Genomic DNA, 111,141 nt, shown 5'->3' on the forward strand with positions numbered 1-111,141 from the left:
TCCACCACCGCGTACCCGGGCCGGGCCTCATCCAGGCCGTACCCGTACTCGGCCAGGCACTCCTGCAGCAGCTGGTAGCACGCCACCAGACGCCCGGCGGCGGCACGGTTCTCCGCCGCCCACCCCTGGTGAGCCGCCGCCCGCAACGCCACCAACACCGAGGTGGAACCACCGGCTGCCTCGCCAGTCTGACCTGCCATGCCCCCACCCCCTTGTCGGTGCGCCGCGCTCGCGCGGCCCCCGGCCGCACATCGTGTCGAATACGTGTTCTATTCTACGCACGTGTGTTCGCCACCACAAGGGCTATCTCGGGGCGCTCGGTGGCGAGTTCCTCACCGCGTCCGCGCCGCCGCCGCCGCGCCCGCGGTACCGCCCCGGTTCCCACGGGTCAGCGGCTACAACGGCCACAAAAAGTAAGGGGCGCTCGAAAACACGAACGCGCGCATCCACGGGGATGCGCGCGATCGGCTGGGCGAGAAGTGTCGAGCGAACAGGGCTGAGCAACAGGGTCGAGCAGGAAAAGACTGCGAAAGGAGCCCGGGCCGGGCCCAGGCCGGGCCCCGGGCCGGGGCGAGCCCTACAGCGCGCGGCCGATGACCTCCTTCATGATCTCGTTCGTGCCGCCGTAGATCCGCATGACGCGGGCGCCGGCGAACTTCTGCGCGATGGGGTACTCCATCATGTAGCCGTAGCCGCCGAAGAGCTGGAGGCAGCGGTCCACCACGTCGTCGAGCATGTCGGTGGCCTGCATCTTGGCCATCGAGGCGGTCACGGCGTCCAGCTCGCCGGCGATCTCCCGCTCGATGCAGTAGTCGACGAACGTGCGGGTGGCCATGACCTGGGTCTTGCAGTGCGCCAGCTCGAAGCGGGTGTTCTGGAAGTCCAGCACCGGCTGCCCGAACGCCTGGCGCTCCTTGGTGTAGGCGATGGTCTCCACGACGGCGGCCTCGGCCATGGCCAGCGCGTCCACGGCGATCGCCAGGCGCTCGCGCGGCAGCTGGTTCATGAGCTGGTAGAAGCCCTGCCCCTCCTCGCCGCCGAGGAGATTGGCGGCGGGCACGCGCATGTCGTTGAAGAACAGCTCGGCGGTGTCGGCGCCGTGGCGGCCCATCTTCTCCAGCACGCGGCCCCGCTCGAACCCGGGGGTCGAGGCCTCGACGGCGAACAGGGCCATGCCCTTGTGGCCGGCGTCGGGGTCGGTCTTTGCGGCGACCACCACGAAGTCGGCGGAGCCGCCGTTGGAGATGAAGGTCTTGGAGCCGTTGATGACGTAGTGGTCGCCGTCGCGGCGGGCGGAGGTGCGCACGCCCTTGAGGTCGGAGCCGGCGCCGGGCTCGGTCATGGCGATCGCCGAGATCCACTCACCGGAGCACATCTTGGGCAGCCACGCCTTCTTCTGCTCCTCGGTGGCGTAGTTGGCGACGTAGTGCGGGGTGATGGTGGAGCCCACGCCCATGCCGAAGGCGGTGTCGCCGGAGTAGACGAGCTCCTCGGTGACGAGGTACTCCATGCCGGGGTCGCCGCCCTGGCCGCCGTACTCCTCGGGGACGTCGAGGCAGATGAGGCCGGCCTCGCCGGTGCGCAGCCACGTCTCGCGGTCGACGTGCTTCTGCGCGGCCCACTTCTCCTGGTTGGGGGTCATCTCCTTGGCGAAGAAGGCGCGCGCGTGCTCGCGGAGCAGGCGGTGGTCGTCGGTCTCCCAGGCCGGGCGGTAATCGGGGAAGAGTGCGGACACGGGTGACCTCCGGGAGGGGACGACGACGACGAGGAACGCCCCCGAGCTTACGTCCGCCCGTTCCGGAAGAGGGCGCGCGCACGGGAGCGGGAGAGGCCATACTCGTTCCATGAGCGAATCCCCCGACCTGCCGGAGAAGACGGACGCGACCGGGACGACGCCCGGAGGTGGGGCCGCGGCGCTCCCCGAGCCGTTCCCCTCGGACTGGACCCGCTGCCTGGTCCTCGTCGCCCACCCTGATGATCCGGAGTACGGGATGTCCGCGGCCGTGGCGCGGTGGACCGCGGAGGGCCGCAGCGTCGTCTACGTGCTGGCCTCGAGCGGTGAGGCGGGCATCGAGGGGATGTCGCCGGCCATCGCCGGTCCGATCCGCGAGGAGGAGCAGCGGCGGTCCTCGGCCGTGGTGGGGGTCGACGAGGTGGAGTTCCTCGGATTCCCGGACAGTCGGATCGTCAACAACGCGGCGCTGCGTGACGCGATCGCGGACGCGATCCGCCGGCACCGGCCCGACATCGTGGTGTCCCTGTACTCGGGCCCCGAGTTCGGTCCCGGCATGCCCAACCAGAGCGACCACATGGAGTTCGGCGCGGCCGTGGGCGCGGCGTACGACGACCTCGTGGCCGCGGTCGGAGTGGACGCCGCGGAGGGGCGCCCGCAGATGTGGTTCGAGTCCGCGCCCGGGCCGACGCACTACGTGGAGGTCACGGGCTTCGTCGAGTCGGCTGTGGAGGCGCTGGCGCAGCACTCCGAGTACCTCTCGGTCCTCGACCCGGCCACCCCTGTGCGGGAGCAGGCCCGTCAGCAGGTCGAGGCGGTGTGCGCGCCGATCGAGGGGATCGCCGGCGGGAACCCGGTGGTGGGCTTCCGGCGGATGCGGCCCTGACGGGCGGGTGTCAGGCGGGCGCGCCCGGCTCGCCGGCCGGCGTGTGGGCGGCCTCGGACAGCCGCAGTCGCTCGACGATCTCGTCCGCCCACTCCGCGGTCGGTGAGGCCATGGCGCCGTCGCCCGGGCGGCCGACGTAGGTGAGCCAGAATCGCTGCGCGCCCTGACCGACGACCGCCGAGTACACCAGCGCCCCCTCCGGGCCGACCACGTCCTGCGGGACCGAAGGGATCACCCGGAACGAGACGGACCAGCCGTCGCCGACGCGGGTCGACAGCTCCTCGACCCGCTCGTCGACCGCCTGCCCCGGGACCGGGAGCAGGATCGGGCCCATGCCGTTGGCCAGGGTGATCGCCGCCAGCCGGTTGTCCGACTCGCGGGGGTCGAACAGGTCCTCGGTGAGCGCGCCCACCAGGACGACCCCGTCCGACGGGGGTTCTGCCCGCTCGGGGCTCATCGCGGTGCTGCCGAAGAGCAGCTCGCCCGACTCCGCACGCCAGCCCTCGGGGACGCGGATCACCAGCCCGGCCAGGGGGTCGACGTGATCGGCGCCGGCGGCCACCTGGACCTTCGGACTCAGCTGCCGCGCGGACGGCGCGTGCGTCCGGTCCGAGATCACCCACGTCGCCACGGCCGCGACCAGCGCCACCACCAGGACCAGCGCGATCGCCAGCGCGGCCCGGGTCCGGCCCGCGGACGGGGAGGCGGAGGGCCCGGCGGAACGGCCGGACTCGGACTTCTCTGCGGAACTCATCCGCCCAGCGTAGGTGGCCGGGTCATCCGCAGCGTGATGTTGACCCGCCCGGGCTCGGCGCCCAGCACCTCCCGGCACCACGACGGCGCCGTCGAGTCGAACACCTTGGGCACCCCGTGGAACGCCATCCGCGACGGGCCGCCGAAGACCACCAGGTCCCCGGACTCCAGGCGTACATCGGTGTACGGCCGCCCACGGTGCTCCGGGGTGCCGAAGCGGAACGTGCAGGCGTCGCCCAGGCTGAACGAGACGACGGGCGCCAGGCTCGCCTCGTCACGGTCCTGGTGCAGGCCCATCGTCGCCCCACGGCCGTAGAGGTTCACCAGCGCGGCGTCGGGGGTGTAGGGATCGCCGCCGTCGAGGACCGCGGCGCGCGGATCGACCGCCGCCGCCGAGGTCAGCGCGGAACGGGCCGCCCGCACCAGCCAGTCGGGGATCGGCGGGGTGGCGGTGTCGTCGTCGTCATACCTGTACGGCGACCAGTGACGACCCAGGCTGAACGTGCGCACCGACATCCGGCCGCCGCCGGGCAGCACGATCGAGCGCGGCGCCGCCACCGTCGCCCACTGCGCGCACGCCCGGAGCAGGTACTCCTGCTGCTCGCGGCTCATCCAGTCCGGCACGTGCACCGCGCCCGGGCCGAGGAGCGACGGCTCGCGGTGCACGCCGAACAGGGGATCGGTCATCGACGAGGAGCGGTCACGTGCTCGCGTCCCCCTCCCCCGGTTTCTGCGCGGTGATCGGCGCGGCGATGTCCTCCAACGACTTACCCTCCGCGTCGACCCCCAGGATGATCTCCGCGATGCCGCCGATCGCCATGATCGCCGCCGCGATGAGGAAGCCCAGGCCGACGAGCCCACGGTCGCCGCTCTCGATGAAGTTACCGAACAGCAGCGGGCCGATGATGCCGCCGACCCCCGTGCCGATCGCGTAGAAGAACGCGATCGCCAGGGCGCGGGTCTCCATCGGGAAGATCTCCGACACGGTCAGGTACGCGGCCGAGGCGCCCGCGGTGGCGATGAAGAACGTCAGCGACAGCAGCGCCACGAAGCCCCACAGGCCGCCCGTCTCGCTGATGAACACGAAGTACAGGGGCACCGTCACCAGCGCCGAGCCGAGGTAGGTGCCGGCGATCATCTTCTTGCGGCCGACCTTGTCGAACAGCGGGCCCAGGATCAGCGCGCCGAGGAAGTTGACGATTGCGAACAGCGCCAACAGCAGCGGCGCCGAACCCGCGTCGATGCCGTAGTAGCTCTGGTACAGGGTGCCCAGGTTGAAGGTGATGCCGTTGTAGAGGAACGCCTGGCCGATGAACAGCGCCAGGCACAGGACCGCCCGCTTGGGGTACTTCCCGAACGCCGTGGCGGCGATCTCGCGGAACGGGATGGATGCCCGCTGGTGGATGGTGATCCGCTCGTCGCGGCCGACCTTCTCCAGCGGCTCGTCCTTCTCCTCCTCCACCTGCTCCTCGATGTCGGAGACGATCCGATCTGCCTCGTCCTCCCGGCCGTGGATGAACAACCATCTCGGACTCTCCGGCACGTTCTTGCGGACGAAGATGATCACCACGCCCAGCAGCGCGCCGACGCCCAACGCGAAGCGCCAGCCCAGGTTCTCGGCGAACATCGCCGTGTTGAGGAAGAACAACGAGTAGAACGAGCCGAACGTCGCACCCAGCCAGTAGGTGCCGTTGATGAGGATGTCCACGCGGCCGCGGTAGGCGGCGGGGATCAGCTCGTCGACCGCCGAGTTGATGGCCGCGTACTCGCCGCCGATACCCGCGCCCGTGAAGAACCTGCAGACGAAGAACATCCACGGCTCCACGGCGAACGCCGTGGCGAAGGTCGCGATGCAGTAGACGACCAGCGTGAGCATGAACAGCTTCTTGCGGCCCCACTTGTCGGTGAGGCGGCCGAAGAACAACGCGCCCAGACACGCACCGAGGATGTAGATCGACGCGGCCAGACCGATCTGGCCCTCCGTGATGGGCAGGCCCGACCCCGGTTCGACCAGCCGCGCGGCCAGGGAGCCGATGAGCGTGACCTCGAGGCCGTCGAGGATCCACACCGTCCCCAGGCCGACGATGACCTTCCAGTGGATCCCCGCCCACGGCAGGCGGTCCATCCGGGCCGGGACGGCCGTTCTGATGGTCCCGAGCCGGCGCTTACCGCCGCGCCCGCCGGACCGCGACCCTGCCCCCGGCCGGGATTCTGACCTGGTGTCGGGGGACGCAGCACCCCGCGGGTTGTGCTCCATGACTAGGTTGTATCGCCCTGTGACGGGCGCCGCATCCGATCCGGGTACCGTCGCCCACGTGAGTCCTCCCCACTCGTCGCCCCGTCTCGCCGACGTCGCGGACGTGGGCCCGGCGGCCGACACCCTCGCCGCCGCGTTCGCCGACTACCCGTGGACGCGATATGTCATCCCAGCAGAGGGTTACCAGGACCGACTGCGCGGGCTCCAGGAGCTGTACCTGCACCACGCGGTTCGGCACGGCCTCGTCGCGGTGCGCGACGACCCCGCGCAGGGGGGAGCCGTCGACGGCGTGATCGCGGTCCTGCCGCCTCAGACCCCCGACCCCACGCCCGAGGCCATGGCGCGCATCGTCGCCCTGCACGGCGACCGCATCGATCGACTTACGAGCGGCGGCGATCCCGAGGTGGACTGGAGACTCGAGACGCTCGGCGTGCTCCCGACCGCCCGGGGACGCGGGCTCGGCAGTGCCCTGACGCGGTTCGCGATCGTCGAGGCCGTCCGCCGGGGCGCGCGCTCGATGGCACTGGAGACCTCCGACCCCCTCAATGTTCGGCTCTACGAGCGGCTCGGCTTCACCGTCACCGCCCGGTCGGAGGCACCAGGGGCGCCGCCGGTGTGGAGGATGCGGGCCGACCTCGCCTGAGTCGGGCCAGGCCCGGCGTCAGGCGCGCTACGGCCGCAGCACCGCCCACGCCTGCTCGGCCAGTTCGGGCGTCGCCGCCGCCACCACGGTCCCGCCCTCCAGCGGCTGTCGGCCGTCCGGGCCGGTGATGACCCCGCCGGCGGCCTCGACGATCGGGATGAGCGCCACGATGTCGTAGGAGTTCAGGTCCGCCTCCACGACCAGATCGACGCGCCCGGCGGCGAGCATGCAGTAGGCGTAGCAGTCCCCGCCGAAGCGCTGGAGGCGGACACGGCTCCCGAGGTCGTCATAGCGGCGGCGCACCTCGCCGTCGTCCCCGAACATCGACGGGTGCGTCGTGTACATGATCGCCTCGGACAGCTCCGTGCACCCCGACACGTGGAGGGCGACGGCCTCCGGCCCGTCGGTGCGGCGCCGCACCGTGGCGCGCCCGTGCAGGGCGGCGAAGGTCTCCCCGAGGATCGGCTGGTCCATCCACCCGGCCACGGCGCGCCCGTCCTCGACCACGCCCACCAACGTCCCCCACCCGGCCATACCGGTGAGGAACGCCTTGGTGCCGTCGATCGGGTCCAGGTACCAGGTGCGCGGCGCGTCGGCCGGGCCGGTGACACCGTTCTCCTCCCCCACCACCCGGTCCCCCGGCGACATGGACGAGATACCGGCGCGCAGCAGCGCCTCGATCTCCCGGTCCGCCTCCGTCACCGGGTCGTACCGACCACCGCCCGCGTCCCCGGCACCCTTGTCCGCGGCGGCCAGGGAGGCGAGGTCCCCGTAGAAATGCCGACGGGCGATGCGGCCGCTCGCGGCGAGGAGCTCGTCGAGGCGCTCGGTCTGATCGGGGTCCAGGGGACGTGCGGGCCGTGGCGTCATGACCCCATGGTGCCCGACCGCCCCGCGCCGCCACAGCGGATCGGGCTGAGGCGGATCCTCCCGACCCGGCCCTCTACACGTGCGGACGGGGCTACCGTGGGCGCACGCGACCGCGCCGGGACCCCCGCGGCGCCGACCCGACGGAGCCGAGATGCGATGACCGCCCTGATGGACTTCCTCTCCACCCGGCGCCTCCAGCTGGCCACCGACTCGTGGCAGCACGTCAGCGCCACGGTGCAGGCGGTGCTGCTGGCCACCCTGCTCTCGGTGGCGATCGGCGTGGTCGTCTACCGGAGCCGGTCGGGGTCCGCGGTCGCCACCGGCCTGGCCGCCACCGCACTGACGGTGCCGTCGTTCGCCCTGCTCGGCCTGCTCATCCCGGTGCTCGGGCTGGGCGTGCTGCCCACCATGACGGCGCTGGTCATCTACGCCGTGCTGCCGATCCTGCGCAACACCATCGTCGGCCTGGACGCGGTGCCCGCCGCGACCGTCGACGCCGCGCGCGGGGTGGGGATGAGCCGGATCGGGGTGCTCACCCGGGTCGAGCTGCCGCTCGCGTGGCCGTCGATCCTCGCCGGGATCCGCATCTCCACGCAGATGTCGATGGGCATCCTCGCGATCGCCGCCTACGCCAAGGGGCCGGGGCTGGGGAACCTCATCTTCACGGCCCTGTCCCGGGTCGGCACGCCCACCGCGTTGCCCATGGCGCTGACCGCGACCGTGCTGATCGTCGTCCTCGCGCTCGTGCTCGACGCGCTCCTCGTCCTGCTCGGGCGCCTCACCATCAGGGGGAACCAGTGACCACCTCGCCAGCCGCCGGCGCCTCGCCCACCTCGCCCGCCTCCTCCGGCGCGCCGTCCACCGTCTCCGGCGTGCCGATCGTCCTGGACGACGTCACCAAGATCTACCCCGGCCAGGAGCGGCCGGCCGTCGACCACGTCTCACTGGAGCTGCCCGCCGGCCGGACCACGGTGTTCGTGGGGCCGTCGGGCTGCGGCAAGACCACCACCATGCGGATGATCAACCGCCTCATCGAGCCGACCTCCGGCACCATCACGATCGACGGGCAGGACAACCGCGGCCTCGACGCCGACACTCTGCGCCGCTCCATCGGTTACGCCATCCAGGCGTCGGGACTGTTCCCCCACATGACGGTCGCGCAGAACGTCGCCACGGTGCCGCGGCTGCTCCGGTGGAAGAAGGCCCGGACCCGGGCACGCGTGGACGAGATGCTCGAGCTGGTCGGCCTGGACCCCGGGGAGTTCCGCGACCGCTACCCCGCGCAGTTGTCGGGCGGGCAGCAGCAGCGGGTCGGGGTGGCGCGGGCGCTGGCCGCGGACCCGCCGGTCCTGCTCATGGACGAGCCGTTCGGGGCGGTGGACCCCATCACGCGGGCGTCGCTGCAGGACGAGCTGGTGCGGCTGCAGGACGAGCTGCGCAAGACCATCGTGTTCGTCACCCACGACTTCAACGAGGCGGTGAAGCTGGGCGACAGGATCGCGGTGCTGGGCCCCGGCTCGTCGGTCCTGCAGTTCGACACCCCGGAGGCCATCCTCACCAACCCGGCGGACGACACGGTGAGCGGGTTCATCGGGGACGACGCCGCGCTCAAGACCCTCACCCTCCGGCGCGTGGGTGACGTGGAGTTGGGAGGGGCGACGACGACGAGGGCCTCCGAGGACCCGGCCGTGTTCGCGGCCCGGTGGGGCGGAACCGGCGAGGACTGGGCGGTGGTGCTCGACGAGGCCGACAGGCCCCTGCGGTGGGTGCGTGGCGACCGGGTCGCGCAGATGCCGGACCTCCACTCCGGCGGCGTGCCGGTGACCGGGTCGGTGACGGTGGACTCGTCGCTGCAGGAGGCGCTCGACGGGCTGCTGTCCACGGCGAGCGCCACCACGGTGGTCGTGGACCGCGACGGGGTGTACCGCGGCACGATCGGCATCGACGACCTGGTGGCCGAGTTGCGGCGCATCCACCACCGGCACAACGACGCCGGCGCGGATCCCGGCCCGGGCGGCGCGTCGTGAGCGCGCCCACCGCCGCGGCCCGCGGCGGGTCGGCGCGGCTGGTCATCCAGCCGCTCGTGATCGTCGCCGCCGCCGTGGGGGTGTTGTGGTGGGCGTTCTCCGGGGAACTGGACGAGACCCAGCGCGCCTCGCTCAACGCGGCGTCCCTCACCCAGCGCACCCTCGAGCACGTGCAGATCACGGTGACGGTGGTGGCGATCGTCGTGGCGGTGGGGGTCCCGCTGGGGATCCTCCTCACGCGCCGGCGGACGCGGTTCCTCGCGCCGGTCGCGGTGGGGTTCGCCAACATCGGACAGGCGGCCCCCGCGATCGGGCTGATCGTGCTGCTCTTCCTGGCCACCAACCGGACGGGCTTCTGGATCGGCGTGCTGCCGGTGGCGTTCTACTCCCTGCTGCCGGTGCTGCGGAACACGATCGTGGGGATCCGCAACGTCGACCCGGCGCTCATCGACGCGGCCCGCGGCCAGGGGATGACCGGCGCGCGCGTGCTGCGGACGGTGGAGCTGCCGCTCGCGGTGCCGTTCATCCTCGCGGGGCTGCGCACCACCCTGGTGCTGGCGGTGGGCACGGCCACGCTGAGCTTCCTCGTCGACGCGGGAGGGCTGGGGATCTTCATCGACACCGGCTACCGCCTGCAGGACTACACGACGCTCGTCGTGGGTTCCGTGCTGGCGGTGTGCCTGGCGTTGTTCGTGGACTGGCTCGGCGGGGTCGGCGAGCTCCTGTTCAATCCGAAGGGGCTGCGATGAGACGGGCTGCGATGAGAAGGCTGCTGGCCTCCCTGATGGCCGTCGTGCTGCTCGCGACCGGCTGCGGCCTGAACAACGGCGGGTCGGTCCCGCTGCCCGTGGCGCCCGGCCCGGCCGGCGCGGTCCCGGAGCTCGAGGGCGTGCGCATCACGGTGGGCGGCAAGGACTTCACCGAGGGCGTCATCGCCAGCTACCTCGTGGAGTTCCTCCTCGCGGCCGCGGGAATGGACGTCTCGGACATGTCCTCGCTGGCCGGGTCCAACAGTTTCCGCCAGGCGCTGGTGACCGGACAGGTGGACATCGGCATGGAGTACACCGGCACCGCGTGGATGAGCTACCTCGGCAACTCCGAGCCGATCCGCGACCCGCAGGCGCAGTGGGAGGCGGTGCGCGACGCCGACCTGGCCGAGCACGACCTGCGGTGGCTGGCCCCGACGACCGTGGACAACACCTACTCGTTCGCGATGAACCGGGAGACCGCGGCGCAGACCGGGGTGCGGACGTTCTCCGACTACGCCGAGCTCGTGCGCACCGACCCGCAGGCGGCCCTGACCTGCATGGAGACCGAGTTCTCGGTGCGTCGCGACGGCTGGCCAGGGCTCGCCGAGGCCTACGGGTTCGACGCCGCCACCGTCCCCACGCCGATCATGCAGCCGGGGATCATCTACCAGGCCACCTCGGTGGGGCGGGAGTGCCGCTTCGGCGAGGTGTACACCACCGACGGCCGGGTGAAGGGCCTCGACCTGGTGGTCCTGGAGGACGACCAGCGCTTCTTCCCCGTGTACAACCTCGCCACCGTGGTCCGCGGCGAGGTCCTGGACGCGTACCCGCAGATCGAGGAGGTCCTCGCGCCGCTGGTGGACCTGCTCACCAACGAGGTGATGGTGGAGATGAACATGCGGGTCGACGTGGACGGCGAGGATCCGGCGCTGGTCGCCCGCGACTTCCTCGAGCAGGAGGGGCTGGTGTCGGTGGACTGACCCGCCCGTCGCGGGGAGCCGGCGCCCCGCCGACCGGATGCGCCCGCCCGGCCGGTGCCCCACCATCAGGTGGACCATACCCAGGAGGATGCCCGTGCCCAGGAGGCCGATCGGATCACTGCCGCGGGCGGCCGCGCGTGCCCCGCGGATGGTGCCCGACCTGTCGCGGCTGCCACCGGGACGGATCGTCTCGCTCTCCGACGGCGTCACCACCCGCGTCCACGACACGGGCGAGGCGCACCTCACGCCGGTGATCCTGCTGCACGGGATGGCGGCCACCGGGATGCTGAACTGGTACCAGACGTTCGAACGGCTGCGCGGCGAGCACCGGCTCATCACGTTCGATCAGCGCTGGCACGGGCACGGTTTCCACGGCGAGTTCACCTTCGAGACGCTCGCGGACGACGTCCTGCGGGTCGCCGATCACCTCGAGCTGGCCGCGCCGGTGCTCGGCGGGTACTCGATGGGCGGCATCGTGTCCCAGCTGGCCGCGCGGCGGGGCCCGTCCCGACTCGGCGGGCTGGTACTGGCGGCCACGGGCACCGGGGCGCGGCGCAACGCCGTCGAGCGGATGTCGCTCGGCGGGCTCACCCGCTCCGCCCCGCTGCTCAACGCGGTGCCGGAGGAGGTCGGCGAGGTGGTGGACGAGGAGGTCGACGACGAGGCCCTGCGTCCCCACGCGTGGGCCCTGCGCGAGTTGTCCTCGGTGTCGTTCGCGACGCACCGCAACGTCATCGCCCAGGTGGCCGGCTTCAACTCGACGTCCTGGCTGCACGAGCTCACGCTGCCGGCGGCGGTCGTCAAGACGACCCGTGACCTGGCGTTCCCGCAGTGGGTGCAGGACGAGATGGCGGACCTGCTCCCCCACAGCGCGGTGTTCCCGATCCACGCCGGGCACGCCGCCTGCGCGACCCACCCGGGGGAGTTCGCGCGGCGGATGCGCACGGCGATCGGCTGGGTCGTGTCCAACCTGCGGTGAGCCGACACCCGACGCGGGCCGACGGCCGACGCGGCGGTCACAGCGCCGAGTAGCGCACCGCCGTCACCACGAACACGATTAGCGCGACGGCGCCCAGGACGACCCCGGCCAGGCCGCGGCGCTGGTCGGCCTCCTGGTTGGTCAGCCACCCGGTCGGCCACCGCGCGAGCAGGCCGAACGACACCGCCATGAGCGCGGCGAGGAACGCGATGATGTTGAGCAGCGGCACCCAGGACAGCACGAGCGAGCCGACCCCCAGCACGAGGGCGCGGGTGCCCAGGTCCATCCCGCCGGACGAGCCCCGGCCCGCGGACGACCGCCCGCGCGGCGAGGCGGCGTCGGAGCGGGGGCGCAGCGGCATGCCGCCAGCCTAACCGCGGGAGCGTCGCCGGACGTCGAGGCGAGCGACCCGCCGGACCCCGGCGGTCTGTCTGTACGAGCATTCGACGAGCTCGGCGACCTCGTCCCAGTCGGGTTCCCCGCCGCCACCGCCACCCGCCCCGCCGTCCAGCGGCAGCGCGAGCCAGCCGGCGGGGCCGTAGTACGCCGGGACGTGGAACCGCGCGTCCTGCTCCAGGGCGGTGCGCTCCTCCGGATCCGGCAGGAACAGCAGCGCCCGCGCCAGCAGGGGGTCGGAGTGGTCGCCCTTGACCGAGCCGCCGAACACCGCGAACACCTTGGTCGTGTACCAGTTGGGGCGTCCGTGGGAGACCTTCTCCGCGGCGTCGGGCAGCGCGAGGCACACCTGCCGCAGTCGTGCCAGCAGCGGGTCCTCGGCGTCGAACATGATCGGGTGGCCCACACCGCCGAGGATACGACCTCAGCCTCCGAACTGTCCCGCGACGAACCCCGCGAGAAGGACCGCGAATCCGCCGATCTCTCCCACGATGAGCGCCACCATCCCGAGGTGCAGCGCGACCGAGGGCCGCTCGAACTGGTTGGTCGTGTCCTTCAACGCGCCGTGGAGGATGTAGCTGCCGATCGCCACGAGGAAGAAGAACACCAGCACGCCCGCAGCGGTGAGGTTCACCCACGTCGGCCAGGCGCTCAGTTCGACGAACACGGCGATGAGCAGGGTCGCGAACGAGTAGAGCAGCGAGGCCCGGTGCGCGATGTCCACGTACGGGTGCGCGAGGTGGTTCGCGCTGGTCGCCATCTGGCGGTACTTCCACACGCCCAGGCACAGCGCCAGCAGGAAGATCAGTCCGGCCGCGAGGAGCGTGAGCCGGGTGTCGACGCCGAGTTCCATGGATCCTTCCGAAGTGCACTTGACAACAGGGCGGGATTTGTATGCTGTCGACCATAGGGCAGGGCGCTGACCTGCGAGGCCGGTCACGCCGGATCCATGACGGGAGGCCACATGTCGGGACAGGTGGTGCGCGCGGCGGCCGTGCAGCTCGAGGGCGTGCCGGGCCGCGTGGACCTCACCCTCGGTCGGGTCGAGGCGATGATCGTCGAGGCCGCCGAGCGGGGCGCGCGCCTCATCGCGGTACCGGAGTTCTGCACGTCGCCGCTGCCGATGCGCCCCGAGGTCCACGACGCGGTCCTGCCCCGCGAGAACGTGGCGGTGGAGATGTTCCGGCGGCTCGCCGCGCGCCACCACGTCACCGTCGGGGGGTCGATGGTGGTCGTCGACGACGACGAGGTCTACAACCGCTACCACCTGGTCGAACCCGACGGCCGCGTGCACACGCACGACAAGGATCTGCCGACGATGTGGGAGAACGGCTTCTACACCGGCGGACGGTTCTACGAGGACGGCACCGACGACGGGGCGTTCGACACCGCGCTCGGCGGGGTGGGCGTGGCCAGTTGCTGGGAACTGATCCGGTCGCGGACGGTGGACAGACTCCGGGGCCGCGTCGGCGTCGCGGTGACCGGAACGCACTGGTGGACGGTCCCGCGGAACTGGGGCGGGCTCACCGACCGGGTCCTCGGCCCGCTGGCGCAGTACAACCGGTACCTGTCGGAGAACGCGCCGTCCGAGTTCGCCCGTCGGCTCGGGGCGCCGGTGCTCCAGGCCTCGCACTGCGGCACCGTCCGGACGGATTTCCTGCTGCTCCCCGGCACCGACCTCTCGGTTCCGTACGTCACCGAGTTCGTGGGCGCGACGCAGATCGTCGACGCGAAGGGGACGGTTCTGGCCTCCCGCCGGGCCGATGAGGGGCCCGGCATCGTCTACGCCGACGTCACCCTCGGGGCACGTGAGCCCGTCGCGCAGCTCGAGGACCGGTTCTGGATCCCGCGGCTCCCGCTACTCCTGCGCGGCTACTGGCATCAGCAGAACGTCGCCGGCAGGAGCTACTACCGTCGCCGCGGGCGGGCGGCGGGCCTGCGAGCGGCGGGGTCGCACCGCGCGGCGGGCGGGTAGCCCACTCGACGCGCTCTAGAGGTGCACGTCGTTGTAGGCGCGCTCGTCCTCGATCGGTTCGAGGTGGGTGGTGATGTGGGAGTTCGGCAGGGCGGCGTGGATCTCCTGTTCCACCGTCTCGACCAGGTCGTGTCCACGCTCGACGCTCCACCGTCCCGGCACCAGCGCGTGGAATTCCACGAAACGCCACTTGCCCGACTCGCGGGTCCGCAGTTCGTGGAAGTCGACGAGCCCGGGCTCACGATGCCTCTCGAGCACCTCCTCGATGAGCCGGTTGTCCTCCTCCGGCAGCGTCGCGTCCATGAGCCCCATCCCGGACTCGTGGACGAGCCGGTAGCCGATGAACAGGATGTTCAGCCCCACGCCGATCGCGACGATCGGGTCGAGCACCTGCCAGCCGGTGCCCCACGCGAGGCCGAGTCCCACCACCACGCCGATCGAGGTGATGACGTCGGTGAGCAGGTGCTTGCCGTCCGCCTTGAGGGTGGGCGACCGGTGCCGGGTACCCGCCCGGACGAGTGCGAGGCCAACCACACCGTTGAGCACGGCGGCGACCACGGAGATCGCCAGGCCCACACCGAGCGCCTCGAGCGGAGCCGGGTTGATGAGCCGCTCGATGCTGACCCCGAGGATGAACGCCGCGGCCACGAAGATCATCGCGCCCTCGACACCTGCGGAGAAGTACTCGGCCTTGGAGTGTCCGTACTGGTGGTCGTCGTCGGCGGGGCGCTCGGCGACCGAGACGGCGCCGAGCGCGATCACGGCCGCCACGAGGTTCACGACGGACTCGGCGGCGTCGGACAACAGACCGACCGACCCGGTGATCCACCACGCCCCGGCCTTCAGGGCGATGGTGGCGATCGCCGTGGCCACCGAGAGCCACGCGAACTTCTTCAGAGTCGACACGACCCCACAGCGTAGTCCTGCACGAAGAGTTCACCTGCGGGCCGACGGATGTCGGTAGGGTCGGGGGCATGCATGTAGGACTCGTCTGGCTCGGAGCAGCGGTGTTACTCGCCGCCGGCGAAGCGGCCGGTGGAGAGTTGTTCATGCTCATGCTCGCCGCCGGTGCGCTCGGTGGTTCGGCGGCGGCGTTCCTGGGCGCCCCGGTCTGGGGTCAGGCGCTGGCGTTCGCCCTCGTCTCCGTGATCCTCGTCGTGGGCGTGCGCCCGATCGTCCGCCGGCGCCTGCTCAAGGCCCTGCCGGAGCACGACACCAACACCGCCGCGCTCACCGGGCGTGGCGGCACCGTGGTCGAGGCGATCGGCGCGTCCGGAGGCCTCGTCGAGATCGCCGGGGACACGTGGACCGCGCGGCCGCTCATCGAGGGCGAGACGTTCGAGGCCGGCGACAAGGTCATGGTCCACGAGATCGAGGGAGCCACGGCGATCGTCGTGCGCGGGCTCTGACCCGCTGTGCACGACCCGACCGCCTCCCGGTAACACCCCACACGCTCAACTCAATCGGAGGAAAACATGGGTGGCTTGATCTTCCTTGCCGTCATCGTCGTCCTGATCGTCTCGGTGGTGGTGAGCTCGGTCAAGCTCATCCCCCAGGCCGAAGCGGCGGTCATCGAGCGGCTCGGCCGCTACCAGCGGACGGTGAGCGGGCAGCTCACGCTCATCATCCCGTTCATCGACCGCGTCCGCGCGAAGGTCGACCTCCGCGAGCGCGTCGTGACGTTCCCGCCGCAGTCGATGATCACGGAGGACAACCTCACGCTGAGCATCGACACGGTCGTCTACTTCCAGGTCACCGACCCCAAGTCTGCGGTGTACGAGATCAACAACTACATCGTCGCCGTCGAGCAGCTGGCCACCACGACCCTGCGCAACGTGGTCGGTGGTCTCACCCTCGAGCAGACGCTCACCAGCCGCGACATGATCAACAAGCAGCTCCGCGGCGTGCTGGACTCCGAGACCGGCCGCTGGGGTCTGCGCGTCGCCCGCGTCGAGCTGCGGTCGATCGACCCGCCGCCCTCCATCCAGGAGTCGATGGAGAAGCAGATGAAGGCGGACCGCGAGAAGCGCGCCACCATCCTCACGGCGGAGGGCCAGCGCGAGGCCGCGATCACAACGGCGCAGGGCGCCAAGCAGGCCGCCATCCTCGACGCCGAGGGCAACAAGCAGGCGTCGATCCTCAACGCCGAGGCCGACCGCCAGTCGCGGATGCTGCGCGCGCAGGGTGAGCGGGCGGCCCGCTACCTCGTGGCCGAGGGCCAGGCGGCGGCGATCGCCCGCGTCAACGCCGCGATCAAGGCGTCCAGGCCGACGCCGGAGATGCTGGCGTACCAGTACGTGCAGAACCTGCCGGAGATGGCCAAGGGCGACGCCGCGACGATGTGGATGATCCCGTCGCAGTTCGGCGACTCCTTGGAGACCTTCGCCAAGGCCGTCGCCAAGAAGGACGAGGACGGGGTGTTCCGCTACGAGCCCTCGGACATCGACGCCGATGCGGACCTGCCCTCGGCGCCCGACGAGTGGTTCGACACCTCGACCGATCCGGAGATCGCCCGCTCCGTCGCCGCGGCCGAGGCCGCCGCCAAGAGCACGACGTCCGTGATGGACGAGGAGCCCCGCAGGGCCAAGCCCAAGCCCGGCGTCTTCGACATGGTCCCGGAGTCCGAGGGCGGCGCCGCCCCCGACAGCGCCCCCGGATCCGACGGCGGGACCCCCGCGATCGGTGGCCCCCAGGGCACCGCACCCGGCCAGCCCGCCTTCGGGCACGAGGCCGGGCAGCACCACCGGCAGCCCGCCGACCAGGGATATCAGCAGGCCCCCGAGCAGCGGTGGGGCCAGGACGAGCAGGGCGGCTACCCGGTCGAGGGCGGCGACCAGCCCTCGCGCTGAGCCGGCCGGACGTCCCCCCGACCGTCCCGTTCCGGCCAGCCACCGCGGCCTCTCGCCTTAACATGAGGGCGTGACTCGTAACAGTGGCCGCGGTGGCGCCCGGGCGCCGGAGGCCCACCCGGATGCGGAGGACATCCGTCTGATCGAGACGGCGTCCGCCGTGTTCGCCGAGCGCGGGATCAAGGGCACCAGCACGGACGACATCGCCCGGGCCGCCGGCGTCACACGGGTGACGCTCTACCGCCGCCTCGGCCCCCGTGACGACATCCTCCGGGCCATCTACGCCCACGAGGCCCAGCGGCTCATGATGACCGTCAACGCCCGGTACACCCCGTTCGAGTCCCTGGAGTGGGACCCGGTGCGCCACGTCGAGGACCTGCTCGTGGGCACCGTCTTCGACATCCGCCAGAACGAACTCCTGCGCCGGATGATCGAGAGCGACAAGGTCGAGGCCATGGCGATGCTCGCCGGCCAGTCGGATTCCGTGCTCGAGACGATCATCGAGATGCTGGCGCAGTTCGTCCGCAGCACGTGGAACGCCGACGTCCACACCCGCCCCATGGAGGCCGGGGAGGCCGAGCAGCTCTCGCTCGAGGTCGCCTCGGTGGTGGGCCGGTTCCTCCACTCGCTCGTCGTGATGCCGGACGGTCCGCCCGTGGTGGACTCCGAGGAGCAGATCCGGGCGCTCGCCCGCCGCGTGCTCGTCCCCATGATCCTCCAGCGCTGAGCGCCGGACCGGCCGCGCCGAAGGGGCCGCCCTACAGCGCGGTGGGGAGTTCCTCCGCGCCGAGTTCGTGCTCGAGCGCGGACCGGAGCCCGGGGTGGCGGAAGTGCTGCCCCGCGTCGGAGAGCGCCCGCGGCAGGATCCGCTGATCGGCCAGGGCGAGCTCGTCGGCGCCCTGCGATCCGAGCAGCAGCGCGGGCGCGACGCGCGGGACGGGGATCAGGGTGGGGCGCCGCAGGACGGCACCGAGGACCCGAGTGAACTCGGCGTTGGTCACGGGTTCGGGGGCGGTCGCGTTGACCGGGCCGCTCACCTGCGGGTCGACGATCGCCCGCAGGTAGATGTCGGTGAGGTCATCGAGGGAGATCCAGGACATCCACTGCCGGCCCGATCCGATCCGGCCCCCGAGTCCCGCCCGCGTCAGGGCGGCCAGGGGCGGCAGCATCCCGCCGGCCCCGGACAGCGCGATGCCGGTGCGCACGGAGACGACCCGGGCGCCGGCCTCCCGAGCGGGATCGCAGTCGCGTTCCCAGTCCACCACGATGTCGGCGACCGGTCCTGTGCCGGGCGCCGAGCCCTCGGTGAGCGGCTCGTCGCCCCGGTCGGGGCCGTAGTAGCCGATGGCCGAGGCGCACACCATGGCGGTGGCCCCACCGCGGGCGGCGACGAGCTCGGCGAGCCGCCGCGTGGGCCCGACGCGGCTGTCGCGGACGGCCGCGACGTGCCGGTCGGTGAACCGGCCCGCGATGGGGGCGCCGGCGAGGTGCACGAGCACATCCACGCCGTCGAGCAGACCCGGCGCCGGGTCGGCGGGGTCCCACACCCGCTCCCCCGCGCCGCCGGTACCGCGACCTCGGACGAGGCGGACGACCCGGTGTCCGGCCACCCCGAGCAGCGCGGTCAGCGCGGTACCGACCAGGCCGGAGGCCCCGGTCACGGCGACGGTCAGCGGCGCGCTGCGGTGCCGCTCGAGCGTGGTCAGATCGGCCGCCATCTGCCGGTACCGGTACGCGAACACCGGGGCCAGCAGCGCGGCGGGCACGCGCGCGTCGACCCGGTCGCCGAGGAGGGCGGCGCCGTCGGGGGCCGCGGTGACGGTGTGCGTGTGGACCCAGCCGGTCGCGGCGGCGTACGGCTGGGAGACGCAGCGGTCGACGAAGCGCCGACCCTCGACGTAGCCGGCGGGGTCGTGCCGGGCGTGCCACCGGGGGCCGAGGCGGCGCCCCAGCGGGCCGGGCAGGGCCGTGCGGGGCTCGAGGACCGCGAGCCCGTCCCGCAGCGAGTCGGCCTCCCGGACCGGCCGGAGCGGCATGAACGGCGGGGACAGCCGGCGGAAGGCCCCCGGCGAGGCGAGGTAGCGCCACGCCTCGTCGGGGGTCGCCGGGACCGTGCAGGTGAGGTCGATGCTCATCGGTCACTCATCCGTGTCGGGGTCGGGTGCGGATCGCGGGTCCGGGTGGGCCCGTCAGGGCAGCAGGCACAGCGGGGTGGCGTCGCCCCGCCCGCCGACCATGGGGACGGTGAGGAAGGCGCACGACCACCAGCCGCGGTCCTCGATCACCGTGCGGACGGTCGACCACTGCTCGGCGTCGAGCGCGGGCTCGCGGCTGAGGACGAAGCCCGACGAGCGGGTGGGGTCGCCGACGATCGCCAGCGAGTAGTCGTCGGCGAGGTAGGTGATCCGGTAGTTGACCGGCCCGGCCTCGTCCTGGAACGGGACCATCGGGAAGTTCACCCGCAGCGAGGCGTTGGTGTCCGTGTCGCGGACCTTCGCCTCGCCCTCGATCACGGAGTCCGAGCTGATCGCCGAGCCGCAGCTGTTGCGGACGGAGACGGTGCCGGGCGCGGTGAGCTCGTACTCGGCGCGCGTGTCATTCGTGCACTGCAGGGTGTACGGCTGCGGGATCGCGGCGACCTGGAACCACTCCCCCTTGTAGCGCTCGAGGTCCACCGACTCGACCTGGGTGAGCTCGGGTCCGCCGAGCGATCCCAGGGCCACGCCGTCGGGCAGCAGCTGGGAGGAGCCGCCGCCGAGGCGGCCCCCGTCGGTGAGGTCCTGGGCGCCGGCGGCCGGGGCGGCGCCCAGGCCGGCCGCGAGCAGCGGGGCCACGGCCAGGGCGGTCACGAGTCCGCGCAGGCGGGAGGCGGGCCGGCCGGCGGCGGGCCGTCCGGCGGCGGCGGGGCGGGCGGACGCGGTGCGGGGGCGTGCGGTGGTGCTCATGCGCGGATCTCCTCGGTGTGGCGGGGGGTGTCGGAATCGTCGGTCTCGTGGCCGCCGGCGGCCGCGTGACCGGCGTCGGCGGAGCGGCGGCGGCGCGGGTCGCCCGGCCACCAGACCCTGTCACCGACGAGGGTGAACAGTGCCGGGACGACCAGCGTGCGCACGATGAAGGTGTCGAGCAGGACGCCGAGCGCGACGATCACGCCGACCTGCGTCAGGACGATGAGCGGCAGCACGCCCAGCACCACGAACACCGAGGCGAGCACGATGCCGGCCGAGGTGATGACACCGCCGGTGAGGGCGACGGCGCGGACCATCGCCTCCCGGGTCGCGTGCGCGGCCGCCTCCTCGCGGGCCCGGATGGTCAGGAAGATCGAGTAGTCCACGCCCAGGGCCACCAGGAACAGGAAGCTGTACAGCGGCACCGCCACGTCCAGGCCGGGGAAGCCGAGGATCTGCGTGGTGACGAAGGTGCCGAGCCCGAGCGCCGCCAGCGAGGACAACACGGTCGCGGTGAGGACCAGCAGCGGCGCGATGAGCGACCGCAGCACCAGGATGAGGACCAGGAACACCACCAGCAGGATGAGCGGCGCGATGAGGGTGAGGTCGCGGATGTTGCCGTCGGAGGTGTCGACGGCCTCGGCCACGGACCCGCCCACGAGCGCCTCGGCGCCCGGGACCGTGTCGACGGCCTCGCGCAGCGCGACCACGCTGTCCTCGGACCGGTCGGTGGCGGGGGCGGCGTCGAGCACCACGGTGACGCGACTCCAGCCGGTGCCGGATTCCCCGGCGGGCCGTGCGGAGACGACGCCCTCGACCCCCTGGGCGGCCTCGGCGACCCCGGCCTCGGTGCCGGTCCGGGTGAGCACGGTGACCGGGTCGGTGACGCCGGCCGGGAAGTGCTCGGCCGCGGTCTCCAGCCCGGCGGCGGACTCGGAGGCGGTGCGGAACTGCTCGGTCTGGCTCAGGCCGACGCGGGTACCGATCAGGCCCAGCGAGAGCACCGCCAGGAGCAGGACGCAGGACACGAGGACCGTGACCGGGCGCGTGACGACGCGCGCCGCGATCCTGCCCCAGACGCCCGGCGGCACGTCCTCGTCGAAGCCCTCGGGCGTCGCGGGGCGGGTCCGGCCGGCGGCGTGGGAGGAGGAGGCCCCGGGGCGCGGGATGAACGGCCAGAACAGGCCGCGACCGCACACCGCGAGGGCGGCGGGCAGCGCGATCAGGGCGTAGACCAGCGCGATGATCAGGCCGACCGCCGCGGACAGGCCGAGCGACCGGTAGTTGGGCAGGGTCGCCAGCAGCAGGGTGAGCAGCGCCAGGACGACCGTGATGTTGCTCGCGAAGATGGCGGGGACCGCGCCACGATAGGCGTCGCGGAGCGCGGTGCGGCGGTCCTCGGTCCTGCGCAGTTCCTCCCGGTAGCGGGAGACGAGCAGCAGGGCGTAGTTGGTGCCGGCGCCGAACACGAGCACGGAGACGATGCCGGAGGTCGAGGCGTCGACGGTGACACCCGCGGCCTCACCGACCAGCGAGACGATCAGCGCCGCGACCCGGTCGGCGATACCGATGATGAGCAACGGCACCAGCCACAGCACGGGCGAGCGGTAGGTGATGATGAGCAGCACCGCCACGACGAGCGCGGTGGCGGCCAGCAGCCGGAAGTCGGCGCCCTCGAACGCGGCCGCGGTGTCGGCCGCGAACGCCGGCCCGCCGGTGAGCTGTGCGCTCAGCCCGTCGTCGAGCCCCTCGGCGACGGCCCCGCGCATCTCCTCGACCAGCTCGCGTCCCTCGCCTCCGGAGATGAGCTCCGCGTCGACGGGCACGAGCACCAGGGCGGCGGCGCCGTCCTCGGACGGGATCGGCCCCTGGGGCGGGGTCCCCACGACCTCGGACATGCGCTCACCGGCACCGACGGCGGCGGCGATGCCCTCGGGGCCGAGCTCGCCACCGTCGGAGCGCGTCACCACGAGCACCGCGGGGACGGAGCCCGAGTCGGGGAACTCCGCCTGTATCTGCGAGACGAGCGCCGCCTCGGAGTCGTCTGGCAGCGTCTGCGGCGCCTCGGACGAGCCCTCCGACGAGGCGAACGCGAACACCGCGCCGCTCACGATGAGCATGGCCACCAACATGACCCAGGCGGACAGCCTGCCGGTGACGACACCGACCCACCCTCCGGCCGACCCCGGGTCGCCCGTCGGTCCTGACTTCTCCACGGCAGAGCGCTCGGCTCTCATCGTCTCCCCTGTCTTCACGTGTCGTATTCGGAGAGGAACGCCTCGAGGATGGCTGTGACCTCATCGGGGCGTTCCAGGGTGGGCGAGTGTCCCGCGCCGGGGATCTCGCGGTAGCGCGAGTCGGCGATGAGCTCCACCAGTCGGCGGGACTTCTCCGGTGGCGTCGCCCTGTCCTCGGCGCCCACCGCGACCAGCGTGGGGGCGATGATGCGGATCGCCTCGTCCTCGCACGGGTCGCGGTCGGCGACGGACTCGATGGCCTTGACCAGGCCCGCGCGATCGGTGCGCTCGACCATGGCCAACCACTCGTCCACCCAGGGGGCGTCGAGGTTGCCGTCGGCGAGCATGATGGGCGCGACCCGGGACCGCACGGGGCCGATGCCGGCGAGGCGGTACACCGCCGACAGCGTCCGGTACTTGCGACGGTTGGCCGGCTCCTCCGGGGTGGCGGCGGTGTCCAGGAGGGTGAGCGTGTGGACGACCTCGGGGTTGCGGGCGGCGAGTCTGATGCCGACGAACCCGCCCATGGACAGCCCCACGAAGTTGACCACCGGGATCCGCAGGTGGCGCAGCAGTTCGGTGACGTCCACGGTGAGGGTGTCCATGTCGTAGCCGCCGAGGGCGCGCGGCGAGTTGCCCTGGCCCCGGAAGTCGATGGTCACGCAGCGGTAGCGGTCCCGCAGCCGCGCGATCTGGGGGTGGAACATCCACCCGGAGAACAGCAGTCCGTGGGCGAACAGCACCACGGGGGCGTCCTCACGACCGGCGGGGGCGCCGGTGTCGGTGTAGGCGATCGTGGTGTGACCGCGGCGGAACGTGGGCATCGGGGCAACCTCCTGGCGTCGTGTCCCGTCGCGGTCTCACCGGAGGGTGATGAGGCGACGCGGGTCGTCCGGTCCGGCCGCCCGCTCGAGGTGTTGGTGCTCGTTGACCGCGATGCAGGTCATCCCGCCCCGGCCCACCACGACACGGGCCGTACCGGTGTTCACCGTCACACGCTGCAGGCGGGTCCACAACCCGACGACGCCCTCCGGGTCGGCCAGCAGGGTCGCCACGGCCAGCGAGATGGTTCCGGCCGAGGACACGACGAGGGTCGTCCGGCCGGTGCCGGACCGGGCGGCGGCGTCGGCGAGGGCGGCCTCGGCGTCGGCGCGGTAGCGGGCGAACGCCTCGAGCCCCGACCAGTGGCCCAGTGCCGCGTCGAGCTCGCGTTGGAAGGCCTGCTTGGCCTCGTCGGAGGAGCCGGCGGAGTCGAGGGTCCCGCTCTCGGCGGACAACCCGGCGACGCGGGCGGCCTCGAGGACGGAGTCGGCGTCGTACTCGGCCCACCGCTCGTCGACCTCGACCGGGCAGTCCACGTCGCCGTGCGCGCGCAGGCCGGCGAGCAGTCCCTCGGCGGTCTCGCGTTGGCGGCGCATGCCGCCGTGGACGACGAGGTCGGGCCGCAGGCCTCGGGTGGCCATGTCCTCGCCGGCCAGGCGCGCCTGCAGGTGCCCGGTCTCGGACAGCCGGTCGTAGTCGCCGCTGCCGAAGGAGGCCTGACCGTGGCGGACGAGATGGATGGCGCCCATCAGCGCTCACCCCCCTGGCCGCGGACCAGCCCGCCGACGACGGGGAGTCCGCCGAGGACGTCGGCCACCTTCCCGCGGGCGTCGTGGATCCCGCCGGCGACCAGTGGCAGCGCGACGCGGGGCACGCCGAGCAGCTCGCCGATCACGTCCGTCGGGGAGATCCGGGTGGGCGAGAGCCGGCCGTCGCCGGTGCGGATGAGGCGCAGGCAGCGCTGTTCGAGGAACGCCACGCCGGGCCGGAAGGCGCGGAACGCCGGGTTGGTGGTCTGGCGGTGGTAGTAGCGGTGGTTGATCTGCTGGGCGATCACCGCGAGCCGGAACAGGCCGAACACCTCGTAGAACCGCCACTGCTCGTCGGTGATGTCCAGACCCGCGCGGCGGGCGTAGCGCTCGACGACCTGGCGGCGGGTGAGCATGCCGGGGGCGGTGGTGGGTTGGCGGCGGAACGCCTTGAACAGGGGGCCGTCGTCGTCCTGGACCCAGTAGGCGAGCGCGCCGCCGAGGTCCATGAGCGGGTCGCCGACGGTGGCCATCTCCCAGTCGAGGACGCCGATGACACGGGTGACGTCGTGGGGGTCCAGCACCAGGTTGTCGAACCGGAAGTCGTTGTGCACGAGGCAGTGCCCGACGTCCTCGGGCTGGTGGGCGTGCAGCCACTTCATGACGGGCGCGAAGTCGGGCACGTCCGGGGTGCGGGCGCGGCGGTAGCGGGCCGACCAGCCCTCCACCTGGCGGCGCACGTAGCCCTCACCGCGGTCGAGGTCGGACAGCCCGGCGGCGGCGATGTCGACCGAGTGCAGGTCGACCAGCGCGTCGACCGCCGACTCGCACAGGCGCCGGGTGGTGACCCGGTCCAACCGCAGTTCGCGGGGCAGGTTCTTGCGCAGGATCGTGCCCTCCATGCGCTCCATGACGTAGAAGTCCGAGCCGATCACCGAGTGGTCGTCGCAGAACCCGACCATGCGCGTCACCAGCGGGTAGACGGGGCGCAGGGCGGACTGGACGCGGTACTCGCGCTTCATGTCGTGCGCGCCGCGGGCCTTGGTGCCGGCCGGCGGGCGGCGCAGGACGAGGTCGGCGCCGGGGTATCGGAGGAGGTAGGTGAGGTTGGACGCGCCGCCGGTGTACTGCCGGACCTCCGGCAGGACCGGGTCGTCGTCACCCAGGTCGACGCCGGCCAGCACGTCGGGGTCGTCGGGGGTGATCGACCGCAACCACGCGGCGACGGCGGCCACGTCGAAGGCGTCCTCGTCGCGCACCGGTCCGGTGCCGGGGACGCGGCGGCGCAGGGCGGCGTCGCCGTCGGGCATCCCGGTGGGCGTCCCTTCGGGAACGCCGTCGGGGGCGCTCACCGGTCGGTCCCCGCGCTCGGCGCGTCGGTGGCGGGCGCCCCGGCGTCGGCGGTGGTGCGGGCCGCGGCGGCGTCGCGGTAGGGGGCGAGCATGGCCCGGGCGACGACGGCGAGGTGGACCTCGTCGGGGCCGTCGGCCAGCCGCAGGGAGCGCGCGGTGGCGTACGCCCCGGCCAGCGGGAGGTCGTCGCTCATCCCCCCGCCGCCGTGCAGCTGGAGCGACATGTCGATGACCTGCTGGGCCATCCTGGGCACCGCGGCCTTGATGGCGCTGACCTCGACGGCCGCCGCGCCGTGGGTGTCGAGCTTCCACGCGGCGTGTTGCACCAGTAGGCGGGCCTGGTCGATCGCGATGCGGGCCTCGGCCAGGCGTTCGCGGTTGCCGCCGAGGTTGACGATCGGCTTGCCGAACGCCACCCGGCCCGAGGCGCGGCGGCAGGCCAGGTCCAGCGCCATCTCCGCCAGCCCGATGAGCCGCATGCAGTGGTGGATGCGGCCCGGGCCCAGGCGGCCCTGCGCGATCTCCGCCGCCCGGCCGGGACCGGCGATGATGTTGCCCACCGGCAGCCGGACGCCGCTGAGTGTCACCTCGCCGTGGCCGAGGGGTTCGTCGAACACGCCCTGCGCGGTGAGCATCCGCTCCACCGTCACGCCGGGGGCGTCCATCGGCACGAGCACCATCGAGTGCCGCAGGTAGCGGTGGGCGTCCGGATCGGACACCCCCATGAAGATGCCGACCCGGCAGTCGGGGTGGCCGACGCCTGTGGACCACCACTTGCGGCCGTCCAGCACCACCTCGTCGCCCTCGATCCGCGCGGTGGCGGCCATGTTCGACGCGTCCGAGGAGGCCACCGCCGGCTCGGTCATGAGGAACGCGCTGCGGATCCGCCCGTCCAGCAGCGGGTCCAGCCAGCGGTCCTTCTGCTCCTGCGAGCCGTACTTGAGCAGGACCTCCATGTTCCCGGTGTCCGGGGCGTTGCAGTTGAACACCAGCGGCGCCAGGAACGACCGGCCCATCTCCTCGGCGACCGGCGCGTAGTCCGTGTTGCTCAAGCCCGTGCCGCCGCGGGTGCCGTAGCGCTCCGCGTAGGGGCCCTCGTGACCGGCGGGCAGGAAGAGGTTCCACAGCCCCTGCTCCCGCGCGAGCGCCTGCAGCTCCGTCACCCGCGGGTCCACCGCCCAGGGGTCCCGCCCCTCCCGCCGCCGCCGCGCGATGTCGGCGTGGATCTCCGGCTCGACGGGGGCGATGCGGGCGTCGATGAACTCGCGGACCGCGGCGGTGAGCTCGGCGGCACGCGGCGACGGGGAGAAGTCCATATGTGCATCGTGGCACACCCGACCCACCCGGGCCCGGGCACGCGAGACCCCCGGGGCCGCGCCTCTGGCAGGATCGCGGACGTGACCGAGCATTCGCGGACGACCCTCGCCGACCGGGCGGACCCGGTTCGTGCCTGGTCGGCGCGCCGGAACTACCGCGCCGCGGACTTCCGCCCCGGCGACCTCGTCGCGGCCAAGGCGGGTCGCCGCATCTCGGTCGTCCTGCCCGCGCGGAACGAGCAGCCCACCGTGGGCGCGATCGTCGCCGCCCTGCACTCGGAGCTCGTGCACCGGGTCCCGCTGATCGACGAGCTCGTCGTCGTCGACTCCCACAGCACCGACGCCACCGCCCGCGTGGCGCGGTCCGCCGGCGCCCGCGTCGTCGCGCAGGGCGAGGTCCTCCCCGCCCTCGGCGACCTGCCCGGCAAGGGCGAGGCGCTGTGGAAGTCCCTGGCCGCCACCGACGGTGACATCATCGCGTTCCTCGACTCCGACCTGCGCGACTTCGACCCCGCGTTCGCGACCGGGCTGCTCGGACCGCTGCTCACCGAGCCCGGCGTCGTGTTCACCAAGGGCGCCTACGACCGCCCCCTCGACGACGGCCGCACCGTCCTGCCCGCCGGCGGCGGCCGCGTCACCGAACTCGTCGCCCGGCCCCTGCTCGCCACCCACTGGCCCGAGCTCGGCGGCTTCGTCCAGCCGCTGGCCGGCGAGTACGCCGGGACCCGCGCGGCGCTCGAGTCGATCCCGTTCGCCGGCGCCTACGGCGTGGACATCGGCATCCTCGTGGACCTCTACGAGGCCTACGGGCTCGACGCCCTCGCGCAGGTCGACCTCGGGAGGCGCACCCACCGCAACTCGCCCGACTCGGCGCTCGCCGTGATGGCCATGCACCAGCACCTCGCCGTGATGAGCCGGCTCCGGCGGCACGGACGCGTCACCGGCGCCGACGCCCCCGGCGACAGCCTCACCCTGCACCGACGCGACCCCGGCGGCGACGGCTTCCACGCCGAGACCATCCGCGTCGCCCCCGGTGAACGCCCGCCGATGCGCGAGGTGCGCGGGCTGTAGCCGCCCGCACCGACCCCCGGCACCGCCCAGCCCGCCCCGACCGAAAGGACCACCGCCGTGGACGCCTCCGCATGGAACGCCCGCTACCTCGCGCAGCCCGACGCGTGGGGCACCACCCCGGCCGCCCGCATCGTCGCCGAGGTCACGGCCGCCGAGGACGCGGGCCTGGGCGTCGGGACCGCCGTCGACCTCGCGTGCGGCGACGGCCGGCACGCCCGCTGGCTCGCCGCCCACGGCTGGCGGGTGCAGGCTGTGGACTTCTCCGAGGTCGCGATCGAGCAGGCCCGCGCCAAGGACTCCGACGAGGGCCGCACCGGGAGCGTCGACTGGGTCGTCGGCGACGCCCGCACCTGGTCCCCCGCCGAGCCGGTCGACCTCGTCGTGGTGGGCTTCCTCCACCTCGACCTGCCCGAACTCAGCGCCGTGCTCCGCGGCGCCGGCACCTGGCTGCGGCCCGGCGGGCACCTCGTCTACCTCGGCCACGCCGCGGAGAACCTCCGCCGCGGCGTCGGCGGGCCCCAGGACCCCACCCTCCTGCCCGGGATCGGCGACCTCGCCCGCGGCGCCGAGGGCCTCGAGGTGATCTCCCTGCGTCACGACCTGCGCCCCGCCGGCAAGGCCACCGCGGTCGACGTCCTCCTGCACGCCCGGTCCTGGGTCGACTGATGAGCCGCGCCGGGTCCGGCGGGGACGGGGACACCCGCCGGGGCGCGGACACCGGCCGGGACGCGGACACCGCCCGGGAGGCCGCACAGCGGCGGATCCTCACCGTCCTCGTCCTGGGCCAGCTCCTCGCCGGGGCCGGCCTGGCCGCGGGCATCACCGTCGGCGCCCTGCTCGCCGAGGACCTGCTCGGCGGGCCCGGCCTGTCCGGGCTGCCGTCCGCACTGTTCACCGGCGGGTCGGCGATCGCCGCCGTCGCCGTCGGCAGGCTCTCCCAGTCGCGCGGACGACGACCCGGCCTGGCGACCGGCTTCACGTTCGGCGCCCTCGGCGCGGCCGGGATCGTCCTGGCCGCCGAGCTCGGATCCCTGCCGCTGTTGTTCGCCGCGTTCGTCGTCTACGGCTCCGGCACCGCCACCAACCTGCAGGCCCGCTACGCCGGCGCCGACCTCGCCACGCCCGAACGCCGCGGCCGGTCCCTGTCCTACGTCCTGCTCGGCACGACCGCCGGAGCCGTCGCCGGGCCCAACCTCGTGGGGCCCACCGGTGCGGTCGCCGAGGCCCTGGGCCTGGCCCCGCTGACGGGACCGTTCCTGCTCGCCGCGCTCGCCTACGGGGGCGCGGCCCTCGTCATCTCCCTGCTGCTGCGGCCCGACCCGCTGCTCGAGGCGCGGCGGCTGGAGGCCGCGGGAGCGGACGCGGCGGCGGCCTCGTCGTCGTCGACCTCGTTGTCGTCGGCCCGGTCGTTGTCGGCCCGGTCGTCGTCGGCCCCCTCCCCCGCCGCGCCCCGCGTGTGGAGCGCCGACGTCCTCGCCGGTGTCGCGGTGATGGCGCTGACGCAGTTCGTCATGGTGGGGCTGATGACCATGACGCCGGTGCACATGCGCGGCCACGACCACGCCCTCACGCTCGTCGGGCTCGTGATCTCCCTGCACGTGGCCGCGATGTACCTGCCCGCGCCCGTGTCCGGATGGCTGGTCGACACCCTCGGCACCCGCGCCGTCGCCGCGTCCGCCGGGATCGTCCTGCTCGCCGCCGGGATGCTCGCCGCGATCGCGCCGCCGGACTCGTCCGTGCTCGTGGCCGTGGCGCTCATCCTGCTCGGCGTGGGCTGGAGCCTCGGCCTGGTCTCCGGCACCACCGTCCTGACCACCGCCGTGCCGACCTCCGTCCGCGCCACCGTCCAGGGCCAGGCCGATGTGGCCGTGGCCCTGGCCGGCGCCGCCGGGGCGCTCGTGTCGGGCCTGGTGTTCGCATGGATCGACTTCCGCGGCCTCGGCGTGACGCTCGCCGCGCTCTCGCTCATCGTCGTGGCGGCGGTGCGGCCGCGGACGCGGGTGCGGGCGCGGGCGCGGGGCGGGTCAGCCGCTCACCGCGCCGACTGACCGCTCCGCGGGCAGCCCCTCGCCGCGCAGCGCCTCCGCGCGCTCGGCGAGATCGACCCGCCACCACACCACGAAACCCCAGATGACGAACGCCGCGTACACCAGGTACAGCACCGCCGACGGGTAGTACCCGGCCTTGAGCAGCAGCGGCACGCCCACGATGTCGACGCCGATCCACAGCAACCAGAACTCCGTCCAGCCGCGGGCCATGCCGTACGTCGCCAGGACCGAACCGGTGAAGATCCACGCGTCCGCCCACGGCCCCCACGATCCGAGCTGGGCGAAGATCCACCCGAACACGAGCGTCCCGACGAGCATCCCCGCCACGAGCCCGGCCCGCTGCCGGCCCGTCGCCCAGTGCGGGCGGACCGCCGGGGCGTCCGCGACCGCGCCGCTGGCGGCCGCCGCAGCCGCCACGGCCGCGTTGGCCCGTCGCGTCCGCGACCACTGCCACCAGCCGTACACGCCCACCGCCAGGAACATGACCTGCCGACCGGCCTGGCCGTACAGGTCCACGTCCTGCGGCGTGTGGAAGACCCCGCCGAGGAAGACGGTGAGCAGGGTGAGGTTGCCGACGATCCCGACCGGCCAGGCCCACACGACGCGGCGCATGCCACCGATGGCGGCGGCCAGCCCGAAGACGTTGCCGACGATCTCGCGCCACAGGATCGGAACTCCGCCGATCACCAACTGCGCGTCGAGGAATGAGACGAGGAGGCTCATCGTGTGCCCCTTTCACGGGCTCAACACTCCACGGCCCAGGGCTTTGCCACGACGCCCGCCCGGCTCCGGCCGCGGTGGGCCGGGTCCGCATCGGGTGACGCGAGGTTCTCTTCCATCCGGACTATGACCGTCGGCCCCGGGATCACACCGGGTCTGCTGACCCCCACGACCGCGGTGCGACCGGACCGCTGTCCGTCACGCCGCGTGTGCGGGGCGCTCGCGGGCTCGCCGCCGACCATGGGGTCGGCGACATCACCGCCGGTGGGGAGTCTCACCCCGCCCTGAGAACGTGTTCCCATCTTTACCCCCGCCGGCGGCGTCCCGCAACCCGCGGGGGATTCGGTCGGTCGACGCGGGCGAGGGTGAGCGGGTCCGGCCGGTCGACGGACGGTGCCGCGGTGGGCGTCACAGACGCAGCATGAGTGCCGCCGGATGCGCTGCGTCCCTGCCCTCCGCTGCGTCTGTGGTCCATTCCGGCAGCGCAACCCCCGGCGAAGCGTGCACAGCGGCAGCGCGGGCCGACGAGGCAGCGTAAGTCAGCGGGGTCGCGCTGCGTTCCTGCCCGCCGGGCGTGCCGGCCGGGCGCACGAGGGCACGAAAGGGTACGCGCTGCGCCGGTTAGGGGGCGGGCCGGGCGCCAGAGGTCGCGGGTCAGGCGAGGGTGAGCTGTCCGCCGGACTCGGTCACGACCACCGCGTCCAGCGGCCGCGGGGCCGGGGCGAGGGTGTTGCGGCCGTCGGTGGCGTCGTATTCGGCGCCGTGGAGCGGGCAGCGCAGGGTCATGCCCTCGATCACCTGGACGACGCCGCCCTGGTGGGTGCAGCGCGCCGAAAAGGCGACGAACTCGCCTTCTGTGGGCTGGGCGACGATCACCGTGGAATCGCCAGCCTTGAACTGCTTGGCCGTGCCGACGGGGATCTCGGCGGCCGGGATGGTGGTCGCGGGCACCGTCGTGGTCTGCTGCACGGTCGACGGGGGTTGGGCCGGCTCCGTCATCCCGCACGCGGAGGCGATGCCCGGCAGCAGGATGATCCCGGGCAGGGCGGCCAGCACGGCCCGGCGCTGCGTACACGGGCCGACCGTGGTGGAGCGGGCACCGGTGGCACGGGCGGAGGAGGTACCGATCGGAGCGGGGGCGGCGTCGAGCGACTCGGACATGACGCCCATGGTATCGACCCGGCCACCGCAGCCCACCCGTCCGCGGCACCCCGCCCGGCCACCGCAGCCCACCCGTCCGCCCGAGCGCGCCCGGGCACCTAGGCTTCCCCCATGACGGTCCGCAGACTCGCGCCCCACGCCACGACGATCTTCACCGAGGTCTCGCGCCTGGCCACGCAGTTCGACGCGATCAACCTGGGGCAGGGTTTCCCGGACACCGACGGGCCGGAGTCGATGATCGAGGCGGCGGTGCGTGCCCTGCGAGGGGGCGCCAACCAGTACCCGCCCGGAGCGGGGCTGCCGGAACTGCGGGAGGCGATCGTCGCCGACGAGACGGCCCGGACCGGTCTGGTGCACGACCCGGACACCGAGACGCTGGTGACGGTCGGCGCGACGGAGGCCATCGCCGCCGCGGTGGTGGGCCTGGTGGAGAACGACGACGAGGTGGTCGTCATCGAGCCGTATTACGACTCCTACGTGGCCGCGGTCGCGATGGCCGGCGCCACCCGTCGCGCCGCGAGGTTGGTCCGCTCGGGCGGCGGTATCCGGCTCGACGTGGACTCGTTGCGGGAGGCGTTCTCCCCGCGGACGCGGGCCGTGCTGGTGAACACGCCGCACAACCCCACGGGCGCGGTCCTGCCGCGGGAGGACCTGGAGGAGATCGCCGCACTGTGCCGGGAGTTCGACGCGATCGCGATCTCCGACGAGGTGTACTCCCACCTGACCTACGACGGGGTGGAGCACGTCTCGATCGCCACGCTGCCCGGGATGGCCGAGCGGACGCTGCGGATCTCCAGCGCGGGCAAGCTGCTCAACTGCACCGGCTGGAAGGTCGGGTGGCTCACCGGGCCGGCGCACCTCGTCGAGGGGGCGCGGACCGCGCGGCAGTACATGAGCTTCACCGTCGCCTCGCCGCTGCAGCCGGCCGTCGCGCACGCCCTGCGACACGAGCGGGAGTGGATCGCGACGCTGCGGCAGGACATGCAGGTTCGGCGGGACGAGCTGTCGCGGATCCTCACGGGCGTCGGGTTCGACCTCGTCGTCGCGCGGGGAACGTATTTCCTCACCGCCGACCCGCGCCCGCTCGGGGTGACCGACGCGGCGGCGTGGTGCCTCGAGCTCCCCGAGCGGATCGGCGTGGCGGCGGTGCCGTTCGCGCCGTTCACGGACGTGTTCGCCGACGACTGGTCACACCTGGTGCGCTTCGCGTTCTGCAAGCGGCCCGAGGTGCTGGCCGAGGCCGGGCGACGGTTGCACGCGCTCGCGAGCTGACGCGGGCCGCGGCGGTCCTCAGCGCCCGGTGGTGAGGACGATCTTGCCCACCGCGCCGCGCCCGTCCATGAGCTGCAGCGCCTCGGCGGCCCGCTCGAGCGGGAACTCGACGCCGACGAGCGGGTCGAGTCGGCCCGCGGCCAGCAACGGCTCGACCTCGGCCCACTGCTTCTGCAGGTACCCGGGGTTGGACATCCAGTACTCGCCCCAGCCCACGCCGACCGCGCTCTTGTTGCCCAGCAGCAGGCGGTTGACCTTGACGGTGGGGATCTCGCCGGCCGTGAACCCGATGACGAGGATGCGTCCCTCCTGCGCCAGCGCGCGGATGGAGTCCGTGAAGCGGTCGCCGCCCACGGGGTCCACGACGATGTCCACGCCGCGGCCGTCGGTGAGTTCCTTGGCCGCGTCCTTGAACCCCTCGGGCGCGATCGCGTCGGTCGCGCCGGCCTTCAGGGCGAGCTCGCGCTTCTCCTCGGTGGAGGCCACCGCGATCACCCGGGCGCCCAGGGCGGTGGCGAACTGGGTGGCGGCGATGCCGATTCCGCCGCCGGCGCCGTGGACGAGCACCGTCTCACCCGCCTGCAGCCGGCCGCGGTGGGCCAGGGCGAAGTGGACGGTGAGCACGTTCATGGGGATCGAGGCGCCCTGGGCGAACGTCATCGAGTCCGGCAGCAGGAACACCTGACCGGGGTCGGCCGAGACCACCTCCGCGAAGCCCCCCAACCCCGGGAACGCGCACACGCGGTCGCCGGCCGCGACGCCGGAGCCCTCGGGCGCCGACCGCACCACGCCCGCGACCTCGGACCCGGGGACGAACGGCAACGGCGGCGAGATCTGGTACTTCCCGCGCGTCTGCAGCACCTCCGGGAACGTCACCCCGGCCGCGTGGACGTCGATCAGGACCGCGCCGGGCTCCGGTTCGGGCACGTCCACCACCTCGATCGCGGCGGGTCCGTCATGGCTGGAGATGTGAATGGCACGCATGCGGTCCATAGTGTCAGCCCGCCGCGACGCGTGTCCCCGACTCGTGACAGACCGCGGCGGGCCCCGGCCGCCTCAGCCGACGCGCGCGCCCTCGGCTCCCCGCCGGTGGCGACGCCGACGGAGCAGGTGCAGGACCAGTCCCGCCGCGACCAGTACCTGACCGATCTGGAAGGCCAGGGCCATGACGATGAACTCCCGCCCGAACGCGGTGGGCGAGATCAGCAGCACCGCGCAGACCGTCAGCAGCGCGACCGTGACGAGTTGGCCGCCCGCGAGGGTCCGCCGGGGGACGGTGGTGAGCTGGCGGCGGAGCGCCATGAGCACCGAGTTGAGCGCCACGAGCAGGCACACCGGCACGCCGATCTGCGCCGGGAACAGGAACAGGACCACGAACAGCGGGTGCGAGCTGAGCGTGACCGTGTCGGTGACGACGTACTGCGGGACGCTCCACAGGGCCGTGAGCAGCGCGCAGATCACGGTGATCCACGAGCCGCCCACGAGGATCCTCACGCCGTGAGGATAACCCCGGTCTCACTCCCTCGTCAGGGCCTCGCCGATGGGGGTGTCGCCGTCGGAGAACTCGATGGTCCGGCGGACGGTGTCCGGGCGGCGCAGGACCGCGGCGATCACCTGGGCGACCACGTCGCGGCTGGTGGCGCGGTCGTCCCGCTTGCCCTCCCCGACCCCGATCGACTCGCCGCCGGGCTCGTCGGTCAGTGCGCCCGGACCGAGGATCGTCCACTGCAGATCGGAGTCGCGGAGGTGGGCGTCGGCGGCCGCCTTGGCCTCGGCGTACGGGAAGAACGAGTTGTCCTCGGGCACGCCGTGGTCCGGGCCCGCACCGTCGTAGGAGACCATGACGTAGCGCTCCACGCCCTCGGCGACGGCCGCGTCCATCGACCGGATGGCGGCGTCCCTGTCGACGGCGTAGGTGCGCTCGGGGTTTCCGCCGCCGGCCCCCGCGGACCAGACGACCGACCCGCTGCCCCGGACGACGTCGCGCAGCCCCTCGACGTCGAGGTTCTCCACGTCCGCCACCACGGGGGTGGCGCCCGCGGCCCGGATGTCGTCGGCGTGGTCGGGGTTACGGATCACCGAGCGGACCTCCGCCCCGGCCTCCGACAGGATGCGGGCCGCACGGAGGGCGACCTTGCCGTGGCCGCCGATGATGGTCACTGGACGTTCGATACTCATGTGTCCGTTGTACGCGCCCGGTCCCGGCCCCCGCGACCGGTCACGGGCCCGGTCAGGGGGCGTCCCGGGCGCCCGCCGGTGGTCACGACTACGCAACAACCGGGCCGCCGGGGCGTGCCGGATTGGCCCGGTGTCGGACCCGGAGTGCATCATGTCGACATAAGCCGGGATTCACCGGTTCCCCCACGTTTTTCCTCTCGGAGTACCGCATGCCCGTGTCCAGGTCTGGAACCCCCTCTCGTTCGGCGGTGCTGGGCCCCCTCGCCCTGATCGCCGGACTGCTCGCCCTGCTCCTCGTCGTCGCCGGCTGCACCATCCCCGTGCCCACCGGCTCCGCCGGGGAGACCACACCCACCGAACCCACGTCCCAGGCACCCGCCCCTGCCACTCTGCAGGTGGTCCCCGCCGACGGGGCGACCGACGTCTCCGTGGTGGACGGCGTCCGGGCCACGGTCGAGAACGGCACCATCACGGACGCGGTGCTCACCAACGACGCGGGCAAGCGGATCGAGGGCGAGCTGTCGCCCGACGGGACCCGGTGGGAGCCGGCCGTCACGCTCGGGTTCGGGCGCACCTACACCCTGGAGATCACCTACGAGGGCGCGGTCGGCGGGGCCAGGACGGACACCCGCACGTTCACCATGGCCAACCCCGCCTCCGTGGTGACGCCGACCCTGCTCACGACCGGCGGCGGCACCCTCCAGTCGGACCGCGAATACGGCGTCGGGATCGTGATCGTCGCGAAGTTCGACCAGCCCATCGCGGACCGCGACGAGGCTGAGAAGTACATGAAGGTCTCCACCTCCCCCGAGGTGGAGGGCAACTGGTTCTGGGTGGACGACTCCTCCGCGCACTGGCGACCCCGGGAGTACTACGAGCCCGGCACCCGGGTGAGCGTCGAGCTCGACACCGAGGGCCGCGATCTCGGCGGCGACCAGTGGGGCGGCGCCGGCGCGGAGGCCGACTTCACGATCGGGGACCGCCGGGTCGCGATCGCCGACGACGCCACCAAGACGGTCTCCGTGTACCGCAACGGTGAACTGCTCAAGACCATGCCCACCTCTATGGGTAAGGGCGGATGGGCCACCTACGGCGGCGTCACCATGCATTTCTGGACCCAGCCGGGCACCTACACCGTGCTCGACAAGTCCAGCTCGGTGCTGATGGACTCCTCGACCTACGGCCTGCCGCTGTCCGCGGGGTACCGGGTCACCGTCGACCACGGCGTGCGGATCTCCAACGACGGGGTCTACTTCCACGCCCTGGAGTCGTCGATGTGGGCCCAGGGCAACACCAACACCTCGCACGGCTGCCTCAACCTCTCCCCGGCCGACGCCAAGTGGTACTTCGACCAGGCGGTCACCGGGGACGTCGTGGAGGTCCGCGGCACGGGCGGACCCGAGCTGGAGATCTGGCAGAACGGCGACTGGTCGGTGCCGTGGGAGGTCTGGCAGACGGGCTCGGCCGACTGACCGGATCCGGCCGCCGGGCCCGTCTGTACCGGCGGCCGCCGGGCCGGAAATGACCGCGACCACCGGGCTCGGCCCGGTGGTCGCGGTCGTGTCAGCGGCGACGTCTCAGCGCACGCCCATCATGTTCTTCTTGATCCACGGCGACAGCGCGGCGATGATCCCGGCCAGGATGATCGACCCCACGCCCAGCACGAGGAAGTAGTTGCGCTCGGCGCCGGCGTCGTTCGGGTCGTAGTACCCGGCCAGCACACCCGACAGCGCACTGCCGATGGAGACGCTGAGGAAGAACAGCGCGACCATCTGCGTCTTGAACGCCTCCGGTGCCAGCTTGGTCGACAGGGACTGCCCGACCGGCGAGAGCAACAGCTCCGCCATCGTGAACAGGAACAGGATCCCGACGATGCCTAGGAGCGGCGTCGCGGTGGTGCCCACGAAGAACAGGAACACCAGGTAGGCGATGCCCATGATGAGGTTCGCCAGCGCGAACTTGATCGGGCTCGAGGGCTGGCGGCTGCCGAGCTTGACCCACAGCGTCGCGAAGACGGCGGCGAAGATGATGATGAACAGCGGGTTGATCGACTGCACCCAGCTCGCCGGCATCTCCCAGCCACCGAGGTTGCGGTCCAGACGCTGGTCCGAGTAGATCGCGATCACCGTGAACTGCTGCTGGAACAGCGCCCAGAACGCCACCGAGGCGACGAACATCGGGATGAACGAGATGACCCGGCTCCGCTCCTCCGGCAGCGTTTTGCGGCTGGTGATGAGCAGGGCGAACAGCGCGACCGCGCCGATCACCGCGATCGCGGTGACGATGTCGGCCAGGGACTCGAGCGGGATCCAGCCCAGGGCCAGTGCCGCCGCGACGAGCACCACCACGACCACGCCGATCACCAGGGCGCGGAGCCGCTCCGGTCGGGGCAGGGGGTCGGGCACGACCGCGCCGACGCCCTTGAGCGTGGCGCCCCGCATCGCGACGTACTGGACGAGGCCGACGGCCATGCCCGCCGCCGCGGCGCCGAAGCCCCAGTGGAAGCCCTGGGTGTCCCACAGGGCGCCGGTGACGAGCGGCCCCGTGAGACCACCGATGTTGACCGCCATGTAGTAGATCGAGAACGCCGCGTCCCGGCGGTCGTCGGTCCGCTGGTACATGTCGCCGACCACCGTCGAGGTGGTCGCCTTGAGCGTGCCGGCACCGACACCGACGAACACCAGGCCGATGCCCAGGCCGACGGCCCCCGGAACGAGTGCCAGGGACAGGTGGCCCAGCATGATGAGGACGGCCGCGCCGAAGAGCGTCCGTTCCGCTCCGAAGATCCGGTCGGAGATCCAGCCGCCGAGGATCGCCGAGGCGTAGACCAGGCCACCGTAGGCGCCGACGATCGAGGCGGCGATCTGCTCGGAGTACCCGAGCCCGCCGTCACTGACCGAGTAGTAGATGTAGTACGCCAGCAGCCCCTGCATGCCGTAGAAGCTGAACCGCTCCCACAGCTCGATGCCCGACAGGTTCGCCAGTCCGAGTGGGTGGCCGAAGAACCTGCGGTCCTTGTCGGCGAGAGCCACCTCGGCATCCCGAGTTGTCATTCCGTCAGTGTTACTCCTGCTTTCTGCATGTGACAAACCCGTGACGTCGCTCTCCCCGCGGCAGTGGGAGTCGACAACCGCCGCATCGCACGGGAGAATCGGGAGGATGAGCCCCGTGCGACCGGCCCGGGGCGTTACCCGATACGCGCAGGAGCACCTCCAGTGAGCCGAGCCGACACACCGGCCCGATCTATCAGCCCCCTTCACGGAAGGGGGAACACCGGATGAGCATCGCGCTCTCACTCTTGATCGGCATAGTGGTCGTCCTGGCGATCACGGCCCTGACCGGCTATTTCGTCGCCCAGGAATTCGCCTTCATGGCCGTGGACCGCTCCCGGATGGGAGCGGCCGCCGAGAAGGGCGATCCCGTCGCCGGGCGGGTACTCGGCGTCACCAGGCGCACGTCCTTCATGCTCTCGGGCGCACAGCTCGGGATCACCGTCACCACCCTCGTCGTGGGTTACGTGGCCGAGCCGCTCATCGGCCGGGCCTTCGGAGATCTCCTCGGTCTGGCCTCCGTGCCGCAGGCCGTCGGCGTGGCCGTCGGCACCGTGCTGGCACTGCTCTTCTCCACCGTCGTCCAGATGCTGTTCGGCGAGCTGGTGCCCAAGAACCTGGCCATCGCCAAGCCCGAGCCCGTCGCCCGCTGGCTGGCGCGCTCCACGACCGTGTACCTCGCGGTGTTCGGCTGGCTCATCAGCCTGTTCGACAAAGCGTCCGAGGCGCTGCTCAAGGCGGTCGGCATCGAGCCCGTCCACGACAAGGAACACTCGGCGACCGCCCGCGACCTTGAGCACATCGTGGCCGAGTCCGGCGAGACCGGCGAGCTGTCCCCCGAGCTCAGCCGACTGCTGGACCGGATGCTCGACTTCCCGGGGCAGCCGGCCGAGCACGCGATGATCCCGCGGTCCCGCACCGACGTGGTCCGCGGGGAGGACACGGTCGACGACGTCCTGGCGAAGATGGCCACCGGCCACACCCGCTACCCGGTGGTGGGCGAGGACTCCGACGACGTGATCGGGATCGTGGACCTGCACGACCTGCTCGTACTGTGCGACGACGACCAGAACAGCGCGTTGACGCCGGTGTCCGGCGTGATGCGGGCCCCGATCGTCGTGCCCACCTCCCTGCCGCTGCCCGAGGTGGCCTCGCGGCTGAGCGCCGAGAAGGCCGAGATGGCCGTGGTCGTGGACGAGTACGGCGGGTTCGCCGGCGTCGTGACCATGGAGGACATGGCCGAGGAGATCGTGGGTGAGATCGCCGACGAACACGACCCCCAGGCCGAGTCGGCCACGCCGGTCAGCGAGGGCCTGGGCTGGGTCCTCTCCGGCGACACCCACCTCGACGAGGTCGAGCGTCTGCTCGACATCACCCTTCCCGAGGTCGACGCGGAGACCCTCGGCGGTCTGGTCATCGAGACGCTCGGGGACCTGCCGGAGATCGGCGCCCGCGTCGACATCCCCCTGCCCGACACCGACATCCTCGAGGAGATCTCCGCCGACCGGGTGCTGAGGACCGAGGTCCGCCAGATCGAACGCCGCGTCCCCGCGGAGCTGCACGTCGTGGTCGAGGAGGCCGCACGATGACCCCCACCACCACCCTGCTCGCCGCCGAGGCCGACGGCGGACTCATGAGCAACCCCTGGGTCGTCCTCGGCGCGACGGTCGTTCTCATCGTGGCCTCCGCGTTCTTCGTGGCCGTCGAGTTCTCGCTCATCTCCGCCCGCCGCCACCGGCTGGAGGACGCGGCCGCCCACAGCGCCGCCGCGCGGGCGGCCCTGAAGAACGCCTCCGAGCTGACCCTGCTCCTGGCCGGGGCGCAGCTCGGCATCACGCTCTGTGCGCTCGCGCTGGGCTCGATCACCAAGCCGGCCGTGCACCACTGGCTCACCCCGGTGTTCGCCGGGTGGGGGCTCCCGCTGTGGTCGGCAGACGTCATCGCGTTCATCCTCGCGCTGCTCATCGTCACGTTCCTCCACCTGGTGGTGGGCGAGATGGCCCCCAAGTCGTGGTCGATCACCCACCCGGAGTATTCGGCGACGCTGCTCGCGCTGCCGATGCGCGGGTTCCTGTGGCTGACCCGCCCGCTGCTGCTGGTCCTCAACAACACCGCCAACGCGATCCTGCACCGACTGGGCGTCGAGGCGGTCGACGAGGTCGCGGCCGGGCAGGACGCCGACTCCCTGCGCGAACTCGTCCGGCACTCCGGCGAGGCCGGCACGCTCGACGACACCCACCAGCGTCAGCTGCTCAGCGCGCTCGAACTGCAGGAACTCACCGTGGGCGACCTGCTCGGCGAGCGCGGGGTCGACGAGCCCGCCACGTCCGAGGAGATGTCCTCGGTCGGGGTGGACGCCGGGCCGGAGGAGATCCGGGACACCGCCCGTCGCACCGGCCACCTGCGACTGCTGGTGCTGGAGGACGACACGGCGGTCGGCGTGGTCCACGCGCGGGACGCGATCAACGTCGAGTCCACGGCCACGGCGCGGGAACTCATGCGCCCGAGCCTGTCCCTCGAGCACGATCTGACCGTCGCGGAGGCGTTCCGCCGGATGCGTGAGGCGCGGGCCCACCTCGTCGTCGTCGAACAATCCGGCGAGCACGAGGGCACCCACGTCTCGGAGGTGCGCGGCGTCCTCACCCTCGACGACGTCGTCCGGCGCCTCCTGCCGGTCACCTCGGCCTGACCCACGCACCACGGCGACGCGCCCCCGGGAGGACCGACCTCCCGGGGGCGTTGCCGTCCGTGCGGCGCCGTCCGTGCGTCGCGGGTGAGGAGGCGCAGGTCAGAACAGGACGCCGATGAGCCGGATCAGCCCCCACACGGCCAGCCCGGCGATCGCCAGCAGGGCGAGCAGGACGAGGCCGACCGCACCGAGCGCCCGCAGGAGGTACCCGCGGGCGTCGGTGTCGACGCGGCGGCCCTCGGCGATCGCGCGGTCGACGAGCCGCAGGTTCTTGGACGTGGCCTTGTGGGCGACGTCCGCCACGTCGCCGGCGACGGGGACCACGCCGAGGACCGCGTCGACCAGGTAGTTCCACCCCATGCGGAACAGCAGGTGGACCGGGACGCGGTTGCGCACGGCCTCCGCGAGCACCGCGGCGGCGACCACGGTGCCCACGGCGTCACCGACGACCGGCACCAGGCCGATCACCGGATCCAGCCCCACGCGGTAGTTGGTGCCCGGCACGCGGACGAGGTCGTCGAGCACGCGGGCCAACGTCGCGGTGACCGGGGACCCGGAGGGGCGCGCGACCGGCCCGGTGGCGGTCCGGTCAGCGGTCCGGTCGGCGGCCCGGTCGGCGGGGCTCGGCGGGGTGACGGGATCGGCCATGACGCCCGAGGGTAGCGCGACGGGCGACGACCCGCGCGACGCCGGGATCGTGCCCGTGGCGCCGAGACCGCGGACGCGGGCGTGGCCGCGACGCCCGGATCGCGTCCGTGGTGCTGCGATCGGTCCCCGACTCTGGTTTCGTGGAGAGATGCCGCGCACGCCCCTCGCCCCGTCCCCGACCTCGCCGCGCCCGGTCCCGTCGCGGCCAGACCGCCCGGTCCGCGCCTCCCGGCCCCGGTCCCGCCGGCCCGCCGGCCTCGTGGCGGCGGCCCTCGCCGTCGTCCTGGTGGGCTCCGGGTGCGCGGCGCTGACCGGGGACACCGGCTCCGACGAGCTCCAGCAGTTCCTCTCCGCGCTCGAGTCCGGCGACGTCGCCGGCGCCGCCGCGATGACCACCGACCCGGTCGCCGCGCAGGAGACGCTCGCCGCGAACATCGAGTCGATGGGGTTCACGCCGACCCTGTCGATCGACACGCCCGAGGGCGACCGGCGCCCCGACAAGGACCCCGTGCCGGTGGAGATCACGTGGGACATGGGGGTCGCCGGAGGCGGCGTCGGTGGTGGTGAGGGTGACGCCGCCGGAGGTGGGAGTGGAGAGGGCGACGACGACGAGGGCGGCGCCGACCCGGCCGGCGGGGGCGGTGAGCCGTCGCCCGCCCCGCGCACGGTCACCACCACGGGCGAGGCCTCCACGACCAAGGTGGACGACCAGTGGAAGGTGCAGTGGGCGCCGACCATCCTCGACACCCGTCTCGTCCCGGGTGGCTACCTGGCGTTCTCCGAGATCCTCGACTACGACACGTCCGTCCTCGACCGCACGGGCGCGCCGCTGCTGCAGTGGACGCCGGTGACGCTGGTGACGCTCGCCCCGGACGCCGCCGGGAGCGCCGACGCGGTGGCGGCCCTGGTGAGCGCGGCGGCGCCGACCATCACCGGGCAGTCGATCCGCGACGGCATGGCGCAGGCCCCGGACCAGCCGTATCAGGTGGTGAGCCTGCGCCCCAGCGACATCGACCCCATCCGTGAGCAGCTCGCCGCGATCGAGGGCGTGAGCCTGCCCGAGCAGGGGGACCTCATCCGCACCGACCGCGAACTCCGCTCCCCTGTCCTGGACGGACTGCCGGACGCGTGGCTCGAGGCGCTACAGGCCGAGGGCGGGTGGCGTGCCGAGATCGTCAACCCCGACGCCGAGCCGATCGAGCTCGGCAGCGCGCCGGTCGGGGAGGTCGAGGACCTCGTCTCCACCGTCCAGATCTCGATGCAGCAGGCCGCGGCGGACGCGGTGAACAGCACCGGGCTGGCGGCGTCGATCGTCGCGATCCAGCCCTCGACCGGCGGCGTGCTCACGGTGGCGCAGAACTCCGCCGCCGACCAGCAGGGGCCCGTGTCGCTCGAGGGCCGCTTCCCGCCGGGCTCCACGTTCAAGGTGGTCACCACCGCCGCCGCGCTGCAGTCCGGAGTCGTGGGCCCCGACGAGATCGTGCCGTGCCCGGCGTCGATCACCGTCTCCGGCCGCACCATCCCCAACGACGACGACTTCGAACTCGGCCCGGTGCCCATGGAGACCGCGTTCGCCCGCTCCTGCAACACCAGCCAGGCCGTCATCAGCGACCGGCTCGAGCCGACCGCCATGAAGGACACGGCCGCGCAGCTGGGTCTGGGGGTCGGCTTCACCGGCCCGGGGATGAGCTCGTCGTGGTTCACCGGCTCGGTGCCCGTCACTGAGCGCGGCCCGGCCCGCGTCGAGGCCTCGATCGGTCAGGGCGAGGTCCTGGCCAGCCCGTTCGGCATGGCCGTGATGACCGCTTCGCTCGCGAACGGCGGACGCATGATCGCGCCGCAGGTGATCGCCGGCATGCCCGCGGTGGCCGACGACTCCCCCGAGCCGCTGCCGCCGGGCGTCGTGGACACCCTGCGCCGGTACATGGTGCAGACCGTGCAGTCCGGCACCGCGACCGCCGCCCGCCCGGTCCCCGGCCTGGGCGGCAAGACCGGTACCGCCGAGGTCGGCAGCGGGCCCTCCCACGGCTGGTTCGTGGGATCGACCGGCGACATCGCCGTGGCCGTGCTCATGGAGGGCGCCGACTCCTCGGCTCCGGCGGTGGAGATGGCGGCCGACTTCCTCAGCGCGGCAGGCCAACCCGCTCCGCTGCCCGCCGCCTGAACGGGTAGTTTCGGCTCATGCGCCTGCCCAAGGTCTCCCTGCCCGATCTGCCGCTGCCCGGACTCGATCGACTGCCCTTCTCGTCGTCGTCGGCCCCCTCCCCTCGCGACACCAACCGACGCGTCCTCGTCACCGGCGGCGCCTCCGGCCTGGGCCTCGCACTGGTCACCGCGTTCCTCGAACGCGGCGACCGGGTGATCGTCACCGACCTCGCCCCCACCGACTCCCGGCCCGCGAGCGTCCCCGACGACGCCCGCTACCTGCGCCTGGACGTGCGCTCGGAGGACGAGTGGCAGGCGGTGCGCGCCGAGGTCGAGTCCCTCTGGGGCGGCCTCGACGTGCTCGTCAACAACGCCGGCATCGCCCAGGGCGGCCGCATCGAGATGCTCACCGAGGACGACTGGCGGCAGATCGTCGACATCAACCTGCTGGGCGTGGCCCGCGGGTGCCGCACCTTCGTGCCGGTGCTCAAGGCGCAGGGCAGCGGGCGGATCGTCAACACCGCCTCCCTGGCCGGGCTCGTGCACCCGCCCACGATGTCCTCCTACACCGCCGTCAAGGCCGCGGTCGTCGCGATCTCCGAGAGCCTGCGCTGGGAACTCGAACCGTTCGGCGTGGACGTGTCCGTGATCTGCCCGTCGTTCTTCCGCACCAACCTCGCCTCGAGCCTCAACTCCTCCGACCCCGCCGCCAGCGCGTTCGCGGGAAAGCTCATCGACCGCGCCGACCGCGGCGCCGACGACATCGCCGCCGAGGTCATGACCGGCCTCGAGGCGGGCCGGTTCCTCATCCTCCCCGACCCCGAGGCACGCCGGTCCTACCGCGCCAAGCGGTTCCTGACCGCCGCCTACGAGCGCACGATGACCGAGATGGGACAGAAGTTCGCGCGCGCCACCCGCGAGTAACCTGCGGGGCATGACCCCCTCCCACCTGTTGTCCCGCGCCGACCTCGACTTCCTCCTGCACGACTGGCTCTCCGTGGCCGACCTGTGCGAGCGCGAGCACTACGCCGATCACTCCCGCGAGACGATCGACGCGGTGCTGGACCTGTCCGCCGACCTCGCCGAGCGCTACTTCGCGCCCCACTTCCGGGCCGCCGACCTCGCCGAACCGCGGCTCGTGGGCGAGGAGGTCGAGCTCATCCCCGAGATCGGCGAGGCCCTCGCGAAGTTCGCGGAGGCCGACCTCGTGGGGGCCGCCATGGACGCCAGGGTCGGCGGCATGCAACTGCCCTACACCGCCTACCTCGCGTGCATGGCGTGGTTCTACGCGGCCAACATCTCCACCGCCGCCTACCCGCTGCTCACCACCGGCAACGCGAACCTGCTGCTCACCCACGGCTCCGACGAGCAGATCGATCGGTACGTCCGGCCCATGATCGAGGGTCGGTTCACCGGGACGATGTGTCTGTCCGAACCCCACGCCGGCTCCAACCTCGCCGACATCACCACGCGCGCCGAGCCCCAGCCCGACGGCACCTACCGGCTGTTCGGCCAGAAGATGTGGATCTCCGGCGGCGAGCACCAGATGGCCGAGAACATCGTCCACCTCGTCCTGGCCAAGGTCCCCGGATCGCCGGCCGGCACTCGGGGCATCAGCCTGTTCATCGTGCCCAAGTTCCTCGTGGGCGAGGACGGGGCGCTCGGCGAGCGCAACGACATCGTCATCACCGGCCTCAACCACAAGATGGGCTTCCGCGGCACCGTCAACACCATGCCCACCCTCGGGCAGGGCATGCACACCCCCGGCGGACAGCCCGGAGCGGTGGGCTACCTCGTGGGAGAGGAGAACACCGGCCTCAAGAAGATGTTCACGATGATGAACGAGGCCCGCCTCGGCGTGGGACTGGGCGCCACCGCGATCGGCTACGCCGGGTATCTCAAGTCGCTGGACTACGCCCGCAACCGCCCGCAGGGCCGGCCCGCCGGCGCCGACCCCGCGACGCCGCAGGTGATGCTCACCCGTCACACCGATGTCCGGCGGATGCTGCTGGCCCAGAAGTCGTACGTCGAGGGTGCGCTCGCCCTGGGGCTGTTCTGCGCCCGCCTGGTCGACGACACCAAGACCGCCGCCCCCGACGAGGCCGCCACCGCACATACCCTGCTCGACGTGCTCACCCCGATCGCCAAGTCGTGGCCCTCCCAGTGGTGCCTCAAGGCCAATGAGCTGGCGATCCAGGTGCTCGGCGGCGCCGGCTACACCATCGACTACGACGTCGAGCAGCACTACCGCGACAACCGCCTCAACCCCATCCACGAGGGCACCCACGGGATCCAGGGGCAGGATCTGCTCGGGCGCAAGGTCCTCGCCGGTGGCGGTGCCGGGCTGGCCGCGCTCACCGGGCGGATCACCCAGACGTGCGACCGGGCGGCCGCCGCGGGCGGGATCGTCGCCGAGTTGGCCGCGCTGCTGCGCCCGCGCGTGACCAGGCTCATCGAGGTCACCACCGCGCTCGCCGAGGTCGGCGCCACCGACCCGGAGACGTTCCTGGCCGACGCCACCGAGTACCTCGAGGCGACCGGCCACGTGGTGATCGCGTGGATCTGGGTCGAGCAGCTGCTGGCGCTGGGCGACCGAGTCGGGGGCGCGGCCGGGGCCGGGGACTCCGCCGGGGCCGGGGCCGGGGCCGGGGGCGGGGGCGGGGATTCCGCCGGGGCCGCTGACGGGGCCGGTGCCGGGGATTCCGCCGGGGCCGGGGCCGACGCGTTCGCCGCGGGCAAGGTCAAGGCCGCCGAGTTCTTCCTGCGCCGGGAGTTGCCGATCGTCGACGCCAAGTTCGACCTGCTGGCCTCCGGCGACCGCACCACCCTGGACATGCGCGACGAGTGGTTCTGACGGCAGTCGCCGGGCCGCCCGTCTGACGGGCCCGGGCCGACGGGCCGGGAGCCGACGGGCCGGGCCGGCGACGAACCGCCGGGCGAGCACCCAGCCAGCGCACCGGCCCGCAGATGCGCTGGCTCCTTGACCCGCGCTGGAAAAATGGTCCATCCTCCCAGCACAACCGGGGTGAATGCGTACACAGAGCCAGCGCGGGTCACGGCGGCAGCGTAAGTCAGGGCACTCGCGCTGGCGGGATGCCCGGAATGCGGCCGAACCCGGCCCCGCACCGGCCGCAACGCACGCCAGCCAGCGTAAGTCAGGCCACGCGCGCTGGCGGGATGCCCGGAATGCGGCCGAACCCGGCCCCGCAACGGCCGCAACGCACGCCAGCCAGCGTAAGTCAGGCCACTCGCGCTGGCGGGATGCCCGGAATGCGGCCGAACCCGGCCCCGCAACGGCCGCAACGCACGCCAGCCAGCGTAAGTCAGGCCACTCGCGCTGGCGGGATGCCCGGAATGCGGCCGAACCCGGCCCCGCAACGGCCGCAACGCACGCCAGGCAGCGTAAGTCGGGCCATTCGCGCTGGCTGAATGCCGGGGACGCGACTGAGCCCGGGACGACGTGGTGTCGGCCCGGGCTCGGTTCGCGACGGACGGGAGTTCAGGGCTCCCGCTGCTGTCCTCGGCGGGCGTTCAGGGCACCCGCGGTCGGTATCAGCTCCGCTCGGTGCGGATCAGGTCAGCTCACTCCTCGGGGATGAGGACCTGGTCGATGAGGTACACGGTCGCGTTCTCGGTCTGGACGCCGCCGCAGACGACGCCCGCGCCGTTGACCATGAGCTCGTCGCCGGAGCCGGTGACCTCGAGCTGCGCACCGTTGAGCGTGGTGTGCTCGCCGACGACCTGATCGGGGGCGGCCTGGCCCTCCACGACGTGGTAGGTCAGGATGCCCGTGAGCAGGTCGGCGTCCGTCTGCAGCGCCTGCATGGTGGCCTCGTCGATCTGCGCGAACGCGTCATCGATCGGGGCGAACACGGTGTACTCGCCGCTGTTCAGGGTGTCGACGAGGTCGACCTCGGGGTTCACCCCGCCGGAGACCGCGGCGGTGAGAGTGGTGAGCAGCGGGTTGTTCGAGGCGGCCGTGGCGACCGGCTCCATCGCCATGCCCTCGACCGAGCCGGGCCCCTCGGGGTTGGCCTCGGCGTAATCCGCGCAGCCCGCGCCCACGAGCATGCCGGCCGGCTCCGCCTCCATCGCGGAGGTCTCGGAGGCGGACGTGGTCGTCATGACCGAGGTGGCGGTGCCCTCGGCGGTGTTCTCGGTGTCGCTTCCGTCGTCGGTCGAGCAGCCGGCGAGGACGAGACCGGAGACCGCGGCGGCCGCGGCGATCGACGCGACGCGCCGGGAGATCGTGATGCCCATGATGCTGGTCCTTTCGGTGGAGCCCCGGTCCGGATGGAGGGGCTCTGTGCGGTGGGTCACCGGTACTTCGGCACTCCCGACGAGCCGGATGGGTGCGGTACGCCACATTTTTTCGCACCGGTCCGCTCGCGTCCCGGCTCCGAACTCCTGGCATGGACAGCACAGAGCACCGACCCCGGGCCGCGGCTCGCGCGGCATCGGGCCTGCTCGCGACCGGTCTCGCCGTCGCGGTGGGCCACGCCGTCGCCGGATTCGTCGCGCCGGGGTCATCCCCGTTCCTCGCGGTGGCCGACTCGGTCGTCGACCGCGCCCCGGCGGCGGTCCGCGAGGCCACCATCGACGCACTGGGCACCGCCGACAAGCCGGCCTTGATGATCGGACTGGCGGCGATCCTGGTCGGCACCGGAGTTGTCGTCGGCCTCGTCGAACGCCCGCGTCGTCCGGCCGGTTCGGTCGTACTCGCCGCCTTCGGGCTGATCGGCGTCCTCGCGGCGCTCTCGAGGCCGACGGCGGGACCGGCGTGGGCCGTCCCGACGATCCTGGGCGCCATCACCGCGATCGCGGCCCTGCGAGCGATGATCACCGCGCTCCTGCCCGCGCCCTCCGCGCCGGTCCGCCCCTACGGCGCCGTCGTCGCGATCGACCCCCGGGACCGCGATCAGCGCGCACCCGACCGCCGACGCTTCCTCGTCCTGGCCGGCTCCGCCGTGGCCGCCATCGCCGCCGCCGGCACGGTGGGCGTCGCGCTGACCCGGCGCGCCGCCGACGCCGTGGCCGAGCGCACCGGCCTGCGCCTACCCCGGGTGGCCGCCCGCGAGGCGGCGGCGCCCGTCCCCGCGGGGGTGGTGCCCGACGCGCCGGGCGTGACCCCGTTCCTCACCGACAACGCCGACTTCTACCGGATCGACACGGCCCTGCGCGTGCCCGCACTGAGCACCGCGGACTGGCGGCTGCGCATCCACGGGATGGTCGAGCGGGAGATCGAACTCGACTGGCAGGCGCTGGTCGACCGCGAGGCGCGCGAGCGCATCGTCACCCTGACCTGCGTGTCCAACGAGGTCGGCGGCGACCTGGTGGGCACCGCCACCTGGACCGGGTTCCCCATCGCCGAGCTGCTCGCCGAGGCGGGACCGCTCCCCGGTGCCGACATGCTGCTGTCGACCTCCGTCGACGGGTGGACGGCGGGAACCCCGCTCGACGCCCTGACGGACGGCCGCGACGCGCTGCTGGCGGTGGGCATGAACGGCGAGCCGCTGCCGTTCGAACACGGCTACCCCGTCCGCCAGGTCGTCCCCGGCCTGTACGGATACGTCTCGGCCACCAAGTGGGTGGTGGACTGGGAGGTCACCCGCTTCGACCGGGCCAGCGCGTACTGGACCGACCGCGGCTGGGCCGAGAGGGGCCCCATCCGGACCGCGAGCCGCATCGACCGCCCCGCCCCGCTCGCGGAGCTCCCGCCGGGGCCGACCGTGGTCGCCGGCACGGCGTGGGCCCAGCGCCGCGGGATCGACCGCGTGGAGGTCCGGGTCGACGACGGGCCGTGGCGGGACGCCCGGCTGGCAGACGAGTACTCGGTCGATACCTGGCGGATGTGGTCGTGGGTGTGGGACGCCGAACCGGGCCTGCACACGCTGCACGTCCGGGCGACCGACTCGACCGGCCGGGTGCAGCCGGAGGAGCGCAGACCACCCGTCCCGAGCGGGTCGACCGGCTGGCACAACCGCACGTTCCGGGTGGTGGCGGCATGACTCTCATGGACACCCGCAGGAGACCGACACGACCGTCGCGCGCCACGGACCCGGTTCCCACTAGACTGGACCCCGTGTCCGAGCCAGTCGCCCCGCCACTGACCGACCCGGGGAGGCTGCTCGAGCTGGCCGCATCCGGTGATCTACAGGCCTTCGGTCGTTTCTACGACCTCATGTCCCCCCGCGTCTACGGGCTCGCCCTGCGGGTCCTCCGCGACCCGGGATATGCGGAGGAGACGGTGCAGGAGGTGTTCCTGCAGGTCTGGAAACAGGCGGCCGACTACCGGCCCTCGTTGGGATCCGTGCAGTCCTGGGTGCTGACGATCACGCACCGTAGAGCGGTCGACCGGGTCCGGTCCGAGAGCTCCGCGGCGCGACGGGACGAGGTCGACGCCGCCACCGGCTCCGTCCACAGCGGCGACATCGCCGAGCAGGTCACGGAGCAGATCTCCCGCGACGAGGACGCCGCAGAGGTACGCAGGTGCCTGGAGACGCTGACCGGGAACCAGCGGCAGTCCATCGAGATGGCCTACTTCTCCGGACTGACCTACCGCGAGGTCGCCGAGGAACTGGGTGCCGCGCTACCGACCATCAAATCGAGAATCCGCGACGGACTGCGTCGCCTGAAGAACTGCCTGGGAGGTGAGCTGTCATGAGCGTTCGTCACCACGATCACCCGTCGAGGCCGGACAGCGTCCGCCCCGAGGACCTCGACCTCTACGCCCTGGACGCCCTGCCCGAGGACGAGGCCGACGCCGTCGAGGCCGCACTGGTCAGCGCCGCCCCCGAGGACCGGTCGTCGATGCTGGCGCACATCGCGTCGACCCGCGAGGTCGTCTCCGACCTCGTCGCGGACGCCGGCCTCGACACCGCGCCGCCGCCGCACCTGCGGGACCGCGTCCTCGACCTGGTCGCCGCCGACACGCCGTCGGGCCCGACCGGCCCCGTCGGGTCACCCGGACGCGACGGTTCGGGCGACGACGCCCGGGGTGGGGCGGACGTCATCGACCTGAGTCGTGAGCGTGAGCGTCGACGGCCCGGGCCGCTGACCTTCCTCGCCGTCGCGGCGGCCGCCGTGGCGTTGCTCGTCGGCGGCGTGACCATCGGCCGCATCACCGACGGATCCGGTTCCGGCGGAGGCGAGCTCCCTGTCGCCTCGCCCCCCGCCGGATCGATGCCCGGCAAGGTCACCTCGCTGCTCGCGGCCGACGACCTCGCGGTGGTGCGCGGTCAGGTCGCCGGGACCGGCACCGCGACGGTGCTCGCGTCCAAGACCGCGGACATGGCGGTCATCTCGATGACCGACCTGCCCGAGCCGGCCGAGGGCCGCGCGTACCAGCTGTGGCTGATGGGTGACCACGAGCCGATCTCGGCCGGCACGATGGAGGCCGGTCAGGTGGGCCCGTCGCCTTCGGCGCAGATCGACGGCATCCGCAACTCCGAGCAGATCGGTATCACCGAGGAGCCCGCCGGCGGGTCGCCCGCGCCGACCGGGCAGGTCCTGCTGGCGCTCGACATCGACTGACGCGGCGGGGTGCCTCGCGCGAGAGGCGCCCCGCCCGGCGGGTCAGTGCGGCCTGCCCGCCGGGCGGCCTGACCGGCTGGCCGGGCACGTGCGGCCAGACCCGCCGCGCCTGTCAGCCTGTCAGGCCTGCCACCACTGCCGCAGCGGCACGTCCCAGGTCTGCCGCTCGTCCAGGCGCACGGCGAGGATCTGGTGGAGCTGGATCTTGTTGTGCTCGAACCCGTACTGGCACGCGCCCATGTACAACCCCCACAGCTTGGCCATGGGCTCGCCGACCTCCTCGACGGCCTCATCCCAGTGCTCGACGAGGTTAGCGCACCAGTCGCGCAGGGTGAAGGCGTAGTGCTGGCGCAGGTTCTCCTCGTGCACCACCTCGAACCCGGCGTTCTCCGCCTCGAGGTGGACGGTCCCGGCGCCGGCGAGCTCACCGTCCGGGAAGATGTAGCGGTCGATGAACTGGCCGGCCTTGACCTTGCCGACGTTGTCGGGCCGGGTGATGCAGTGGTTGAGCAGCCGCCCGCCCGGCTTGAGGTACCCGTGCAGCGTGGTGAAGTAGGCGTGGTAGTTCTTCCGACCGATGTGTTCGGTGATGCCGATCGAGGAGATGGCGTCGAAGTCCCGCTCGGGGACGTCGCGGTAGTCCTGCAGCCGGATCTCGGCGAGGTCGCCCAGACCGTCGGCCTCGATCGCGGCACGGCCCCACTCGACCTGCTCCTTGGACAGGGTCACGCCGATCACCTTCACGCCGCGGCTGGCGGCGTAGCGGACCATGCCGCCCCAGCCGCAGCCCACGTCGAGCAGCCGGTCGCCCGCCTCGAGGCCGAGCTTGTCGAACACCAGCCGGTACTTGTTCTCCTGCGCCACCTCGAGTGAGGCGTCGGCGTCGGGATAGCAGGCGCAGGTGTACGTCATGGAGGGCCCGAGGATCCACGAGTAGAAGAGGTTCGAGACGTCGTAGTGGTAGCTGACGACCTCGGAGTCGCGTTCCTTGGAGTGCCGCCGCATCCCGGACAGGACGCGCTTCCAGGCGGGCTTGACCTCCATCGGCGGGGTGGGCAGGAACGCCACGCTCTCCGGGCCCAGGGAGCGGGCGATCCGGGCGAGGGTGCGCGCGTCGGGGGTGCGCGTCATGTGTTTGCGGAACACCTCGAGGGCGCCGAACACGTCGTGCGGGGCGCCGGGGTGCACGCCGTCGATCTCGATCTCGCCCATGAGGTAGGCGCGGGCCAGGCCGAGGTCGCCGGGGGCGGTGACGAAGTACTGCAACGCCTTCTCGCTCTTCAGACGTAGCACCAGTCGGCTGTCCGTCGGACCGATCGCGGACCCGTCGTAGGCCTCGATCCGCAGGGGCGGCTCGCCCGTGGCGAACGCCCCGATGATCTCGCCGATCGTCATCCTGCCCGCGGCGTCCGGGGCTCCCGCTGTCCCCGCGCTTCTCGTGGTCACCGTGCACCCACCGCCTTGTCGTAGAGGGTCGCGAACCGGCCCTGTGGATCGAATTCCGCCTTCACCCTGCCCGCGTGGTCACCGCCGTAGAGCTGCGCGAACTCCTCCCGAGAGTAGAAGACCTCCGAGTACAGCGACTTGTGGCCGCCGAGCCGGGAGACCTCCTCCTCGATGCGCCGGTTCCACGCGCCCTCGGCCATGCCGGGTGCGATGGGCGCCGAGGACCAGAAGCCGATGTTGACGTAGGTGGTCTCCGGGGCCAGCGGGTACAGGGGCCAGGGCCGGTCGGAGCCGGGTCCGCCGCCCACCCCGGGCGACGGGCTGGACTCGCGCAGCCGCAGCGGGCAGATCCACAGCGGCTCGATCGGCACCTCGCGCAGGAACCAGTCGAGGAACTCGGCGGTGCGGTCGATCGTCACCTCGACGTCCTGCACGACCCGCTCGCGCGGCCCCTCGCCCTTGAGCGCGCCGATCTTGTTGCCGAGGTCGTACTTGTGGTCCAGGCCGATGATCTTCCAGTACGCCGACGAGCGCAGCAGCTGCTGCGGCCAGAGCCGGCGGATCCTCGGGTTCTGCACCCCGAACGCACGGGAGCACCAGAACCAGTCGGTGTCCCACCGCCACAGGTAGTCGCGGGTCGTCAGGCGATCGCGCCGCACGGATCCGGCGGGACCGCCGTGCTGCACGGAGCGGTAGTAGATCGCCTGCTTGTCGGCCACACCCGAATAGTCGGAGACGGGTCCCGGCTCGTCGGTCCGCCGCCCCAGGCAGAGGTAGGACTCGTCGGCCGAGAAGACGATCCCGTCCAGGAAGTCGACCTCCTCGTCGTCGTACCTCCCCTCCTCGCTGATCCGCCCCAGGGTCTCGGTGAGCGCGGCGAGGGAGTCGAACCGGACGTGGCGCAGTTCCACGTAGCGCGCCACCGGTTCGAGGGCGATGCGCAGCCGCACCGCGTATCCGAGCGAGCCGTAGGAATTGGGGAAGCCGCGGAAGAGGGCGCGTTCGCGCTCGGTGCCGTCGGGGCGGGCGGTGACGATCTCGCCGGTGCCGGTGAGGACGTCCATCTCGAGGACGGATTCGTGCGGCAGCCCGAGTCGGAAGGAGGTGGACTCGATGCCCAGTCCGGTGACGGCGCCGCCGAGGGTGATGGTCTTGAGCTGCGGCACGACGTAGGGCATGAGGCCGTACGGCAGCGTGGCGTCGACGAGGTCCTCGTAGGTGCACATGCCCTGGACGTCGGCGGTGCGGGCGTCGGGGTCGACGGAGATGACGCGGGTGAGACCGGAGGTGTCGAGACCGGGCGACGACGACGAGGCGCGCGGCCGGAAGAGGTTGGACGTGCGCTTGGCCAGCCGAACCGGCTCACCGGCGGGCACGGCACGGAAGCTGTCGACCAACGTCCGCACGCCCCGGGCGTGGCTCTCGGATCCGACGACGAGTGGTTCGGCGAGACTCACGGCGGTTCCCATGCGTCACACCTTAACGACGCCCGGGAACCCCCGCCGACGATCGGTGCGCGGGATCCGCCGCCGGCGCACCCGGATCGGTGGCCGCCGGCACACCCGGTGTGGCGACCGCCGGGGCGGGGGCGGCGGGCGTCCAGCCGGGCGGGCCGAACACGTACCCCAGCCGCTCGCGCCAGGTGGCCGAACGGCGGACGTCCCGGCCGATGGCGACGTACTCGTGCAGTTGCAGCCAGAACGGGTTGTGCGAGTTCACGGGCGTGGTGAGCCCGTAGGTCGGCCTGTGGGTCTCGGCCCGGAAGGTGCCGAAGAGGCGGTCCCAGAGGATGAGGATGCCGCCGTAGTTGCGGTCGAGGTACTCGGCGTCGCTGCCGTGGTGGACTCGGTGGTGGGACGGGGTGTTGAAGACGAATTCGATCGGCGCGGGCAGGCGGCCGACGCGCTCGGTGTGGACGAAGAACTGATAGACGAGCGAGACGGAGAAGCCGGTGAAGACCATCCACGGCGGCACCCCCAACAGTGGTAGAGGCAGCCACGCGATGATCTCGCCGGAGTTGTTCCACTTCTGGCGCAGGGCGGTGGCGAAGTTGTAGTACTCGCTCGAGTGGTGGGCCTGGTGGGTGGCCCACACGAGCCGGATGCGGTGCGCGCCGCGGTGGTACCAGTAGTAGAGGAAATCGGTGCCGAGGATCGCGAGCACCCACGTGTACCAGGCGTTCGAGGGCAGGTGCCACGGCGCGAGGTACACCCACACGGCCGCGTAGAGGACCAGCCCGACGAGCTTGCCGATCAGCCAGAACGCCTGCGAGCTCGCGCCCATGACGAGGGACGTGACGGCGTCGCGGGGGTGGTACCCGCCCGGCTCGCGGGCCTCGAGCACGCGGGCCGAGACCCACTCGATCGCCACGAACAGCACGAAGACGGGGATGGCCAGCAGCACGGGCTCGTGCAACGGATCCGCCAACGCGGCCAGCGCGCGGGACAGCGACTCCACGAATCCCATCTCGTTCACGTCTCGATTGTGACACCTCTCACAGACAATCGGCCCGTCTCCCCCTTCCGGCCGCGGCGCGGCCCGTAGCCTTCCCGTCACATCGGCACCGAGGCCCGGTCCCGCACACCGGCGGTGGCCCGCCCCGGCGTCCCGGCCGTCTGGAGGATCCCGTGTCCCTCTCGTCCCGACCCGTCCGACCCGGCCCCTCCCGCCCCGCGCGCCGACGCACCGGCCGCTCCCGCCCCGCCCGGGGCCACACCGTCGCGGCCGCGTCGGGTCTCGCCGCGCTCGCACTGGTACTCGCGGCGTGCGGTGAGGAGGGCACCGCGGAGCGGGCGGTGGGCGAGGCCACCAGCGCTGCGGGGTCCGTCGCCGCCGAGGCCACCAGCGCGGTGGGTGAGGCGATGAACGACGACGGCGAGGGCGGCTCCGGCGCCCCGACCGGCGACCAACCCCAGCCCGAGGACACCACGGACGGCGGCGACGGGTCCGCGAACCCGGACGAGGAGTTCCTCGACGACATCCGGCGGGTGGGCGTGGACGCCGGCGACGAGCAGGACTACCTCGCCCGCGGACGCGACGCGTGTGCCTCACTCGACGAGGGCATCGGCTACGTCGACGTCCTGCGCCGGTACAACGACGCGCACCCCGACGCGCCGATCACCGAGGCGCCGGTCGTGGTGGCGGCCGCGGTCAAGGCGCTGTGCTCACAGCACCTGCCGCAGGTCGGCGAGGGCGGCGGGGACGAGGGCGGAGCCTGACCTCCCCCACCCAACGGAGGCGCCCGCTCACACCCCGGCCCGGTCGAGCTCCTCCGCGGTCAACCGGCGACCCAGGGCGATCAGTTCGTCGGCGCGGTGGAAGTCGAAGGTCGAACACGCGTCGGAGGGCACCTCGACCAGCACGTCGGGACGGTTCCCGGCCATCCGGTAGGCCGTGACGATGCTCTCCATCGCCTCGATGGAGTGGGTGACCACGTCGAAGATGCGCAGGGTGCCGGGCAGCGCCTCCTCGCCGTCGTCGTCGGCGACCTCCTCCTCGCCGTGCTCCACGGCCTCCTCCACCTCGTGCGAGGGCTGGTCGCCCGCGTCGTCGCCGAGCAGCGCGCGGCCCACCGCCTCCGTGTCGCGGTCCTCGCCGTCCGTCCCGCGGTCGCCGCCGTCCGCCCGCGGGTCGTCGTCGGGGTGGGAGTCCTGCCCGAAGCGGGCGGCGATGAGCCGGACCAGGTCGGCGTCGCGGACGTCCGCGGCGGCGGTGCGGATGCGGCCCGTGAGCCTGCCCGCGGGCCGGGCACCGCCCCCCGTGCCCCTGCGGGAGATCCGCGGTTCCGCGTCGGATGACGCCTCCTCGGGATCCGAGCTCTCCTGGAAGGTCGACCCGCGGATCCCGGTCCGGCGCCCCGTCAGGGACACGGCCAGCAGCAGGTCGCTGCTCACCGGGGCGAGCGGCTCCAGGGGAACGGGGTTGGTCACGCCGCCGTCGATGATGAGGCGCCCGCCGACCAGTGCCGGCGTGATGACGCTGGGGATCGCGAAGGACGCGCGCACCGCGACATCGGCGGGGCCCCGGGTGAACCACACCTCGCGGCGGGCCCGCAGGTCGGTGGCCACCGCGGTGAACGGGATGTTCAGATCCTCGATCCGGACGTCGTCGAGCATCCTGCCGATCACGCCCATGATGCGGTTCGCCCGGATCGCCCCGCCGCCGGCGAAGGACACGTCGAGCAGCCGCAGGACGTCACGCTGGGTCAGCCCGCGCACCCACTCCTCGAAGTCGTCGAGCTTCCCGGCCGCGTAGAGGGCTCCCACCACCGCGCCCATCGACGCACCGGAGACGCCCACGACCTCGTGACCGCGGGCCTCGAGCTCGCGGATCACACCGATGTGCGTGTAACCGCGCGCTCCTCCGGACCCCAGTGCCAACGCCACTCTCATCGACGGCCCTCCTGCCCTGTCGCCCGTGCGCTCCCCGCGCGGCCCCGCCGCGGTCGTGACCAGTGTGCACCGGGCGCCGCCCGGCCACGGCCGTCACGGTCACCGGTTCGTGTCGTAGTCACGATCTACCGTCAGCACCGTATCGAGCGCACGTTCGATGCCGGGCCACCGCCCGAACCGATCACCACAGGAGAAACCATGTCCCGCACCGCGGTCCCGCCCTACGCCCGTTCCGCAGCCACCGCGACCGTCGATCCCGCCATGCTCCGGGTCGCCGCCGCCATCGACCGCCACGGGATGCACGTCATCCACGTCGGGGAGAGCTGCGACTGCGGCGACTGCGCCGCCGCGCCGCTACCACCGGACCAGAGGTACGGCTACACGATCGGGCTCACCGACGTGGGCCATCCCGAACTGCTCGTGCGCGGGCTGTCGGCGCGGGAGACCGCGGGCCTGCTCAACCGCTGGGGAGACGCCGTCCTGGACGGGGAGGTCCTCGACGCCGGACACCTGTTGTGCGAGGGCGCCGGGGGGACCACCTGGGAACTCGTGCCGGTCCGGCGCCCGTCGCGCACGTTGCTGTGGGCCGGTCGCTACTACCGCACCGCCGGAACCGGCGGGCTGGCCGCGCTGGAGCTGATCCCCGCCCGGCGCCCGTGCCCGTGCGAGGTGTGCGACTGACGGACGGGGCCGGGCGGGGCTCGTCGTAGGGTCTAGGCATGCCCCACCCTCAGCTGCGCCTGGCCGCGAGCTCACCGTCGATCATCGTGCCGGTCACCGCGCGGGACCGCGTCGAGCTCGGCCACCAGGTCGACTCCCTTGCGCGGGTCCGCGCCGGCGAGGAGGTGAGGGCCGCCGAGGAGGGCGGCGACGCCCCCGCCGGCGGCCTGCCGTTCGACCTGGTCGAGTGGCGGGTGGACCTCTACGAGCCGTTCACCGCCGGCGTGGACCCCTCCGGGGCCGGCGCCGCCGGGACGGGGATCGACCCCGTCCCGGTGGTGGCCGCACTCGGCGCGATCGCCGCGGCCCTGCCGGACATCCCCGTCCTGGCGACGTTCCGTACCACCGCCGAGGGCGGGGGCGCCCCGCTGGCGGACGAGACCTACGCCCGGCTCGTCGAGCTGCTGGCGGGGAGCGGCCTGGCCGCGGCCGTGGACGTGGAGTACCGACACCCGCGTGCGGCGGAGGCGATCGCGGCCGCGCACGACCAGGGGGTCCCGGTGGTGGCGTCCAACCACGATTTCGACGCGACCCCGTCGGCGGACGAGATCGTCGCCCGGCTGACCGCGATGGAGGACGCGGGCGCGGACGTGGCCAAGATCGCGGTGATGCCGCGCTCGGCGGCCGACGTGGTGACCCTGCTGGCCGCCACAGAGCGTCGCCACCGGGACGCGCGGATCCCGCTAATCACCATGTCGATGGGGGCGCTGGGCGCGGTGACCCGCATCGGCGGGGGCGCGTTCGGGTCGGCGGCCACCTTCGCCACCGTGGGCGAGGCGTCCGCGCCGGGCCAGCTCCCCGCGGCGCGGGTGCGCGAGGCGCTCGACCTCCTGCACCCGGGTAGCGGTCAGCCGTAGCGGCGCAGGACCTCCTCGCGCAGGCCGGCCGTCGCCACGTCGGCGATGTGCTTCTGGGCCTTCTTCACGACCATGCCCGGCAGCTTGACCTTGAGTTCCACCTCGAGGTCAAACACGACGCGGGTGGTGCCGTCGCCGTTGTCGGTGAGCACGTACCGCGCGTTCTGGACCTTCTGGTTGGTCGAGGAGACCAGCGACCAGCTCACCTCGCCGTCGTACCACTCGTAGCGCACGACCATCTCCTCGGTCATGCCGTACTGCGAGATCCGCTCCCACACCACGATGGGCCAGCCCTCGTCGTCGGCCTCCCGCACCTCCACCTCCCGGTGGGACTCCGACCAGTCGACCAGGGACTCGACGTCGGCCAGAACCGACATGATCTCGGGCACCCCGGCCTCGATCGTGGTCACCGACTGCACTGACACTGCCATGGCCGAGAAGTTACCCCCACGAGCGGATGCGGTGGGACGATCGAACCGTGAACGCGGCCACCGATCGCAAGATCGCCCTCCTGCGGGGGATCAACGTGGGAAAGTCCGGGCGCATCGCCATGGCGGATCTCCGGGCGTGCACCGAGGCCGCCGGGTGCGCGGAGGTGAGGACGGTGCTGGCCACCGGCAACGTGGTGCTCACCGACCCGCGCCCCGAGGCCGAACTGCGCTCGGTGCTGGAGACGGCCTACGCAGGCCGCTTCGGTTACGACGCGGTGGTCCAGGTGCTCGCCCGCGAAGCCGTCGAGGACGCGGTCGCGCGGTACCCGTTCGCCACCCTGGACGACCACCACGACTACCTGGTCTTCTCCGACGATCCGGAGGTGACCGCCGTGGTGGCCGAGGCGATGGCGGCGGCCGTCGATCCGGCCGGCACCGAGGAGGTCGCGGCCGGATCGGTGTGCGTCTACTGGCGGGTGCCCAGGGGGCTCACGCTGAGCTCCGCCGCCGCCAAGGTGACCGCCGACAGATCGCACGGCCGGCACCTGACCATGCGGAACATCAGAACGCTGCGCAAGGTCCTCGCCCTGGGCTGAACCCCGCTCGATCGGGCGATCAGGGACCCTGGACGGACGCTCCGATGGTGTCGACCACGGCAGCGAGCGGCCCGAAGATCGCGGGGAAGATCCCATCCCACATGGCCTGGAGCTGGGAGAGGTCGAACGGGGGCATCTGTCACGCTCCTTCTCGGACGAGGGCGGCGGGCGGGCTCTCCGCGGGCACCGGTATCCCTCGATTCCCAGGATCCTCTGCAGTCACACCCGGGCGCAACCCCTCCCTCGTGGCAGACTGCGTGCGATGCGCCACCGCCCGACCCGTCGCCCCGCCGCCCTCGCGGCGCTGGTCGCGATCGCCGTCGCCGGCGGGTGTGCGACCGACCCCGACGATTCGGCCGGGCCCGCCACCAGCACCCTCACGACGCCGTCCGGGCACCGGGCCCCCTCGCCGTCGCCGTCCTCACCGCCGTCGCCGTCGTCCCCGCTGACCCCGCCGGCACCGCCCGCACCGCCCGCACCGCCGTTCATCGCCACGGCGACCTGGGCCGATTCCGACTACGGCGTCACCCTCGAGGTGGCGCCCACCGACGCCGGGCGCCGCGCCACGGGCGCCGGCGACGCCGAGGCGGCCTGGCGGGAGGTGCTCGCGCTCGCCCCCGACGCCGACGCCCCGGGCATGTGGGAGCAGTTCGACTGTCACTGGACGTGGGCGCGGCTGCTCGAACCGGACAAGCCCACGTGGAACGTCGAACCGTGGCGGCCGGTCGTGTCGCCGGAGCGGATGCTGGCCGAGGGGTGCAACCCGGGAGGGCCGGAGGTATGAGCAGTGCCCGGCAAGAGCCGGTGACCCGCCCCGCCACTCCCGAGGACGCCGCCGGATGCCGCGACGTGTACGCGCCGTACGTGCGGGAGACGACGGTGACGTTCGAGACCGAGGTGCCGGACGTCGAGGAGTTCGCCGGGCGGATCACGCGGGCCCTCGAGCACCACGACTGGCTGGTCGCGGAGCTCGACGGACGCGTCCTCGGCTACGCCTACGCCGGGCCCGTCAAGGAGCGCGCCGCGTACCGCTGGTCCTGCGAGGTCAGCGTCTACCTGGCCCCCGAGGCCCGCGGGAACGGCCTGGGTCGGGCGCTCTACCGCGAGCTGTTCACCCGCCTCGAGGCGCGGGGTTTCCGGCGCCTGCTGGCGATCATCACCCTGCCCAACGAGGCCAGTGTCGCGCTGCACCGGGCGCTCGGGTTCCGCGAGTCGGGGCGACTCGAACGGATCGGGTTCAAGCACGGGCGGTGGCTGGACGTGACGTGGATGCAGGCAGACCTGGGCCCGGATCCGCTGGCACCTCCGGCACCGCCGGACTGAGGGCGCGGCGCACCAGGCCGGTGCACAGGTCGTCGAGCCACCCGCCCACCGAGGCTCGCGCGGCGGCCGTGTCGGGGTACCGGCACCGCACGTGCAGGCCCGAGCCGTTGACCACGAACCACACCATGACCCCGTCGGTGCGGATCACCGCCGACACGTGCTGCGGACGCAGGCCCAGGTCCACGTCGACGGGCAGGCGCCGGTGGTCGAGCCACGACACCGCGAACATGCCGGGCGTGTGCGGCATCCCGCCGTACGGGGCGAGGATCGGCCCCAGCGGGTGCGAGCCCAGCTCGATCGCCTCGCGCACCGCCGCCGCGCAGGCCGCGGGGTCGGGGTCGGCGCACTCGATGACCGAGTTGGTGATGAACCAGCCCACCGAGTCGTCCCAGTGGTGCGGCCGCTCCACGTCGTGCCGCGAGTGCACCGGCAGCACGGCGCGCAGCCCCACCCCGGCGCGGCGGCGCAGGACCTCGGTCATCTCCGCCACCGCCAGCGCGATCATCCGCACCCCGGCCGCTGCGGCCGCCGTCTCCAGCGCGGCGACCCCGTCCCAGTCGAGGACATCGCGCACCTCCACCACCTGCTCGCGCGGGGTGGAGATGTCGCCCAGGTCGAGCGGGAAGACCGGCATCCCGCCGTCGCCGCGCGCCATGATCTGCGCCCACCGCGAGTGCACCCGGCCCGGCGCAGGGGGTCGGGCGGCCAGCTCGGCGGTGTGCTCGGAGAACGCCGCCGGCAGCGCGGCCCCGGCCCACCCCGGACCGGCCCCGACCCACCCCGGACCCCCGCCCGGCCCGGGACCGCGGGGCCGATCCCCCAGGCCCGCGCAGAAGTCACGCATCACCACCAGCAGCGACCAGGCGTCCACGTGACTGTGGTCGAACCCGATCACCACCACCGGACGCTCGCGCTCGTCCCGCGGCTGCACCAGGCACAACGCGTGCGCCGGCCGCGCGAACGGACAGCACGCCTCGTCGAACACCCGGCGGATCACGGCCCTCGGGTCCTCCTCCGGCCCGGCCGGCGGGATCCGCCACCCGAGGGGTTGCACGGTCACCGGCCGCAGGCGCAGCTCGCCGTCGACCTCGCCGTCGTCGACCTCGCCGCCGACCCGACCGCTACCGTCGTCGGCCCCGCCGCGCCCACCCTCCTCCCCGACCGGCCGGCGCCCGGCCCCGCCCACCAGCACCGTGCGCAGCGTCCCGTGCCGCGCGATGACCCGCAGCCACGCGCGGGCGACCTGCTCGCGGTCGGCCGCGAGCGGCAGGGTGAACGCCAGCGCCATCCACGACCCGGCGCGCGGCCCGAGCGACGCATGCCGCGCCTGGTCGAACGACGGCGTCAGATCGCGGCCCTGAGCTGGACTGATCTTCGTCACATACCGGTGCACGACGCCGTCCGGCAGGTCCATCCGGGTTACCGTGGTGAGCCTCATGGCCCGCACGGTAGGGCCGGCGTGTTACGGGGAAAGGCCTGGAGTGTGACGACGACGAGACGGTCCGCGACCCGACCCGGCGGGAACGGGCGGGCCCTGGCCCGGGACCGCAGGGGGGCGGGGCTGCCGGTGGTGCAGCTGCACGGCCTGAGCTCGAGCCGGCGCCGCGACGAGGTGTTCGGGCTCGATCTCACGGCGGGCCGCGACGGACTGCACGTGGTCCGCTACGACGCCCGGGGGCACGGGGAGTCGCCCGGCACCACCGAGCCCGGGGACTACACGTGGCCGGTGCTGGCCCGCGACCTGCTGGCGCTGCTCAACGAGGAGTTCCCGGGTCAGCGGGTGCACGGTGTCGGCCAGTCGATGGGATCGGCCACGCTGCTCACCGCGGCGGCCGCCGAGCCCGACCGGTTCGCCTCGCTCACGCTGGGCATCCCGCCGACGGTGTGGGGGTGGCGGCGTGAGCAGTCGCGACTGTACGAGCTGGCCGCCCGGCAGGTGGCGCGGTGGGGCGGCGCGCGGTGGTCGGAGCTGACGCGGACGCCGCCGACCTCGCCGGCGATCGACCCGGGACGGCCGCACACCGCTCCGGACGTGGCCGACGAGTGGCTGCCCGCGGCGTTCCGCGGCGCCGCCGCCACGGACCTGCCGCCGGAGTCCGAGATCGCCCGGCTGGGCATGCCGGTGCTGCTGCTGGCGTGGCCGCAGGACGCCTCGCATCCGCTCGAGGTGGCCGAGCACCTGCGTGACCTGCTGCCGGACGCCCGGCTGGAGGTGGCGCGCACCCCGGCCGAGGTGGCCGGGTGGCCGCGGCTCGTCGGCGAGTTCGTGGAGGGCTGCGGCGGGTAGGTCCGGCGCGCCCGCATCGGCGCGGAGCCGGACCAGCGGTGGCATCGGCGCGCGGGCTTCGCACAATGGGTCCATGCGTGAACTTCAGAGGACGATCATCGACCACCTCGGGGTGAAGCCCGAGATCGACCCCGCCGCCGAGGTCGAGCGGCGGGTGCGGTTCCTCGTGGACTACCTGCGGGCCAGCGGCGCCGCGGGCTACGTCCTCGGCCTGTCCGGCGGGGTCGACTCGACCCTGGCCGGACGCCTGGCCCAGCTCGCGGTGGAGCGGATCCGCGCCGAGGGCGGCGACGCGGTGTTCGTGGGGATGCGCCTGCCCTACCGGGTGCAGCACGACGAGGCCGACGCTGCCGCGGCCGTGGAGTTCGTGGACGCCGACGAGGCCGTGACGGTGAACATCGCGCCCGGTGTGGACGCGCTCAACTCCGAGATCCGCGAGGCCACCGGGAGCGAGCTCACCGACTTCACCAAGGGCAACGCCAAGGCGCGCCACCGCATGGTCGCCCAGTACGCACTCGCCGGGGATCGCGGTCTGCTGGTGATCGGCGCCGACCACGCCGCGGAGAACGTCACCGGGTTCTTCACCAAGTTCGGCGACGGCGCCGCCGACGTCCTCCCCCTGGCGGGCCTGAACAAGCGGCAGGGCCGCGCCCTGCTGCGCCACCTCGGTGCCCCGGAGCAGCTGTGGAACAAGGTCCCCACCGCCGACCTGCTCGATGAGAAGGCCGGGCAGACCGACGAGGACGAGCTCGGCCTACGTTATGACGACATCGACGACTACCTCGAGGGCCGCGACGTCCCCGAGCAGGTCGCCGAGACCATCGAGTCCGTGTGGCACCGCAACCGGCACAAGCGCACCACCCCGGTCGAGGTGTCCGACACCTGGTGGCGCCCCGGGGAGCAGACGGCGCTCGTGGTGATCGACATGCAGAACTCGTACTTCGAGTTCCCCGACCTGGCGTCCGTCCGCGAGGAGCTGGTGGCCTCGGTCAACGAGCTCATCGAGGCCGCCCACGAGGCGGGCCGACCGGTGGTCCTGGTGCGGACCGAGCACGCCCGCGACCGGTCCACGTGGACTCTCAACATGTGCGAGGACGACCAGGGCTTCGCCTACCCCGGCACCGAGCAGGCGCAGTTCCTCGACGAGCTGGCCACCGGGAACCACATCGAGGTGGTGAAGACCCGCGACAGCGCGTTCTTCGACACCGACCTCACGGCGCGGCTGGAGGCGCTGGGCGTGGACCACCTGCTGGTGTGCGGGGTGTCCACGCACAGCTGTGTGGCGCAGACCGCGATCGACGGGTTCGCCGAGAACCTGCACGTGGCGATCGCCCGCGGCGCGATCTCCTCGGACAACGCGGCGCTGTCGGAGGCGCTGCTGGACTTCTGCGCCGACCAGATGCGCCAGCCGATCGTCGACCAGCAGGCCAGCCTGGAGCTGCTGCGGACGGGAGCCTGGCCCGAGTCGGGCTCGTGAGCGGGCGCGCCGCGCCCGGCGGCGGGCTCAGCCCCGCGCGACGACGCCCGTGACCGGGATGCGCCCGCCCACGGCCTGCCGGAAGTTGAGCACCGCGCGCTTGACGTGGTCGCCGGTGGTCACCACGACCGCACCGGTGGTACCGCGGTCACGGAAGATCCGGTCGGTGAACTGGGCGTTCTGCACCGTGGAGGCGGAGTTGCCCTCCTCGGTGATCCGCAGCGGCGAGATGCCGGCGCCGCGGAGCCAGTCGCCCATCGCACGCGCCTCGGTGCGCCCGTTCTGCGGCATACCGCCGGTGACGATGATCCGCGCCGTCGGGTACGCCTGCGCCAGCCGGAAGCCGGTGCGCAGCCGCTCCTCGAGCACGGGCCGGATGCCGCCGTCGGGGAACAGGCCCGCGCCCAGGATCACGATGTCGGTCGTGAACGGGTTGAGGGTGAGCATCGCCGGATCGTCGGAGGTGAGCACCTCGAAGTCGCCGCACAGCGGCAGCAGCGAGGCGTTCACCTGCTGGCAGCCGAGCGACGTCAGCCCGCTGTACAGCGCGACGGGCGTGGGCATCTCCGCCGACCCGGCGGAGGCGGAGCCGGCGCCGAGGCCCAGCGCGAGCGCCGCGGCGGCCGCGACCGCGGCGAGACGCGTGTGTGTCCTACGCACGAGAAGTGTCCTCTCCCAAGCAGTGTCGTGACCTCATGGTTATCGCCGGTCACGGAGCGGCCGTTACCTATAGCACGGGGCGATCACGACGCCGCCGCGTACCCTGCACGGCATGCCGGAAGGATACGACAGAGTAACGGCCGTGCGGTACCTCCGTGACGCGGATCCGGAGCTCGGTGCGCACATCGGGGCGGTGGGGCCGTGCACCCTCGCCGCAGCGCCGGACGCGGGGCCGCACACCCTGTTCGACCGCCTGGCCTCGTCGATCATGTCCCAGCAGCTGTCGGTCAAGGCGGCGGCGACGATCGCCGGACGCCTACGCGAGCGCGCGACGGGCGCCGGGCAGCTCGACCCCGTCCGGGTGGCCCTGCTGTCCGACGAGGAGCTGCGGGCGTGCGGCATCTCGCGCCCGAAGGTGGCCGCCCTGCGCGATCTCGCCGACGCGGTGCGCACCGGGCGGATCCCCTCCCTCGCCGCGCTGAGGGAGTACGACGACGAGGAGGTCGTCGACGCCCTGACCACGGTCCGCGGGATAGGCCGGTGGACCGTGGAGATGCAGTTGATCTTCCTGTTGGACAGACCCGACGTCTTCCCCGTGTCCGACGTCGGGGTGCGGCGGGGTTTCGAGCGGGTGCTGGGCCTCGAGGAGAAGGCCTCCCCCGACCTGATGCTCGAGCGGGCACGGCGGTGGGCCCCGTACCGGTCGGTGGCCTCCTGGTACCTGTGGCGCGCGGTGGACCAGTCCGGCGAGGCGGTGCCCGCACCCACGGCGGCGTCCTAGGCTCGGCGCATGGCGAACCTGTACTGGGAGCGGACGCGGGCGGCGGCGGCCCGCGCCGCGGCGAGGGCGCGGGAGGTCAACTCCGACCCCGCCTCGGTCGAGTGGATGCGACGCGCACGTCGGGCGCTACCGGGGGACTCGGGGTTCGGCGACCCGCTCTCGGCCGCGGGCCGCGACGGCGCCGGGACGATCGCGCGGCTGGCCGGGCGACTGTTCGACGACCGGACCACCGCGAGCCGCGAGATGACGCTCGGGGCGCTCCAGGTGTGGCAGGTCCTGCGCGAACGCACCGGCCGGGCCGGGGTCGGCGCCGAGGTGACGATCGTGTTCACCGACATCGTCGGGTTCTCCGACTGGGCGATGCGGGCCGGCGACGAGGACGCACTGCGCCTGCTGCGCGACGTCGCCCGGGCCACCGAACCGGAGGTGACGCGGCACCGCGGTGTGGTCGTCAAGCGGCTCGGCGACGGCCTCATGGCGGCCTTCCCGTCGCCGCAGCTGGCGCTCGAGGCGGTGGCGGCGTGCCTGGACGGGGTGGCCGGGGTCGAGGTGGCCGGGTGGCGGCCGCGGCTGCGGGTGGGCGTGCACACCGGGCGGCCCCGCAGGATCGGGGACGACTACCTGGGCATGGACGTCAACATCGCGGCGCGGCTCGCCGAGAAGGCGGGCGCCGGGGAGATCCTCGTCAGTGAGGCCACGCGCGCCGGGCTGGACCCGGACCGGGTCGCGACCCGCCCCAAGCGTGGCTTCCGGTGGGGCGGGGTCAAGGGGGTGCCCGACCAGATCGCGGTCCACGTGGCGACGCCCCGCTGACCGGGCGCCCTGAGTCGGGCGGCGTCCGGTAGAACGGACACATGGCAACCACCGCATTCAAGGGCAATCCCGTCACGACCTCCGGCGAGCTCCCCGCCGTCGGCACCACCGCTCCGGCGTTCGAGCTGGTCGGCACCGACCTGGGCCCGGTCACCTCCGAGTCGCTGGCCGGCAAGAAGCTCATCCTCAACATCTTCCCGAGCGTGGACACCGGCGTGTGCGCCCAGTCGGTCCGCACCTTCCACGAGAAGGCCAGCGGCCTCGCCGACACCGTGGTCGTCAACATCTCGGCCGACCTGCCGTTCGCGCACAAGCGGTTCTGCGCCTCCGAGGACATCGAGAACGCCACCGCCGGCTCGACCTTCCGCAGCGACTTCGCCACCGACTACGGCGTCAAGATGACCGACGGACCGATGGCCGGCCTGTGCGCCCGCTCGGTCGTCGTGGTGGACGCCCAGGGCAAGGTCGTCCACACCCAGCTCGTCGACGAGATCACCACCGAGCCGGACTACGACTCCGCGCTCGCCGCCGTGAACTGATCCGAACCCGCACACGAACCGCGGCCCGCCCCCGACGATCGGGGGCGGGCCGCGGTTCTCGGTCGCCCGCGGGGGCGACTCAGGCGTCGGCGTCCACCAGGGAGAAGCGCCGGGTGGCCTCCTCGAGCTGATCGAACAGGGTCGCGATCTCCTCGGCGCGTCGCTCGGCGGGCTGCACGCCCTCCGGCCCGAACTCGCTGAACAGGCTCAGCGAGATCTGCTGGCGCACGCCGAACATGCGGAAGTTGGCCACTATCTGCCGCCAGTGCTCGACCGCACGCACACCACCCTCGGCACCGTAGGAGACAAAGGCCACGGGCTTGTCCGCCCACTCGTCGCCGAGCGAGTCGAAGGCGTTCTTCAGGCCGCCGGGGACGCTGTGGTTGTACTCGGGGGTGACAAAGACGAAGGCGTCGTAGCCGTCGATCGTCTCGCTCCAGCGCTGCACCCGCTCGTCCTCGTACTGCTTGGCCGCCGCGCCCGGCACGGTGGCCGAGGTGAGCAGCGGGACGTCGAAGGACTTGAGGTCGATCAGCTCGTAGGTCGCGTCCGGGCGTCGGCGCGCCTGCTGCGCGACCCACTCGGCCACGGACTTGCCGGAACGTTCCTCACGGATGCTGCCCAGGATGATCCCGATCTTCACGCGGTCCCCTCTCGTCGTACGAAATCTGGACTCTGACCGTCCCGATCCTACGTGAGTGACGTGACAACCATTCACCGGCGTCCGTACACGGTGACCGTCGCCACCGCACAGACCCGACCCCGCTCGTCCCGGGTGGTGACCTGCGAGATCCCCCAGCTCCGCCCGTCGTGCAGCACCTCGGCCCGCACCGTCACCGGCCCCACCAGCGGGATCTGCCGGACGTACCGCACGTCCAACGAGGACGAACTCACCTCGCGCTCGTGCGGGAACACCGCGGACCCCACGACCTCCGCCGCCGCCGCGAAGACGCCGCCGTGCAGGTTCCCCAGCGGGTTGGCCAGCGTCGGCTCCGGCGCGATCACGCCCTCCACCACGCGACCGCCGCCCGGCCCGTCCGCGCCGCCCGGGCCGTCGCCGCGCTCGGTCAGCGACAGGCACAGCACCTCGGCCAGCGTGCCGGGCTCGAGCGCGGACGGCCACGGCGGCTCGTCGTCGTACCCCTCCGCGTCCACGCCCGCCGCGAACTCCATGGTCTTGACCAGTCCCGAGGCGATCACCTCGCCGTCGTCGTCCACGACCTCACCGCGCGTCGTGAGGCAGTGACCGTCGTGTCCCAGGTGGTCCGCGCGGATCCCCAGTCCCGTGGACCCCGTCCGCGGCGTGGCGATGAGGTCCAGGCGCAGCTCGGTGGTGACGGTCCACTTCCCGCTGGGGCGGCGCCGGTGGTTCTCCGCACCCAGCCCCGAATCCACCATCACGGCCAGACCGCCGGTGGCGAAACGACCGGACGGGTCCACGAACTGCCCGGCGACCGGTTGGTGCCAGCTCACCGTGCCGTCCGGGTTCTCACTGAACGTCAGGCCCAGGCGGGGCTCGGGGCCGGTGTGCTGCGATTCTCTCACCCGGCGACGCTAACACGTGTTCTCATTCCGGCCCGACACCTCGTCGCGGCCGCCCGCGCGGCCGGTGGCACCGCACAATGGGGGCGTGCCGCTGACCCGCGAGGCCCTCCCCACCCCCCGCCGCTGGCCCATCCGCGTCGCCACCACCGTGATCGCCACCGCGATCGTGATGCTGGTGCTGGCCGTCGCCGCGGGCGGCGCCTGGCTGCTGCTGCGCTCGGCGGTGCACGACGCGATCGACTCGACGGGCCGCGACCGCGCCGTGGACGTGGCGACCCGGCTCGCCGCCGCCGGCCCGCAGGCCTCCCTCGAGCTGGTCTCCGAACCGCTGTCCGGGGTGGATCTCGTCCGGATCGTCGCCCCCGACGGACGCATCCTCGCCGGGCAGGTCACCCGCGGACTCGAGACCCTCCCCGCGCTGCCCGCTCCCGGCCCCGGTGAGATCCTCCGGCGACAGGTCGACGCCCCCGACGGCTCCGACCTGCGGGTCACCTCCGTCGGCGTGGACATGCGCGGGGTGCTCCTGGCCGTGGAGGTGGGCACCGACACCGACCGGTACGACACCGTCCTGGCCGCCGGCGCGGTCCTGTTCCTGTCCTTCGTGCCCGTCGCGGGGCTCGCGACCGCCGGGTTCGTCCACTACGCCATGGGCCGGGTCCTGCGCCCCGTCGAGTCGATCCGCTCCCGCGTCGCCGAGATCTCCGCCTCCGGCCGCGGCGAGCGGGTGCCCGTGCCCGAGGCGGAGGACGAGATCGCGCGCCTGGCCCGCACGATGAACGCGATGCTCGCCCGCCTCGACGCCGCCCGCACCGCCCAGGTGGCGTTCGTCGGCGACGCCTCCCACGAGCTGCGCAGTCCCCTGTCGACCCTGTCGACGATGCTCGAGCTGTCCTCCACCTCCGGCACGCCGGTCGACGTGGAGACGGTCGACGAACTGCTCCTGCCCGAGGTGGAGCGGATGCGCACCATGGTCGAGGACCTGCTGCTGCTGGCCAAGAGCGACGAGCGCGGGCGGCCGTTGCGGCGGGACGACGTGGACCTCGACGACCTGGTCCTGTCGGAGGCGGCGCGGCTGCGCGGCCTCGCCGCGTCCGGTGACGCGTCCGGTGACGCGGGCGGGCTCGAGGTGTCCGTCTCCGTCGAACCGGCCCGCCTCGTCGGGGACCCCGACGCCCTGCAACGGGTGGTGCGCAACCTCGTCGACAACGCCCGCCGCCACGCCCGCGCGCGCGTGGCGTTGAGCCTGACGGTCGACCGGTCCGGCGCCGGATCCCCGCGCGCGGTGATCACGGTCGACGACGACGGCGAGGGCGTTCCCCCTGATCAGCGGGAATCGGTGTTCGACCGCTTCGCCCGCCTGGACGCGGACCGCGCGCGGGGCAGCGGCGGATCGGGCCTGGGCCTGGCGATCGTCTCCGAGATCACCCGCACCCACGGGGGCGCGGTGCGGGCGGAGGACGCGCCCGGCGGAGGCGCCCGGTTCGTGGTCGAGTTGCCCGTGGAAGCGCTCGAGGACACGGGCGACTGAGCACCGGATAGGCTCGCCTCTCGTGTGGGCCCGCCTGAACCGCCTCTTCGACGCCGAGGACCCCTGGATCCGCCCACTGCCGGAGAACTACCTCCGCGCGGACGCGATCCTCGCCCTGGCGGTGTTCGCCTGTTCGGCGGTCGGCGTGGAGATCCTCCGGAGTACCGGTGCCCTCGCCGGCGAGGGCTCACCGGTCTGGGCGCAGTATCTCGCCATGGCCAGCGTGGCGCCGCTGCTGGCGGTCCGCCGCCGGTTCCCGCTCACCACCGGTCTCGGGGCGACCGCGCACCTGCTGGTGATCGGCAGCATCATGCCGTTGGTGATGGGCCAGGTGTCCCAGCAGGTGCTGTACTTCGTCGCCGTGTACTCCGCGGTCGCCTGGGCGCGCGACCGGCGGGCACTCGTCGGCGTCGCCGTGGGGATCACCGCGGCCCTGGCGGTCTGGATGGTCTGGTACGTCGCCCTCGGCTCCGGGTTGCAGCAGATCCTCGACGCCGTGGAGGACGTCGACCATTCGAGCGGTCTGCTCCCCCCGGTCCCCGCCTTCCTCGCCTACGCGGTCCTCATCAACGTCGCGTACTTCGGCGGCGCGGCCGCGCTCGGGGTCTCCTCGTGGCGCGGGGCCCGGCGTCGTCACGAGCTCGCCGAGCAGGCGCGGACGATCGAGCACCAGTCCGAGGCCCTGCGCGATAGCGCCGTGGTGGAGGAGCGCCTGCGTATCGCCCGCGAGCTGCACGACGTGATCGCCCACCACGTCGCGGCGATCGGGGTCCAGGCCGCCGCCGCGCGCCGGGTCATGGACCGCGACCCCGACGCCGCCGCGGGGGCCCTGCGCACGATCGAGGAGTCCTCGCGCTCGGCAGTCGCGGAGATGCGGTCCCTGCTCGGTGCGCTCCGCAGCGGCGGCCCCGACATCCCGCCCGTCGGGGCGCGGTCCTCCGGCCACGGGCTCGCGGACGTCGCCCGGCTGGCCGCCGCGCACGACACGGCCGGGTTCTCCACCACCGTCACCGTGGCCGCCGCCCCCGGGCATCCCCTCGAGGAGGTCCCGGCCCTCGTCGGGCTCTCGCTGTACCGCACCGTGCAGGAGGCGCTGGCCAACACCCGGCGCCACTCCACCGCGCACCACGCCGGGATCGTCCTGCGCACCGGGGAGAACCCCGACCGCACCCCGTACGCGGAGGTCGAGGTCCTCGACGACGGGCGGCCCCGCACCGGGACCTCGGGCAGCGGCCTCGGGCTGCTCGGCATGCGGGAGCGCGTCCGGTCGCACGGCGGGGAATGCGAGATCGGCCCCCGGGTGACCGGCGGATACCGTGTCCGGGTCCGGTTGCCCTACCGGCCGGGCACAGACCACCACGGCCACGGGGAGGGCACATGACCGGCGAGGGCACCGCGGGGGCGCTCCGGGTCCTCGTCGTGGACGACCAGGCGCTCATGCGGTCGGGGTTCTCGATGATGCTGGGCGTCGAACCGGACATCGACGTCATCGGCGACGCGGCGGACGGCGCCGCCGCGATCGAGATGTGCCGCCGCCACCGCCCGGACGTCGTGCTCATGGACGTCCAGATGCCGGGGACCGACGGCATCGCGGCCACCGAGGTCATCACCGGCGAGCACCTCGCCAAGGTCCTCATCCTCACCACCTTCGACCGCGACGACTACCTGTTCGACGCCCTGCGCGCCGGGGCGAGCGGGTTCCTGCTGAAGAACTCCGACCCCGAGGACCTGGTGGACGGCATCCGGGCCGTGGGCCACGGCCACGCCCTGCTCGCGCCCGAGGTGACCCGCCGCGTCATCGAACGCCTCGCCACGCCGCCCCCGACCGAGGAGCGACCCGGCCCCGACCGGTCGGGGGCACGCGCGCCCGAGCTGGCCGGTCTCACGGCGCGTGAGACCGAGGTCCTGGGCCTGGTCGCGCGGGGACTGTCCAACGCCGAGATCGCCGACCGTCTCGTCGTGGGCGAGGCCACGGTCAAGACCCACGTCTCGTCCTGCCTGGCCAAGCTCCACCTGCGCGACCGCGTCCAGGCGGTGGTCCTGGCCTACGAGGTCGGCCTGGTCCACCCCGGGGACTGACCCCCTCCCCCTCGAGGCGGAGACGCCACCCCCTCCTCCCGCACGAAATCCCCCCGTGGGCTGATCCGCCCGGGCACCGCCCGCCCTAGCGTGGTCGGTACACCTGCACCAGGGAGTGCACCAGGGAGGGAAACGATGCTCGGGGTCAACGGACTCACCAGACGCTTCGGCGACAACCTCGCCGTCGACGGCGTCACCTTCGAGGTCCCGGCGGGGGCCATGACCGGCTTCGTCGGCGGCAACGGCGCCGGCAAGACCACGACGATGCGCATGATCATGGGCGTCCTGCAGCCCACCGCCGGCACCGTGACGTGGGCGGGCCGCGAGGTCACCGTCGCCGACCGCCGCACGTTCGGTTACATGCCGGAGGAGCGGGGCCTGTACCCCAAGCAGCCGCTCCTCGACCAGCTCGTCTACCTCGGTCGGTTGCAGGGCCGCAGCGCGGCCGGGGCCAGGCGGACCGCGCTCGACCTCCTCGACCGGTTCGGCCTCGGGGAGCGCACCACCGACAAGCTCGAGTCCCTCTCGCTCGGCAACCAGCAGCGCGTGCAGATCGCGGCCGCCGTCATCGGCGAGCCGGAATTCCTCGTCCTGGACGAGCCGTTCTCGGGCCTGGACCCGGCCGCCGTCGACTCGATGGTCGACCTGCTCCGCGAGCACACCACCCGGGGCGTGCCCGTCCTGTTCTCCTCCCACCAGCTCGACCTGGTCGAGCGACTCTGCGACCAGCTCGTCGTCCTGTCCCGGGGGCGGGTCGTCTCGGCCGGCACGGTGACCGAGTTGCGTGACCGGGGCCGGGTCCTGCACCGCCTCGTCGTGGGCGGGGACGCCGGCTGGGTGCGGGCGCTGCCGGGCCTCCACGTCGTCGACGTCGACGGCCCCACCGCCCTGCTCGAACTGGGCGATCCCCAGCACACGGACCTCGTCCTGCGCGAGGCGATGGCCCGCGGTGACGTCCGCGAGCTCGCCCGCGTCGTCCCCAGCCTGTCCGACATCTACCGCGAGGTGACCTCATGACCACCACCCCCCTCACCCGGCCCGCGGCGGCGGCCACGCCCGGGGACGACGCCGACGCCCACGAGACCGAGGCGGCCTGGCGGATCGTCGCGGGCCGCGAGATCACGGTCAAGCTCCGCGATCGGAACTTCATCATCTCCACGCTCACCACCATCGCGATCTTCGTCGTCGCGTTCGGCGTGTCGTTCCTGCTGGGTGGGGACGACGACGAGAAGAGGATCGCCGTCGTCTCGCCGGACGCCGCGGCGATCGTGCAGCAGACGGACGCGCGGGCGGAGGCCGCCGAGACCGGGGGCGCCGACGAGACGGCGGTGGCGGGCGCACCCACCGTGCGGCTGACCACCGAACAGGTCGCCGACGAGGCGGCCGCGGAGCAGGCGGTGCGCGACGGCGACGCCGACGCCGCTCTCGTGGGCCGGCCGGGCGAGTGGGCGCTCGTCGGCGACGAGGGCGTCGACCCCGGCATCGCCGCGGCCGTCAGCGCGACGGTGGCGACCGACGCGCTCGAACGCAACGCGGCGGCCGCCGGGACCACCGTCGCCGACCTCACCGCGGGGTCGGTGGTGCAGGAGCGTCTCCTCGACTCCGACGGCACGTCCGACGAGGGGGTCCGGGTGGTCGCCGGCTTCGTCTTCGTCTTCCTCTTCTACATGGCCGCGATCCTCTTCGGCTACGCCATCGCCAACAGCGTCGTGGAGGAGAAGCAGTCACGGATCGTCGAGATCCTCGCCGCCGCGATCCCCCTGCGCCAACTCCTCGTGGGGAAGGTCGTCGGCGCGACCGTGCTCGCCCTGGGACAGATGGTGATCTTCGTGGCCATCGGCCTGATCGGCCTGAGCGTCACCGACTACGCCACCCTGCTGCCGGCGCTCGCCGGGGCGGCGGCGTGGTACCTGGTGCTCTTCGTCATCGGCTTCGTGGCCCTGGCCTGCCTGTTCGCCGTGGCGGGCGCGCTGGCCACCCGCGCCGAGGACGTCCAGACCACCACGTCCCCGCTGCTCACGATCATCATGGTGGTGTTCTTCGGCGGACTGTTCCTCCAGGACACCTGGCAGGTCATCGGCTCCTACGTGCCCGTCATGTCGACCGTGACGATGCCGATCCGCCTCGTGGCGGGCACGGCGGCGTGGTGGGAACCGGCCGTCGCCACGCTCCTGACGCTCCTGGCCGCCGCCGTGATCATCCGGGTCGCGGAGCGGTTGTACCGCCGGTCGATCATGCAGACCGGCCGCAAGCTCACCTACCGTGAGGCGCTGTCGTTGACGGAGTGACCTCGCTGTCCACCAGCCGGTACCCCTGGCCGCGGACGGTCTCGATGGCGCGGGCCCCGAACGGGGCGTCGATCTTGCGCCGCAGGTACCCGACGTAGACCTCGACGATGTTGTCGTCGCCGTCGTAGGCCGAGTCCCACACCGCCCGCATGATCTGCGTCTTGGACACCACCTGGTTGCGGTTGCGGATGAGGTACTCGAGCACCGCGTACTCCCGCGCGGTCACGCTGATCCTGGTCTCACCCCGCCGCACCTCCCGGGCGGCGGGGTCCACGACCAGGTCCCCCGCCTGGAAGGTGGCGGGACGTTCGGGGGCGCCACGGCGGACGAGGGCCCGCAGGCGCGCCTCCAGGACGACGAACGAGAACGGCTTGACCAGGTAGTCGTCGGCCCCCAGGTCGAACGCGTCGGCCTCGTCGTACTCGCCGTCCTTGGCGGTGAGCATGAGCACCGGGGTCCAGACGCCGCGGCGACGCATCTCGCGGACCACCTCGTAGCCGCTGCGGCGCGGCATCATGATGTCCAGCACCACCACGTCGAAGTCGTCGCCGCAGGCCAGCTCGAGGCCCACCTCGCCGTCGGGTGCGGTCTCCACCGCCCACCCGCCGGCCGCCAGGCCGCGACGCAGACTCTCGCGCAGCGCCGGCTCGTCGTCGACCACGAGGACCCGCATCGGTGCGCCCCTAGGCCTGCGGGTCGATCTCCTGGTCCATCCGCTCCGCGGGGACCAGGGTGTCCGAGTGCCGGCGGACGACCTTCGCGGGCACCCCCGCCACGGTGGTGTGCGGCGGCACCTCGTGCAGGACGACCGAGCCGGCGGCGACCTTCGAGCAGTCGCCGACCCGGACGTTGCCCAGCACGATGGAGCCCGCGGACAGCAGCACGCCCGATCCGATCTTGGGGTGCCGGTCGCCGTCCTCGTTCCCCGTGCCCCCGAGCGTGACGCCCTGGAGGATTGAGACCCCGTCACCGATCACGCAGGTCTCCCCCACGACGATGCCGGTGGCGTGGTCGACGAGGATGCCCGAGCCCACGCGCGCGGCGGGGTGGATGTCCATCGCGAACACCTCGGAGATGCGGCTCTGCAGGAACGACGCGGCCATGACGCGGCCGGAGTTCCACATCTCGTGTGCCACGCGGTGCACCTGCAGGCCCAGGAAGCCCTTCGCGAACAGGTACGGCACCAGGTAGTTGGGGTAGGCCGGGTTGCGCTCGTAACTCACCACGAGGTCGGCGGCGACCGCCTCGAGGACGTGCGGGTTCTCGGCCAGGACCGCGCGGATCTCCTTCTCCAGCACGTGGCGCCCGATCTCGGGCGTCGCGATGCGGGACGCGGCGAGCCGCGCGAGGGATTCTCCCAGGTCGTCGCACCCGTCGATGAGGTCCAGGACGAGGCCCGCGATCAGCGGCTCGTTCCGGCTCGAGGTCGCGTCGAGCGACAAGCGGTTCCAGACTGCGCGAACGGAGGAGTCGGCCTCCGCCTGCGGGACGCACGGGTTCTCGATGCTCAGCTCGATGGTCACCTGATACAGCGTAGGCGTGTGTCACGGAGCGGGGCGAGTCGCGGCGGTATCGGCCGGTGGCGGGACGCTCCGCGACGAGCCGGTGCCCGGGCGCCTCGACGGGCCGTGACGGGCGCGGCAGGATGGGGCCATGATCCTCATCAACGTGCGCTTCGACGTCAAGGAAGAATTCGCCGACTCCTGGCTCGAGATCACCCGGGAGTTCACCGAGGCCACCCGCGCCGAGGCGGGCAACCTGTGGTTCGACTGGTACCGCTCGCCGGAGGCCCCCTCCACCTACCTGCTGTGCGAGGCGTTCCGTGAGGGCGACGCGCCGGCCCGGCACGTGCGCTCGGAGCACTTCCAGCAGTTCACCGCGTCGGCGGCCCGGTACCTCGAGCGGACGCCCCGGATCATCAACACGACGGCCGAGGGCGACGAGTGGGGCACGATGGGCGAGATCACCGTCGAATGACCGCGCGCAGCCGCCCTCCGCGATCGTGATGCGGGAGGGCGGCTGCGGGGCGGGTCAGCGCCGGGGGTTGATCAGGAACTGCCGAGCGCCGACTGCGCGAGCGTCAGCGGATCGATCGGCCACCACTGGCCGTAGTCCAGCGCGTAGACACGGTTGAGGTCGGACACGACGCCGCCGACGGTGACCTGCTGGCGGACCGGCAGCTGGTGGATGGTCGCGGCCGGGTTGAGGCGCCCGCCCGAGCCCCAGTCGTGCTGCCAGAAGTACTGCCCGAGGCCGATCTGACGGCACCAGTCAATGGTCGGGGCGTTGGCGTACACGCCCAGCTTCATACCCGCGCCGTGCAGGTGGGCGCGCCACCGCTCGAGGTACGGGCGGATCTGGTTGTCGAACTGCCACCGGCTGGGGTTGTCGTCGATCGCGACGTACATCGGCACGCCCGACGGGCCGCCCGCGTCGCGGTGGATGCGGATGCCGATGGGCGCGTGGTGATCGCCGGCGCCGGCGCCACCGTGCCAGTCCGCGGTCTCGGCGCGACCGTACTGGTAGCACGAGACCATGTTGAGGCCGTGGGCCCGGAAGTCGTCCACCTCGCGACGCCGCAACGGCTTGCCCGTCATCCAGGCCGAGTTCGGGCGCTGATTGGAGCAGTACCGCACGGCGCCCATGTGGCCGGCCGCCCGGATCGACGCCGCCGACGGCGGGCCGGAGGCGTAGTCGAGCAGGGTGCCGACGGGGATCCCTGCCCCCGCGCCCGGCAGGGCGCCGAGCCCGGCGGGGATGGAGGACTGCGCGCCCACCGCGGGGGTCAGACCCGCGGCGATGGCGCCGGCCCCGGCCGCGCTGAGGCCCGCGCGGCGGAGGAAGGTTCGGCGGTCGAACGTCATGGAGGTGCTCCGGGGTCTCGAATGGTGAGGGAGGCGTGTGGCCTGTGGGGCCGACGCACCCCGACGAGTGTGTCACATGGAGATCGCGGAGGATATCCCCGCGTTACCACAGGAGAGGACCACCGCGGGGCAGGCGCGGCTGGTTGACTGCTGACCATGACTCGATCGCGTAGATGGTCCGCCGGCGACATCCCGGACCAGACGGGGCGGACGTTCGTGGTCACCGGCGCCAACGGCGGCATCGGCCTGGCCACCACCGCCGCCCTGTCCGCCCGGGGGGCCCGGGTGGTCATGGCCTGCCGGAACACCGAGAAGGCCCGGGCCGCCCGCGCGAGCCTTCCCGAGGCCTCACGGGAGCGCGCCGAGATCCGGCGGCTCGACATGGCCGACCTGGACTCGGTCGAGGCCTTCGCGGCCGACCTGCGCGCCGCCGGGCGGGTCGACGTCCTCGTCAACAACGCGGGCGTGATGAACATCCCGCACGCCCGCACGGCACAGGGCCACGAGATGCAGTTCGGCGTCAACGCCCTGGGCCACCACGCCCTCACGCTCGGGCTGGAACCGGTCCTCACCGACCGCGTGGTGTGGCTGGGATCGCTCGCCCACCTGGCGGGCCGGATCGACGTCGACGACCTCGGGATGGATACCCGCGGCTACAAGCCGATGGCCGCGTACGCGAACTCCAAGCTCGCGTGCATCATGCTCGCGTACGAGTGGCAGCGACACTTCGAGCGGGCCGGCAGCGGACTCCGGTCGGTCGCCGCGCACCCCGGCTACACCGCCACCGAACTCATCCGGCAGAGCGGCAACCCGGTCGCCGACCGCTTCTTCGCGCTCGGCAACTCCCTGACCTGGGCGGGACTGACGCCGGAGATGGGGGCGCTCTCCGTCCTCTACGCCGCGACCGTCCCCGGCTTGGTGGGCGGGGCGTTCGTCGGGCCGGACCGCCTCGGCGGCCTGCGCGGCCACCCGCACGTCACCCGGTCGAACCGGCGCTCGTACGACCGGGCCACCGCCGCCGCGCTGTGGCGGCGGTGTTCGGAGATGGCCGCGTTCCGCTAGGCGCGACCCCGTCAGGCCAGCCCGGCGGCCGCCAGTCCGTCCCGCAGCTTCTGCTGGTGCTCCGGCGGCCCCTGCAGCAGCGGCATGCGCAGGCGGTCCGAGCCGATGAGGCCGGCCTGCTTCAGCGCGGCCTTGACCTGGATCGCGCCCTGGGAGGTGTGCATGATCGCGTCCACCGCCGGGATGAGGCGGGTGTGGATCTCGCGGGCCCGCGGCAGATCGCCCGCGTCCACCGCGTCGATCATCGCCCGGTAGTCGTCCCCCGCGACGTGTCCCACCACCGAGACGATGCCCGTCGCCCCCAGCGCGAGGAACGCCAAGTTGAGCACGTCGTCCCCGGAGAACCACAGCAGGTCGGTCTCGGCCATGAGGCGGCTGGCCTCGAAGAGGTCGCCCTTCGCGTCCTTCACGGCGCGCACCCGGGGGATCTCCGCGAGCCGACGGATGGTGTCGGTGGACAGCGCGGTGCCGGTGCGGCCCGGGATGTCGTAGGCCATGACCGGCCGGTCGGCGGCCTCGCAGATCATCCGGAAGTGCTCGACGATCCCGTGCTGGGTGGGCTTGTTGTAGTACGGGGTCACCACGAGCAGCGAATCCGCCCCGCGGGCCACCATCTCGCGCGCAGCCCGCATGGAGTGCTCGGTGTCGTTGGTGCCGCAGCCCGCCATGACCTTCACCCGGTCGCCGACCGCCTCGACGACCGCGGCCACGCAGTCGTAGTCCTCGTCGTCGGTCGTCGTCGCGGACTCACCGGTCGTGCCGTTGACCAGCAGCCCGTCGTGCCCGTGATCGGCGAGGTGGACCGCGAGTCGTTGCAGCCCGTCGAAGTCGACCGAGCCGTCGTCATGCATGGGGGTCACCATCGCGGTGATGACCCGACCGAAGGGATTGTCCGACATGCGGAACAGACTAAGGCACACCTACGCCGCCGCGAGAGCCCGACGGGCGGACGCGCACACGGTTAGGGTCGTCACCACCCCTACCCGACTACGACCACACGACGACCACACGACGCCCCGGAGGCGACCATGAGCGACCCGACCCGACCCGAGGACTCCGCCCACGTACCGGAGGGGACCCCCGAGGAACTCGGCAACACCGTCGACGGCTCCGGCGCGGGAGACGGCAGCACCACCCGCGGCGCCGCGGACGACGACCGGGCGCCGGCGTCCCGCCCCGCGACCGCCGGGGACACCGGGCACGCCGCCGGCGAGGCCCCCTCCGGCGGATCCGGGGAGACGTCCGCCGACCGCGCCGAACAGGCCCGGGTGTACCGGACGCCGGAGCAGCCCGACCACGCCGTCGGGGGCTCCGACGGCACCGCCGACGGCCAGTAACACCCGCCGCCCGTGGCCGTCGCGCTCCTGCTCACGCTGGCGGTGATCCTGCTCATCGCCGCGAACGCCCTGTTCGTGGGCGTCGAGTTCGGCTTCCTCACCGTCAACCGGGAGGACGTGCGCGCGGCCGGCTCGGAGGGGGACCGCATCGCCGCGGCCCTCGACGAGTCACTCACGCGGACCTCGACGAACCTGTCGGGGGCCCAACTGGGCATCACGGTCTCCAGCCTCGTGGCGGGCTACCTGACGGGCCCCTCCGTCGGGGAGCTGATCACCGGGGCCCTCGGCCTGTCCGGGATGCCGGAGGCCGCCGCCCGCGGCATCGCGATGACCGCGGCCTTCGTCGTCGTCACCTTCCTCCAGATGGTCTTCGGCGAGCTGGTCCCCAAGAACTGGGCCATCGCCGCACCCATGCGGGTCGCGCGGCTGGTCGTGATCCCGCAGCGGGTCTTCATGACCGGGTTCGGCTGGCTGGTCGCGGCCCTCAACGCGTGCGCCAACCAGGTGCTGCGCCTGCTCGGGTTCACCCCGCGGGAGGAACCCGGCGAGGCCCGCTCCCCCGAGGAGCTGCGGGCGTCGGCCGCGCGGTCGGGGCGCGAGGGCGTGATGGACCCCCACACCGCCGAGCTCGTGACCCGCTCCATCTCCTTCGGTGAACACCGGGCCGCCGACGTGATGCTGCCCCGGCCGCTCGTGACGTTCCTGCGCGAGCACAGCGCGCAGGACCTGTTGGACACCGTCGCCGACACCGGCCACTCCCGCTTCCCGGTCCTGGGCGACACCGTCGACGACGTGGTGGGCGTCGTCCACTACCGCCAGGCGCTCGCGGTGGAGCCCGCCGCCCGGGACCGCACCCCGGTGCGCGACATCGCCGCCGAGCCCACCGTCGTCTCGGAGATGATGACCCTCGATCCGCTCATGCGGCTGCTCCGCCAGACCGACCTGCAGATGGCGGTGGTCGTGGACGAGTTCGGCGGGACCGCCGGGATCGTCACCCTGGAGGACCTGGTGGAGGAGATCGTCGGGGAGATCGACGACGAACAGGACCGCGCCTCCCGGACGCACGAGTGGGTCGACGACGACACGGTGCTCGTGGGCGGGATGACCAGGCCCGACGAACTGGGGGCGATCCTGCGGTTGGAGATCCCGCGGGACGGGGCCTCCTCCACCCTCTCGGGAGTGCTGTCCGAGGCGGTGGACCGACTGCCCCGCGTCGGCGACGAGACCGAACTCGACGCCCACGACCACGAGAACCGCGACCGCGACGACCTACCGACCCGGGCCCGCGTCCGCCTGCGCGTCGAGACCGTGGGGCGGTTCAGGGCCGGCCGGGTCCGGGCGACCGTCCTGCGTGAGGCCCCGGAGGACGACGATGAGTGACGGCGCCGCGATCCTCGTGCTCGCCGCCCTGCTGCTGGGCAACGGGTTCTTCGTGGCCGCCGAGTTCGCCATGGTCTCCGCGCGCCGCGACCTGCTCGAGCCGCACGCGGCCGAGGGCAGCACCCGCGCCCGGTGGTCGCTGCGCGGCATGGAGAACGTCTCGATCTCGCTGGCCGCCACCCAGCTGGGGATCACGGTGTGTTCGCTGCTCATCGGCGCGGTCGGGGAACCGGCGATCGCCCACCTCGTCGAACGACCCCTGGAGGCGCTCGGGGTCTCCACCGGCTTCGCGCACCCGATCGCGCTGGTGATCGCCCTGCTCGTGGTGACCTTCCTGCACATGGTGATCGGCGAGATGGTCCCCAAGAACATGGCGATCGCCCGGCCCGCCGCCGCGGCTCTCCTCCTGGGTCCGGTGCTGCGCGTGTTCGTGGTGGTGTTCCATCCCGCCATCTGGCTGATGAACAGGTCCGCCGACGCGGTCGTGCGGTACGTCCTGCGCGTCGAGCCGAGGTCCGAGGTCGACACCACCGTCACGGTGGACCAGATGCGGGGGCTGGTCGCCGAGGCCGGGGACTCCGGGCTGCTCGACGAGGACGAGACGACGCTCCTCGTGGGCGCCCTGGAGTTCGACCACGTGACCGCCAGGGACGTGCTCCGGCCCCTCGACGAGGTGGACGCGGTCGACGCGGACCGCACGACCGGGCACGTGCACCAGTTGTGTGTCCGCACGGGCCACTCACGATTCCCCGTGCGCGACGACGGCCGCTACATCGGCTACGTCCACGTCAAGGACGTGCTGCACGACGACCCGTCCGCGGCGCTCCGGACCGAGCGCATCCGCCGGCTCGGGACGGTCTCGCCGGACACCCCGCTCGACGACGTCCTGTCCGCCATGCAGCGCGCCCGTGCGCACCTGGCGATCGTCGACGGTGGCGGGGACGGGGCCGCCCCGGTCGGGCTGCTCGTCCTCGAGGACGTGCTCGCCCGTCTGGTCGGGGAGGTCCGCGACGCCACCCCGGGCGCCGACTGACGAACCGCCCGCCCGGCACGTGCGGTGCGGTGCGGTCAGCGGACCTTGTCAGGGTTCGTGTCGAGCACCCGACCCAGGGTGTTGTCCACGAGGATCTGCGTGACACCGGCGTAGGTGGCCACGCCCACCCGCACAGTGGCGATCAGAGCGTTCTGCAACATCGTCAACCCTCCTGCCGAGCGGTGTGATGCCCGTCACTATACCCCGGGGCATGGTGACCGTGTGAAGCGTCAGCAATTACCTGGACAGCCGTTCTGAACGGCCGCCCCGGCAGAGTAGGCACCCACCCCGCCGCCCGCCACCGGTCGGGGAGGCGGCGGGCGCGAACACGCCGCGACCGGCGCCCGTGACCAGGGGAACACCTCGTCGTCGTCGTTCCCCTGCGCCCCGGGCACCGGCCGCGCCGCACGTACCCTCCCACGCGGGGGGCGGCTACCCCTTGTCGTCGGCGTCCTCGCCGGGGACGGCCGCCTCGACGGACGTCGCCCGTCCGGCGCGCCCCGGCGCCCCCGACGACCCCTCGTCGTGGGTCGCGGCCGAGGGGGCACCGTCGTCCTGCTCGGCCTCCGGGATGTGATGCAGCGGATGCACCGGCTCCGGCGACGGGGAGTGCTCGTTCTTCTCGAGCTCCTCGGCGGAGTACGCCCGGTCCCACTGGCGCGTGACGGTCGGCGGCGGGTCGCCCATATCGTCACCGATCCCCTTGACCAGGCTGTACATCATCACGTAGCCCATCACGAAGAACGGCAACCCGACCACCGTGATGACCTCCTGCAGGGCGGTCAGGCCACCCTCGCCGGCACCCACCAGGATGGCCGCGCCCACCGCGCCCATGAGCACACCCCAGATCACGCGCTGATGCGCCGGGGAGGCCTGGACCTGGTCGTCCTTGCCCGACGCCATCATGTCCACCACCATCGCCGCCGAGTCCACCGACGTCGTGAAGAAGATGACGACCAGCACCACCGCGAGGCCGGACAGGAACGTGGCGAGCGGGTAGTTCGACAGGAACGCGAAGAGCGCGCCCGGGATGTCGCCCTCCTCGACCACCGTCTCGCTCAGGCCACCCGTCCCGAAGAGCTCGATGTGGAACGAGGCCATGCCGAAGATGCCGAACCACAGGACCGAGAACGCCACCGGCAGCCCCAACACGCCGAACACGAACTGGCGGATGGTGCGGCCGCGGCTGATGCGGGCGATGAAGATGCCGACGAACGGCGACCACGTGATGGTCCACGCCCAGTAGAAGACGGTCCACGTGTTCTGCCACGACGCCAGATCGTCGTCGGCCGGGAAGACGTTGTTCCACAGCGCGAGCTCGGGCAGCGCCGAGAGGTACACGCCGAGCGACTCGACCGTGCCCTTGAGCAGGAACAGGGTCGGACCGGTCGCCAGGATGAAGATCAGCAGGCCGATCGCCATCGCGATGTTGAGGTTGGACAGCCGCTTGATGCCCTTCTCCAGGCCGAGCGCCACGGAGATGCAGGCGACGGTCGTGACGATCGCGATGATCGCCACCTGCACGAGTGCCGACATCTCGATGCCGAACAGCTCGCCCAGGCCGGCGTTGATCTGCAGCGTGCCGAGCCCGACCGACGTGGCCACGCCGAAGACGGTGCCGATGAGCGCGACGATGTCGATCGTCTTGCCGAGGGGCCCGAAGACCTTGTCGCCCAGGATCGGCGCGAAGATCGAGCTGACCCGCGGCGGCATCTTGCGCTTGTAGATGAAGTACGCGAACGCCAGGGACGGCAGGGCGAAGATCGTCCACGTGTGCAGACCGAAGTGATACAGCGTGAACGCCATGGCCTCGCGGGCGGCGTCCGCACTGCCCGGCTCGACGCCGCCCCGGGGCGGGGTCGCGAAGTGCGAGATCGGCTCGGCCACGCCCCAGAACATGAGGATCGAGCCGATACCGGCCGCGAACAGCATCGCGAACCAGGTGACGGTGGAGTGCTCCGGCTCCTCGCCGTCCCCGCCGAGGCGGACGTGCCCGAACCGGCTGACGGCGATCCAGATGAGAAATGCCAGGAACGACGTGACGCCGAAGATGTAGAACCACCCGAGGTTGGTCATGATCCACCCGGAGGCGGTGCCGAAGACCTGCCCCACCCACTCGCCGGCGACGAAGGTGATGAGGACGAAGGCGAGGATCACCCCGACAGTCGTGAGGAACACCCCCGGATCGGTCTTGAGCCTCAGCGCTCGCAGTATCCGTTCGGACATGTTCTCTCCTGTCTTCCCAGACCCCTCAGAGCACCGCTGCCGGATCGAGTAGCTCAGTCAGAGTTCACAAGTCAGTACGAGAAGTTGTGTACCACGAAAACTTTCCCGTTGCCGGAGTAGGCGATGCCCATGCCGGCCGAACGGTAGCCCGGATCGAGGAGGTTGTCGTTGTGCCCGGGCGAGTTCTTCCACAGGTCCACCAGGCACGTCGCGCCACAGTGGGTGCCCGCGGCGACGATGTTCTCGCCGTAACCACGGTTGATCAATCCCGTGTTGTGGACGACCTCGTCGCGGGCGGCGAGACGGTCGGCCCACGCCTGGGCCTCGCGGTCCAGATCGCCGTTGGGCGCGAGGGCCCCGCGGCCGTTGGCGACGCGGTACGCGTCGATCTCGCGGACGATCCCCTCGCGCAGACCTCCGGTCACGCCGAAGGCGGCGACGTCCTGGTAGGCCATCTCGCTGGACCCGACCGCCGCCCACACCTCGGGCGGCAGGGCGGCACGGACCTGGGAGACGAGACCTTCCGCCTGCGGCAGGAGGTGCGCCGGGATGAGGTGCTGGGGGACGAAGGACGGCAGAGCCTGTGCCGACGCCGTGGCCGCCCCGCCGCCGAGGAGGGTGGCGGAGGTGACGGCGATCGTCGCGAGTGACGCGGTGAGCCTTGTGCGCATGATGGTGATGATGCCGTCTGGGCGCGCCTGACGCGAACCGTTTGGGCGATCGGATAACGAGCAGGGCACGGTGAGGCGTTACCACTGTGACCTGCACGTATTCGAGTTACCTATGTGACTGGAGTGGCCGCCTCGGCCGGACGCACGGCCAGTTCGCGGAACGACCCCGTCGGGCGCGAACCGGCGCTCAGTCGAGCTGCTGGCGGACCAGATGCAGGAACTCGGTCGCGTAGTCGAGCTGGACCTGCAGATCGCGGTACCGGGCCTCGGCCTCCGCGCGGATCTCCTCGACGGTCGCCCTCGCCGCGTCGATCCCGCCCCGGCCCGGCCCCGCCTCGCCGGCGCGCCGGTCCGCGGCCAGCACGTCCGTGGCCTGCAGGAACTCCTTCATCCGCTCGAGCGAGAACCCCAGGGGCTTCATGCGCCGCACCAGCAGGAGCCGCTCGACGTCCTCGTCGGTGTAGAGCCGGAAGCCCCCGGCGGTGTGGCCGGAGGGGACCACCAGCCCGAGTTCGTCGTAGTGGCGGAGCGTACGGATCGACAACCCCGTGGCCTCGGCGACCTCGCCGACCTTCCGTACGGCACCCTCCGACATGGCCCTCCCTGTGGGCTTGCTCACACTTCGAGGACGCGGATTCGCCCCGGTCCGAAATCTACCGTTACGGTAGCTTCTTAATCTCTCGTCACGGGAGAGTGTGTCACGCTCCCATTCCGTCAGGACACTCGCGATGTCAGCACCCGCCACCACACACGGGGCGTCCTCCCCGACACCCGCCGGGGACGACGCGGGGCCGGCCCCGATCGGCGTCCTGCCCTCGTTCCGGTACGCCTTCTCGTCGGCGCGGCGGCTGCGGACCGAGGTGCTCGCGGGACTCGTCGTCGCGCTCGCGCTGATCCCCGAGGCCATCTCGTTCTCGATCCTCGCCGGCGTCGATCCGCGGGTCGGCCTGTTCGCGTCGTTCACCATGGCGGTGACGATCGCCTTCACCGGCGGGCGTCCCGCCATGATCTCCGCGGCCACCGGCGCGATCGCGCTCGTGGTGGCCCCGGTCGTGCGCGATCACGGCATGGACCACCTCGTCGCCACCGTGCTCCTCGCGGGCGTCTTCCAGGTGGTGCTGAGCCTGCTCGGTGTGGGCAAACTCATGCGATTCATCCCCCGCAGCGTGATGATCGGCTTCGTCAACGCCCTGGCGATCCTCGTCTTCGCCGCCCAGATCCCCCACCTGATCGGCGTTCCCTGGCTCGTCTACCCGATGGTCGCGGCCGGCATCGCCATCATGGTGTTCTTCCCGCGCCTGACCACGGCCGTCCCGGCCCCGCTGATCGCGATCGTCGCCATCACCGCGGTCGTCCTGCTGTTCGGGTGGTCCGTGCCGAACGTCGGCGACCAGGGCGAACTGCCCTCGTCCCTACCCGCGTTGTTCTTCCCCGACATCCCGTGGACGATCGAGACCCTCCGGATCATCGCCCCCTACGCGTTGGCGGCCGCGCTCGTCGGGCTCATGGAGTCGTTGATGACGGCCAAGCTCGTCGACGACATCACCGAGGTCCGCTCGGACAAGACCCGCGAGGGCTGGGGGCAGGGCGTGGCCAACATCGTCACCGGCGTCTTCGGCGGCATGGGTGGCTGCGCGATGATCGGGCAGACGATGATCAACGTCAAGCAGTCCGGCGCCCGTACCCGCCTGTCGACCCTCCTGGCCGGCGTCCTCCTCCTCATCCTGGTGGTGGCGCTCGGCGACGTCGTGGGGCTGATCCCCATGGCCGCCCTCGTGGCCGTGATGATCATGGTGTCGGTGGCGACCCTGGACTGGCACTCGGTACACCCGCGCACACTGCGCCTGATGCCGATCAGCGAGACCCTCGTCATGGTGGTCACGGTGGCGGCGACGCTGCTCACCGAGAACCTCGCCATCGGCGTCGTCCTCGGTGTCCTCACCGCGATGGTGCTGTTCGCCCGCCGGGTGGCCCACATGACGAGCCTGGAGACGGTCTCCGAGCGCGACACCGATCACGACGGCACGGTCGACGTCCGCACCTACCGGGTGCGGGGCGAGCTGTTCTGGGCGTCCAGCAACGACCTCGTGTACCAGTTCGACTACTCGGGCGACCCGCGGCACGTGGTGATCGACCTGACCGAGGCGGACATCTGGGACGCCTCCACCGTCGCCACGCTGGACGCGATCACCCACAAGTACGCGGCCAAGGGCAAGACCGTCGAGATCATCGGACTGGACGGCGCCAGCCGGGATCGGCTGGAGAAGTTGTCCGGCAACCTCGGCGAGGGGCACTGAGCGGCCGGCTGAGCCCTCAGCCGATCGGGGCGGGTGCCTGGAACTCGGCCTCGAACTTCTCGTAGGAGAACGTGCCGAGCGCGCGGGCGCGGTCCAGCCCCAACTCGCGGACGGCCTCGGCGAACCGGGCCACGTCACCGCCGGCGTCCCGGGCACCGGGCGCGATCGTCACGCGCGCCCCGCTGAGCGGGCGCATCCGCCCGCCGGTCGCGGTGGCCTGCGCGCGGACCAGCACGGGTGCGCCGTCGAGGACCTGGACGCAGTTCATCCCCAGGGTCTGCCGACCCGGGATCGGCATACCCACGCGGGTGTCCAGGCGGAGGTCGACTCCCCCGGCGCCGGCCGAGCCGACGGCCCCCAGTCGGGCGTCGTCGAGCGCGCCGCCGGCCGTGCCGACCATGTCACCCTTCCACTTGGGGAATCCCCAGAGCTCGTTGCCCGCCGCCAGGGTGAAGTCCTGGTCGACCGGCAGCTCGTGGATGTGCACCAGGGTGCCGGCGCCGGGCACGGTGAGCTGGAAGGCCAGGCCGATCTCGTGGTACGCGCCCAGGACGTTGCCGGGAACGTCGTGGTAGCGGACGTGGATCATGATGGCCGGGGTGCGCCCACCGGGCAGCGAGACCGGTTCCGCGCCGGCGGTGTCGATGACGGCGGACTGGCGGCCGCCGGCGATGAGCTCGCGCACGACGGCCGACCGGGCGAGGAAGGCGGCCCCGGAGACCGAGGCGGCCACGACGGGGACGGGGAAGGTGATCTCGCGTCCGGCGACGACGCGCGAGGTGGGAGAGGTCATGGACCGACGGTAGCGCCCCCGGCCGCCGGAATCAGCCCCTTGGCACGCTAACCATCCACCCGGCCTCCGCACGCACCGCGACGACCGGCGGCCGGGCTCAGCCCGTGGGGCCGGGTTCAGCCCGTGGGGCCGGACGTGTCCTGTCCCGGTTGCGCGACGACGTTCTTGACCGGGCGCCCCTTGTACTGGGGACGCAGCAGGTTGGCCGGGGACAGGATGTCGTCGAGCTCCTCCGCGGACAGCAGGCCCATCTCCAGCACGACCTCCCGCACCCCGCGGCCGGAGCGGGCGCACTCGCGGCCCACGATGTCGCCGTTGTGGTGGCCGATGATCGGGTTGAGGTAGGTGACGATCCCGATCGAGTTCATGACGTTGGCGCGGCAGATCTCGGCGTTGGCGGTGATGCCGCGGACGCACTTCTCGGTGAGCGTCTCCATGGCCCGGGTGAGCAGGGAGATGGACTCGAACATCGCCTGGGCGATCACCGGCTCCATGACGTTGAGCTGGAGCTGCCCGGCCTCGGCGGCCATGGTGACGGTCATGTCGTTGCCGATCACCTTGAAGCACACCTGGTTGACGACCTCGGGGATCACCGGGTTGACCTTGGCCGGCATGATCGACGATCCGGCCTGCAGTTCCGGCAGGTTGATCTCGTTGAGGCCGGCGCGCGGCCCGGAGGAGAGCAGTCGCAGGTCGTTGCAGATCTTGGACAGCTTGACCGCGGTCCGCTTGAGGGCGGCGTGGACGTTGACGTAGTCGCCGGTGTCGCTGGTGGCCTCGATGAGGTTCATCGCGCCGGTGACCGGGAGCCCGGTGACGGTGCGGAGGTGGTTGATGACGGCGCGGCGGTAGTCGGGCGGGGTGTTGACGCCGGTGCCGATCGCGGTGGCGCCGAGGTTGACGTCGAGCAGCATGCGGGCGGCGGCGCCGAGGACGTGGAGTTCCTCGTCGAGGTTCACGGCGAATCCGCCGAACTCCTGGCCGAGCGACATGGGGACGGCGTCCTGGAGCTGGGTGCGGCCCATCTTGAGGACCTCGCGGAACTCCTCGGACTTGTCGTAGCAGGCCTCCCGCAGTGCGACGAGCGCCGGCTCGAGCCGTTCGAGGGCGTGCCACAGGGCGATGCGGAAGCCCGTCGGGTAGGCGTCGTTGGTGGACTGCGAGCGGTTGACGTCGTCGTTCGGGCTGATGATGTCGTAGGAGCCCTTGGGGTGGCCGAGTCGTTCGAGCGCGAGGTTGGCCACGACCTCGTTGGTGTTCATGTTGACCGAGGTGCCCGCGCCGCCCTGGTAGACGCAGGAGGGGAACTGGTCCATGCAGCGGCCGTCGACGAGGATCTCGTCGCAGGCCCCGACGATCGCGTCGGCCACCGTCTGGTCGAGCACGCCCATCTCGAGGTTCGCCAGCGCGGCGGCCTTCTTCACCATGACCATTCCGCGGACGAAGTCGGGGATGTCGCTGACGGTGGTGGAGGCGATGGGGAAGTTCTCCACCGCCCGGACCGTGTGGATGCCGTAATACGCGTCCGCCGGGACCTCCTTGGTGCCGAGCAGGTCTTCTTCCACACGGGTCTGGGTCATTCGTCCTCCGCCTCTCGGGTCGCCTGCGGCCCACACTAACCGCGCGGGGCGGGGCCTCGTCGCGATCCGCGCGCGAGGAGGCCGCGGGCCCGCCTAGTCTGGGGGACATGTCGCTCACGACGACCACCCGTGGCGCCCGGGCCCTGTCCTCGGCGAGGGACGTGTTGCGTCGCCTGTATCCGTCGGACGGGGTGCTGGGCAGCATCGTCGACCGGCAGGACGTGCCGCTGCCGCGCGGGACGTGGGCGATCTTCGGGGTGGCGTTCGTGGGGTTCGCGACGCCGGTGATCGGGTTCGTGGAGTTGGCGGAGCGGATCCGCAGCGGCGCCAAGCTGCCGTTCGACCAGCCGGTGATGATGTGGGTGCAGCGGCAGCACTCGCCGCGCACCACGCGGGTCGTGCGGGTGCTGACCGAGCTCGGTGGCGTGACGGCGGTGCCGTTGTTCGCGTTGGCGACGTCGGCGTATCTGGTGTCGGTGCGGGGCAGCCGTCGCCCGGCGGCGTTGCTCACGGTGTCGCTGGTGGGCTCGACGATCATCAACACGGTGCTCAAGGCCCTCTACCGCCGCGACCGGCCAACGTTCTTCACGCACATCGTGCAGGAGAAGAGCTATTCGTTCCCGAGCGGTCACGCCATGGCGAGCGCCGCCCTGGCGGGTTGCGCGTGTGTCCTGGCGTGGCCGACGCGGTGGCGCGCCGCGGTGATCGCCGGGTCCGCGGTGTACGTGCCGACCGTGGGCGGGACCCGGATGTATCTGGGGGTGCACTTCCCGAGCGACATCCTGGCGGGGTGGTGTGTGAGCCTGGCGTGGGTGGGTGAGGTGGCCACGATCATGTGGTTGATGGACCGCCTCGACCGGACGCCGGAGCCGGGGGCCCTCCGTAGGGGGAGAGTATGACGACGACGAGGCGCGCCCGCATCGACATGTGCCGCGGCGACATCACGCGGATGGACGTGGACGCGGTGGTCAACGCGGCGAACAGTTCCCTTCTCGGGGGCGGTGGGGTGGACGGGGCGATCCACCGCGCGGGCGGGCCGACGATCCTGGCGCAGTGCCGTGAGCTCCGGTCCCGCCGGTTGCCGGACGGGTTGCCGACCGGCCGGGCCGTCGCGACCGGCGCCGGTGATCTGCCCGCGAGATGGGTCATCCACACGGTCGGTCCGATCCACGGCCGCGATCAGGACGGGGCCCGGCTGCTGGCCGACTGCTACCGGAATTCGCTGGCGGTGGCCGACGAGCTCGGCGCGCGAACGGTGGCGTTCCCGCTGATCTCCGCGGGGGCCTACGGCTGGCCGCGCCAGGACGCGATCCGCACGGCGCTCGACACGTTGACCGCCACCGGGACCGGGGTCGAGACCGCGACGCTGGTGCTCTTCGACGCCGAGGCCCTGCGCCTGGCCGAGTCGCTGCTCACCTGACCGGCCCCGCCGCCCGCGCATCCCCGCCCAGCTCCGCCGCGCACTCCCCCGCCCCACCCCGGCGCCGCCCGCGCATCCCCGCCCCACCCCGGATCCGCTACTCTCCCTCCGGATTCGCTACCCCTGTGGGAGTAGCGGATGTCGAGGCGGAGTAGCGGATTCGGGGGCGGGATGGCTGTGGACGCGGGCGGGACACGGATTCCGGCGGACCGGGTGGACGGCCCGGCTCGCGGCGCCCTGCCGGCGGTGGTGCTGACGGAGATCTGCGCCCCGTGGGTCGTGCTGACGGTCGGGTCGGTCCATCTCGGCCGGCGGGTGGGTTCGACCGCGTGGGGCGCCGCGACCGCGGCCGGGCTGGGCGTGCTGCCGCAGTCGGCGATCGCGTGGCGGGTGCGGCGCAGGGCGTTATCCGATCATCACGTCACACGGCGGGAGGACCGGCCGCTGGTGATCGCCGGGATCGCCGTGTCGGTGGCGACGCTGCTCGCCGCCCAGCACCGACGCGGCGCCCCCGATGAGCTGCGCCGGATGACGCGGGCCGCCCTGATCGCCCTGGGTGTGGCCGGGGCGGCGACGCTGCGGGTGAAGGTCTCGTTCCACACGGCGGTGCTGTCCGGGGTGGTGGCGGTCCTGGCCCGCGAGCTGTCGCCCCGATACTGGCGACTGTTGACGCTGGTGCCGCCGGTCGCGTGGGCCCGGGTGCGGATCAGTCATCACACGCCCCTGGAGACCGCGGCGGGCGCGGCGATCGGGCTGGCCTGCGGCTACCTCGGCGGCGGCCGCCGCGGCACCCGGGTCGAGGCGTCCACGGTCCCGGTGTCCGCGCGCACCCCCTGACCGACGCGCGGGGCGGGACCGAGGCGGACACCGCCGCCCCGCAGGATCCGTGGTGCGGACCTGCGGGGCGGCGGGGGCGGTCAGATGCGGTCGACCAGCAGCTTGGCGAACGCGGCCGGGTCGGACAGCGTGCCGCCCTCGGCGAGGACCGCGGCGCCGGCGACCAGCCGGGCGGTGTCCTTGAGCCCGGGCGCCGCCGGGTCCTCGGCGTGCTGCGCGCGCAGCCGCTCCACCAGCGGGTGCGTGGGGTTGAGCTCGAGGATCCGCTTGCTCACCGGCAGCTCCATGCCCGAGGCGCGGTACATGGCCTCCAGCTGCGGAGTCATGTCGAACTCGTCGCCGACCATGCACGCCGCTGACTCGGTGAGGCGCTGGGACAGACGCACCTGCTTGACCTCGTCGGACAGCTCCTCGCCCAGCCAGGTGACCAGGTCGGCGAACTCGGCGGCGTCGGGCTCGTCCTTGCCCTCCTCGACCTCCGAGCCGATGCCGGACAGGTCCACGTCGCCCTTGGCCACCGACCGCAGGCGCTTGCCCTCGACCTGGCCGACCGCGTCCACCCACACCTCGTCGACCGGGTCGGTGAGGATGAGGACCTCGACGCCGCGGGCACGGAACGCCTCCAGGTGCGGGGAGTTCTCCACCGCCGCGCGGGACGTGCCGGTGAGGTAGTAGATCTCCTCCTGCCCGTCGACCATCCGGGAGATGTACTCGGCGATGGTGGTGCCCACCTCGGCGTCGTCGCCCGTCGCCTCGCCCTCGCCCGCCGACACGTCCTCCGACGCGCCGGCGGGACGCGTGGAGGCGAACGTGCTCACCGCGAGCAGCTGCTCGCGCGCGTCGACGTCCGAGATCAGGCCCTCCTTGAGGACCGCCCCGAAGTTGGCCCAGAAGCTGCGGAACTCCTCGGGCCGGTCCGCCTTGATCTGCTCGATGGTCTGCAGGACGCGCTTGACCAGACGCTTGCGGATCGCCCGGATCTGCCGGTCCTGCTGCAGGATCTCCCGGGAGACGTTGAGGGACAGGTCCTGCGCGTCGACGATGCCCTTGACGAAGCGGAGGAACGGCGGGACCAGCTCCTCACAGTCGTCCATGATGAACACCCGGCGGACATACAGCTGCACGCCGCGCTTGGTGTCCGGGGAGAACAGGTCGAACGGCACCTGGGTGGGCAGGAACAGCAGCGCCTGGTACTCGAACGTGCCCTCGGCCTTGAGGGTGATGGTCTCCAGCGGCTCGTCCCACGCGTGCGAGATGTGGCGGTAGAACTCCGCGTACTCCTCGTCCGTGACCTCCGACTTCGGCCGGGTCCACAGGGCCTTCTGCGAGTTCAGCGTGACCGTCTCGGTGACGATGCCACCCGCCGGGGCGTCGCCGGACTCCCCGTCGGCCGCGCCCTCCTCGTCCTCCCCGGCCTCCGGCGCCGGGCGCTCGACATCCATCCGGATGGGCCACGCGATGAAGTCCGAGTAGGTGCGCACCACGCGGCGCAGCGTGTGTTCCTCGGCGTAGTCCGGCAGCGCCGCGTCCCCGCCCGCGGGCTTGAGCTGCAGGATGACCGAGGTGCCCTGCGGGGCGTCCGGGGCCTCCTCGATGGTGTACGTGTCCTCGCCGCTCGAGGTCCACCGCGTCCCCACGGTCTCCCCGGCCTTGCGGGTGACGAGCGTGACCGTGTCCGCCACCATGAACGTCGAGTAGAAGCCGATGCCGAACTGGCCGATGAGGTCCGCGGTGGCCTGCTCGGACACCTCACCGGACTCCTGGGCGGCCCGGGCCGCCGCGAGCGCCTCCCGCATCTGGCCGGTGCCCGACCTGGCGAGCGTGCCGATGAGGTCCACCACCTCGTCACGGGACATGCCGATGCCGTTGTCCCGGATGGTCAGCGTGCGCGCGGCCGCGTCCGGGATCAGCTCGATGTGCAGGTCCGAGGTGTCCACCCCGAGCGAGGAGTCCTGCAACGCCGCGAGGCGGAGCTTGTCCAGCGCGTCGGAGGAGTTGGAGATGACCTCACGAAGGAAGGTGTCCGGGTTCGAGTAGATCGAGTGGATCATCAGATCCAGCAGCTGCCGGGTCTCGGCCTGGAACTCCCGGGTCTCGGCGGCACCGGAGGTCTGCGGGCTCATGTCGGGTATCGGTCCTTTCTCGTCACGTCGCATCGGGCGCGGGCGGCGGCACGCGGTCGGTGCGCCTGTTCACGCCGTCAGGATCAACCTAGTGTGGGCCTCTGACATTCCTCGACGTGAGGTGCCGCCCATGACCCCGTCCCCACTGCCCGCGGAGGACCTCGACGTCCTCGACCGGGCCACGACCCTGTTCGGACGCGCGCTGGCGTCCCCGCTCGACGGCGACTGCGCCGCCTGCCCCGGTTGGTCCCGCCGCGACGTCGCCAACCACGTCCTGGGCGGCGGGCTGCGGTACGCCGCCTACTTCCCGAGGCTGCCGGAGTCCGAGATCGGCTGGACCCGCACCGCAGACCACGCGGGCGACAAGCCCGTCCCCGCGCTCCACCGCACCGCGGCGGGCCTGCGGAAGGAACTCGCGCGGGCGCGCGACGCGGACGCCCTCGTCCAGCACCGGCTGGCGGAGATCCCCGTGCGCGACCTGCTCGCGCTGCGCGTGTTCGAGCTCCTGGTCCACGCCCACGATCTCGACCCGGCCACGTGGGAGTCGGAGGAGGCCGAGGAACTCGCGGCCTGGACCGTCGCGCACGCCCGGGACGTGGTCGAGCTGATGCGGCAGTTCGACGTGTTCGCCGAGGCACGACCGGTGCCGATCGGGGCGGACGCCCGCGCCCGGCTCCTCGCCCTGTCCGGCCGCGAGATTTAACGTGACGCGCCGCACACCCCGGGTCTAGCGTGGTCGGTACCGGGCCGCACCGGCAGGGGGCGCCCACGACGAGAGGCCGCGTCAGATGTCCATGACCTGCGCCCCGTACATCTCCTTCCCGGGCAACGCCGCCGAGGCGTTCCCGTACTACCGGGAGCTTTTCGGCGGAGAGCTCAACCTGATGACCTACGACCAGTTCCCCTCGACCGAGGACTTCCCCTTCGATCCCCCGCACGGTTCGGTGGCCCACGCGACCCTCGAGGCCCCGGGGATCACCCTCACGGGCGGCGACGCCATGGGCGAGGCCCTCCCCGAGCCGCGTAACGACGTCTACTCGTTCCTCCTCGGATTCGACACGGAGGACGAGGCCCGCGCCTTCCTCGGCAAGGTCACCGACACCGGCGGGCAGATGGCGATGCCGTTCGAGGTCGCGCCGTGGGGCGATCGCTACGGGCAGGTCCACGACCGGTTCGGCATCCGCTGGGACGTGGTGGTCCCCGGCACCGGCGACTGACCGGCCCGCGAGCCCGATCGCGGCGGCGCCCGGCGGAAGACACCCGTATCCATCGCCCGCGCTTGTTACGGTGCACGCATGGAGATCTCTGGAGCTAGTGCCATCGTCACGGGCGGGGCGTCGGGAATCGGTGCCGCCGTCGTCCGTCAACTCGCCGCCAAGGGCGCCAAGGTGGTCGTCGCCGACCTCAACGCGGAGAAGGGAGAGGCCCTCGCGAAGGAGGTCGGGGGCACCTTCGTCGCCGTCGACGTCACCCGGACCGAGGACAACGAGAAGGCCGTCGCCGCGGCCCTCGAGTTGGGTCCCCTGCGCTTCCTCGTCAACTCGGCCGGCATCGGCTGGGCGCAGCGCACGATCGGCCGCGATGGCGAGTACTCGTCGGCCTTCGACCTGGACTCGTTCCGCAAGGTGATCGACATCAACCTCATCGGTTCGTTCGACATGCTGCGCCTGGCCGCCACCAAGATGAGCACCCAGGAGGCCGACGAGGACGGCCAGCGGGGCGCGATCGTCAACATGGCCTCCGTCGCCGCGTTCGACGGGCAGATCGGTCAGGCCGCGTACTCCGCCTCGAAGGGCGGCATCGTCGGCCTCACCCTCCCGGTCGCCCGCGACCTGTCCGCCGCCGGCATCCGACTCAACACCGTGGCGCCGGGCCTGATCGACACCCCGATCTACGGCGAGGGCCCGGACTCGGACGCCTTCAAGGCGAAGCTGGGCGAGAGCGTCCTGTTCCCCAAGCGCCTCGGCTCGGGCGACGAGCTGGCGTCCATGGTCATGGAACTGCTCACCAACCCGTACATGAACGCCGAGACCATCCGCGTCGACGGCGGCATCCGGATGCCACCCAAGTGACCTGACCAGGTCCGCTCACGACGAGAGGGGCCCCGCCGGATCGAATCCGGCGGGGCCCCTCTCGTCGCGCCCGGGCGTAGCGGCGCGTCCGGCGGGTCAGGCCTTGGCGCGCCGCTTCTTCATCCGGCCCTCGAGGTACACCGCGAACTTGGTCAGCGAGTAGTTGATGAGGATGAACAACAGACCCGCCACGATGTACGCGGGGACCGTGTTCGCGTACGCGGAGCCCAGGGTCTTGGACCAGTTGAGCAGCTCCAGGTAGGTGATGCCGTAGCCCAGTGCGGAGTCTTTGAGGATGACGACGAGTTGGCCGACGAGGGCCGGGAGCATCGCCGTGAGGGCCTGGGGGAGCTGGATCGACCGGAGCACCTGCCCGGAGGTGAGTCCCACCGACAGTCCCGCCTCGGACTGCCCCTTGGGCAGACCATGCACACCTGATCGCACGAGTTCGGCGATGACGGCACCGTTGTAGAGCGTCAGCGCGGTGACGACCGCGGCGAGCGGCGCGTGCTGGTTGGGCACGAGGTTGGACGTGGCGAAGTAGCCGAAGTAGGCGAACACCATCATCAGCAGCACGGGCACGGCGCGGAAGAACTCGACGATCACGCTGCAGAACCACCGCAGCGGGGCGAACGGCGAGAGCCGGCCCATGCCGAACAGCAGGCCGAACACCACTGCGAGCACGATCGAGATCGCGGCCGCGGTGAACGTGCCCCGCAGGCCGGGGATGAGGTACGACGTCCACACCTCGGGGTCCGTGACGAACGGCTCCCACATGAAGGCCTTGAGCTGGCCGGCCCTCTCGAACTGGAGGTAGATGACGTAGGCGATGCCCAGCGCGATGATCGCGCCGATCACCGTGAGGATCTTGTGCCGCAGCCGGGCCTTGGGGCCGGGCGCGTCGAACAGGACTGCCTGGGTGCTCATCGCTTCACCGCCAGCTTCCGGGAGAGGGAGGTCGTCCACAGGCCGATCGGCAGGGTGAGGACCACGAAGACCATCGCGAAGAAGAAGAACGTCGGCAGGCTCGCGCCCTCGTTCTCGGTGATGACCTGGAGCAGGCCGGCCGAGTCGCCGACGCCGATGACGGCCGCGACGGTGGAGTTCTTGATGAGGGCGATGATCACCGAGCCGAGCGGGGCGATCGCGCCGCGGAACGCCTGCGGCAGGATGACCTCACGCAGCGACTGCCCGAAGCCCAGGCCGATGGAGCGCGCGGCCTCCGCCTGCCCCACCGGCACGGTGTTGACGCCGGAGCGCAGGGCTTCGCAGATGTAGGCCGCGTGGTAGATCGCCAGCATGATCGCCGCCCACCAGAACGCGTTGCGGGCGAAGTCGTCGGAGACCGAGAGCTGCAGGATGAAGGACAGTCCCAGGATGCTGAAGACCATGAGCAGCGTCAGCGGCAGGTTCCGGAACGTGTTGACGTAGGAGGTGCCCAGCCCGCGCAGCACCGCCACCGGGGACACGCGCAGGACGGCCACGATCGTTCCCAGGATCAGAGCGCCGATGGTGCCCAGGACCGAGAGCTGGATCGTCACCCAGACCGCCCCGAGGACGTCGTAGTCGGCGAAGATGTCGCCCATGGTCCACCTTCCGTGATGGGGTGCCGGTCCCCCGCCCCCGCCGCGTGCGGCGGGGTGGAGGGGACGGGTGCCGGCCGGGTCGGGAGTCGACCCGGCCGGCTCGGATCAGTTCAGATCAGGCGCAGGCGTCCGGCTCCGGCGGGTTACCCTCGCCCGGGGTGAACCCGGCGGCGCCGAGGTTCTCCTCGACCGCGGAGTCCCAGCTGCCGTCGGAGATCATCTCGCGGATGGCCTCGTTGATCTGCTCGCACTTCTCCGTGTCGCCCTTGGCGATGCCGATGCCGTACCGCTCCTCGGTGAACGGCGCGCCGACGACCTTGAGCTGACCCTGGTACTGGTCCTGGGAGGCGTAGCCGGCCAGGATCGTGTCGTCCGTGGTCAGGGCGTCGACCGCGTTGGACACCAGCGCCGAGACGCACTCGGAGTAGGTGCCGAACTCCTGGAGGTTCACGCCGGGCACCTGCTCCTTGACCGTCTGGGCCGAGGTCGAGCCGGTGACCGAGCACAGGCGCTTGCCGTCGAGGGAGTCCGGCCCGGTGATCGAGTCGTCGTCCGCGCGGACCAGGAGGTCCTGGCCTGCGATGAAGTACGGACCGGCGAAGCCGACCTTCTCCTTGCGGGAGTCGGTGATGGAGTAGGTGGCGACGATCATGTCGACCTGGCCCGTCTCCAGCAGGGTCTCGCGCTGGGCGCTCGGGGCCTGCACCCACTCGATGTCACCTTCGGAGGTGCCGAGCTTCTCCGCCACGTAGCGGGCGACGTCCACGTCGAAGCCGGTGTAGTCGTTGCCCTCCTTGAGGCCGAGACCCGGCTGGTCGAACTTGATGCCGACCTTCAGCTGGTTGCCCCCGTCCCCGCCGTCGTCGCTGCCGCACGCGCTCAGACCGAGCGCCAGGGACACGGCCGCGGCGGCCGCTCCGATCCGTCGGATGTTCATGAGTACTCCTCGTGGGTGGGATGGATGGGTCTCGTACGGGTCCGCGGACGGCCCCTTCTAGTTCGACAGGATCTTGGACAGGAAGTCCTTGGCCCGGGCGCTCTGCGGATTGGTGAAGAACTCGTCCGGCGTGGCCTGCTCGACCAGCTCGCCGTCCGCCATGAAGATCACGCGGTCGGCGGCCTTGCGGGCGAAGCCCATCTCGTGGGTCACCACGACCATCGTCATGCCCGTCTTGGCCAGGCCGGTCATGACGTCGAGGACCTCGTTGATCATCTCCGGGTCCAGCGCGGAGGTCGGCTCGTCGAAGAGCATGACCTTGGGGTCCATCGCGAGCGACCGGGCGATCGCCACACGCTGCTGCTGACCGCCCGAGAGCTGGGCGGGGTACTTGGACGCCTGGTGGTCCACACCGACGCGGGCGAGGAGTTCCATCGCCCGCTTCTCCGCCTCGGCCTTGGACTGCTTCCGCACCTTGATCGGCCCCAGCGTGACGTTCTCGAGGATCGTCTTGTGGGCGAAGAGGTTGAAGGACTGGAACACCATCCCCACGTCGGCCCGCAGCTTGGCGAGGGCCTTGCCCTCCTCCGGCAGCTCCTTGCCGTCGATGGTGATGGACCCCGATTCAAAGGTCTCTAACCGGTTGATGGTGCGGCACAACGTCGACTTACCGGAGCCCGAGGGCCCGATCACCACGACGACCTCCCCCTGCTCGATGGACAGATTGATGTCCTTGAGCGCGTGGAAGTCACCGAAGTGCTTGTTGACGCCTGAGATCTCGACGAGAGCCATGTGAAGAACTATAGAGGTCTCGGGGCCTCCTCCACCCCAAGACCGCGGACGTGTCCGCGACGGCGCATCGGACCGGTCGACACGGGCCACACCGGTGCGTACCGTGCCCACATGGCGATATCAGATGTCAGGGAGTACGCCCATCTCAGCGCCGACGACGTAGAGGCCATCGGCGAGGAGCTCGAGGCGATCCGCCAGGAGGTCGTGGACTCGCTCGGCGACCGCGACCGGCGTTACGTCCAGAACACCATCAGACTGCAGCGCGGCCTCGTGGCCGGCGGCCGCGCCGTCCTGCTGTTCTCCGGCTACCGGCCCGCGTGGGTGCTCGGCACCGGGATGCTGGCCGCCGGGAAGATCATCGAGAACATGGAGCTCGGCCACAACGTCATGCACGGCCAGTGGGACTGGATGAACGACCCGGTCATCCACTCCAGTACGTGGGAGTGGGACATCGTCGGCACGTCCGAGCACTGGAAGGCCACGCACAACTACCACCACCACAAGTACACCAACATCGTCGGGATGGACGACGACGTCGGGTACGGCGTCGTGCGGGTGACGCGCGACCAGCCGTGGCACCCCGCGAACTCGCTCAACCTGGTGTGGAACACCATGCTCGCGTTCGCGTTCCAGTGGGGCGTGGGCGTCCAGCACCTCGAGATCGCCCCCGGCACGATCAACTCCTCCGGGTGGCCCGAGCAGAAGAAGCGCATTGGGCAGTTCCTGCGCAAGGCCCGCAAGCAGGTGGGCAAGGACTACGTGTGGTGGCCGATCCTGTCCGGGTCGGACTGGAAGACCACCCTGACGGCCAACGCCACCGCGAACGTCATCCGGAACCTGTGGTCCAACGCGGTGATCTTCTGCGGGCACTTCCCGGACGGTGCCGACAAGTTCACGCTCGAGGACCTGGAGAACGAGACGCAGGCGCAGTGGTACCTGCGGCAGATGCTGGGCTCGGCCAACTTCACCGGCAGCAAGCTCACCCATTTCATGTCCGGCAACCTGTCGTTCCAGATCGAGCACCACCTCTTCCCCACCATCCCGTCCAACCGGTACGCGGAGGTCTCGGAGAAGGTGCAGGACGTCTGCCGGCGCTGGGACCTGCCGTACACCACGGGCCCGCTGTACATGCAGTACTGGCAGTCGTGGCGGACCATCGCCAAGCTGTCGCTGCCGAACCGGTTCCTCAAGGCCACGGCCGACGACGCCCCGGAGACGCGGTCCGAGAAGATGTTCGCGGGGGAGCCCCGGACCTACGAGACGCGCGACGGGCGACGCTCCGGCCTGGTGACCGCCCTCAAGCACCACACCGATCCGCGTCAGCTGCGGCGCATCACCCGGACGGTGTGACCGTGGGACACGACGACAATGACGACAAGACCGACGACACCGCCGCGGGACCGGACACCGGGACCCCCAGCGTCGACCGGACACACAGCCGCCCGGAGGGCGCGACGGACGCCGAGATCGAGGCGGCCGGCACCGTCGGCGAGGCGATCGAGTACATCGAGCGGGCCCGTGGGCGCCTGTACGACCTGCACCAGCTCATCGGGCGCGCGGACATCCTCCTGCAGGAGGCCGCCGACAAGCTCGACGAGATCGGACGGACGGAGCTCGCCGAACGGATCCGCACCGAGGTCGTGGGCGTCAACGTCCTCCACGGCCGGTGGACGTTCCAGATGGTGGAGGAGTTCGACGACGGCTTCTGGACCACCGCGCGCGAGGTCGACCGCGCGGTGCGCGAGGAACTCACCGGCGGTCGCCGACACGTCCACGAGGCGGAGATGAAAGAGGCCAACAGGACGAAGGGCCGCCCCGGACACGAGGCGACCCCTGGGGATCAGAACTAGGACCCGCACGCTCGATCGCGCGGATCACCGGGTCAACCGGTGCGGTGGCGGCCGGAGATCCGGTGCCTCTCGGCCTCGGTGAGGCCGCCCCACACGCCGTACAACTCCTTGGTCTCGAGCGCGAACGTGCGGCACGTGTCGAACACCGGGCAGGTCGCGCAGACCGCCTTGGCCTTGTCCTCCTTCTTGCGGCGCTCGCCCTTCGACTCCTCCTCGAGGCTGTAGAACAGGTCCTCGTGCCCGATGCACGCCGCGTTGTCACGCCACGACCAGAAGTCCGCGGTCGGCAGAAGGTTTCTATATCTGGGCATCTGCCCTCCGATCCCGCCGTCGCGAAGTACCCGAGTTGAGCACTGAAGGTTCGCCTGGCGGTTACTACAGCCATCCTGTCAGCAAAATCGGCGCCCGCGGGCGGACTGCGGTCCTATATCGAGACGCTCACGATGCTGTCAAGAGGTTGCGCTGGGTCTATGGCAGAAATCTCACGTACGTGAGAAGTTGCCCACCGCCCGCCGGTTCGGCGTTCCCGGCCCCGGCGGGTCATCCCGGGACGGTCGCCCTCGTCGTCGTCCGGATCACCTCGGCCGCACGGGCCGCCGCGCCGTCGATCCCCCACCGCGCCCGGATCCCGGACGTCTCACCGGACAGGGACCTGTCGACCTGCGCCGAGACGGCGTGCGCGACCGCCGTGGGGCCGTCGCCGTAGCGCATCACGGCCGCCCCCGGGATCTCCTCCAACGCCCCGGCGGTGGCGTCCTGCTCCCCGTGCTCACGGCGACCCGGGACCACCACCAGTGGCACGTCAGCGCACGCCGCGTCCGCCACCGACGCCTGCCCGCCACCCGTCACCACGACGTCCGCCGAGCACAGTTCGGGCCACGGATCCTCGTGCCACACCCCGTCCGGACCGCCCACCTCGAGCCACTCCGCGACCCCCAGGTCCCCGGCCGTGGTGCGGACGGCGCGCCAGAAGCGGTGGTCTCCCACCTCGGCGGCGCCGTTGAGATGGACCACCCGCGGGACACGACGCCGATCCCGCGGCTCGGGGTCACGCCGCTCGAAACGGGACACCCCGCCGATCTCGCTGACGTGGCCCCCCGCCCTGGCGACGGTCTCGCGGTGCGCCCCCGGCGGCCACGCCCCGATCAGTCGCGCGGCCGAGCGGCACCCGAGCAGGTGCGGTTCGTCGTCCCGCCCGCCCGGCTGCAGGGTGCTCACCACGGGCACGCCCGTCATGCGCGCGGCCAGAGTCATCGCGGGCGAGGAGTCCACCCAGAACGCCTCCGGGCCCGCCTCCTCGATCCACGAGACGGCACGCAGGCGCGTGGCCAGGCCGACGCCGCCCCCGACCGGCTCGTCCGCGGGCAGGTGGACCACCCGGGTCCCCGGCGGGCGGACGGTCTCGTCCAGCGGCCCGACGAGGAGGATCGTGACCTCCTCACCCCTGTCCCGCAGCGCGGAGACGACCGGCAGCACCCGGTGCAGGTGCCCGCGACCGCGATTGTGGACGTAGACGCCGATCACGAGGGCACCGCCCTCAGGCGCCGCCCCGGAGAGTCCCGAGGAGCGCGTCGCAGAAGGCCGGCAGGTCGTCGGGCCGGCGGCTGGTGGTGATCCCGCCGTCGCGGACCAGTTCCTCGTCGACCCACTCCGCGCCGGCGTTGACCAGGTCGGTGCGCACGCTCGGGTAGGACGTCACCCGGCGACCGCGGACCACGTCGGCCTCGACGAGCACCCACGGGGCGTGACAGATCGCGAACACCGGCTTCCCGGCGTCGACCATCCCGCGCACCAGGTTCACGGCGTGCTCGTCCTGACGCAGCGCGTCCGGGTTGGCGACGCCGCCCGGCAGCACCAGGACGTCGATGTCCGCGACGTCGGTCTCCGCGCTCGTCCGGTCGACCGCCTGCGTCCCGGCGGGGTCGAGGTGGTCGACGAGTCCCACCTCGCCGCTGTCCGTGCTGACGAGGACCGCGGTGTGGCCGGCACCGACCACGGCCTCCCACGGCTCGGTGAGCTCGACCCGCTCGATGCCCTCGGCGGCCGCCAGGAAAGCGACGGTACGTGTCTCGGTTCGTGCATCCTGTGTCTCGGTCATGCCCCGATCGTGAGGGCGGCACCGACCCGCCGCAACCGGTCCCGCGGGCGGTGGACCGGCGTCCACGAGTCGGGCACCATACCCCCATGGCTCGTCGAGATCGCATGGCACACACCGGACGTCGCGGCGGCGGACGCGGCGCCCGCCGCGGCTGTGGCTGCTCGCTGTTCGTGCTGCTCCTGCTGTTGGTGGGACTGGTGGTGGCCGCGGAGTTCGGCGCCCGGTGGTACCTGTCCGAGCGGGCCGAGAGCGAGGCGTCGGCCCGGCTCGGCGCGCCCGTCTCGGTGGGGTTCGGCAGCACTTCAGTGCTGTGGGACCTGGCCACCGCGCAGGCCGTGGGAACCGTCCACCTCACCTCCCCCGGCAACGCGACCGTGCCCCGGATCGACGTGACCGGCAACGCCGTGCGACTGGTCGACGGCGGCATCCGCGCCGACACCGCCGACGGCACCGCCACTCTCAGCGGCGAGCAGCTCGCGGCCGCCGCGGCGCAGGGCAACCCGGCGGAGGGCTCGCCCGTCGCGGGCCTGACGGAGGTCCGCTCGGTCCGGCCCGACCCCGCCGCCGGGCTCCTGCGCGCGGACATCGGCGGCATCGCCGAGATCGGTGTCGCGCCGGGAGTGACCGACGGCCAGCTCACCCTCACGCCGCAGCAGACCTCGCTCCTGGGATTCGAGCTGCCGGGCGGCCTGTTCTCCGGCATCACCGGCACGGTCGACTCGACCGTCGCGTCGCTGCCCGAGGGCGTGGTGATCGAGGGCGCACGCGTGGTCCCGGAGGGACTCGAGGTGGCGCTCGGCGGACGCGACGTGGTGCTGCGGTAGCGGTGCCGACCGTCGCCTACCCGGCGCCGGCCGGGACGCACAGGCGAGTGGGTTCGTCTCGCCCGCGCACGACCTCGGCGCCCACCTCGTGCCAGCGCGCACGCTCCGGTTCCGCCGCGGCGTCGGCCGCCACCCCCGAGGCCAGCACGAGGCCGGGCCGGTCCTTGGCCAGCTCGCACAACCGGGCGGCCTCGTTGACCGCGTCGCCAATCACCGTGTACTCGAAGCGGTCGTCGGATCCGACGTATCCGGCCACCACGTCGCCGTAGGACGCCCCGATGCCGGCCCGACAGTCGGGCACCCGCTGCTGCAACCGCTCGGCGAGCACGCGCGCGCAGGTCAGGGCCGCGGTCGCCGGGTCCGCCATCGACCGGGGCGCCCCGAACACCACGAGCGCGGCGTCGCCCAGGAAGCTGTCCACGATGCCGTCGTACTCCTCGACCGTCTCCACCACCACGGAGAAGAACTGGTTGAGCACGTCCACCACCTCCGCGGCCTCCGAGCGCACCGCCATCTCGGTGGATCCGATGAGGTCCACGAACACCACCCCGACCCGCGAGTCCCGACCGCCCAGTTCCGGCTCGTGCAGTTCCGCCGCCTCGGCGACGTCCCGGCCGACGTGGCGCCCGAACAGGTCGCGCAGCCGTTCCCGCTCCTGCAGCCCCGCGGCCATCTGGTTGAACCCGCGCTGCAACTCCCCGAGCTCGGTGCCGTCGTAGACCACCACCCGCCGCGACAGTGTGCCCGCGGTGATGTCCTCCATCGCCCACCGCACGCTGCGCAGCGGCCCGATCATCGAGCCCGTGGCGAGGGAGATGAGGAGGAACCCCGCCAGCAGCGACGTGCCGCCCAGGACGAGGACGACGACGGCGAGGCGTTCCAGTGACAGGGCGCGGCCCGCGAGGGTGTAGATCGCCACGATGAGCAAGCCTGTGACGGGCACCCCGCTGCCCAGGGCCCACGCCACCCGGAGCCGCGTCATGGCGCCGAGGAAGCGGGCCCGCGGGGCGCGTCCCGTGGACAGCGCGACGGCCGCGACGGGACGCAGCCCGAAGTCGGCCAGCAGGAACGCCACACCGCACACGACGAGGCCGGAGAACACGATGGTGAACCCGACGACCGGGATCGACGAGGGGTCGACCACCCCGTACGCCGGGGCCACGACCGCCGCGCCGAGCATCCACAGGAAGGCCTGGATGAGGGTGATGCGCCCGGGCAGGCGCAGGGTCCGGACGCGGTCGCGCTCCGTGGGGTCGCGACCGTCGAGGAACCAGCGGACCCGCCGGTAGACGGCGCGCGTCACCCACACCGTGCCCACGATCACCGCGAGGGTGACGTACACCGGCACGACGATCACGGTGGGGACGAGGAACTCCCGCGACAGCAGGGCCGGGCCGGGCAGGACGAACAGGATGAGCACCACGGCCACCGCGACGCCCACCAGATTGGAGCCGAGCAGTGACAGGACCAGCAGGATCCGGACGCGCCAGGCGCGCACGCGCGCGGACTCGCGCTCACGTCCGAGCAGCACCGACCCGAGCTCGGGCCGGCGCAGCAGGGACAGGTCGAGTCGCACGCCTCGTATGGTGCCACCACGGTCCGACACGCGTGATGCCCTCGTCACACCTACCGCCGGGAATGGGACGCGTGCGGCGTCAGCGCGTAGGGTGGTCCCAGGACGGCCCGCACCACTCTTGCCTCGGGCCGCGGCCTGTCGACCATCCCGTGGTCGCGCACCGGACGCAGCACCTCACGCGGTGGGGCGGTTTATTCGAGAGCGCGCCGGGCAAGACGCCATCCTCTATGTACGGAGCCATCTCCCTTGTCACGTTCCTTCGCCGACCTCGGCGTTCCTTCTCCCCTGCTCGCCGTCCTCGACGCTGCGGGCATCACCACCCCGACGCCCATCCAGAGCGCCACGCTGCCCGACGCCCTGTCCGGTCGTGACGTCCTCGGCCGCGGCCGCACCGGCTCGGGCAAGACCTACGCGTTCTGCCTGCCCCTCGTCGCGCGCCTCGCGGCGTCCGGCGGCCGCCGCACCCGCAACGCGCCGCGCGGGCTGATCCTCGCGCCGACCCGTGAGCTCGCCCGTCAGATCGACGAGACCCTCGCGCCGCTCGCCCACGCCGTGGGCCTCAGGACCACCGTCATCTTCGGCGGCGTCTCCCAGGGCCGTCAGGTCGACGCGCTCAACCGCGGGGTCGACATCGTCGTGGCCTGCCCCGGCCGCCTCGAGGACCTCATGGGCCAGAAGCACTGCCGGATGGACGCGATCGAGATCAGCGTCCTCGACGAGGCCGACCACATGGCCGACCTGGGCTTCCTGCCCGGCGTCACCCGCATCCTGTCCGCGACCCCGGCCGGCGCCCAGCGTCTGCTGTTCTCCGCGACCCTCGATTCGGGCGTGCAGAAGCTCGTGACGAAGTTCCTCACGGACCCGGTCGACCACTCGGTCGACGACGGCACCGCGACCGCCGGCCCGACCGCGCACCACGTGTTCCACGTCGACGCCGACGACCGCGTCCGTGCCCTGGCCGACCTCGCCGGTGCACACCCGCGGACGGTGATGTTCACCCGCACCAAGCACGGCGCCAAGCGGCTGGCCAAGCAGCTCACCGGCCGCGGCGTGTCCAGCGTGGACCTGCACGGCAACCTCTCGCAGAACGCGCGCGTGCGGAACCTCGACGCGTTCTCCTCCGGCGAGGCGACCGTGCTGGTGGCGACCGACATCGCCGCCCGCGGCATCCACGTCGACGACGTCGGGCTGGTCGTCCACGCCGACCCGCCGGCCGAGCACAAGGCCTACGTCCACCGCTCGGGCCGCACCGCCCGCGCCGGCGCCGTGGGCACGGTGGTCACCGTGGCCACCGTCGACCAGGTGGGCGAGGTCCGCTCGCTGCTGCGCGCGGCCGGCGTGACCGCCGGGGAGATCGCCCTGCCCGTGGGCGCCGACGCGGCCGCCGCGCTGGCCGACGCCCCCGAGCCGCCCCCGCACGTCCCCTCCGACGACGGCGCCGAGGGCCAGTCCGTCCGCGGGCAGGCCCGGCGCAGCCGCGGTCGCGACCGGCAGAGCCAGAACCGCCAGCGCCAGCAGGGCGAGGGCCGTCAGGGCCAGCGTCAGCAGGGCGAAGGCCGTCAGGGCCAGCGTCAGGAGGGCGAGCACCGCCGTGTCGACTCCCGCCGCGGTGACGGGCGGCGTGGCGGCGACCAGGACCGCCAGGTCCGGGCCCGTTCCGACCGCGACGGCGCGGAGCGCGGTGGCCGCGACCAGCAGGGTTCCGGCGGCAGCGGCGCTCGTCGTCGTCGCCCCCAGAACGGCGGCACCCCCGGCGCCGCGCGTCAGGGCTCCGGCGGGCAGCGCTCCGGCGGCCAGGGATCGGGTGGCCAGCGCTCGGGCGGTCACGGCGCCGGCACCGGCACGCGGGCCTCGGGCGCGCGGCAGTCGGTCGGCCAGGCCGCCGGACGCCCCCGCAGCGATCAGCGGCGACGGGCCACCCGCACCGCCGGCTGAGCAGCTGAGCTCGTCCGGCCGGGTCCGCCCGGCCGGGCGTACACGCCACACATCTGACTGCGCGCCACCTACCGGGCCCGGGCGGTGGCGCGCATTCGTATAGGTGGCGTTGCCGAGCCGGGGTTCAGCCCGTAACCGGGCCGGGGCCCCGCCCGCAACCGAGCCGGGGTTCAGCCCGTAACCGGGCCGGGGCTCAGCCGAAGACGGTGATCGTCTGCCGGCTGATCGCGGCCAACGCGCCGTCGGCCCGCCACACCATCGCGTGCGTGTGCGCGTACCCGTCTCGGGCGGCGTCGGTGGTGGCGGCGTACGCGAGCGTCGAGTCCGCCGCGAACGTGTCCGGCCCGACCTCGGCGACGAACTCGATCGTCCACGTCAGGCTGCTGCCGGGCGCGAACCCGTCGAGCATCTGGATGGGCGCCGGCGGCCACGCGTCCGTGAGCAGCACGAGGTGCTCCTCCTCGAACCGCTCGGGCGCCTCGCGCAGGGACGTCCACCCGGACAGGTCGGCCGTGTCGGCGCCGCTGAACGGCAGCTGGCCGCTCACCTGGCGCAGCTCGACGAACCGGTAGAACTCCGGCGTGAAGTCCTTGATGTACGGGAACGGCTCGATCGTCGCCGGGTCGGGGAACCCGGGCATGGGGTGCACGGGCGGCACGGAGATAGAGGACTCGCGGTGCCGGCCGAAGGCGGCGAGCGCGGTCGCGACGATCGCGCCCTCCTGCCGCACGGTGGCCTGACACTGGACGACGTTGGAGCCCACCCGCAGGATCTCCGCCGAGATGTCGACCGGGCCGGTGGCGGCGGGGCCGACGAAGGAGACGGTGAGCGAGCGCAGCGGGTGGACCACCGCGGGCGAGCCGTCGCCGGTGTCCCGCGCGCGCAGGCAGCCCTTCATCGCGGCCAGGAGCAGGGCCCCGGTGAGTCCTCCGTAGATGGCCCGGCCCTGCGTCCAGCCCTCTTCCACCTCGACGGTCCCGCCGTCGGCGGCGGACTGCAGCATGCTCGTCAGCGACATGCGGCCCAGTCTGCCACCGCCGCTCAGCGGGTCTGCGCGGTGCTGCCCCTCCGGCCGCGCCGCGCCCGCGCCCGGGCCGCCCGGACGCCGGCCAGCGCGGTGGCCAGGCCGGAGGTGCGGGGGCCGTGGCCGAACATCTTCTCGCTGCGGGTCTCGGCGGCGTCGTCGGCGGTGCGGCGCAGGTAGCGGTCCGGCAGCGAGAGGCGGGCGATGGTGCGCCAGGACTGGAGGTACTGCTTCCACAGCGGGCCGGAGACGTACGGCAGGTCGTACCGGGCGCACAGGTCGCGCACCTTGAGCGAGATCTCCGCGTACCGGTTGGACGGCAGGTCCGGGAACATGTGGTGCTCGATCTGGAACGACAGGTTGCCGGTCATGAGGTTCATGGCCGGCCCGCCGTCGAGGTTGGCGCTGCCGAGCATCTGCCGCAGGTACCACTCCGCCTGCGTCTCGGTCTCTACATCCGTCATGGTGAACTTCTCGGCGCCGTCGGGGAAGTGCCCGCAGAAGATCACCGCGTTGGTCCACACGTTGCGGATGATGTTGGCCGTGACGGCGGCGGTGAGTGCCTGGGGCCCGCTCGGCCCGGCCAGGACGGGGAACAGGATGTAGTCCTTGAGGACCTGCTGGCCCGCCTTGCGCAGGAACGCGCGGGCCCGGCGCCGGTCCTCGGGCGCGGCGTCCCGGTCGAACGCGGCGCTGACGGTGACGGCCTGCAGCCCGATCCCCCACTCGAAGCCCGCCATGAGGGCGGCGTTGACGGCCGTGTTGGCGAGGAACCGGGGCTCCCACGGCACGTCGCGCGTCACGCGGAGGACGCCGAACCCCACGTCGTCGTCCATCCCCACGATGTTGGTGAACTTGTGGTGCAGGTGGTTGTGGGTGTGCTTCCAGTCCGCGGAGCTGCCGACGAGGTCCCACTCCCAGTTGGTGGAGTGGATCTCCGGGTCGTTCATCCAGTCCCACTGGCCGTGCATGACGTTGTGGCCGAGTTCCATGTTCTCGAGGATCTTGGCCACCGCGAGGGTCCCGGTGCCGAGCGCCCACACGGTGCGGTTGCGGGCGCCGAGGTAGAGCAGGGCGCGCGCGCCCAGCTCGAGGCCGCGCTGCAGCTTGATGATGCTGTGGATGTAGCGGTAGTCGCGCTCACCGCGGGAGTCGATGACCTCGGCGCGGATCGCGTCGAGCTCCCGTCCCAGCTCGGAGATCTGGTCGGGAGTGAGGTGGGCGTATTCGCCGACGTCGGAGATCGCCATGACCCCAGGGTAGGCCGGTCTCCACGGGCGCGGCTACGGCTCGGGCCCGGGTCGCCCCCTCATCGTGACCAAGCGCACGCCCCGCCGCCCCGTCAGTCACTCCAGGCTCGGCGCAACACCTCCAGCGTCCCGTGGACGCGCTCGACCGTCGACCCGATCGGGGCGATCATCAGCTCGTCGGCGCCCGCGCGCCGCGCGAAGTCGGTGAGGTAGTCGCGGACCGTGGGCCCGTCGCCGCACGCGGTGTAGCTGATCATGTGGAGGATCTGCCGCCCGCCGGCGGACTCCATGATCATGTCGAGCTCCTCGTCGGAGAAGTCGCGCCCGCGGCCGGCCATGAGCTTGACGCGCTGACGGCGGTACCAGTGCATCTCCCGCTGGGCGCGCTCGGTGTCGTCGTCGGCCACCACGTTGACGGCGGCGATCATGAACGGCTCGGCCAGCTGCTCGCTCGGCTGGAACCGCTCGCGGTACACCGCGGAGGCCTGCTCCAGGGCGTCGGGCGCGAAGTGGGAGGCGAACGCGTACGGCAGCCCGTAGGCGGCGGCGAGCTGCGCGCCGAACAGGGAGGAGCCGAGGATGTACAGCGGGATCCTGGTCCCGCGCCCGGGGATGGCGGCGATCCCGCGGGTGCGGGCGAAGTCCGACGGCGAGTCGCCGAGGAAGGCCTGGAGCTCGCGGACGTCGTCGGGGAAGTTCTCGGCCGCCGACGGCTCGCGGCGCAGGGCGCGCAGCGTCTGCGGGTCGGTGCCGGGGGCGCGGCCGAGGCCCAGGTCGATGC

At 72.4% G+C, this 111,141-nt stretch carries 112 protein-coding genes, 1 pseudogene and 1 riboswitch (1 of these 114 only partly in view); of the genes and pseudogenes, 57 read left to right on the forward strand and 56 right to left on the reverse strand.

What is annotated here, in order from left to right; all coding sequences use genetic code 11:
- Together RWK90_RS06375 and RWK90_RS06380 are read right to left on the reverse strand one after the other, a co-directional pair.
- On the reverse strand, positions 1-200 hold a 200-nt coding region (locus RWK90_RS06375; RefSeq protein WP_314035952.1), incomplete at its 3' end, for a hypothetical protein.
- A gap of 377 nt (positions 201-577) precedes the next feature.
- Entirely contained in the window at positions 578-1,735 is a 1,158-nt protein-coding gene (locus RWK90_RS06380; protein ID WP_314035954.1) for an acyl-CoA dehydrogenase family protein, read from the reverse strand.
- A gap of 109 nt (positions 1,736-1,844) precedes the next feature.
- Between RWK90_RS06380 and RWK90_RS06385 the strand changes: the two genes are divergently transcribed.
- Positions 1,845-2,618: a PIG-L family deacetylase gene (locus tag RWK90_RS06385; protein ID WP_314035956.1), complete on the forward strand. Its 774-nt coding sequence runs from the start codon at positions 1,845-1,847 to the stop codon at positions 2,616-2,618.
- 10 nt (positions 2,619-2,628) lie between these two features.
- Here RWK90_RS06385 and RWK90_RS06390 read toward each other — a convergent pair whose 3' ends face one another.
- Genes RWK90_RS06390 through RWK90_RS06400 form a run of 3 tightly spaced genes read right to left on the reverse strand, consistent with a single transcriptional unit; the run spans position 2,629 to position 5,496 of the window.
- Complete coding sequence (locus RWK90_RS06390) at positions 2,629-3,372, reverse strand: APA family fibronectin-binding glycoprotein (RefSeq protein WP_314035958.1); 744 nt, start codon at positions 3,370-3,372, stop codon at positions 2,629-2,631.
- On the reverse strand, positions 3,369-4,058 hold the full coding sequence (locus RWK90_RS06395; RefSeq protein ID WP_314035960.1) for an alpha-ketoglutarate-dependent dioxygenase AlkB: 690 nt from the start codon (positions 4,056-4,058) through the stop codon (positions 3,369-3,371). The genes RWK90_RS06390 and RWK90_RS06395 overlap by 4 nt, the downstream gene beginning before the upstream one ends.
- 13 nt (positions 4,059-4,071) lie before the next feature.
- Positions 4,072-5,496, reverse strand: a complete 1,425-nt coding sequence (locus RWK90_RS06400; protein WP_314035962.1) for an MFS transporter — start codon at positions 5,494-5,496, stop codon at positions 4,072-4,074.
- 190 nt (positions 5,497-5,686) lie between these two features.
- Here RWK90_RS06400 and RWK90_RS06405 point away from each other — a divergent pair, with 190 nt between their 5' ends.
- Complete coding sequence (locus RWK90_RS06405) at positions 5,687-6,271, forward strand: GNAT family N-acetyltransferase (protein WP_314035964.1); 585 nt, start codon at positions 5,687-5,689, stop codon at positions 6,269-6,271.
- A 27-nt stretch (positions 6,272-6,298) separates the two neighbouring features.
- On the opposite strand, the gene RWK90_RS06410 is transcribed toward RWK90_RS06405, so the two are convergent.
- A complete protein-coding gene (locus RWK90_RS06410; protein ID WP_314035966.1) occupies positions 6,299-7,141 on the reverse strand; it encodes an inositol monophosphatase family protein in 843 nt (280 codons plus the stop codon).
- 156 nt (positions 7,142-7,297) lie between these two features.
- Here RWK90_RS06410 and RWK90_RS06415 point away from each other — a divergent pair, with 156 nt between their 5' ends.
- The 5 genes from RWK90_RS06415 to RWK90_RS06435 all read left to right on the forward strand — a co-directional run bounded on the left by RWK90_RS06415 (position 7,298) and on the right by RWK90_RS06435 (position 11,876).
- Positions 7,298-7,942, forward strand: coding sequence for an ABC transporter permease (locus RWK90_RS06415; protein ID WP_314035969.1), 645 nt, complete (start codon positions 7,298-7,300; stop codon positions 7,940-7,942).
- A 71-nt stretch (positions 7,943-8,013) separates the two neighbouring features.
- On the forward strand, positions 8,014-9,168 hold the full coding sequence (locus tag RWK90_RS06420) for an ATP-binding cassette domain-containing protein (protein WP_314037065.1): 1,155 nt from the start codon (positions 8,014-8,016) through the stop codon (positions 9,166-9,168).
- Entirely contained in the window at positions 9,165-9,917 is a 753-nt protein-coding gene (locus tag RWK90_RS06425) for an ABC transporter permease (protein ID WP_314035971.1), read from the forward strand. The genes RWK90_RS06420 and RWK90_RS06425 overlap by 4 nt, the downstream gene beginning before the upstream one ends.
- Positions 9,918-9,928: 11 nt before the next feature.
- The gene (locus RWK90_RS06430; protein WP_314035973.1) at positions 9,929-10,897 is read left to right on the forward strand and encodes a glycine betaine ABC transporter substrate-binding protein; all 969 of its coding nucleotides are present in this window, start codon (positions 9,929-9,931) and stop codon (positions 10,895-10,897) included.
- A gap of 94 nt (positions 10,898-10,991) precedes the next feature.
- Positions 10,992-11,876, forward strand: a complete 885-nt coding sequence (locus RWK90_RS06435; RefSeq protein WP_314035975.1) for an alpha/beta hydrolase — start codon at positions 10,992-10,994, stop codon at positions 11,874-11,876.
- 37 nt (positions 11,877-11,913) lie between these two features.
- On the opposite strand, the gene RWK90_RS06440 is transcribed toward RWK90_RS06435, so the two are convergent.
- The 3 genes from RWK90_RS06440 to RWK90_RS06450 are packed head-to-tail and all read right to left on the reverse strand — an operon-like array spanning position 11,914 to position 13,125.
- A complete protein-coding gene (locus RWK90_RS06440) occupies positions 11,914-12,237 on the reverse strand; it encodes a hypothetical protein (RefSeq protein WP_314035977.1) in 324 nt (107 codons plus the stop codon).
- Positions 12,238-12,246: 9 nt separating this feature from the next.
- Positions 12,247-12,678, reverse strand: coding sequence for an MmcQ/YjbR family DNA-binding protein (locus RWK90_RS06445; protein WP_314035979.1), 432 nt, complete (start codon positions 12,676-12,678; stop codon positions 12,247-12,249).
- Between the two features lie 18 nt (positions 12,679-12,696).
- Entirely contained in the window at positions 12,697-13,125 is a 429-nt protein-coding gene (locus tag RWK90_RS06450; RefSeq protein WP_314035981.1) for a hypothetical protein, read from the reverse strand.
- Positions 13,126-13,236: 111 nt separating this feature from the next.
- On the opposite strand from RWK90_RS06450, the gene RWK90_RS06455 reads away from it, so the two are divergent.
- The gene (locus tag RWK90_RS06455) at positions 13,237-14,247 is read left to right on the forward strand and encodes a carbon-nitrogen hydrolase family protein (RefSeq protein WP_314035983.1); all 1,011 of its coding nucleotides are present in this window, start codon (positions 13,237-13,239) and stop codon (positions 14,245-14,247) included.
- 15 nt (positions 14,248-14,262) lie between these two features.
- Here the strand turns inward: RWK90_RS06455 and RWK90_RS06460 are convergent, their stop codons facing one another.
- Positions 14,263-15,153 carry a cation diffusion facilitator family transporter gene (locus tag RWK90_RS06460; protein WP_314035985.1) on the reverse strand — a complete coding sequence of 297 codons (891 nt, stop codon included), beginning with the start codon at positions 15,151-15,153 and terminating at the stop codon, positions 14,263-14,265.
- A gap of 68 nt (positions 15,154-15,221) precedes the next feature.
- Between RWK90_RS06460 and RWK90_RS06465 the strand changes: the two genes are divergently transcribed.
- From RWK90_RS06465 to RWK90_RS06475, 3 genes are all read left to right on the forward strand, one after another.
- Positions 15,222-15,656: an NfeD family protein gene (locus tag RWK90_RS06465; protein WP_314035988.1), complete on the forward strand. Its 435-nt coding sequence runs from the start codon at positions 15,222-15,224 to the stop codon at positions 15,654-15,656.
- 66 nt (positions 15,657-15,722) lie between these two features.
- Positions 15,723-17,096, forward strand: coding sequence for an SPFH domain-containing protein (locus RWK90_RS06470; RefSeq protein WP_314035990.1), 1,374 nt, complete (start codon positions 15,723-15,725; stop codon positions 17,094-17,096).
- 70 nt (positions 17,097-17,166) lie between these two features.
- Entirely contained in the window at positions 17,167-17,823 is a 657-nt protein-coding gene (locus tag RWK90_RS06475; protein WP_314035992.1) for a helix-turn-helix domain-containing protein, read from the forward strand.
- A 31-nt stretch (positions 17,824-17,854) separates the two neighbouring features.
- Here RWK90_RS06475 and RWK90_RS06480 read toward each other — a convergent pair whose 3' ends face one another.
- From RWK90_RS06480 to RWK90_RS06510, 7 genes are all read right to left on the reverse strand, one after another.
- The gene (locus RWK90_RS06480) at positions 17,855-19,231 is read right to left on the reverse strand and encodes a TIGR01777 family oxidoreductase (RefSeq protein WP_314035994.1); all 1,377 of its coding nucleotides are present in this window, start codon (positions 19,229-19,231) and stop codon (positions 17,855-17,857) included.
- Positions 19,232-19,285: 54 nt separating this feature from the next.
- On the reverse strand, positions 19,286-19,957 hold the full coding sequence (locus RWK90_RS06485) for a lipocalin family protein (protein WP_396230294.1): 672 nt from the start codon (positions 19,955-19,957) through the stop codon (positions 19,286-19,288).
- An 80-nt stretch (positions 19,958-20,037) separates the two neighbouring features.
- Positions 20,038-22,173, reverse strand: coding sequence for an MMPL family transporter (locus RWK90_RS06490; RefSeq protein WP_314037068.1), 2,136 nt, complete (start codon positions 22,171-22,173; stop codon positions 20,038-20,040).
- Positions 22,174-22,292: 119 nt separating this feature from the next.
- Positions 22,293-23,102 carry an alpha/beta fold hydrolase gene (locus tag RWK90_RS06495; protein WP_314035998.1) on the reverse strand — a complete coding sequence of 270 codons (810 nt, stop codon included), beginning with the start codon at positions 23,100-23,102 and terminating at the stop codon, positions 22,293-22,295.
- 36 nt (positions 23,103-23,138) lie between these two features.
- The gene (locus RWK90_RS06500) at positions 23,139-23,849 is read right to left on the reverse strand and encodes a histidine phosphatase family protein (protein ID WP_314036000.1); all 711 of its coding nucleotides are present in this window, start codon (positions 23,847-23,849) and stop codon (positions 23,139-23,141) included.
- Positions 23,849-25,159: a phosphotransferase family protein gene (locus tag RWK90_RS06505; protein ID WP_314037070.1), complete on the reverse strand. Its 1,311-nt coding sequence runs from the start codon at positions 25,157-25,159 to the stop codon at positions 23,849-23,851. The genes RWK90_RS06500 and RWK90_RS06505 overlap by 1 nt, the downstream gene beginning before the upstream one ends.
- A 38-nt stretch (positions 25,160-25,197) precedes the next feature.
- Positions 25,198-26,517, reverse strand: coding sequence for an acyl-CoA dehydrogenase family protein (locus RWK90_RS06510; protein ID WP_314036001.1), 1,320 nt, complete (start codon positions 26,515-26,517; stop codon positions 25,198-25,200).
- 81 nt (positions 26,518-26,598) lie between these two features.
- On the opposite strand from RWK90_RS06510, the gene RWK90_RS06515 reads away from it, so the two are divergent.
- From RWK90_RS06515 to RWK90_RS06525, 3 genes are read left to right on the forward strand one after another with little or no spacing between them, the layout of a single operon-like run.
- Entirely contained in the window at positions 26,599-27,588 is a 990-nt protein-coding gene (locus RWK90_RS06515) for a glucosyl-3-phosphoglycerate synthase (RefSeq protein ID WP_314036003.1), read from the forward strand.
- 57 nt (positions 27,589-27,645) lie between these two features.
- A complete protein-coding gene (locus tag RWK90_RS06520) occupies positions 27,646-28,254 on the forward strand; it encodes a class I SAM-dependent methyltransferase (protein WP_314036005.1) in 609 nt (202 codons plus the stop codon).
- Positions 28,254-29,636 (forward strand): MFS transporter, encoded by a 1,383-nt coding sequence (locus tag RWK90_RS06525; protein ID WP_314036007.1) that lies wholly within the window; start codon positions 28,254-28,256, stop codon positions 29,634-29,636. The genes RWK90_RS06520 and RWK90_RS06525 overlap by 1 nt, the downstream gene beginning before the upstream one ends.
- Here RWK90_RS06525 and RWK90_RS06530 read toward each other — a convergent pair.
- On the reverse strand, positions 29,613-30,359 hold the full coding sequence (locus tag RWK90_RS06530; protein ID WP_314036009.1) for a nicotinamide mononucleotide transporter family protein: 747 nt from the start codon (positions 30,357-30,359) through the stop codon (positions 29,613-29,615). The genes RWK90_RS06525 and RWK90_RS06530 overlap by 24 nt on opposite strands.
- A gap of 100 nt (positions 30,360-30,459) precedes the next feature.
- Positions 30,460-30,652: riboswitch (FMN riboswitch) on the reverse strand.
- A 358-nt stretch (positions 30,653-31,010) separates the two neighbouring features.
- Positions 31,011-31,517 (reverse strand): Rieske (2Fe-2S) protein, encoded by a 507-nt coding sequence (locus RWK90_RS06535; protein ID WP_314036011.1) that lies wholly within the window; start codon positions 31,515-31,517, stop codon positions 31,011-31,013.
- 111 nt (positions 31,518-31,628) lie between these two features.
- Between RWK90_RS06535 and RWK90_RS06540 the strand changes: the two genes are divergently transcribed.
- A complete protein-coding gene (locus RWK90_RS06540) occupies positions 31,629-32,789 on the forward strand; it encodes a pyridoxal phosphate-dependent aminotransferase (RefSeq protein WP_314036013.1) in 1,161 nt (386 codons plus the stop codon).
- 18 nt (positions 32,790-32,807) lie between these two features.
- On the opposite strand, the gene RWK90_RS06545 is transcribed toward RWK90_RS06540, so the two are convergent.
- The 3 genes from RWK90_RS06545 to RWK90_RS06555 form a co-directional block, all read right to left on the reverse strand.
- Positions 32,808-33,773 carry an NADPH:quinone oxidoreductase family protein gene (locus tag RWK90_RS06545; RefSeq protein ID WP_314036015.1) on the reverse strand — a complete coding sequence of 322 codons (966 nt, stop codon included), beginning with the start codon at positions 33,771-33,773 and terminating at the stop codon, positions 32,808-32,810.
- A gap of 72 nt (positions 33,774-33,845) precedes the next feature.
- On the reverse strand, positions 33,846-34,283 hold the full coding sequence (locus tag RWK90_RS06550; protein ID WP_314036017.1) for a hypothetical protein: 438 nt from the start codon (positions 34,281-34,283) through the stop codon (positions 33,846-33,848).
- A gap of 21 nt (positions 34,284-34,304) precedes the next feature.
- Positions 34,305-34,967 carry an SDR family oxidoreductase gene (locus RWK90_RS06555; protein ID WP_314036019.1) on the reverse strand — a complete coding sequence of 221 codons (663 nt, stop codon included), beginning with the start codon at positions 34,965-34,967 and terminating at the stop codon, positions 34,305-34,307.
- A 209-nt stretch (positions 34,968-35,176) separates the two neighbouring features.
- Here RWK90_RS06555 and RWK90_RS06560 point away from each other — a divergent pair, with 209 nt between their 5' ends.
- A complete protein-coding gene (locus RWK90_RS06560; protein WP_314036020.1) occupies positions 35,177-36,439 on the forward strand; it encodes an Ig-like domain-containing protein in 1,263 nt (420 codons plus the stop codon).
- Positions 36,440-36,544: 105 nt separating this feature from the next.
- Here RWK90_RS06560 and RWK90_RS06565 read toward each other — a convergent pair whose 3' ends face one another.
- Positions 36,545-38,020 carry an oligopeptide:H+ symporter gene (locus RWK90_RS06565; protein WP_314036022.1) on the reverse strand — a complete coding sequence of 492 codons (1,476 nt, stop codon included), beginning with the start codon at positions 38,018-38,020 and terminating at the stop codon, positions 36,545-36,547.
- A gap of 224 nt (positions 38,021-38,244) precedes the next feature.
- Between RWK90_RS06565 and RWK90_RS06570 the strand changes: the two genes are divergently transcribed.
- On the forward strand, positions 38,245-39,606 hold the full coding sequence (locus RWK90_RS06570; RefSeq protein WP_314036024.1) for a hemolysin family protein: 1,362 nt from the start codon (positions 38,245-38,247) through the stop codon (positions 39,604-39,606).
- Positions 39,603-40,706, forward strand: coding sequence for a hemolysin family protein (locus tag RWK90_RS06575; protein ID WP_314036026.1), 1,104 nt, complete (start codon positions 39,603-39,605; stop codon positions 40,704-40,706). The genes RWK90_RS06570 and RWK90_RS06575 overlap by 4 nt, the downstream gene beginning before the upstream one ends.
- 99 nt (positions 40,707-40,805) lie before the next feature.
- Here RWK90_RS06575 and RWK90_RS06580 read toward each other — a convergent pair whose 3' ends face one another.
- On the reverse strand, positions 40,806-41,354 hold the full coding sequence (locus RWK90_RS06580) for a DUF4112 domain-containing protein (protein ID WP_314036028.1): 549 nt from the start codon (positions 41,352-41,354) through the stop codon (positions 40,806-40,808).
- Positions 41,355-41,502: 148 nt separating this feature from the next.
- On the opposite strand from RWK90_RS06580, the gene RWK90_RS06585 reads away from it, so the two are divergent.
- From RWK90_RS06585 to RWK90_RS06595, 3 genes are read left to right on the forward strand one after another with little or no spacing between them, the layout of a single operon-like run.
- Positions 41,503-43,518 carry a penicillin-binding transpeptidase domain-containing protein gene (locus tag RWK90_RS06585; RefSeq protein WP_314036030.1) on the forward strand — a complete coding sequence of 672 codons (2,016 nt, stop codon included), beginning with the start codon at positions 41,503-41,505 and terminating at the stop codon, positions 43,516-43,518.
- A 17-nt stretch (positions 43,519-43,535) separates the two neighbouring features.
- On the forward strand, positions 43,536-44,423 hold the full coding sequence (locus RWK90_RS06590) for an SDR family NAD(P)-dependent oxidoreductase (RefSeq protein WP_314036032.1): 888 nt from the start codon (positions 43,536-43,538) through the stop codon (positions 44,421-44,423).
- A 10-nt stretch (positions 44,424-44,433) separates the two neighbouring features.
- The gene (locus RWK90_RS06595; protein WP_314036034.1) at positions 44,434-46,353 is read left to right on the forward strand and encodes an acyl-CoA dehydrogenase; all 1,920 of its coding nucleotides are present in this window, start codon (positions 44,434-44,436) and stop codon (positions 46,351-46,353) included.
- A 728-nt stretch (positions 46,354-47,081) separates the two neighbouring features.
- Here the strand turns inward: RWK90_RS06595 and RWK90_RS06600 are convergent.
- Positions 47,082-47,759, reverse strand: a complete 678-nt coding sequence (locus RWK90_RS06600; RefSeq protein WP_314036036.1) for a fasciclin domain-containing protein — start codon at positions 47,757-47,759, stop codon at positions 47,082-47,084.
- 152 nt (positions 47,760-47,911) lie between these two features.
- On the opposite strand from RWK90_RS06600, the gene RWK90_RS06605 reads away from it, so the two are divergent.
- From RWK90_RS06605 to RWK90_RS06615, 3 genes are all read left to right on the forward strand, one after another.
- The gene (locus RWK90_RS06605) at positions 47,912-49,507 is read left to right on the forward strand and encodes a molybdopterin-dependent oxidoreductase (protein WP_314036038.1); all 1,596 of its coding nucleotides are present in this window, start codon (positions 47,912-47,914) and stop codon (positions 49,505-49,507) included.
- 74 nt (positions 49,508-49,581) lie between these two features.
- Entirely contained in the window at positions 49,582-50,163 is a 582-nt protein-coding gene (sigK, locus tag RWK90_RS06610) for an ECF RNA polymerase sigma factor SigK (protein ID WP_314036040.1), read from the forward strand.
- A complete protein-coding gene (locus RWK90_RS06615) occupies positions 50,160-51,032 on the forward strand; it encodes an anti-sigma factor (protein ID WP_314036042.1) in 873 nt (290 codons plus the stop codon). The genes sigK and RWK90_RS06615 overlap by 4 nt, the downstream gene beginning before the upstream one ends.
- A 120-nt stretch (positions 51,033-51,152) precedes the next feature.
- Here RWK90_RS06615 and RWK90_RS06620 read toward each other — a convergent pair whose 3' ends face one another.
- From RWK90_RS06620 to RWK90_RS06630, 3 genes are read right to left on the reverse strand one after another with little or no spacing between them, the layout of a single operon-like run.
- Positions 51,153-52,478, reverse strand: coding sequence for a class I SAM-dependent methyltransferase (locus RWK90_RS06620; RefSeq protein ID WP_396230280.1), 1,326 nt, complete (start codon positions 52,476-52,478; stop codon positions 51,153-51,155).
- Entirely contained in the window at positions 52,475-53,947 is a 1,473-nt protein-coding gene (locus RWK90_RS06625) for an FAD-binding oxidoreductase (RefSeq protein ID WP_314036044.1), read from the reverse strand. The genes RWK90_RS06620 and RWK90_RS06625 overlap by 4 nt, the downstream gene beginning before the upstream one ends.
- Positions 53,948-53,957: 10 nt before the next feature.
- Entirely contained in the window at positions 53,958-54,944 is a 987-nt protein-coding gene (locus RWK90_RS06630) for a sterol desaturase family protein (RefSeq protein WP_314037074.1), read from the reverse strand.
- Positions 54,945-55,105: 161 nt separating this feature from the next.
- Between RWK90_RS06630 and RWK90_RS06635 the strand changes: the two genes are divergently transcribed.
- On the forward strand, positions 55,106-55,696 hold the full coding sequence (locus tag RWK90_RS06635; protein ID WP_314036046.1) for a DUF732 domain-containing protein: 591 nt from the start codon (positions 55,106-55,108) through the stop codon (positions 55,694-55,696).
- Between the two features lie 27 nt (positions 55,697-55,723).
- Here RWK90_RS06635 and RWK90_RS06640 read toward each other — a convergent pair whose 3' ends face one another.
- Positions 55,724-56,869, reverse strand: coding sequence for a patatin-like phospholipase family protein (locus tag RWK90_RS06640; RefSeq protein WP_314036048.1), 1,146 nt, complete (start codon positions 56,867-56,869; stop codon positions 55,724-55,726).
- 198 nt (positions 56,870-57,067) lie between these two features.
- Here RWK90_RS06640 and RWK90_RS06645 point away from each other — a divergent pair, with 198 nt between their 5' ends.
- Entirely contained in the window at positions 57,068-57,550 is a 483-nt protein-coding gene (locus tag RWK90_RS06645; RefSeq protein ID WP_314036050.1) for a DUF4262 domain-containing protein, read from the forward strand.
- A 38-nt stretch (positions 57,551-57,588) separates the two neighbouring features.
- The gene (gene aroD / locus RWK90_RS06650) at positions 57,589-58,446 is read left to right on the forward strand and encodes a type I 3-dehydroquinate dehydratase (protein WP_314036052.1); all 858 of its coding nucleotides are present in this window, start codon (positions 57,589-57,591) and stop codon (positions 58,444-58,446) included.
- On the opposite strand, the gene RWK90_RS06655 is transcribed toward aroD, so the two are convergent.
- Positions 58,437-58,877 (reverse strand): SRPBCC family protein, encoded by a 441-nt coding sequence (locus RWK90_RS06655; protein WP_314036053.1) that lies wholly within the window; start codon positions 58,875-58,877, stop codon positions 58,437-58,439. The two genes, aroD and RWK90_RS06655, sit on opposite strands and share 10 nt — an antisense overlap.
- Positions 58,878-58,924: 47 nt before the next feature.
- Here RWK90_RS06655 and RWK90_RS06660 point away from each other — a divergent pair, with 47 nt between their 5' ends.
- The 3 genes from RWK90_RS06660 (at position 58,925) to RWK90_RS06670 (ending at position 60,796) form a co-directional block, all read left to right on the forward strand.
- Positions 58,925-59,473 (forward strand): DUF1697 domain-containing protein, encoded by a 549-nt coding sequence (locus RWK90_RS06660; protein ID WP_314036055.1) that lies wholly within the window; start codon positions 58,925-58,927, stop codon positions 59,471-59,473.
- Between the two features lie 262 nt (positions 59,474-59,735).
- The gene (locus tag RWK90_RS06665) at positions 59,736-60,257 is read left to right on the forward strand and encodes a DUF2599 domain-containing protein (protein ID WP_314036057.1); all 522 of its coding nucleotides are present in this window, start codon (positions 59,736-59,738) and stop codon (positions 60,255-60,257) included.
- Complete coding sequence (locus tag RWK90_RS06670) at positions 60,254-60,796, forward strand: GNAT family N-acetyltransferase (RefSeq protein WP_314036059.1); 543 nt, start codon at positions 60,254-60,256, stop codon at positions 60,794-60,796. The genes RWK90_RS06665 and RWK90_RS06670 overlap by 4 nt, the downstream gene beginning before the upstream one ends.
- On the opposite strand, the gene RWK90_RS06675 is transcribed toward RWK90_RS06670, so the two are convergent.
- On the reverse strand, positions 60,711-62,234 hold the full coding sequence (locus RWK90_RS06675) for a hypothetical protein (protein ID WP_314036061.1): 1,524 nt from the start codon (positions 62,232-62,234) through the stop codon (positions 60,711-60,713). The genes RWK90_RS06670 and RWK90_RS06675 overlap by 86 nt on opposite strands.
- 45 nt (positions 62,235-62,279) lie before the next feature.
- Between RWK90_RS06675 and RWK90_RS06680 the strand changes: the two genes are divergently transcribed.
- The 3 genes and pseudogenes from RWK90_RS06680 to RWK90_RS06690 all read left to right on the forward strand — a co-directional run bounded on the left by RWK90_RS06680 (position 62,280) and on the right by RWK90_RS06690 (position 64,560).
- Positions 62,280-63,083 carry an alpha/beta fold hydrolase gene (locus RWK90_RS06680; protein WP_314036063.1) on the forward strand — a complete coding sequence of 268 codons (804 nt, stop codon included), beginning with the start codon at positions 62,280-62,282 and terminating at the stop codon, positions 63,081-63,083.
- A 73-nt stretch (positions 63,084-63,156) separates the two neighbouring features.
- A pseudogene (gene nadE / locus RWK90_RS06685) lies at positions 63,157-63,975 on the forward strand (ammonia-dependent NAD(+) synthetase); the annotation flags it as partial.
- Between the two features lie 24 nt (positions 63,976-63,999).
- Positions 64,000-64,560 (forward strand): isochorismatase family cysteine hydrolase, encoded by a 561-nt coding sequence (locus RWK90_RS06690; RefSeq protein WP_314037076.1) that lies wholly within the window; start codon positions 64,000-64,002, stop codon positions 64,558-64,560.
- A gap of 27 nt (positions 64,561-64,587) precedes the next feature.
- Here RWK90_RS06690 and RWK90_RS06695 read toward each other — a convergent pair whose 3' ends face one another.
- Entirely contained in the window at positions 64,588-65,220 is a 633-nt protein-coding gene (locus RWK90_RS06695) for a YdcF family protein (RefSeq protein ID WP_314036065.1), read from the reverse strand.
- 112 nt (positions 65,221-65,332) lie between these two features.
- Between RWK90_RS06695 and RWK90_RS06700 the strand changes: the two genes are divergently transcribed.
- From RWK90_RS06700 to tpx, 3 genes are read left to right on the forward strand one after another with little or no spacing between them, the layout of a single operon-like run.
- Positions 65,333-66,001, forward strand: coding sequence for a DNA-3-methyladenine glycosylase 2 family protein (locus tag RWK90_RS06700; RefSeq protein WP_314036067.1), 669 nt, complete (start codon positions 65,333-65,335; stop codon positions 65,999-66,001).
- A gap of 9 nt (positions 66,002-66,010) precedes the next feature.
- On the forward strand, positions 66,011-66,814 hold the full coding sequence (locus tag RWK90_RS06705) for an adenylate/guanylate cyclase domain-containing protein (RefSeq protein ID WP_314036069.1): 804 nt from the start codon (positions 66,011-66,013) through the stop codon (positions 66,812-66,814).
- A gap of 41 nt (positions 66,815-66,855) precedes the next feature.
- Positions 66,856-67,353 carry a thiol peroxidase gene (gene tpx / locus RWK90_RS06710; protein WP_314036070.1) on the forward strand — a complete coding sequence of 166 codons (498 nt, stop codon included), beginning with the start codon at positions 66,856-66,858 and terminating at the stop codon, positions 67,351-67,353.
- A gap of 79 nt (positions 67,354-67,432) precedes the next feature.
- Here tpx and RWK90_RS06715 read toward each other — a convergent pair whose 3' ends face one another.
- Positions 67,433-67,996 (reverse strand): NAD(P)H-dependent oxidoreductase, encoded by a 564-nt coding sequence (locus tag RWK90_RS06715; protein ID WP_314036072.1) that lies wholly within the window; start codon positions 67,994-67,996, stop codon positions 67,433-67,435.
- Positions 67,997-68,067: 71 nt separating this feature from the next.
- Positions 68,068-68,898, reverse strand: coding sequence for a hotdog fold thioesterase (locus tag RWK90_RS06720; protein ID WP_314036074.1), 831 nt, complete (start codon positions 68,896-68,898; stop codon positions 68,068-68,070).
- 85 nt (positions 68,899-68,983) lie between these two features.
- Between RWK90_RS06720 and RWK90_RS06725 the strand changes: the two genes are divergently transcribed.
- The 5 genes from RWK90_RS06725 to RWK90_RS06745 all read left to right on the forward strand — a co-directional run bounded on the left by RWK90_RS06725 (position 68,984) and on the right by RWK90_RS06745 (position 74,793).
- Positions 68,984-70,426, forward strand: a complete 1,443-nt coding sequence (locus RWK90_RS06725; RefSeq protein ID WP_314036076.1) for an ATP-binding protein — start codon at positions 68,984-68,986, stop codon at positions 70,424-70,426.
- Positions 70,427-70,448: 22 nt separating this feature from the next.
- Complete coding sequence (locus RWK90_RS06730) at positions 70,449-71,807, forward strand: histidine kinase (protein ID WP_314036078.1); 1,359 nt, start codon at positions 70,449-70,451, stop codon at positions 71,805-71,807.
- Complete coding sequence (locus RWK90_RS06735) at positions 71,804-72,505, forward strand: response regulator transcription factor (RefSeq protein WP_314036080.1); 702 nt, start codon at positions 71,804-71,806, stop codon at positions 72,503-72,505. The genes RWK90_RS06730 and RWK90_RS06735 overlap by 4 nt, the downstream gene beginning before the upstream one ends.
- Positions 72,506-72,640: 135 nt before the next feature.
- Positions 72,641-73,522, forward strand: coding sequence for an ATP-binding cassette domain-containing protein (locus tag RWK90_RS06740; RefSeq protein ID WP_314036082.1), 882 nt, complete (start codon positions 72,641-72,643; stop codon positions 73,520-73,522).
- Positions 73,519-74,793, forward strand: a complete 1,275-nt coding sequence (locus RWK90_RS06745; RefSeq protein ID WP_314036084.1) for an ABC transporter permease — start codon at positions 73,519-73,521, stop codon at positions 74,791-74,793. Before RWK90_RS06740 ends, RWK90_RS06745 begins: the two co-directional genes overlap by 4 nt.
- On the opposite strand, the gene RWK90_RS06750 is transcribed toward RWK90_RS06745, so the two are convergent.
- Together RWK90_RS06750 and epsC are read right to left on the reverse strand one after the other, a co-directional pair.
- The gene (locus tag RWK90_RS06750; protein WP_314036086.1) at positions 74,759-75,466 is read right to left on the reverse strand and encodes a response regulator transcription factor; all 708 of its coding nucleotides are present in this window, start codon (positions 75,464-75,466) and stop codon (positions 74,759-74,761) included. The two genes, RWK90_RS06745 and RWK90_RS06750, sit on opposite strands and share 35 nt — an antisense overlap.
- 10 nt (positions 75,467-75,476) lie before the next feature.
- Positions 75,477-76,316 carry a serine O-acetyltransferase EpsC gene (epsC, locus tag RWK90_RS06755; RefSeq protein ID WP_314036088.1) on the reverse strand — a complete coding sequence of 280 codons (840 nt, stop codon included), beginning with the start codon at positions 76,314-76,316 and terminating at the stop codon, positions 75,477-75,479.
- Positions 76,317-76,446: 130 nt separating this feature from the next.
- Between epsC and RWK90_RS06760 the strand changes: the two genes are divergently transcribed.
- Complete coding sequence (locus RWK90_RS06760; protein WP_314036090.1) at positions 76,447-76,770, forward strand: putative quinol monooxygenase; 324 nt, start codon at positions 76,447-76,449, stop codon at positions 76,768-76,770.
- Between the two features lie 71 nt (positions 76,771-76,841).
- Here the strand turns inward: RWK90_RS06760 and RWK90_RS06765 are convergent, their stop codons facing one another.
- A complete protein-coding gene (locus RWK90_RS06765) occupies positions 76,842-77,657 on the reverse strand; it encodes a DUF1906 domain-containing protein (RefSeq protein ID WP_314036092.1) in 816 nt (271 codons plus the stop codon).
- 156 nt (positions 77,658-77,813) lie between these two features.
- On the opposite strand from RWK90_RS06765, the gene RWK90_RS06770 reads away from it, so the two are divergent.
- Entirely contained in the window at positions 77,814-78,719 is a 906-nt protein-coding gene (locus tag RWK90_RS06770; RefSeq protein WP_314036094.1) for an oxidoreductase, read from the forward strand.
- Positions 78,720-78,730: 11 nt separating this feature from the next.
- Here RWK90_RS06770 and dapA read toward each other — a convergent pair whose 3' ends face one another.
- Positions 78,731-79,618, reverse strand: coding sequence for a 4-hydroxy-tetrahydrodipicolinate synthase (dapA, locus tag RWK90_RS06775; RefSeq protein ID WP_314036096.1), 888 nt, complete (start codon positions 79,616-79,618; stop codon positions 78,731-78,733).
- 129 nt (positions 79,619-79,747) lie between these two features.
- Between dapA and RWK90_RS06780 the strand changes: the two genes are divergently transcribed.
- From RWK90_RS06780 to RWK90_RS06790, 3 genes are read left to right on the forward strand one after another with little or no spacing between them, the layout of a single operon-like run.
- Positions 79,748-80,056 (forward strand): hypothetical protein, encoded by a 309-nt coding sequence (locus tag RWK90_RS06780; protein ID WP_314036098.1) that lies wholly within the window; start codon positions 79,748-79,750, stop codon positions 80,054-80,056.
- A 12-nt stretch (positions 80,057-80,068) separates the two neighbouring features.
- Entirely contained in the window at positions 80,069-81,436 is a 1,368-nt protein-coding gene (locus RWK90_RS06785; protein WP_314036100.1) for a hemolysin family protein, read from the forward strand.
- Positions 81,429-82,469, forward strand: a complete 1,041-nt coding sequence (locus tag RWK90_RS06790; protein ID WP_314036102.1) for a hemolysin family protein — start codon at positions 81,429-81,431, stop codon at positions 82,467-82,469. Before RWK90_RS06785 ends, RWK90_RS06790 begins: the two co-directional genes overlap by 8 nt.
- 35 nt (positions 82,470-82,504) lie before the next feature.
- Here the strand turns inward: RWK90_RS06790 and RWK90_RS06795 are convergent, their stop codons facing one another.
- From RWK90_RS06795 to RWK90_RS06810, 4 genes are all read right to left on the reverse strand, one after another.
- Entirely contained in the window at positions 82,505-82,630 is a 126-nt protein-coding gene (locus RWK90_RS06795) for a hypothetical protein (RefSeq protein ID WP_314036104.1), read from the reverse strand.
- A 271-nt stretch (positions 82,631-82,901) separates the two neighbouring features.
- Entirely contained in the window at positions 82,902-84,695 is a 1,794-nt protein-coding gene (locus RWK90_RS06800; protein ID WP_314036106.1) for a BCCT family transporter, read from the reverse strand.
- Positions 84,696-84,766: 71 nt separating this feature from the next.
- The gene (locus RWK90_RS06805) at positions 84,767-85,366 is read right to left on the reverse strand and encodes a CAP domain-containing protein (protein ID WP_314036108.1); all 600 of its coding nucleotides are present in this window, start codon (positions 85,364-85,366) and stop codon (positions 84,767-84,769) included.
- A gap of 187 nt (positions 85,367-85,553) precedes the next feature.
- The gene (locus RWK90_RS06810; protein ID WP_314037078.1) at positions 85,554-85,961 is read right to left on the reverse strand and encodes a MerR family transcriptional regulator; all 408 of its coding nucleotides are present in this window, start codon (positions 85,959-85,961) and stop codon (positions 85,554-85,556) included.
- A gap of 133 nt (positions 85,962-86,094) precedes the next feature.
- Between RWK90_RS06810 and RWK90_RS06815 the strand changes: the two genes are divergently transcribed.
- The gene (locus RWK90_RS06815; RefSeq protein ID WP_314036110.1) at positions 86,095-87,663 is read left to right on the forward strand and encodes a SulP family inorganic anion transporter; all 1,569 of its coding nucleotides are present in this window, start codon (positions 86,095-86,097) and stop codon (positions 87,661-87,663) included.
- A gap of 16 nt (positions 87,664-87,679) precedes the next feature.
- Here RWK90_RS06815 and RWK90_RS06820 read toward each other — a convergent pair whose 3' ends face one another.
- Positions 87,680-88,456, reverse strand: a complete 777-nt coding sequence (locus RWK90_RS06820; protein ID WP_314036112.1) for an acetoacetate decarboxylase family protein — start codon at positions 88,454-88,456, stop codon at positions 87,680-87,682.
- 116 nt (positions 88,457-88,572) lie between these two features.
- Entirely contained in the window at positions 88,573-90,036 is a 1,464-nt protein-coding gene (gene aspA, locus RWK90_RS06825) for an aspartate ammonia-lyase (RefSeq protein ID WP_314036114.1), read from the reverse strand.
- Positions 90,037-90,143: 107 nt separating this feature from the next.
- On the opposite strand from aspA, the gene RWK90_RS06830 reads away from it, so the two are divergent.
- The 3 genes from RWK90_RS06830 to RWK90_RS06840 all read left to right on the forward strand — a co-directional run bounded on the left by RWK90_RS06830 (position 90,144) and on the right by RWK90_RS06840 (position 92,293).
- On the forward strand, positions 90,144-90,935 hold the full coding sequence (locus RWK90_RS06830; RefSeq protein WP_314036116.1) for a phosphatase PAP2 family protein: 792 nt from the start codon (positions 90,144-90,146) through the stop codon (positions 90,933-90,935).
- Positions 90,932-91,456 carry an O-acetyl-ADP-ribose deacetylase gene (locus tag RWK90_RS06835; RefSeq protein ID WP_314036118.1) on the forward strand — a complete coding sequence of 175 codons (525 nt, stop codon included), beginning with the start codon at positions 90,932-90,934 and terminating at the stop codon, positions 91,454-91,456. The genes RWK90_RS06830 and RWK90_RS06835 overlap by 4 nt, the downstream gene beginning before the upstream one ends.
- Positions 91,457-91,669: 213 nt before the next feature.
- Positions 91,670-92,293: a hypothetical protein gene (locus RWK90_RS06840; protein ID WP_314036120.1), complete on the forward strand. Its 624-nt coding sequence runs from the start codon at positions 91,670-91,672 to the stop codon at positions 92,291-92,293.
- 80 nt (positions 92,294-92,373) lie between these two features.
- Here RWK90_RS06840 and htpG read toward each other — a convergent pair whose 3' ends face one another.
- Positions 92,374-94,416, reverse strand: coding sequence for a molecular chaperone HtpG (gene htpG / locus RWK90_RS06845; RefSeq protein WP_314036122.1), 2,043 nt, complete (start codon positions 94,414-94,416; stop codon positions 92,374-92,376).
- A gap of 130 nt (positions 94,417-94,546) precedes the next feature.
- Between htpG and RWK90_RS06850 the strand changes: the two genes are divergently transcribed.
- The 3 genes from RWK90_RS06850 (at position 94,547) to RWK90_RS06860 (ending at position 96,488) form a co-directional block, all read left to right on the forward strand.
- The gene (locus RWK90_RS06850) at positions 94,547-95,119 is read left to right on the forward strand and encodes a maleylpyruvate isomerase N-terminal domain-containing protein (protein ID WP_314036124.1); all 573 of its coding nucleotides are present in this window, start codon (positions 94,547-94,549) and stop codon (positions 95,117-95,119) included.
- An 85-nt stretch (positions 95,120-95,204) separates the two neighbouring features.
- Positions 95,205-95,633, forward strand: coding sequence for a VOC family protein (locus RWK90_RS06855; RefSeq protein WP_314036126.1), 429 nt, complete (start codon positions 95,205-95,207; stop codon positions 95,631-95,633).
- Positions 95,634-95,711: 78 nt separating this feature from the next.
- The gene (locus RWK90_RS06860; RefSeq protein ID WP_314036128.1) at positions 95,712-96,488 is read left to right on the forward strand and encodes an SDR family NAD(P)-dependent oxidoreductase; all 777 of its coding nucleotides are present in this window, start codon (positions 95,712-95,714) and stop codon (positions 96,486-96,488) included.
- Positions 96,489-96,584: 96 nt separating this feature from the next.
- Here RWK90_RS06860 and RWK90_RS06865 read toward each other — a convergent pair whose 3' ends face one another.
- From RWK90_RS06865 to RWK90_RS06880, 4 genes are all read right to left on the reverse strand, one after another.
- On the reverse strand, positions 96,585-97,415 hold the full coding sequence (locus RWK90_RS06865) for an amino acid ABC transporter permease (RefSeq protein ID WP_314036130.1): 831 nt from the start codon (positions 97,413-97,415) through the stop codon (positions 96,585-96,587).
- The gene (locus RWK90_RS06870; RefSeq protein WP_314036132.1) at positions 97,412-98,074 is read right to left on the reverse strand and encodes an amino acid ABC transporter permease; all 663 of its coding nucleotides are present in this window, start codon (positions 98,072-98,074) and stop codon (positions 97,412-97,414) included. Before RWK90_RS06870 ends, RWK90_RS06865 begins: the two co-directional genes overlap by 4 nt.
- A gap of 115 nt (positions 98,075-98,189) precedes the next feature.
- Positions 98,190-99,011 (reverse strand): glutamate ABC transporter substrate-binding protein, encoded by an 822-nt coding sequence (locus tag RWK90_RS06875; protein ID WP_314036134.1) that lies wholly within the window; start codon positions 99,009-99,011, stop codon positions 98,190-98,192.
- A 57-nt stretch (positions 99,012-99,068) separates the two neighbouring features.
- Positions 99,069-99,803 (reverse strand): amino acid ABC transporter ATP-binding protein, encoded by a 735-nt coding sequence (locus RWK90_RS06880; RefSeq protein ID WP_314036136.1) that lies wholly within the window; start codon positions 99,801-99,803, stop codon positions 99,069-99,071.
- Positions 99,804-99,914: 111 nt separating this feature from the next.
- On the opposite strand from RWK90_RS06880, the gene RWK90_RS06885 reads away from it, so the two are divergent.
- A complete protein-coding gene (locus RWK90_RS06885; protein ID WP_314036138.1) occupies positions 99,915-101,153 on the forward strand; it encodes a fatty acid desaturase in 1,239 nt (412 codons plus the stop codon).
- 2 nt (positions 101,154-101,155) lie between these two features.
- Positions 101,156-101,653: a hypothetical protein gene (locus RWK90_RS06890; RefSeq protein ID WP_314036140.1), complete on the forward strand. Its 498-nt coding sequence runs from the start codon at positions 101,156-101,158 to the stop codon at positions 101,651-101,653.
- A gap of 32 nt (positions 101,654-101,685) precedes the next feature.
- Here the strand turns inward: RWK90_RS06890 and RWK90_RS06895 are convergent, their stop codons facing one another.
- The 3 genes from RWK90_RS06895 to RWK90_RS06905 all read right to left on the reverse strand — a co-directional run bounded on the left by RWK90_RS06895 (position 101,686) and on the right by RWK90_RS06905 (position 103,751).
- The gene (locus RWK90_RS06895) at positions 101,686-101,964 is read right to left on the reverse strand and encodes a WhiB family transcriptional regulator (RefSeq protein ID WP_314036142.1); all 279 of its coding nucleotides are present in this window, start codon (positions 101,962-101,964) and stop codon (positions 101,686-101,688) included.
- 229 nt (positions 101,965-102,193) lie between these two features.
- The gene (locus RWK90_RS06900; RefSeq protein ID WP_314036144.1) at positions 102,194-103,177 is read right to left on the reverse strand and encodes a glycosyltransferase; all 984 of its coding nucleotides are present in this window, start codon (positions 103,175-103,177) and stop codon (positions 102,194-102,196) included.
- 13 nt (positions 103,178-103,190) lie between these two features.
- The gene (locus RWK90_RS06905; protein ID WP_314036146.1) at positions 103,191-103,751 is read right to left on the reverse strand and encodes a type 1 glutamine amidotransferase domain-containing protein; all 561 of its coding nucleotides are present in this window, start codon (positions 103,749-103,751) and stop codon (positions 103,191-103,193) included.
- An 86-nt stretch (positions 103,752-103,837) separates the two neighbouring features.
- Here RWK90_RS06905 and RWK90_RS06910 point away from each other — a divergent pair, with 86 nt between their 5' ends.
- Positions 103,838-104,575: an LmeA family phospholipid-binding protein gene (locus RWK90_RS06910; protein ID WP_314036148.1), complete on the forward strand. Its 738-nt coding sequence runs from the start codon at positions 103,838-103,840 to the stop codon at positions 104,573-104,575.
- Positions 104,576-104,591: 16 nt separating this feature from the next.
- Here RWK90_RS06910 and RWK90_RS06915 read toward each other — a convergent pair whose 3' ends face one another.
- Positions 104,592-106,151, reverse strand: a complete 1,560-nt coding sequence (locus tag RWK90_RS06915) for an adenylate/guanylate cyclase domain-containing protein (protein ID WP_314036150.1) — start codon at positions 106,149-106,151, stop codon at positions 104,592-104,594.
- Between the two features lie 246 nt (positions 106,152-106,397).
- Here RWK90_RS06915 and RWK90_RS06920 point away from each other — a divergent pair, with 246 nt between their 5' ends.
- Positions 106,398-108,086, forward strand: coding sequence for a DEAD/DEAH box helicase (locus RWK90_RS06920; protein WP_314036152.1), 1,689 nt, complete (start codon positions 106,398-106,400; stop codon positions 108,084-108,086).
- A 193-nt stretch (positions 108,087-108,279) separates the two neighbouring features.
- Here the strand turns inward: RWK90_RS06920 and RWK90_RS06925 are convergent, their stop codons facing one another.
- The 3 genes from RWK90_RS06925 to RWK90_RS06935 form a co-directional block, all read right to left on the reverse strand.
- A complete protein-coding gene (locus RWK90_RS06925) occupies positions 108,280-109,104 on the reverse strand; it encodes a thioesterase family protein (RefSeq protein WP_314036155.1) in 825 nt (274 codons plus the stop codon).
- A gap of 23 nt (positions 109,105-109,127) precedes the next feature.
- Positions 109,128-110,360, reverse strand: a complete 1,233-nt coding sequence (locus tag RWK90_RS06930) for an acyl-CoA desaturase (protein ID WP_314036157.1) — start codon at positions 110,358-110,360, stop codon at positions 109,128-109,130.
- Positions 110,361-110,452: 92 nt separating this feature from the next.
- On the reverse strand, positions 110,453-111,141 hold the 3' portion of the coding sequence (locus RWK90_RS06935) for an LLM class flavin-dependent oxidoreductase (protein WP_314036158.1). The gene runs 337 nt beyond the window's last position; the window shows 689 of its 1,026 coding nt (coding positions 338-1,026); the start codon falls outside the window, past its right edge; its stop codon occupies positions 110,453-110,455.

The sequence above is a fragment of the Dietzia sp. CH92 genome, assembly GCF_032248695.1.
In the GTDB taxonomy this organism is placed as follows: domain Bacteria; phylum Actinomycetota; class Actinomycetes; order Mycobacteriales; family Mycobacteriaceae; genus Dietzia.

Excerpts from the sequence above, each read along its gene's own strand:
- RWK90_RS06385 (WP_314035956.1), top strand. The coding sequence starts at position 1,845 with ATGAGCGAATCCCCCGACCTGCCGGAGAAGACGGACGCGACCGGGACG.
- RWK90_RS06390 (WP_314035958.1), bottom strand. The coding sequence starts at position 3,372 with ATGAGTTCCGCAGAGAAGTCCGAGTCCGGCCGTTCCGCCGGGCCCTCC.
- RWK90_RS06395 (WP_314035960.1), bottom strand. The coding sequence starts at position 4,058 with ATGACCGATCCCCTGTTCGGCGTGCACCGCGAGCCGTCGCTCCTCGGC.
- RWK90_RS06400 (WP_314035962.1), bottom strand. The coding sequence starts at position 5,496 with ATGGACCGCCTGCCGTGGGCGGGGATCCACTGGAAGGTCATCGTCGGC.
- RWK90_RS06410 (WP_314035966.1), bottom strand. The coding sequence starts at position 7,141 with ATGACGCCACGGCCCGCACGTCCCCTGGACCCCGATCAGACCGAGCGC.
- RWK90_RS06415 (WP_314035969.1), top strand. The coding sequence starts at position 7,298 with ATGACCGCCCTGATGGACTTCCTCTCCACCCGGCGCCTCCAGCTGGCC.
- RWK90_RS06430 (WP_314035973.1), top strand. The coding sequence starts at position 9,929 with ATGAGAAGGCTGCTGGCCTCCCTGATGGCCGTCGTGCTGCTCGCGACC.
- RWK90_RS06440 (WP_314035977.1), bottom strand. The coding sequence starts at position 12,237 with ATGCCGCTGCGCCCCCGCTCCGACGCCGCCTCGCCGCGCGGGCGGTCG.
- RWK90_RS06450 (WP_314035981.1), bottom strand. The coding sequence starts at position 13,125 with ATGGAACTCGGCGTCGACACCCGGCTCACGCTCCTCGCGGCCGGACTG.
- RWK90_RS06455 (WP_314035983.1), top strand. The coding sequence starts at position 13,237 with ATGTCGGGACAGGTGGTGCGCGCGGCGGCCGTGCAGCTCGAGGGCGTG.
- RWK90_RS06465 (WP_314035988.1), top strand. The coding sequence starts at position 15,222 with ATGCATGTAGGACTCGTCTGGCTCGGAGCAGCGGTGTTACTCGCCGCC.
- RWK90_RS06470 (WP_314035990.1), top strand. The coding sequence starts at position 15,723 with ATGGGTGGCTTGATCTTCCTTGCCGTCATCGTCGTCCTGATCGTCTCG.
- RWK90_RS06480 (WP_314035994.1), bottom strand. The coding sequence starts at position 19,231 with ATGAGCATCGACCTCACCTGCACGGTCCCGGCGACCCCCGACGAGGCG.
- RWK90_RS06490 (WP_314037068.1), bottom strand. The coding sequence starts at position 22,173 with ATGTTGGTGGCCATGCTCATCGTGAGCGGCGCGGTGTTCGCGTTCGCC.
- RWK90_RS06495 (WP_314035998.1), bottom strand. The coding sequence starts at position 23,102 with ATGCCCACGTTCCGCCGCGGTCACACCACGATCGCCTACACCGACACC.
- RWK90_RS06500 (WP_314036000.1), bottom strand. The coding sequence starts at position 23,849 with ATGGGCGCCATCCATCTCGTCCGCCACGGTCAGGCCTCCTTCGGCAGC.
- RWK90_RS06505 (WP_314037070.1), bottom strand. The coding sequence starts at position 25,159 with ATGCCCGACGGCGACGCCGCCCTGCGCCGCCGCGTCCCCGGCACCGGA.
- RWK90_RS06510 (WP_314036001.1), bottom strand. The coding sequence starts at position 26,517 with ATGGACTTCTCCCCGTCGCCGCGTGCCGCCGAGCTCACCGCCGCGGTC.
- RWK90_RS06525 (WP_314036007.1), top strand. The coding sequence starts at position 28,254 with ATGAGCCGCGCCGGGTCCGGCGGGGACGGGGACACCCGCCGGGGCGCG.
- RWK90_RS06530 (WP_314036009.1), bottom strand. The coding sequence starts at position 30,359 with ATGAGCCTCCTCGTCTCATTCCTCGACGCGCAGTTGGTGATCGGCGGA.
- RWK90_RS06535 (WP_314036011.1), bottom strand. The coding sequence starts at position 31,517 with ATGTCCGAGTCGCTCGACGCCGCCCCCGCTCCGATCGGTACCTCCTCC.
- RWK90_RS06540 (WP_314036013.1), top strand. The coding sequence starts at position 31,629 with ATGACGGTCCGCAGACTCGCGCCCCACGCCACGACGATCTTCACCGAG.
- RWK90_RS06545 (WP_314036015.1), bottom strand. The coding sequence starts at position 33,773 with ATGCGTGCCATTCACATCTCCAGCCATGACGGACCCGCCGCGATCGAG.
- RWK90_RS06555 (WP_314036019.1), bottom strand. The coding sequence starts at position 34,967 with ATGAGTATCGAACGTCCAGTGACCATCATCGGCGGCCACGGCAAGGTC.
- RWK90_RS06560 (WP_314036020.1), top strand. The coding sequence starts at position 35,177 with ATGCCCGTGTCCAGGTCTGGAACCCCCTCTCGTTCGGCGGTGCTGGGC.
- RWK90_RS06565 (WP_314036022.1), bottom strand. The coding sequence starts at position 38,020 with ATGACAACTCGGGATGCCGAGGTGGCTCTCGCCGACAAGGACCGCAGG.
- RWK90_RS06570 (WP_314036024.1), top strand. The coding sequence starts at position 38,245 with ATGAGCATCGCGCTCTCACTCTTGATCGGCATAGTGGTCGTCCTGGCG.
- RWK90_RS06575 (WP_314036026.1), top strand. The coding sequence starts at position 39,603 with ATGACCCCCACCACCACCCTGCTCGCCGCCGAGGCCGACGGCGGACTC.
- RWK90_RS06580 (WP_314036028.1), bottom strand. The coding sequence starts at position 41,354 with ATGGCCGATCCCGTCACCCCGCCGAGCCCCGCCGACCGGGCCGCCGAC.
- RWK90_RS06585 (WP_314036030.1), top strand. The coding sequence starts at position 41,503 with ATGCCGCGCACGCCCCTCGCCCCGTCCCCGACCTCGCCGCGCCCGGTC.
- RWK90_RS06590 (WP_314036032.1), top strand. The coding sequence starts at position 43,536 with ATGCGCCTGCCCAAGGTCTCCCTGCCCGATCTGCCGCTGCCCGGACTC.
- RWK90_RS06595 (WP_314036034.1), top strand. The coding sequence starts at position 44,434 with ATGACCCCCTCCCACCTGTTGTCCCGCGCCGACCTCGACTTCCTCCTG.
- RWK90_RS06600 (WP_314036036.1), bottom strand. The coding sequence starts at position 47,759 with ATGGGCATCACGATCTCCCGGCGCGTCGCGTCGATCGCCGCGGCCGCC.
- RWK90_RS06605 (WP_314036038.1), top strand. The coding sequence starts at position 47,912 with ATGGACAGCACAGAGCACCGACCCCGGGCCGCGGCTCGCGCGGCATCG.
- RWK90_RS06615 (WP_314036042.1), top strand. The coding sequence starts at position 50,160 with ATGAGCGTTCGTCACCACGATCACCCGTCGAGGCCGGACAGCGTCCGC.
- RWK90_RS06625 (WP_314036044.1), bottom strand. The coding sequence starts at position 53,947 with ATGGGAACCGCCGTGAGTCTCGCCGAACCACTCGTCGTCGGATCCGAG.
- RWK90_RS06630 (WP_314037074.1), bottom strand. The coding sequence starts at position 54,944 with ATGGGATTCGTGGAGTCGCTGTCCCGCGCGCTGGCCGCGTTGGCGGAT.
- RWK90_RS06640 (WP_314036048.1), bottom strand. The coding sequence starts at position 56,869 with ATGAGAGTGGCGTTGGCACTGGGGTCCGGAGGAGCGCGCGGTTACACG.
- RWK90_RS06645 (WP_314036050.1), top strand. The coding sequence starts at position 57,068 with ATGTCCCGCACCGCGGTCCCGCCCTACGCCCGTTCCGCAGCCACCGCG.
- aroD (WP_314036052.1), top strand. The coding sequence starts at position 57,589 with ATGCCCCACCCTCAGCTGCGCCTGGCCGCGAGCTCACCGTCGATCATC.
- RWK90_RS06655 (WP_314036053.1), bottom strand. The coding sequence starts at position 58,877 with ATGGCAGTGTCAGTGCAGTCGGTGACCACGATCGAGGCCGGGGTGCCC.
- RWK90_RS06665 (WP_314036057.1), top strand. The coding sequence starts at position 59,736 with ATGCGCCACCGCCCGACCCGTCGCCCCGCCGCCCTCGCGGCGCTGGTC.
- RWK90_RS06670 (WP_314036059.1), top strand. The coding sequence starts at position 60,254 with ATGAGCAGTGCCCGGCAAGAGCCGGTGACCCGCCCCGCCACTCCCGAG.
- RWK90_RS06675 (WP_314036061.1), bottom strand. The coding sequence starts at position 62,234 with ATGAGGCTCACCACGGTAACCCGGATGGACCTGCCGGACGGCGTCGTG.
- RWK90_RS06700 (WP_314036067.1), top strand. The coding sequence starts at position 65,333 with ATGCCGGAAGGATACGACAGAGTAACGGCCGTGCGGTACCTCCGTGAC.
- RWK90_RS06705 (WP_314036069.1), top strand. The coding sequence starts at position 66,011 with ATGGCGAACCTGTACTGGGAGCGGACGCGGGCGGCGGCGGCCCGCGCC.
- tpx (WP_314036070.1), top strand. The coding sequence starts at position 66,856 with ATGGCAACCACCGCATTCAAGGGCAATCCCGTCACGACCTCCGGCGAG.
- RWK90_RS06735 (WP_314036080.1), top strand. The coding sequence starts at position 71,804 with ATGACCGGCGAGGGCACCGCGGGGGCGCTCCGGGTCCTCGTCGTGGAC.
- RWK90_RS06740 (WP_314036082.1), top strand. The coding sequence starts at position 72,641 with ATGCTCGGGGTCAACGGACTCACCAGACGCTTCGGCGACAACCTCGCC.
- RWK90_RS06745 (WP_314036084.1), top strand. The coding sequence starts at position 73,519 with ATGACCACCACCCCCCTCACCCGGCCCGCGGCGGCGGCCACGCCCGGG.
- RWK90_RS06750 (WP_314036086.1), bottom strand. The coding sequence starts at position 75,466 with ATGCGGGTCCTCGTGGTCGACGACGAGCCGGCGCTGCGCGAGAGTCTG.
- RWK90_RS06760 (WP_314036090.1), top strand. The coding sequence starts at position 76,447 with ATGATCCTCATCAACGTGCGCTTCGACGTCAAGGAAGAATTCGCCGAC.
- RWK90_RS06765 (WP_314036092.1), bottom strand. The coding sequence starts at position 77,657 with ATGACGTTCGACCGCCGAACCTTCCTCCGCCGCGCGGGCCTCAGCGCG.
- RWK90_RS06770 (WP_314036094.1), top strand. The coding sequence starts at position 77,814 with ATGACTCGATCGCGTAGATGGTCCGCCGGCGACATCCCGGACCAGACG.
- dapA (WP_314036096.1), bottom strand. The coding sequence starts at position 79,618 with ATGTCGGACAATCCCTTCGGTCGGGTCATCACCGCGATGGTGACCCCC.
- RWK90_RS06780 (WP_314036098.1), top strand. The coding sequence starts at position 79,748 with ATGAGCGACCCGACCCGACCCGAGGACTCCGCCCACGTACCGGAGGGG.
- RWK90_RS06790 (WP_314036102.1), top strand. The coding sequence starts at position 81,429 with ATGAGTGACGGCGCCGCGATCCTCGTGCTCGCCGCCCTGCTGCTGGGC.
- RWK90_RS06795 (WP_314036104.1), bottom strand. The coding sequence starts at position 82,630 with ATGTTGCAGAACGCTCTGATCGCCACTGTGCGGGTGGGCGTGGCCACC.
- RWK90_RS06800 (WP_314036106.1), bottom strand. The coding sequence starts at position 84,695 with ATGTCCGAACGGATACTGCGAGCGCTGAGGCTCAAGACCGATCCGGGG.
- RWK90_RS06805 (WP_314036108.1), bottom strand. The coding sequence starts at position 85,366 with ATGCGCACAAGGCTCACCGCGTCACTCGCGACGATCGCCGTCACCTCC.
- RWK90_RS06810 (WP_314037078.1), bottom strand. The coding sequence starts at position 85,961 with ATGTCGGAGGGTGCCGTACGGAAGGTCGGCGAGGTCGCCGAGGCCACG.
- RWK90_RS06815 (WP_314036110.1), top strand. The coding sequence starts at position 86,095 with ATGTCAGCACCCGCCACCACACACGGGGCGTCCTCCCCGACACCCGCC.
- RWK90_RS06820 (WP_314036112.1), bottom strand. The coding sequence starts at position 88,456 with ATGACCTCTCCCACCTCGCGCGTCGTCGCCGGACGCGAGATCACCTTC.
- aspA (WP_314036114.1), bottom strand. The coding sequence starts at position 90,036 with ATGACCCAGACCCGTGTGGAAGAAGACCTGCTCGGCACCAAGGAGGTC.
- RWK90_RS06830 (WP_314036116.1), top strand. The coding sequence starts at position 90,144 with ATGTCGCTCACGACGACCACCCGTGGCGCCCGGGCCCTGTCCTCGGCG.
- RWK90_RS06835 (WP_314036118.1), top strand. The coding sequence starts at position 90,932 with ATGACGACGACGAGGCGCGCCCGCATCGACATGTGCCGCGGCGACATC.
- htpG (WP_314036122.1), bottom strand. The coding sequence starts at position 94,416 with ATGAGCCCGCAGACCTCCGGTGCCGCCGAGACCCGGGAGTTCCAGGCC.
- RWK90_RS06850 (WP_314036124.1), top strand. The coding sequence starts at position 94,547 with ATGACCCCGTCCCCACTGCCCGCGGAGGACCTCGACGTCCTCGACCGG.
- RWK90_RS06855 (WP_314036126.1), top strand. The coding sequence starts at position 95,205 with ATGTCCATGACCTGCGCCCCGTACATCTCCTTCCCGGGCAACGCCGCC.
- RWK90_RS06860 (WP_314036128.1), top strand. The coding sequence starts at position 95,712 with ATGGAGATCTCTGGAGCTAGTGCCATCGTCACGGGCGGGGCGTCGGGA.
- RWK90_RS06865 (WP_314036130.1), bottom strand. The coding sequence starts at position 97,415 with ATGAGCACCCAGGCAGTCCTGTTCGACGCGCCCGGCCCCAAGGCCCGG.
- RWK90_RS06870 (WP_314036132.1), bottom strand. The coding sequence starts at position 98,074 with ATGGGCGACATCTTCGCCGACTACGACGTCCTCGGGGCGGTCTGGGTG.
- RWK90_RS06875 (WP_314036134.1), bottom strand. The coding sequence starts at position 99,011 with ATGAACATCCGACGGATCGGAGCGGCCGCCGCGGCCGTGTCCCTGGCG.
- RWK90_RS06880 (WP_314036136.1), bottom strand. The coding sequence starts at position 99,803 with ATGGCTCTCGTCGAGATCTCAGGCGTCAACAAGCACTTCGGTGACTTC.
- RWK90_RS06885 (WP_314036138.1), top strand. The coding sequence starts at position 99,915 with ATGGCGATATCAGATGTCAGGGAGTACGCCCATCTCAGCGCCGACGAC.
- RWK90_RS06895 (WP_314036142.1), bottom strand. The coding sequence starts at position 101,964 with ATGCCCAGATATAGAAACCTTCTGCCGACCGCGGACTTCTGGTCGTGG.
- RWK90_RS06905 (WP_314036146.1), bottom strand. The coding sequence starts at position 103,751 with ATGACCGAGACACAGGATGCACGAACCGAGACACGTACCGTCGCTTTC.
- RWK90_RS06910 (WP_314036148.1), top strand. The coding sequence starts at position 103,838 with ATGGCTCGTCGAGATCGCATGGCACACACCGGACGTCGCGGCGGCGGA.
- RWK90_RS06925 (WP_314036155.1), bottom strand. The coding sequence starts at position 109,104 with ATGTCGCTGACGAGCATGCTGCAGTCCGCCGCCGACGGCGGGACCGTC.
- RWK90_RS06930 (WP_314036157.1), bottom strand. The coding sequence starts at position 110,360 with ATGGCGATCTCCGACGTCGGCGAATACGCCCACCTCACTCCCGACCAG.